Here is a 112,872-nt window from a genome sequence, read left to right as displayed (position 1 = left end):
CCTTGGCCCCCATCGTGTTCCTCCCCCTGCGAGCCGCCCCAACCTGCGCGATCATGCCCTGCGTGCCCGAGATGATCGACACCCGCAGGCGGAACCTGGTCGTCGCGGCCGTGCTGCTCGCCATGCTGCTGGCCGCTCTCGACCAGACCATCGTGTCCACCGCGCTGCCCACGATGGTGGCCGACCTGGGTGGCGGCGCGCACCTGTCGTGGGTGGTGACGTCCTACCTGCTCGCCGAGACGATCATGACCGTGCTGATCGGGAAGTTCGGCGACCTCTACGGGCGCAAGAAGACGTTCCTCGTCAGCGTCGCGCTGTTCCTGGTCGGGTCGTTCTTCGCCGGCTGGTCGGAGTCGATGACCACGCTCATCGCGTTCCGCGCGATCCAAGGCCTGGGCGCCGGCGGTCTGATGGTCACCTCGACGGCGATCATCGCGGACGTCGTGCCGTTGAAGGAACGCGGCAAGTTCCAGGGGCTGGCGGGCGCGGTGTTCGGCGTCGCGACGGTCGCCGGCCCGTTGCTCGGCGGACTGTTCGTCGACCACCTGAGCTGGCGCTGGGCGTTCTACGTGAACATCCCGCTCGGCATCGCGGTGGTGCTGGTGGCGATCGCCGCGCTGCCGGCCATCAGGACCGAAGGACGTCCGAAGATCGACTACGCCGGCATCGCGCTGATCGCACTGGCGGCGACCGGGCTGACGCTGGTCACGAGCTGGGGCGGCACCGAGTACGCGTGGACGTCGCCGGCGATCCTGTGGATGGCCGCGGGCTCGGTCGTGCTGCTGGTCGCGTTCGTGCTGGTGGAGCAACGCGCCGCCGAGCCGATGCTGCCCATGAGGTTGTTCCGCAGCAGGGTGTTCACGGTGTCGGGAATCCTGAGCTTCGTCGTCGGGTTCGCGATGCTCGGCGGCATCACCTACCTGCCGATCTACCTGCAGTACGTGCGCGGCGAGTCGGCCACGGCGTCAGGCCTGTGGATGCTGCCGCTGATCGCCGGGCTGATGGCCACGGCGCTGCTCACCGGCAACACGATCAGCCGCACCGGCAAGTACCGGATCTTCCCGTTGATCGGCTCGGTGGGGCTCACCATCGGCCTGTTCCTGCTGTCCCTCCTGGACGCGTCGACCAGCTACTGGGAGATGGGCGCGTTCATGATGGTGCTGGGCGCGGGCATCGGCCTGGTGATGCAGGTGCCGGTGATCGTCGTGCAGAGCACCACGAACTACACCGACCTCGGCGTCGCCACGTCCGGCATCAGCTTCCTGCGCACCATGGGCAGCTCGTTCGGCGTCGCGATCTTCGGCACGATCTACGCGAACAACCTGCCGAAGAACCTGGTGGTCCCCCAGGGCGTGGACCCGCGTGCCATCGCCAGCCCCGCCGCCGTCCACGCGCTGCCGGACGCGCTGAGGGCGCCGATCGTCGCCGGGTACGCCGAGACCGTGCAGATGATGTTCCTGATCGCGGCGCCGATCGGGCTCGTGGCCCTGGCCGTCGCGTTCTTCCTGCCGCAGGTGCAGCTGCGCGACACGTCCCGTGCCTCCGCGTCCGGCAACAGCGGCGTGGGCGAGAGCTTCGCCGCGCCGCCGTCGAACTCCTACGACGAGCTGCGCACACTGGTCTCCACCGTGGTGGCGAGGTCCGGCGAGGACCCCGGCCTGGCCGTGCTGCGCCGGTCCGGTGTCGACCTGCCGCTCGAACAGGCGTGGCTGCTCGGCCGCGTGTACCGGGCGTCGACGGACGACGGCGTGGCGACGCTCGACGAGATCGCCGACATGACGAAGGTGCCCGGCGGCATCTTCGAACCGACCGCGCAGGCCCTCGTGCGGTCAGGGCACCTGGCGTTCGGCGACGACGGCTACCGCTTCACCGACCGGGGCGCGGACGTGTTCGCCCAGCTCGTGCGAGCGTGGCGGCGCTGGCTGCTCGACCAGCTGCAGGACTGGCACGAGCCGGACCAGCTCGACTTCGCGCACGCGCTCGACTCGTTCACCGACGAGCTGATCGAGAGCGGCCGGCAGATGAGCCGGGTCTAGGGTCTGTGTCGAAGTCGGGCCCGGCTATCGCGGACCAGACTTCGACACAGACCCTAAACGCGGGCTTGCAGGGCCGTCGCCTCCGTGTCGCGGCCCTGTTCCCGGTACAGCTCCAGCGCCCGGTCCCACTGCTCGCGCGCCTGCGCGGTCTCTCCCGCCGCCGCGTGCACGTCACCCAGGTGTTCCAGCACCGTGGCCTGCTCCGCGGAGTTGTCCAGCTCCCGGTACAAAGCCAGCGCCTCGCCGTAGTGCGCGACGGCGTCGGCGTGGCGGCCGTCGTGGTGGGCGATGTGCGCGAGGCTGTCGAGAGTGGCCGCGCACCCCTCGGCGTGACCGAGCTCGTCGCCCAGCCGCATGGCTTCCTCGCAGAACGTGCGGGCCTCGGTGTAGCGGCCCAGGCAGGCGTAGCGCCAGCCGGCGTCGTTCAGCGCCTCGGCCACGCGGATCTCCGTCCCGGCGGCGCGGAACTCCTCCAGCGCGGCGAGCGAGTGCTCCAGCGCCCTCTCCAGGTCGCCCACGAACTCCGCCGCCCACGCGATCGCCCGGTGCGCGCCGCCGTGCGCCTCGTGGTCGCCGGTGCCAGCGGCCAGTTCCAGACCGCGTTCGAAGTGGCTGTGCCCCAACGGGGTCTGACCGACCTCGATGTAGTCGGCACCGAGGCACCGGTGCGCGGTGGACTGCTTGATCGGGTCTCCCAGCGCCTCCGCAGCACGCAACGCCGTCAGCCAGGCGTCGATGTCGTCGGAGGTGCGGCCACGCCGGAGGTGGTAGTTGTTCAGCGCGCGGCCGATCAGCCAGGCCGCGCCGAAGTCCTCCCGCTGCAACGCCTGTCGCTGTTCTGCCATCAGGCAGGCGTGCTCGGCGTCGAACCAGGCCATCGCCGCCGCGTTGGTCCCGAACGTGAGCGCGTGGCCGCTTTCGTGCTCCGGCAACATCTTGTGCGGTTCCAGCGCGAGCGCGGCGGCCCGTGCGGTGGCGGCGTAGAAGTCGGCGAGCCGGGACCCCGGGTCGGCGGGGAGGTCCGCCGCGTACAGGCCGACCAGGTCGTGCATCCGGTACCGGCCGGGCACGTGCTGCTGCACCAGGTACGCGTTCTCCAGCTCTCGCAACACCATTCGCGCCCGCGTGACGGGCCGGTCGAGCAACGCCGCCACCGCCGTGAGACTCACGTCCGCCGTGCCGGCGGTGCCGAGCAGGCCGAACGCGCGCGCCGCCTCGTCCGAAAGCGCCGCCACGGACCAGGAGAACACCGTCCGCAGGTTCGTGGCGATCTCGCCCGTGTCCAGCGCGTCGAGGGGCTGCTCGCGCAGTTCCGCGGCGAACGCGGCCAGGGGGAAGTCCGGTTCCACCGCGGCGCGGGCGGCGACGATCGACAGGGCCAGCGGCAGCCCGCCGCACCAGTTCACCAGGTCCGCGACCACCCCGGGTTCGGCCGCCACGCGCGCGGCGCCCAGCCTCGCCACGAGGAACTCGCGGGCGTCGGCCGGGTGCAGCACGTCCAGTGACACGGACCGCGCCCCGTGCGCCGCCACCAGTCCTGCGAGCTTGAGCCGGCTCGTGACCAGCACCGTCGCGTCGGGGCCCGGCAGCAGCGGCACGACCTGCTCGGTCGAGCGGGCGTTGTCGAGCACCACCAGCAGCCGTCGTCCCGCGACCACGCTGCGATAGCGCGCGGCCCGTGCGTCCAGGCCCGCCGGGATCGTCTCCTCCCCCAAGGCCTCCAGGAACTCGCGCAGCACGGTCTCCGGCGGCGTCGGCCCGGCGGACGGGTCGAAGCCGCGCAGGTTCACGTAGAGCTGGCCGTCCGGGAACTCGTCGAGGTGCCGGTGCGCCCAGTGCAGTGCCAGCGCGGTCTTGCCGATGCCGCCCGTGCCGCCGATCACGACCGTGCCGGACGACCCCAGCGCGGCGAGTTCGCCGGTGCGGCCGGTGAACCACGGGTGCGGCGCGGGCAGCTGACGTGGTCCGGCGGCGCGTTCCTCCACGCTGCCGACGAGGATCCGCTGATGCATGTCCTGCAACGGTTTGCTCGGGTCCACGCCCAGCTCGTCCGCGAGGCGGCGGCGCACGGTCTCGTAGTGCCGCAACGCCTCCGCGTCGTTGCCGGTCCGGTGCAGCGCCAGCATCAGTTGCGCGGCAAGGCGTTCGTCGTGCGGCAGCGCGTCGGCGAGCTGCCGCAGCGATTGCAGTAGCGCGGTGTGCCTGCCCTCCGCGAGCGCCACGTCGTTGCGGTCGAGTTCGGCGGCGACGCGTTCGGCGTGCCAACTCTCACGCAGCGCGTCGAAGTACGGCGACTCGAGGCCGTCCAGCGCCTGCCCTCGCCACAACCCGAGCGCCGCGTCGAGAGCGCCCTGCCGCACGAGTGCGCGGAAGCGGAACAGGTCGACCTGCGCCGCGTCCACCACGAGCCGGTAGCCGGCCGGCGAGCGTTCGATGTCCAGTCCGAGCAGCTTGCGGAGCTTCGACACGTACCCGTAGAGCGTCTCGCGTGCTCGCAGGGGCGCCCGCTCGCCCCACACGCGGCCGAGCAGCCGATCGACCGGAACCGGCCTGCCCTCCTCCACCAGCAGCGCGACCAGCACAGACCGTTGCCGGACGTGGCCGATCTCGACCAGCGCGCCCGCGTCCCGCACCTCCACGGCGCCGAGCAGCCCGAACTCCAAGATCACCCCTCAGCCAGTGGATTCAAGGTTCATCCTAGGTTCACCCTTGATCGAAAGGGCAACGTCGGCACGGCAGGAAGGCCCCGGTCCGACCGGACCCGGCAGCCCAGCCACGGGGCCTTCCCCACCTTCGGCGCAACGAAAGATCACCCGAGCGGACCAGGGCGCACTCGTTCCTCCACATGCGACCCTGGAGTGTGTGAGCACCACGCGGATCGGCTCGTTCAACGTGGAGAACATGTTCGAGCGCCCGAAAGTCATGGGCCGCAACGCCACCAAGCACGCGGCCCCGATCCTGGCCGCCCACGCCCGTTTCAACGAGCTCATCGCCGCCGAGACCTACGCGCCGGAAGTCAAGGAAGAGCTCAAGGAACACCTGGCGACACTGCAGTTGCTCAGGAACGACCGCAGTAGGTACGCGATCCTGCGGCGCATCCGCGGCCGGTTCCTCGCGCGCCACCGCACCGGCGAAACCTCGGTCGTGGCAAGCGGTCGCGAGTCCTGGGTCGGCTGGGTGGAACTCACCACCGAACCCGTCAGCGAGCTCGCCACGCGCCACACCGCACAGGTGATGCGCGACGTCGGCGCCCACGTCCTCGGCGTGGTCGAGGCCGAGTCGCGCGAGCTGCTGCACATGTTCTCGGCCAGCATGCTCAAGAACGTCGGCTGGACCCCGTACGAGGAGGTCCACCTCATCGACGGCAACGACGAGCGCGGCATCAACGTCGGACTGCTCACGCGCGACGACCATCAGGTCATCACGATCCGCACGCACGTGTACGCGAAGGACAGCTCGGGCGTCGTGTTCTCCCGCGACTGCGCCGAGTACCACGTCCGCACCCCCGCCGGCCCCGAGGTCGTCGTGCTCGTGAACCACCTGAAGTCCAAGGGCTACGGCGCACCCGGCGACCCGATCGGCGCCCGCCGCCGGTTCCGCCAGTCGGTCCGCATCGCCCGCATCGTGAACCGCCTGCGCGACGAGGGCCACGAGCACATCGCCGTCGTCGGCGACCTCAACGACACCGCGGACAGCGAGGCGCTGCGCCCCCTGTTCCAGCGCACGGGCCTGCGGGACATCAGCGAGCACGAGAACTTCGACTGGGACCACCGCCTGGGCACGTACCGCGGTGTGAACGAGAAGGGCAAGATCGACTACGTCCTGCTCACCCCCGCACTGTTCGCGAAGACCACCGGCGGCGGCGTCTTCCGCAAGGGCGTGTGGCGCGGCCCGCGCACGAAGAACCGTTGGGACGTCTACGAGACCATGACGAACGAGGTGCACGCGGCCAGCGACCACGCCGCGATCTACGCCGACATCGACTGGACGCTCTGAGCACCTGGCCGGAAGTCCTGTCCGAATGGGCGGGACGCCCGGGCTCTGAGGTTGATGAGGGGAGCTTTCATAAACCTGAGGTTTATGAAAGCTCCCCTCATCAACGTCGTGTGGGGATGTCCGGCGTGGTGCGAGACTTCGCCGGGCGGGAAGGGGTGATGCCGCTTTGAGACAGAACTTCTGAGCAGGTGCTTAGACGACCTCGACGGTCACCTCGACGACGTCGCCCGGTGCCACGTCGTTCTTCTTGCGCACCGCCGCCTTGATCGGCAGCACGTAGCAGCCGGACTGCTTGTCCGGGAACACCGACGTCGACCAGGTGCTCGCGCCGACCCCGGCGCGCACCTTGACCGCGCCGAAGCCGGCGCCGGGCGTGGCGATGTCGCGGATCTGGTCCGAGACGTCCTCGGGCAGCGTCACGAAGGTCCAGGTATCCGTGCGGCGGGCGTCCCAGATCCAGAGCTCCGCGTCGAAGACGAACATCCGTCCATTCTCACAGAGGGGCGCTGATGACGAAGTCCTCGTCGAACCGCGCGGCCAGCGCCTCGCCCAGCCCGTACGGCGTCCACCGCCGCACGAGGTCCAGGAACCCGGTGAGGTCCTGGCGCACGCGTTCCAGGTGCCCGGCGAGGTCCGCGATCTCGCACGCGGGGTCGTCGGGGCGGTCCTCGTCCGGCCGCAGCCTGACCACGCCGACGGCGAACTCCACTCCGGGCGACGGCGAGTGCCCCAGCCACGGCACCTCGCCGTCGAGCAGCCTCGCCCAGTCGCGCCAGCTCTCCAGCCCGGCGCAGCAGCCGGGTCCGACGCGCACGCCGGTCTCGGTGTCCCGCACCTGCAGCCCGCCGGCCATGACGATCACCTCCTCGTCCACCAGCGCGCGGAGTTGCGCCGGTCCGAACTCGGCGTCGTCGTCCGAGCCGTAGTCGGCGATGGCGGCGAGCGCCCGGTCGAACTCCTCACGGCTCATCCGCCCGGACAGCGCAACGACGTCACCGCCGGTCACCTCGACCACCGCTTGAACCTCGATCACTCACCCATTGTGGTGACGAACGCCACCGACCATTTCGGTCGGTAAACCTACCGAATCGGTCGGTGAACGTCGTAAAGTCGATTTCATGCCACGACAGCCCAGGACCGGGGTCGACGAGAACATCCTCGACGCCGCCGCCGCGCTCTTCGCGCGGCACGGCTTCGAGCAGACCTCGTTGAAGTCGCTCGCGGACGCTGTCGGCTTGTCCAAGGCCGGCCTGCTGCACCACTTCCCGAGCAAGGACGCTCTCTTCGAAGCGGCGTGGGAGCAGAGCCGTGTGCTCACGATGCACGTCCTCGACCAGGTCTCGCCGCTGCCCGCCGGGCCCGAGCGGGACCGGCGGGCGCTGGAGCTGCTGACCGACCACGCGCTGGACCGGCCAGGACTGGTCTCGCTGCTGTTCCGGACGATGACGGCGCCGGGCGAGGACCCGCAGCAGGCGCAGGACGAGCTGCTCCTCAACGAGATGTTCGTCATCGACCCCGAGGAAGAACTGCCCCGCGCCATCCGGATCGTCGGCGCGCTGAGCGCCATGGCCGTGCTCACCCTTCTGGCCAACCAACAGGGTGACAAGACGACGTGGCGCCCCTTGATCCTCTCTACCTGCTACGACGCACTCGGGCACCAGGAGGCCTGACCATCATGGCGAAACTGCTCTACAAACTGGGAATGGGCACCTACCGGCGCCGTCTCCCCGTCGTCCTGATCTGGCTCCTCGTGCTGATCGGCACCGGTGTCGGCGCGTTCACGCTCGGCGGTGAGACGTCCAACTCGATGTCCATCCCCGGCCAGGAGTCGACCACCGCCCTGGAGCGCATCCAGGAGAAGTTCGGTTCCGGTGAGACCGCGTCGGCCAAGGTCGTCGTGCAGGCCCCGGACGGGCAGAAGCTGCCGCAGCACGTCAAGGCGATCAGCGACCTGGTGGCCGACGAGTCCGCGCTGAAGGGCGTGCGGTCGGCGACGAACCCGCTCGACCCGGCGGCGCCCAGCGTCAACGCCGACGTCAACGTCGGCTACAGCACCGTCACCTACGACGTGAAGCCCGGTGAGGTCACCGCGGAGCAGCGCGCCGAACTGACCAAGGCCGTCGACAAGGCGCGCGCCGCCGGACTGACCGTCGAGGTCACCGGCACCGCGATGCAGGAGACGCCGCACGTCGGCGGGCCCACCGAGGCCATCGGTGTCGTGCTGGCCCTGGTCGTGCTCGCCCTGACCTACGGCTCGCTCGTGACCGCGGGCATGAACCTGCTCAGCGCCGGTATCGGCGTCGGCATCGGCACGCTCGGCATCACGATCGCCACCGGGTTCATGGACCTGCAGTCGACCACGCCGATCCTCGCCTCGATGCTGGGACTCGCGGTCGGCATCGACTACGCGTTGTTCATCATCAACCGCTACCGCCAAGAGCTGCGCCTCGGCTCCAGCGTGGGTCACGCCGTCGCGACCGCGGTCGGCACCGCCGGTTCCGCCGTCGTCACCGCCGGGCTCACCGTGGTGATCGCGCTCGTGGGTCTCGCGATCGCGGGCATCCCGTTCCTCACGCAGATGGGCGTCTCCGCCGCCGCCACGATCGTCGTCTCGGTCCTGATCGCCATCACGCTGGTGCCCGCGGTGCTGAGCCTGCTCGGCCGTCGCGTGCTGACCCGCAAGGAACGTGCGGCCGAGGCCTCGGAGCCCAAGGACCGCGGTGTCATCCGCGCCTGGGGCGGTGCGATCACCCGCAACCGCGTCGTCGCGCTGCTGTTCTCGGTCGTCGCGCTCGGCATCGTCGCGATCCCGGTGACGTCCATGGACACCACGCTGATCCAGAAGCCGCCGGCCGGTTCCACGCAGGAACGCGCCGACCAGATCCTGGCGAAGGGCTTCGGCGAGGGCTTCAACGGCCCGATCATCGTCCTGTTCGAGGGCGAGGGTGCCGCCGCGACGGCCACCGAGGCGTCCAAGCCGATCGCGCAGCTGTCCGACGTCGCCCTGGTGACGCCGGCCCAGCCGAGCCAGGACGGCAAGTCCGCGCTCGTCACCGTGATCCCGAAGTCCGGCCCGGACACGGTGGAGACCGAGAAGCTCGTCGCCGACCTGCGCGCCGAACTGTCCGGTGTGGACGGCGGCAAGGCGTACGTCACCGGTGCCACCGCGGTCAGCGTCGACGTGGCCACGTCACTCGACAAGGCCCTGCCGATCTACCTCGCGGTCGTCGTCGGCCTGGCGCTCGTGCTGCTGGTCCTGGTGTTCCGCTCGCTGCTCGTGCCGCTGGTCGGCGTGCTCGGCTTCCTGCTCACCATCGGCGCGTCGCTCGGCGCCACGGTGGCGGTGTTCCAGTGGGGCTGGCTCTCCGGCGCGGTGAACCTCGACAGCACCGGCCCGCTGATCAGCCTCACGCCGATCCTGGTGATCGGCATCCTGTTCGGCCTAGCCATGGACTACCAGATCTTCCTGGTGTCCCGGATGCACGAGGCGCACCACCGCGGCGCGAAGCCCATCGAGGCCATCACCACGGGCTTCCGCCAGGCCGCCCCGGTCGTCGTGGCCGCCGCACTGATCATGTTCTCGGTGTTCGCGGGCTTCGTCCCCGCCGGGGAGGCGACCGTGAAGTCGATCGCCTTCGCCCTGGCCGTCGGCATCTTCGTGGACGCGTTCGTGGTCCGCATGGTGCTCGTGCCGGCCGCGCTCGCCCTGCTCGGTGAGCGTGCGTGGTGGCTGCCGAAGTTCCTGCGCTGGCTGCCGGAGCTCGACGTCGAGGGCACCGCGCTCGACGAGATCGAGAAGAAGGACAGGGCGGAGCCGGTCAGCGTCGGCTGATTCCGCTCATGAAAAGATCCCTCGCGCCCGTGATCACGGGCGCGAGGGATCTTTTCTGCGTTCAGGCCACCTGTCCGGTACCCAACGCCGATGAGCCGCTCTCGGTGAACTGGCGCCGCACCCAGCGGGCGACGGTGCGCGGTGGCGGCTCCACGACCCCACCCAGGTGTGCCACCACGGTCAGCTCGGCACCGTCCTCGACGGCGATCTCCCACCCGTGGCACTCGGTCCACAGCAGCGCGACATCGTGATCGGGACGTCCGGACAACCGGCCGTCCACGGCGATGTACACACGCATCGGTTTGAGCTGGTCCACGCACGAGGACTCACCGCTCAAGCCCAGTTCCCGCGTGACCCTCAGCGCGTAATCAAGCGCGATCACGTCGTCACCACCCTCCGTCCGCCGGGGTAACAACGCCGACTGCTTGACGCACGACGCGGTTACCCCGGGAGGAGGAACGCAAACGCGGTTATTCGCCGCCGAAGTCGCCGAAGTCCTCGAACGCGTCGTCCATCATCTCGCCGACCACCATGCCGCCGACGACACCGGCGGCACCGGCCGCGACGACCGTGCCCATGCCCATGCCGCCCCGGCCGTGGTGACCGTGCACGCCATGACCGTGCATGCCACCGCCACGCTGCGCGACCTGGGCCAGCCACCCGTTGATGGACGAGGCCCAGTCGGCGACCTCCGCCTCCTGGTGCGACAGGTGGAAGTGACCGAACGCGTCACCGCCCGACGAGAACATCCCGCCGCGCCTGTCCGCCTCCAGGATGACGAACAGCTCGTGCGGGTTCGCGACGAACGTCAGCTCGACCTGCTGGACGGCACCGGCGAACTGGGCCGGCGGGAAGAACTCGATCTCCTGGTAGAAGCCGAGCTCCTGCGGCACGCCGTGCAGGCGGCCGGCCTCGACGTCCGCGCTGCGGAACGAGAACCCGAGCTGCCCGAACGCGTTGAGCACCGCGTCCTGCGACGGCAGCGGGTGGACCAGCACGGGGTCGAGGTCGCCCTTGTCCGGCGCACCCGCGATCACGAGCTCGGTCCGCACGCCCACGGTCATGCCGGGCAACTGGCCGCCGCCGACCGCGGTGATCGGGGTCTCCCACGGGATCGGCAGCTGGAACGGGATCGCGACCAGCTGACCGGCCGCGACCCGCACGCCCTGCTGCACGACGACCCGCAGGAACTCGGACACGCCGCTGTACTCGTGATCCCCGCGCTCGACCTCGACGCGGGTGACGAGCGACAGCACGACCTGGCCGATCTCGGCGTCCGCGCTGCCACCCTGGATGCGCACCTGCCCGGTGACGACCTGACCGGGCGTGGCGTGCGGCGAGTCCAGCACGGTGTCGACCGACGGGCCACCGACGCCGAAGGCGCTGAGCATCCGTTTGAACATGTGTGTTTCCTCCTTGGGAAACTCCGGTCAGCGGACGCCGACCGGACGGGTGTCGGTTTCGTCCTCGAAGTCGCCGATCAGCTCTTCGAGGAGGTCTTCGAGTGCCGCGATGCCCAAGATCTCGCCGTCAGCGACCAGGGCGAGCTGCGACCGTTCGGCACGCATCGCGGTCACGGCCTGGGCCACCGGCATCGACGCGGGCAGCGTCAGCACCGGGCCCATCAGCTCGCGGGCCGGCGGGTCCTCGCCGCGGGCCGTGGCGCGCATGGCCTCGCGGATGTGCACGAGTCCGACGTACCGGCCGTCCTGGCCGGTGACCGGGAAGCGCGACCGTCCGCACTGGAGGCTGCGGCGCTCGACCTCCCGCGCGGTGGTGGCCTCGGTGACGGTCGACGTCTCCTCGATCGGCACCATCACCTCGCTCACGGTCGTGCGCTGGACCTGCAGCATCCTCGTCAGCAGCCGTTGCTGGGCCTCGGGGATGAGACCGTGCTCGGCGGACTGGCGCAGCAGCATCCGCAGGTCGTCCGGCCGGTGCGCCTGCGCCAGCTCGTCCTGCGGCTCGACCTTCATCAGGCGCAGCAGCGAGTTCGTGACGCCGTTCAGTCCACTGAGGAGCCAGCGGACCGAGCGGGCGAACGCGCGGAACGGCAGCGCCAGGATCAGCGCGGACCGCTCGGGGTTCGCGATGGCCCACGACTTCGGGGCCATCTCGCCGACGACCATGTGCAGGAACACCACCAGCACCAGGCTGATCGCGAACGCGATGCCGTAGGCGAACGCCTCCGGCAGGCCGGTCAGGCGCAGCGCCGGTTCCAGCAGGTCCGCGACGGCCGGCTTGGCCAGCGCGCCCAGGCCCAGGGTGCACAGCGTGATGCCGAGTTGGGCACCCGCGAGCATCAGCGACAGCTCACGAACGCCCGCCACGGCGGCACGTGCCGCCCGTGACGTCTCGGCGGCCTGCTCCAGCCGGTGCCGCTTCGACGCGATCAACGCGAACTCCGCGGCCACGAAGAAGCCGTTCAACGCCAGCAGCACAACGGAGATGACGATGCTCATCGGGACAACACCACCGAGTCGGGCACGTTGCGCGCCACGGAGGTGACCACCAGTCGCACGCCGTTCATCTCGATCTCGTCTCCGGCCTCGGCGACCCTGCCCAGCTGGTGCAGCACCAGACCGGACACCGTGTCGTAGGCGTCGTCTTCCGGGAGTTCCACGCCGGTGGCGTCCTCGACCTCGTCCAGCCTCATGCGGCCGGGCACGCGCCAGTCGTCGCCGACCTTCTCGATCATCTCGGCCATGTGGTCGTCCTCGTCGTGGATCTCACCGACGAGCTCCTCCGCCAGGTCCTCCAGCGAGATCACGCCGGCGAACCCGCCGAACTCGTCGACCACGCAGGCGAGCTGACGGCGTTCGGTGCGCAGGCGCTCCAGCACGGCGGGCAACGGCAGCGTCGCCGGGACGACGAGCGCGGGCGAGGCGATCTTCCCGATCTCCGTCGAGGAACGCTCCTCCGGCGGCAGCGTCAGCACCTCGGCCAGACCGACGACACCGCGCAGGTCGTCCAGGTCGTCGCCGACCACCGGGAAACGCGAGTTACCGGTCTCCAGCAACGAGACCACGCGCGCGGCGGGTTCGTCGGACCGTACGGTGTGGACGTTCACGCGGGGCGTCATCGCCTGTTCCGCGACGAGCTCGCGGAACCCGATGCCGTGCTCCAGCAGGCGGGTGAGCTCGGGGTCGAGGTGTCCCCGTTCCCCCGCCTCCTCGACGATCTGCCGGAAGTCCTCGGGGGTCGCGCCCTGGGGCAGTTCCTCGACGGGCTCGATGCCGAGCGCGCGCAGCAGCCGGTTCGCCGCCGCGTCGAACAGCCGGATCACCGGACCGGCGATCTTCAGGTAGACCAGCGTCGAGGAACTCAGGGCCAGCGCCAGCTTCTCGGGCCGCGCGATCGCGAGGTTCTTCGGCAGGAGCTCACCGAGCACCATCTGCACGAAGGTCGCGAAGACCAGCGCGATCACCATCGAGCCCGGCACACCGAGACCGGTGCCCAGCAGCGGCTCGGCGACGTAACCGACGAGCAGCGCCGTCACCGTGATGCCGAACTGGGCACCGGACAGCATGAAGGAGAGCTTCTGGGTCACGCGGTAGGCACGGTCGGCGGCCTTCGAGCCGCCCTCGGCCAGCTGCCGCAGGCGGCCGCGGTCGACCGCCATGTACGCGAACTCCTGCGCGACGAAATAGCCGGTGGCCACGGTGAGGGCCACGATGGCGAGCAAGCCGGATGCGATCAACAAGACGCACCCGGCCCAGTACTACAGCCGTCTACATCGGCTTCTTCAGACATGTACCAACAGTAGCACGTAGCACTGTATGGTTTGAGGTGACGGGAGGTCACCGCCATGTCCGAAGCACTGCTGAAGATCGGCGAGCTCGCCGCCCGCGCCGGCGTGAGCATCCGCACCGTCGACTACTACACGACGCTGGGCCTGATCAGCCCTGCCCAGCGCACCGCGAGCAACTACCGCCTCTACCGCGGCGACGACGTGGAGCGCATCCACCTCGTACAACGCCTGGAGGTCCACGGTCTTCCCCTGGAGGACATAGCCCGCGCGTTCACGGCCGGTCCGGCCGACACCGCCGCGGTGCTCGGGCAGATCGACACGGACCTGCGCACGCTGCAGGAGGCCGCCGACGCCGCGTCCCCGGAGATGCACGGCTTGCTGTCGGTGATCGCGAACCGGGTCCACTCGCTGATCACCATCGCGCTGCAACTGCCGCCCGACCTCCCGATGTAGCCAGTGGCGTGGCTCAGAACCTTGACTGGGTGATCCACGCTCAGCAGGGCGCCTCGCGGCCGTCTGACCGCGAATTCGCCCGGCAACGTTCTGAGCCACGCCACTAAGGTCGACGAAGGACCTCGGGAGGCGCAGTGGGGCTACGCAGCGAGCACTGGTACGCAGGTCAGGACCGCAACGCCTACATCCACCGCGCCTGGATGCGCCGCGGCACCCCGGACGACGCCTTCCGCAGGCCGCAGATAGCCATCGCCAACTCCGCCTCCGACCTCACCCCGTGCAACGCGCACCTGGACGAGGTCGCGAAGTCCGTCTCGAACGGCGTGTACGAGGCGGGCGGCATCCCGCTCAACCTGCCCGTGGTGTCGCTGGGCGAGACCAACGTCCGCCCCACCGCGATGCTGTGGCGCAACATGGCCGCGATGGCGGCCGAGGAGATGCTGCGCGCGAACCCCGTCGACGGCGTGGTGCTGCTGGGCGGGTGCGACAAGACGATCCCGGCGCTGCTGATGGCCGCCGCGTCCGTCGACATCCCGGCGGTCGTGCTGCCGGGCGGGCCGATGCTGACCGGCACGTTCCGCGGCACTCCCCTGGGCTGCGGCACGGACGTCTGGCGGCTGTCCGAGGAGGTGCGCGCGGGCACGTTGTCGCAGGAGGCGTTCGCGCGCTCCGAGTCGGCGATGATCCGCAGCCGCGGCCACTGCAACACCATGGGCACCGCGTCGACGATGGCGCTGGTCGCCGAGGCGCTGGGCACCAGTGTCCCCGGCGTGGCGGGCACCCCGGCGCCGGACAGCAGGCTGCTGGAGGCCTCGCACGGCACCGGCAGGCTGGTCGTGGAGCTGGTCGAGCGGGACCGCCGGCCGAGCACGTTCCTGACCAGGGCGTCGTTCCACAACGCGATCGTGGCGCTGGCGGCGATCGGCGGCTCGACCAACGCCGTGGTGCACCTGCTCGCGATCGCGGGCCGGCTCGGCGTCGAGCTGACGCTGGACGACTTCGACCGCATCGGCTCGGGCGTGCCGTTGCTGGTGGACCTGCAGCCGGCGGGCCGGTTCCTGATGGAGGACTTCCACCGCGCCGGCGGGCTTCTGGCCGTGCTGCGGGAAGTGCGCGACCTGCTCGATCCCGCCGGGCTCACGGTCACCGGACGGCCGCTCGTCGACCACCTCGGCGACGCGCCGATCTGGGATCCCGAGGTGATCAGGAGCAGGTCCGCGCCGATCATCACCGAGGGCGGGATCGCGGTGCTGCGCGGCAACCTGGCGCCGTCGGGAGCGCTGATCAAACCGGCGGCCGCGTCGGCGCACCTGTTGCAGCACCGGGGGAAGGCCGTGGTGTTCGACAGCATCGAGGACTTCCACGCCCGCGTCGACGACCCCGACCTCGACGTGGACGCGGACTCCGTGCTGGTGCTGCGGGGCTGCGGCCCGCGCGGCTATCCGGGCATGCCGGAGGTGTCGAACATGCCGTTGCCGAAGAAGCTGCTGGAGCAGGGCGTGCGCGACATGGTCCGCGTCTGCGACGGGCGCATGAGCGGCACGGCCTACGGCACCGTCGTCCTGCACGTGGCACCGGAGGCGGCCGCGGGCGGGCCACTCGGCCTGGTGCGCACGGGTGACGTCATCGTGCTGGACGTGGAGAACCGCCGGATCGACGTCGAGGCGCCGGACTTCCTGTCCCGCACGCCGAACGCGGCCACGACAGCGGCGTTCGCCTCACCGAGGCGGGGCTGGGAACGGCTCTACGTCGACCACGTCCTGGGCGCCGACACCGGAGCCGACCTCGACTTCCTGATCGGCTCCAGCGGCAGCGAAGTCGCTCGCGAATCGCACTAGTGCGAGTGTTCGTGCTCCTCGACGTGACCCGCGTCGTGCACGTGCGTGTGTGAGTGCGTTTCGCTGCCGTGCGTGTGGGTGTGCTCATGCTCGACGTGATCGTGCGCGTGCTCCCCATGGGGATGCGTGTGGGTCGTATCACCGTGGGCGTGTTCGTGGGTGTGCACTCCGTTGGTCATGCCTTGATGCTGGCACGACTCTTCCTCAAGCGCGCAGCTGCAAGGTCTTGCTTATTGCAACTTGCTTGCTGTTAGCTGCCTCTGGCAACACGGACACTGGGGAGGAACTGATGCGGCGCGCGCTTCTGCTGGCCGTCGTCCTGCTGGCGGGGTGCTCGTCACCCGACGGCTCGGCGACCGGATCGGCGACGTCCATCGTGATCGGCGCGGGGAGCGAGCCGGAGAACCTCAACCCCGTGCTCGGCTACGCCCCGGACGGCGCCGGGAAGATCTTCGACGGCCTCGTCTCGCGGGACGCCTCGCTGGCGCTGAAACCGGCTCTGGCCGCGGAGCTGCCGACGGCGTCGGCGGACGGCCTGACGTGGACGGCCAAGCTGCGCAAGGACATCACGTTCTCCGACGGCACCCCGCTGACCGCGGACGACGTCGTGTTCACCTACAGGTCCGTGGTGGACGAGAAGGTGAACTCCACGATCGCCTCCCGGTTCGACGCGCTGGCGGGCGTCGTGGCGAAGGACCCGGCCACCGTCGAGTTCACGCTCTCCTACCCGTACGCGCCGTTCGCGCAGCAGCTCGCACTCGGCATCGTGCCCGCCGCGAAGCTCACCGGCGTCGACATCAACAGCGCGCCGTTCAACACCGCCCCGGTCGGCACCGGCCCGTACACGGTCTCCGAGTGGCGCAAGGGCGACCGGATGGTGTTGCGGGCCAACGAGGAGTACTGGGGCGGCGCGCCCGCGATCAAGTCCGTGACCGTGGTCTTCGTGCCGGACGACAACGCCCGCGCGACCCGCATGGCCGCCGGCGAGTTCGACGGCACCGTGCTGCCGCCCAAGCTCGCCCGGACCTACCGCGACAAGTCCGGCTACAAGATCGCGCAGAACCCCTCGGCGGACTACCGCGGCCTCGGCATCCCGTCCGAGCTGCCGTTCACCTCGTCCCCGCAGGTCCGGCGCGCGATCAACCTCGGCATCAACCGCCAGGCCATGATCGACGCCGTGCTGGCCGGCTCCGGCAAGCCCGCGTCCACGCCGATCTCGCCGTACCTGAAGGACTGGTACGACGAGAAGACCGCGTTCACCTTCGACGTCGCCGAGGCGGAGAGGCTGCTCGACGAGGCGGGCTGGCGCAAGGGCGCGGACGGCAAGCGCGCCAAGGACGGCCAGGCCGCGAAGCTGCCGGTGCTCTACCCCGCTCCCGACGTGCTGCGCAAGGAGCTCGCGCTCGCCACGGCCTCCGACATCGCGAAGCTCGGCATCGACGCCCCGGTCGAGGCGACCACGTTCGACGTCATGCTGCAGCGGCGCAGGGAAGCCGCGGCCGTCTGGGGCGGCGGTGACCCGTACGACCCGGACACGGCCGCGTACACGTTGCTGCACAGCAAGTACGCGGGCCAGGACGGCTACGTGAACATGACGCTGTACCGGAACTCCACTGTGGACAGCGCGCTCGACACCGCCCGCCGCAGCCTCGACCCGGCCGCGCGCAAGCAGGCCTACCAGGACTTCCAGCAGGCCTACGCCGCCGATCCCGGCTGGGCGTTCCTGGTGTTCCTCGACCACACCTACGTTCTGCGGGACAAGTGGAACGGCCAGGAGACCCAGGTCGAGCCGCACGACCACGGCCTCGTGCACGCGGTGTGGTGGAACCTCGAGCGCTGGACCCCGAAGCCGTGACGCGGGGGCAGGCGATCGGCAGGCTGGCGCTGCGCCGGCTCGCGTTCGCGGTCCCGGTGCTGCTCGTGGTCAGCTTCGCGTTGTTCGTGCTGGCCAAGGCGTCACCGTTCGACCCGGTCGAACGCTACTTCGGCGTCCGGATCATCGGCGCCTCACCGGAACGCGTGGCCCAGCTGCGCGCGAACTGGGGAGTCGACGAACCCGTCGTGTCCCAGTACTGGGCCTGGCTGCGGCACGCGGTCACCGGCGACCTCGGCGACTCGTTGTCGTTGCAGCAACCCGTGTCGGCCGTCATCGGCGACCGTCTCGGGTGGACGGTGCTGCTGGTGTCGGTCGGCTTCGCGCTGGCGCTGGTGCTCGGACTGCTGCTGGGCACGCTCGCGGCGTGGCGGCAGGGGTCGTGGCTCGACCGGTCGATCACGGGCAGCTGTTACGCGCTGGAGGCCGCGCCGGTCTTCTGGGTGGGGCTCGCGGTGCTGTACGTGTTCGCGTTGCAGCTGCGGTGGCTTCCCGGCGGTGGCGTGACGACCGGGTCCGAACCGGTGTCCGTCGGCGGCGTCGCGGCCCACATGGTGCTGCCGGTGACGGTGCTGGCGATCTCGCAGGCGCCGTGGTTCGTGCTGTTCGTGCGGCAGAACCTGCTCGAGTCGTTCACGCAGGACCACGTGATCGGCGCCAGGGCTCGCGGGCTGCCGGACCACCTGGTGGTGTCGGGGCACGCGCTGCGCACCTCGCTGCTGCCGTTCCTGACCCTCCTCGGCGCACGACTGCCCGAGCTGATCACCGGGGCGTTGCTGGTGGAGACGGTGTTCTCGTGGCCGGGCATCGCGCGGGCGACGGTGGAGGCGGCGCTGAACGTCGACTTCGCGTTGCTGGGCGCGCTGACCGTGATGGCGACGGGCGTGGTGCTGGTGGGCAACCTGCTGGCCGACGTCCTGTACGCGCTGGCCGACCCGAGGGTGGCGCTCGATGGCTGACCTGACCTGGCGTCCCGCCCCGCGCAGCCGCCTCACCGCCGCGAGCCCGCCTCGATCGCCGAAGTGGCGGCTCCTGCCGTCCGCGGTCGTCCTGGGCGTCGTCGCGCTGGTGGTACTGGTCGTGCCGCTGTTCGTGGAGCTCAACGAGCAGTACGTCGACCTCGCGATCGCCAACCAGCCGCCGTCGGCCGCGCACCTGTTCGGCACCGACGAACTGGGCCGCGACGTGTTGCTGCGCTGCGTCTACGCCCTGCGCGTGTCCCTCACGGTCGGCGTGGTCGCGGCCGTGATCTCCGCGGTCGCCGGCACGGCGGTCGGTGCGCTCGCGGGGTCGATCGGTGGATGGTTCGACCGGATCCTGATGCGCGTGGTCGACGCGATCGCCTCGGTGCCGCACCTGCTGCTGGGCATCGTGATCGTGGCGGTCCTGCGGCCCAGCCTCTCCGCCGTGATCATCTCGATCGCCCTGACGCACTGGCTCACGTCCGCCCGGATCGTGCGGTCGGAGGTGTTGTCGCTGCGCACGAGGCCGTTCATCGACGCGGCGATCGTCGGCGGCGCGAGCCGGACGCAGGTGCTCACCAGGCATCTGCTGCCGAACGTGGCCCCGCAGGTCCTGCTCGCGACCACCCTGATGATCCCGCACGCGGTGTGGCACGAGACGGCGTTGTCGTTCCTGGGCCTCGGTCTGCCGCCGCACGCGGCGAGCGTCGGCAACATGATCAACGACGCCCAGCGCTCGTTGCTGACCGGCGGCTGGTGGATGTCGCTGGCGCCCGGACTGCTGCTGATCGTCACGACGCTGGCGGTGTCCGGGCTGAGCGGTGTGTGGCGGGACCGGCTGAACCCCAAGCGGCGCACGGAGTTGACGTGGTGAACCTGGAGATCGACCGGGTGTCGGTGCGGTTCGCGCTCAAGGGCGCGACCGTCGAGGCCGTGAACGACGTGTCGTTGCGGATCAGGCCCGGTGAGTGCGTGGCGCTGGTCGGCGAGAGCGGCTGCGGCAAGACGGTGCTGGCCTCGGCGCTGCTCGGGTTCCTCCCGGGCAACGCGGAGACCTCGGGCAGCGCACGGCTCGGCGAGGTCGACCTGCTCGCGGCGACCGACCACGAGCTCGCGACCACGGTGCGCGGACGGCGGATCGGGCTCATCCCGCAGAGTCCGGCGAGCCACCTGACGCCGGTCCGCACCGCGCGTTCCCAGCTCGAGGAGGCCGCGCGCGTCCTCGGCGGCGACGCCCGGCAGGCCGCCGAACGGGCCGGGTTGCTGCCCGAACACCTCGACCGCTACCCGCACGAGCTGTCCGGCGGCATGGCGCAGCGCGTCGCGAACGCGCTGGCGCTGGTCGGCAACCCGCCGCTGCTGATCGCGGACGAACCGACCACCGGCCTCGACCGCGACCTCGTGGACGGGCTGCTCGACGAGTTCCGCAGGCTGGTCGACGACGGCCACGCCGTCCTGCTGATCACCCACGACCTCGCGGCGGCGCACAAGGTCGCCGACCGGATCGCGGTCATGTACGCGGGCCGGATCGTCGAGGTCGGCCCGGCGCACGAGGTGCTCGACGCCTCCAGGCACCCGTACAGCCGGGGGCTCGCGAACGCCCTGCCGGAACGGGACTTCCTCCCGATCCCCGGCCAGCCTCCCCTGCTCACCGACCTGCCGGCGGGGTGCGCGTTCGCCCCGCGCTGCGAGCAGGCCACCGCGATCTGCGAGGACCGCCCCGTGCTCACCGACGACCCGCACGCCGTCGCGTGCCACCGCCCGTGCTGACCGGGATCGGCATCACCGCCGGCTACCAGGCCCCGGTGGTCACCGACGTCAGCCTGACCGTCCACCCCGGACAGACCGTGGGTCTCGCGGGGCCGAGCGGATCGGGCAAGTCCACTGTGGCGCGGGTGCTCGCGTTGCTGCACAAGCCGTTCGCCGGCACGGTGGAGATCGACGGCGAGACCGTCACCGGGTTCCGGTTCAAAGCTCGGCAACGCACCAAGATCGGCGTGCTGTTCCAGCAGCCGAGGTTGTCCGTCGACCCGCGGTTCACCCTCCGCCAGGCGATCGCGGAACCCGGCGGGGACCGCGTCGACGAACTGGCCGACCTGGTGATGCTCACCGACGACCTGCTGGGACGCCGTCCGCACGAGGTCAGCGACGGCCAGCTGCAACGCGCCTGCCTCGCCCGTGCGCTCGCGCTGAAACCGCGGTACCTGATCTGCGACGAGATGACGACGATGCTGGACGCCTCCACGACGGCGGCACTGGTCGGCGTGATCCGGGCGTATCAACGCGAGTCCGGCGCGGGCGTGCTCGCGATCTCGCACGACGCCACGCTGCTCACCCGGTGGGCGGACGAGACCGTCAGGCTTTCAGCACCGCTTCCACGATGACGTTGTTCCGGTAGCTGCCCGCGACCCGGTCGAAGTCGCCCCCGCACGTGACCAGCCGCAGCTCGGACAACGGCGTCGGCCCGTAGACCAGGGCGGTCGGGAAGGCGGACTTCTCCGTCGTCCGGGTGCTGTTCACGACGAACGTGAGCTTGCTGCCGTCCTCGCGCTCCACCAGCACCTCGGCACCGGGCTGCAGCTCGGGCAGCCGGAAGAACACGCCGGGTCCGGTCTTCGAGTCGACGTGCCCGGCGATCACGGCCGGACCGGCGTCGCCCGGCGCGATCCCCCCGGCGTACCACCCGGCCTCGTCCGAGCGCACCGGCGGCTCCAGCGTCCCCGCGGAGTCGACCTTCAGCGCTTCGAGCGTGGTCTCGACGCCGATCGACGGGATCAGCACCGTCACCGGTTCCGGCACCTCGTCGGAGCCCGGCCCCTTGACGACGTAGATCAGCGTGACGAGCACCGCCGCTCCCATCAGGAGCTTGCCCTTGGCCATCAGCCGAACCGGAACAGCCGGCCGCGCACCGAGTACATCGCCACGCCCACGATGAGCGTGATCACCAGGGCGGTGAGCCAGTCCCAGCCGCCCGCCATGCCGCCGAACCCGGTCTCCTGCCCGCCGCCGGGCACGACCTCGGCGCCCTTGGCGTCGGTCCGCAGCTCGATCCGCCGCGCGTTGACCAGCAGCGTGTAGACGCCGCCGGGTTCGATCGCGGCCTCCAGCGTCGTCGAGTCCTTGCCGCGCGGCACCACCTGCAGCCCGTCCGAGCCGGGTGCCAGCAGGACGTAGCCGGTCGTGGAGTACGCCTGCACGCCCCGATGCACGGCCGCGCCGCCGCGCACCAGGTCCATCGCGGCGTCACCGGCGTTGATCACGCGCAGCCGCGCCTGGCCGTCCGGCGGCAGGGTGATGTCGTCCTCGAGCACCTTCATCGAGGAGGCGATGTCGATGACCGTGTAGGTCTTCCCGGTCTCCGCCCGCATCGACACCGACCGCAGCAGCGGGCTGCCCGGCTCGGCCATGCGGAACTCGACGACGTGCTCCCCCGGCTCGATGCGGCGGTAGTCGTAGAGCTGGGCGTAGTCGAGGGTGCCGAGCTTGACCCCGTCGAGCGTGCCGTCGACGCGCGCCTGGTCCATCGAGAAGTGCCCGAGGCGCACGTACGTACCTGTCGCGGCGTGCGCGGGCGTGGCGGAGAGCAGCAACAACAGCACTACGGCGAGCACTCGCACGCGAACCCCTCCCCTCGGTTGACGGCTCAACGATAACCCGCCTGATCAGCTCGCAGTGAGGTTCGGCCGGCCCCCGGGATGCGTCACCGTGGCCCCGGAGGCCTCGACGGCGAGCCTCGCCGCCTGCTCGGGGCCGTCTCCACGCGTAAGGGCGAACGTCAGCCCCGCCACGAACGCGTCACCGCCGCCGGTCGTGTCCACGACCTCCACGTCCCCGAGCGGCACGACCAACTCGCCGCCGTCCCACACGAACACGTTGCCCACACCGTCCACGGCGAACGCCACGAGCTCCTTCGGCATCAGCTCGCGGGCCGCGCCCAGCGCGTCGTCCGCGCTCGTGATCTTCCGGCCGGTCAGCTGCTCGGCCTCGCGGTGGTCCGCGCGCACCACGTCGGCGCACGCCAGCAGTTCGTCTCGCAGCCGTTCGGGTGCGCCGTCGAGCACGACGCGCCCCGATGCCGCCCGTGCCGCCTTGAGAGCCACCTCGGGCGGTTGCTGCAGCTGCAGCACCACGGTGCCCGCACGTGCGATGACCTCGATCGGCAGGTCCTCCTCGCGCAGCAGCGCGGCGTCCGGAACGTCCTCCAGGTACCGCCACCCGTCGGCGACCACGTCCACGAACAGCGCGGTGGCGCACTCGGGCCGCCGCACCACGGCATCGGTGGCGATCCCGTCCGCCCCGGCCCGCGCGATCAGGCGGGCGCCCACGTCGTCGTCCCCGACCACGCCGACGAGCGCGACCGGGGCACCCAGTTGGGCCAGCCCGACCGCGATGTTCGCGCCCTTGCCGCCCAGCACCTCCCGGCGCTCCCGCACGGGTGTGGTGCCGCCGGCCTCCGGCACCTCGTCCACGACGAGGACCAGGTCCCGTCCCACCTGCCCGACCACCACGACGTCGTCCATGGTGGAGGACTACCCGCGATCAACTCCGGGGGAACCGATCGGTGACGTCGAGCCCGTCGGGCAGCACCGCGAACAGGTCGACCGGCGTCCGCTGTGACACCATCTCGCCGCGGTGCAGCCGCCTGAGCCGGTCCCTGGCCACGACGACCTGCTGGCTCGGGGCGGAGAGCACGATGACCGGCACCGCGCCCTGGGCGACGTGCGCGCTCACCCGGTCCGCGGTCCCGCGGCCGAACTTGAGCACCGTCCCGTACCGCACGAGGTAGAGCATGTCCTCCTCGCCGCGCACGCGCTTGAGCTGCCGCACCTCGCCGGTCTCGTCGTCGCGGCCCCACGTGCCGTGCGACTTGGTCAGCCACCGGTACCCGGTCCACGGCAGCCCGTGCACGTCCGTCGCGAGGACGGTCCAGCCGGGCTGGAAGTACTTGGCGAGCCGGACCTTCACCGTCGTCGCGGCGATGAACTCCGAGTTCTCCCGCCAGGTGCCGTCGAGCTCCAGCCGGTGCGCGATCTTCTGCACCGCCGGGTCCGGCACGGACCTGTCGTCCAGGCACACCAGGCACCTCGTGCGCCAGCCGACGCCGCACGAACGCGCGACACCGCACCAGCCGCACTGCTGGATCTGCACGGGCGCGCCACCGGGCCGGTCGTGCAGCACCTTCATCTGGTCCGACACGACCTGCAGGCACGGCGCGCACAAACCGCACCACGCGACCTCGGTGACCTCCTTGCGCGGCAACCGGGTCATGCAGTTGATGCACTGCTTCACTTTTGCCCTCCCCTGGCGGGAAAGCCTATTCCAGCGCCCTTCGCAGGCGCGAGGAGACGAGAGCGTGACGAGGATCGGTGGCCGGGAGCAGCAGGTGCAGGCGCTCGAGCACCTCGGCGTCGTCACCGTTGTCCGCGAACGACAGCAACGCGTCGAGATCTCCCCGCTCCAGCACGCCCTTGCGCACCGCGGCGGCGAGGTCGACCCGCTCCTCGCGGATGACCGGCGCGTCCGAACGGGGTAGCAGATCACCGTGGTAGTGCCGGGTCGCCTTGCCCGCGTCGCCGGACCTCAGAGCCGTCCGCACGTCCAGGAAGTCGCCGCGCACCACCGCATCGAGCCGGTACGGCCTCGTCAGCAGGACACCACCGAGCTGCGCACGCAGCCTGTGCAGCTCCGCGCGGACCGTGGTCGGGTTCCCACGTTCACCATAGAGCAACAACGCGAGTTGTTCCGCCGTCAGACCCTTGGGGTGCAGGGCCAGCGCCGTCAGGACCTCCGCGTTGCGCAACGTCAGCGCCAGCGGCCGTCCGTCGAGGCCGGCGTGCACCCCGCCGAGGAAGTTCAGCGTCAGCACGTGCTGACGCGGTGCGAACCGCTGCAGGTGGTGCTCGGCCAGCCGGGCGGCCGCGGACACGAGCTGCGCGACGGCCGGGTGCATCGTCTTCAACGGCCCGCTGACGTCGATGACCCCCAGCAGCAACCCCGTGTGGGGGTCGTGGATCGGGCTCGCCGCGCACGTCCAGCCGTGGTAGGTGCGCACGAGGTGTTCGCGGGAGTGGACGGTGACGGACCTGCCGGTCACCAGCGCGGTGCCCATCGCGTTCGTGCCGATGACGTCCTCGCTCCAGCGCGACCCCTCGGTGAGGTGGACGCGTTCGGCCTTGTGCCGGACCTGGTTGTCGCCCTCGCACCACAGGATGTGACCGCGGGTATCGGTGACGATCATGATCGTGTCGTCCATCGACAGCGTGTGCGTGAGCAGCGGGACGGTCGCGGCCAGCGGGTGCGCGCCCCTCAGATCGGCGACCTCGTCCGGCCCGTACACGACCGGCGCCTCGTGGCGGTCGGGGTCGATGCGCGCGTCGAGGGACCGCCGCCACGACTCGAAGATCACCGGCCGGGCGGCACCCAGTTCGCCGGGGTCCATTGCTCCAGGATGCAGGGCGCGTTGCCACCGGAGCAAGCCCGCGGCTACTCCGTTCGGATGCAACGTGGGTGAAACGTTGACGGTTCTACGTTCGCCGCCTGTTCGCAACGACGCGGGAGGCCCCAGATGGCGAAGTACGCGGCTCCAGGACAACCCGGCAGCGTGGTCACGTACCGCGACCGGTACGACCACTTCATCGGTGGCGAGTACGTGCCGCCCACCAAGGGCCAGTACTTCGCCAACCCCACCCCCGTCACCGGGGAGGACTTCACCGAGATCGCGCGGGGCACCGCCGAGGACGTCGACCTCGCGCTGGACGCGGCCCACGGCGCCTCCCGGGCGTGGGGCAAGACCTCGGTCGCGGAACGAGCCAACGTGCTCAACAAGATCGCCGACCGCATCGAGGCCAACCTCGAGGTGCTCGCGGTCGCGGAGACGTGGGACAACGGCAAGGCCGTCCGCGAGACGCTGGCCGCCGACCTGCCGCTCGCCGTCGACCACTTCCGCTACTTCGCGGGCGCGCTGCGCGCCCAGGAGGGCGGCATCTCGCAGATCGACGAGGACCTGGTCGCCTACCACCTGCACGAACCGCTCGGCGTCGTCGCGCAGATCATCCCGTGGAACTTCCCGATCCTGATGGCGGTCTGGAAGCTCGCGCCCGCCCTGGCCGCGGGCAACGCGGTCGTGCTCAAGCCGGCCGAGCAGACGCCGGCGTCCATCCACGTCCTGATGGAACTGATCGCCGACCTCGTCCCGCCGGGCGTGCTGAACATCGTCAACGGTTTCGGCGTCGAGGCGGGCAAGCCGCTCGCGTCCTCGCGCCGCGTCGCGAAGGTGGCGTTCACCGGCGAGACGACCACCGGCCGGTTGATCATGCAGTACGCCAGCGAGAACATCATCCCCGTCACGCTGGAGCTCGGCGGCAAGTCGCCCAACGTGTTCTTCTCCGACGTCGCCTCGCAGCGCGATGCCTTCTACGACAAGGCACTCGAGGGCTTCACGATGTTCGCCCTGAACCAGGGCGAGGTCTGCACCTGCCCGTCGCGGGCGCTGGTCCAGAGCGACATCTACGACGGCTTCATGGGCGACGCCGTGGAACGGACCCGCGCGATCAAGCAGGGCCACCCGCTCGACACCGAGACGATGATGGGCGCGCAGGCGTCCAACGACCAGCTCGAGAAGATCATGTCCTACATCGACATCGGCAAGCAGGAGGGCGCCCGCGTGCTGACCGGCGGCGAGCGCGCGGACCTCGGCGGCGAACTGTCCGGCGGCTACTACGTGACGCCGACGATCTTCGAGGGCGACAACAAGATGCGGATCTTCCAGGAGGAGATCTTCGGCCCGGTCGTCTCGGTCACCCAGTTCTCCGACTACGACGACGCCATGAAGACCGCGAACGACACCCTGTACGGCCTGGGCGCCGGCGTGTGGTCACGCGACGGTTCCGTCGCCTACCGCGCGGGCCGCGACATCCAGGCGGGCCGCGTGTGGGTGAACAACTACCACGCCTACCCGGCGCACGCGGCGTTCGGCGGCTACAAGCAGTCCGGCATCGGCCGCGAGAACCACAAGATGATGCTCGACCACTACCAGCAGACCAAGAACCTGCTCGTCAGCTACTCCCCGAACGCCCTGGGCTTCTTCTGATGCCCCGCGTCGCGCTGACGCCGGAGGCCGCGGACGTGCTCCGCGGCCTCCGGGCCGACCACGGCGACCTGATGTTCCACCAGTCCGGCGGCTGCTGCGACGGCTCGGCCCCGATGTGCTACCTGGCCGGGGAGTTCCGCACCGGTTCGTCCGACGTGCACCTCGGCGACCTCGCGGTGGACGACTTCGTCATTCCTGTGTGGATGTCCGCGGCGCAGTTCGAGTACTGGAGCCACACGCACCTGACGATCGACGTGGTGCCCGGCCGTGGGAGCGGTTTCTCGCTGGAGGCACCGCTTGGAATACGTTTTCTGGTGCGCTCCCGGCTGCTGACGGACGGGGAGTTGCAGGGCGGCGACCGCTAACCGGTGACGTCAGTGGTCGCACCACTACCATGCGCGCATGACCGTCCAATGCGGATGCTGCGGAGCCGAGATCACCTCTACGGACCGCATCGACTACCGGCTCAACCGTCCGGAGCGCCTGCTCGGGGTGCCCGGCGAGCGGCTCGGCGCGCCCACGGGCGGGCTGCTCGTCGGACCGGACGGTGACTCCTACATCCGTTGCCTGCTCCCGGTTCGGCTGACCGGCGGAACCGAGATCGTGTTCGGCGCGTGGACGCAGATCAGCAAGGTCGACGCGATGTACGCCCACGCCGTGTGGGACAACGACGAGCAGTACGCGAACCTGCGTATCACCGGAAAGTTCGCGAACGTCATCAAGCCGTGGGACGTGCTCGGGGTGCCGGTCGAGGCCACGGTGCTCAACACCGACGAGCTGCCGTACTTCACCTCGCACCCGTTGCTGGAGCGCGAATGGGACCGGGACGAGGTGCTGTGCCGCATCCGGCACCCGTTGCCCGTGCCGGTCCGCGAGACCCTCGGCGAGGTCTGGACCATCGAACGCACCGAGGGCATGCGCTGCGTCGTCGACGGCCGCACGGTCAGGTTCACGAGCCCGGACCGCCGGGTGGCGCTCGACGTCTACGCCGACCTCACCGGCGGCAGCGTGAGCGACTTCCTCGGCGCGGTCCTCGACGGCTACCCCGCGAGCGCCGAGCACTCCGTCCAGCACGACGGCCCGGAACTGCGTCACGCGTTCTGGCTCAGCGAGGTGATCGACGGTCACGAGGAACAGGTGTTCCACGCGCACGTCGTCCGTCCCGGCACGATGATCTCCGTGCGCTGCGTGCACCGCTATCCGGTCGACAGGGCGTGGGCGCAGCACGTGCTCAACAGCGTCCGGTACATCGGGTGACGGCCTGCGACTGCTGCGGCACCGAGCTCGACGACTCGGGCGCCATCGACCTGGACCTGGGCCTGCCGCCCGGCGTACGCGCCCCCACGCTCCTGGCCCGCGGCAACGTGCTCCTGACCGACGACGCCGCGTACGTCCGGTGCGTGCTGCTCGTCGAGATGACCGGCGACCTCGAGCTGTGGTTCGGCGCCTGGATGCGCGTCGACCGGCAGGACGCCCTGCACGCGGCCGACTCGTGGGACGGCCCCGGCTACGACTCGCTGAAGTTCACCGGCACGTTCGCGCACGACATCAAGCCGTGGGACGGCCTGCGCGGCGTGGAGGTCGCCGCCGAGGTCCGTGAGCCCGGCGACCTGCCGGAGTACGTCCAGCACCCGTTGCTCGGGAAGGTCTGGGACCGCGACGAGGTGCTCAGCGGATACCTGGTCGAACTGCCCGTCTCGATCCAGCAGAAGCTGCCCGGCCGGTGGAGCATCGAGCGCACCGCGGGCCTCACCCCGTACGTGCTGGAGGAGGGTCTGCGGTTCGCCGGGCCCGGTCGCGCCGTGTTCGTCGACGTCCGCCGGGCTCAGGGCACGACCGCCGAGCGGTTCCTGGAGCTGGCTCTGGAAGGCGCGCCGGACGTTCCGGAGGAGCAGCGGTTCCAAGAACGCGATGGTGTCGAGTTGCGGCACGCGCTGTGGCTCACCTCCGCCTCGGGCCAGCACGAGTTCCACGGCCACGTCGCGCGGTTCGGCGAGATGGTCGTCGTGACGTGCGTGCACGACGACCCGGCCGACCACGCGTGGGCACGTCACGTGCTCAACAGCATCCGCTACCGCAACGGACCACGATCGTAACGTCAGGGAAATCCCAAGTTTGTGCGAGTGAACTGGACCACTTGTCGAGCTGGACTCACGATTCCCGCCATGAACGTCCTGCTGGCATTCGCACTCACCGCGAGTCTCACGTCGCCGGTGCACCTGCCTCCCACAGCACCGTGCCCGGAGAACGTCCCCGCCGGCACCACCTGCTACGAAGGCCGGGACCCGAACGGCGCGTACTACACGATCGCCGTGCCGAAGAAGTGGAACAAGACGCTCGTCGTGCACTCGCACGGCGGCCCCGACCTCGGCGATCCCACGCCGGAGCGCACGCGCGACGACCTGAACCGCTGGTCGGTCATGGTCGAGGAGGGCTACGCGTGGGCCGGCACCTCGTACCGGCGCGGCGGGTACGGCACGCGGATGGCGGCGGAGGACACCGACAACCTGCGCAGGATGGTCGCCGGGATGCTCAAGCCGCACAAGGTGTACCTCCACGGGCAGTCGTGGGGCGGCAACGTCGCGGCCAAGACCATCGAGCTGTACAAGGGTTATGACGCGGCGCTGCTCACGAGCGGCGTCATGGCCGGTGGCACGCGCGGCTACGACTACCGCGTCGACCTGCGCGTGGTCTACCAGTACTACTGCGGCAACCACCCGAGGCCGTCCGAGGTGCAGTACCCGCTGTGGCAGGGCCTGCGTCCCGGCTCCACGATGACGACCGCCGGTCTGCGCGGCCGGATCGAGGAATGCCTTGGCGTGGCGGGCAGTCGCACGCCCGAGCAGCAGCAGAAGCTCAACGACGTCCTCACGGTCACGAAGATTCCCGAGGAGACGCTGAACTCGCACCTGAACTTCGCGACGTTCACGTTCCGCGACATCGTGCACAACCGCCTGGGCGACCGGAACCCGTGGAGCAACACGGGTGTGGTGTACAAGGGTTCGCACGACGACGCGGCGCTGAACGCCGGTGTCGAACGCTTCGCCGCCGACCCGGCGGCCCGCGCCGAACTGGCCTACGACAGCGACCTCACCGGCAAGATCGACATCCCGGTCCTGTCGGTGCACGCGATCGGCGATCCGACCGCGTTCGTCGAGCACGAGTCGGCTTATCGCGACGTCGTGAGGAAGGCCGGCCGCTGGTACAACCTCGTGCAGACCTTCACGACCGAGGCGACGCACAGCGCGTTCAGCGACTCCGAGTACGCCGCGGCCATGCAGTCCCTGTCTGTCTGGGAGAAGTTCGGGGTGCGCTCCAACCCGTTCCTGATCTCCTACGCATGCCCCGGTCATGACAAGAAGTACGGCACGGGCTGCTTCTACAACCCGTGGTACCAGCCGAAGCCCTACGAGTCGCGGGTCGCACCCCGCCAGTGAACCGAAAGGCTTGACCTCCAGCATGGTCGAGGTACGACGATCTTGACCATGACCGACATCGCAGAGATCGAGAAACTCGTCGCCACCGTCCAGCACTCGCAGCAGAACGAGCTCCCCGAGGAGTTCATCGGCCTCTTCCGCTCCGACGCCATCTGGACGACCGCGCACGGCAAGCGGCTCACCGGCCGTGACGAGATCGCCTCCTTCACCCGCCAGGTCCTGCCCGGCGCGGCGAAGGAGGCGACCGCCACGTACGAAGTGGCGCACGTGCTCTTCATCCGGCCCGACGTGGCGGCCGTCAAGATCCGCCAGCGTCCCGTCCGGCCCGACGGCACCCCGATCCTCGACCAGAACGAGGGTTCACCGCTGTACGTCCTGTCCAAAGAGGACGGGGCGTGGCGCATCGCCGCCGGGCAGAACACCATCGTGCTCTAGCGTCCCTGCAACGACTTCACCTTGTCGCCGAACGTCCAGTTCTTCGAGCCGTCCCAGTTGATGGACCAGGTCATGAGCCCCTTGAGCTGCCCGCCGAAGTTGTTCCACGCCTGTCCGACCAGCGTGGGGTTCATGTAACCGCCGCCGGCACCGGGTTGCGCGGGCAGGCCGGGAACCTGCTTGTCGTAGGGCACCTTGATCGTGGTGCCCTGCACGACCAGTCCCTTGTTCAGGCACTGCGTCTGCGCCACGAACCCCTGCACGGTCCCGGCCGAGTAGCTGTCACCGGCACAGCCGTACATCGATCCGTTGTAGTACTGCATGTTCAGCCACCACAGACGACCGTTGTCCGCGTACTTCTTGATGATCGGCAGATAAGCACCCCAGATCGAGCCGTACGCGACACTGCCGCCCGTCACGTACGCGGTCTCCGGCGCCATGGTGAGCCCGAACCCGGCCGGCATCGCCGCCAGCACACCGTCGATGATGCGAACGAGGTTCGCCTGCGACGCCGACAACTGGGTGATGGTGCCGCTGCCGACCAGACCGGTCTCGATGTCGATGTCGATCCCGTCGAAGTTGTACCTCTTCAGGATCGGCACCACGGTGGCGACGAACCGATCGGCCACCGCGGCCGAACTCAGGTCGATGCCCGCCGCCGCGCCACCGATCGACAGCAGGATCGTGGCCCCGGCGTCCTTCGCCGCACACATCTCGGCGGGCGTCGCGACCTTCACCCCGGCGTCCATGCCGTCCTCCCACAGCACGGTGCCGTCGGAGCGGATCACGGGGAACGCCGCGTTGATCACGTTGTAGCCGTGCTGCTTGATGCGGCTGTCGGTGATCGGGGTCCAGCCGAACGGCGGGTGCACCCCGTTGGAGGCGCCGTCCCAGTTCTCCCAGTACCCGTGCAGGACTTTGCCCGCGGGACGGGGTTTGAGCGCGCACGTGTCGGCCGCCTGGGCGGTGGACGGGACGAGCATCGTGCTCATGAGCAGAAGCAGGGCTGTCAGTGCCCTCGGCAACAAGCGGGCGGACATTCGCTCACCTTTCGCTTACAGGCGGCGACCCGCTGTCATTGAAGCACGAAATGGTCCAGACCTCTACCGGCCGATGTCGGTCACCCCGAAGGCTTGGCCACGCGGTTATATTCCGCTTGTGCCAGGACGCTTACGAGGTGCCTCGGACCTGTCGCCCCACGGCAGGCGGGCCATGCCATGACGAGCGTGGGAACACCTGAGGCCGAAGGCCCGGTGAGTCGCCCGCCGGTCTTCTTCCAGCAGCCGTTCTGGACCGCGATCGGGCTCGCTTTCATGAGCACCGGTCCCCTGGTGCTGGCAGCCGGCCTGGGCGGGTACGTCCCTGCCGAGGACAAGCTGGCCGTCGTCGTGACCGGCGTCGTCCTGACCGCCTTCACCGTGGTCGTCACGATCATCGCCGTCCTCGGCACCGCACGGGACCACCGCGTGTGGCGCGACCTGGACACGGCCGGCGTCCGTGTCCCGGGTCGGGTCACGTCCGCCGAGCGCGTGTGGTGCGGCGAGGACCGCTGCACCAGGGTCCGGATGCTGGTCACCGTGCCGGGCCGGCCTCCTTTCACCACGGGCCACATCGTCCACGGCGAGAAGATCGTCGAGGTCGGGACGAGCATCCCGGTCGACGTGCACCCGGCGCGCAACCTCTTCCGCCTGGTCGACGAACCGTCGTCGGGTTGAGGCGTAGGCGGCCGCCCGCGAGGCCGCCGATGCCGCGCGGGACGCCCGGTCGGCGCGTCTGCATTGAACGAGGAAGCGCTTGGTGTGTCCAGCCGCGGCGTGATCGTCCGTCGACCGACCCTCGGCAGTAACTGCAGCAGCGCAAGAGACTCAAATAGGGCGTCAGCGCGTTGCTGGCCGCTGGCGGAGACCTGAGCGTGAGTCCATTCCTCAGCCAAGGTGCGGTTGAAGCGTTCGGCTGTGCCGGTCGCCTGGGGCCGGTAGGCGCGGATGAGGCGGTGGCCGGCCGGTCCGCGCGCCACCACCGAACTCACGCCGCCCTCCCGACCGCGCCGCCCCGGAGTTCGCCGCGGGCTCAGGCCGCCTTCAGGGACCAGAGCGTCTCCTCGGACACCTTCCACAGCTGGGCCGCCGCCTCCGGGTCCTGGGCATACGGGGCGACGCCACGCATGTGCGAGCCGCCCGCGACCGGCTCGGCCTCGTTGCAGTCTTCGAAGTACCTGCCCGAGATGCCGTCCAGCAGCGGGGTCGTGGCCACCACGAGGGTGGTCGCGGCGCCCTGCTCCGGGGTCTTGACCCTGCGGGTGGCCGCTGCGCCGCTTTGGCGGATGCGCTCCTGCATCTGCTCGGGGGTGAGGTGGCGCTGGAGGTTGGTGGCGATGCTGCCGGGCATCAGGGCGTTCATGGTGATGCCCTCGCCGGACCAGCGACGGCCTGCCTCCACGCCGAACAGGATGTTCGCGGTCTTGGACTGGCCGTAGGCCTGCCAGCGGTCGTACTCGCGGTGGGCGTAGTGGATGTCGTCGAAGGCGACCTCGCCCATGAGGTGGGCTGAGGAGCTGACGTTCACCACTCGGGCGCCGTCGGCTCGCAAGGAGTTGAAGAGGCCGAGGGTCAGGGTGAAGTGGCCGAGGTGGTTCGTGGCGAACTGGAGTTCCCAGCCCTCCGGGGTGCGGGTCAGCGGGGTGGCCATGACGCCCGCGTTGTTGACCAGCAGGTGCAGCGGGCCGTCCCAGGTGCGGGCGAAGGCCTTCACGGAGGCTTGCGAGGCGAGGTCCAGGTGGGCCACCGAGATGTGCTTGTTGCCGGTGGACCTGGACAGGGAGGCCGCCACGCGCCCGGCCGCGTCGATGTCGCGGGCCGCGATCGTCACCTCGGCTCCGGCGGTGGCCAGGGCTCGGACGGTTTCCACGCCGATGCCCGAGGCGCCGCCGGTGACGATGGCTCGGCGGCCTGCCAGGTCGGCTGTCGCCGCCACCTCCAGGGCCGTCGCGTCGAAGCCGAATCCTGTCGTGATCATGCCTGCACCTTCACTGTTTCCTCGGAGACCTTCCACAGCTGGGCGGCGGCCTCGGGGTCGGTCGCGTAGGCGGCCACACCGTTGGTCGTGCCCTCGGCGTGCGGGAGCGCCTCGTTGCAGTCTTCGAAGTAGAGGCCCGAACGGCCCTCCACCAAGGGGGACACGGCGAGCACCAGCGTGGTGGCCGCGCCCTGCTCCGGCGTCTTGAGCTGGAGCGGGTTGTCGCCGCCGCCGCGCAGCCTGATGCGCTCCTGCAGCTCCTCCTGCGAGATGTGGCGCTGCAGCGCCGTCAGGATGCCGCCGGGCATCAGCGCGTTCATCGTGATGCCCTCGCCGGACCAGCGGCGACCCGCCTCCACGCCGAACAGCACGTTTGCGGTCTTGGACTGGCCGTACGCCTTCCAGCGGTCGTACTCGCGGCGCTCGAAGTGGATGTCCTCGAACACCACGGGGCTGCTCAGGTGGCCGGCCGAGCTGACGTTCACCACGCGGGCACCCTCGGCGCGCAGCGCGTCGAACAGGCCCAGCGTCAGCGTGAAGTGGCCGAGGTGGTTCGTGGCGAACTGGAGCTCCCAGCCCTCCGGCGTGCGCGTCAGCGGCGAGGCCATCACACCCGCGTTGTTGATCAGCAGGTGCAGCGGACCGTCCCACGCCGCGGCGAAGGCCTCGACCGACTCCTGCGAGGTCAGCTCCAGCGGAGCGACCAGCACGCCGCTGTTGCCCGTGGTGGCGGACACGTCGGCGGCGACCTTCCGGCCCGCCTCGACGTCGCGCGCCGCGATGGTGACCTCGGCTCCCGCGGCGGCCAGCGCCCGCACGGTCTCGACGCCGATGCCCGACGCCCCACCGGTGACCACGGCGCGACGGCCCGAGAGGTCGACGCCCTCGACGACCTCGAGAGCGGTGCTCCCGAAGCCGAACGGGGTGGTGATGCGCTCACTCATCTGACTTCCCCAACCTGTCGTACACTGAAACGGAGGTGCCTCCGGTTCGAGTTCCACAGTAAGCGGAGGGGCCTCCGTTTAGCAAGTGACGCACCCCATGGGAGTGATGAAGTGCGTGCAGACGCGGTCCGGAACCGGGGACTGCTGATCGAGGTGGCGCTCGACGCGTTCACCCACGAGAAGGACGTGACGCTCGGCGCCATCGCCAAGAAGGCGGGCGTCGGGATCGGCACGCTCTACCGCCACTTCCCCACCCGCGAGGCGCTGATCGAGGCCGTCTACCGCACCGAGTTGGAGAAGCTCTGCGACGCGGCGCCCGAACTGCTCGAGACGCGCGAGCCGGCGGCGGCGCTGAGGGAGTGGATGGACCGCTTCATCGCCTACGCCGCGACGAAACGCGACCTCAAGGACGCGCTGCAGGCAGTGATCGCGCTGGGCCTGAACCCGTTCGAGCACAGCCGCGCGAAGATGACCGAGGCCGTCCAAACCATGCTGACTCCGCTGAACGCCCGCACGGAGCCCATGGACCTGATGGCGCTGCTGATCGGCGTCGCCCAGAACGGCGACCCGGATCAGGCGAGGCGGATGCTCGACCTGATCATGAACGGGGTCCTCCACGACGCTGCCGCTCGAAGCGCTCCACCAGCATCGGCGCCTCGTTGAGCAGGAACGTGCAGAAGTCCCGCATGTACTCGAGCCGGTCGTGCGCGCGACCGGGCCCGACCGCGTCGACCCCCTCTCCAGGGCGCCCAGCACGTCGTCGACGACGGAGTGCTGCCGCGAGTAGAGCGTCGTCCAGGCGTTGTCGCGCATCCGGAAGTGCTCACGCCGGCTGCCGGCGACGTGGATCCGCTCGATCAGGCCCATCTGCGCGAGCATCCTGATCGCACCGACACCGACCCCGCGCTCACGCCCAGTTCGTCGGCGAGATCGCCCGCGGTCAGCGTGTCCTTCTCGGCGAACAGGAACGCCGCCAGGGCCCGCGACCACGTCGCCCCGTCCGCGACACCGGCCTGCCGCTCAGCGCCGCCGAACTGCTCGCCGACGCGTTCGACGTCCACACCGACGACCGCGCTGCTCTTGGTTGGCGGGAAACCACTCTGAAGCCGCACACAATTAGGCGCGCCTTTACCCGCGTCGGTAAGCCTGCGGGTCATGACCACGTTACGGAGACGTACCTTCATCGTGGGCGGCCTCGCGGGAGCGAGCGCCGGGGCCTGCATCGGATTGGCGTCCTCCGCCCCCGCGAACGCCATCGGCTATCCCTTCACCCTCGGAGTCGCGTCCGGCGAACCGGCGGCCGACGGGTTCGTGCTCTGGACCCGCCTCGCCCCGAACCCGCTGAACGCCGACGGACTCGGCGGGATGCCCAACACCAACACCACCGTCGAATGGCAGGTCGCCACCGACGAGCGCTTCACCGCCGTCGCCCGCACCGGCACGGTCACCACCACCCAGGCGAGCGCTCACTCCGTGCACGTCACCCTCACCGGCCTGGAGCCGGGACGCGAGTACTGGTACCGCTTCCGCACCGGCGGCCACATCTCCCCCGCCGGCCGCGCGCTGACCGCACCGGCGGTCGGCACGCAGCCCGAACTGAGCATGCTCTTCGCCTCGTGCTCGCACTACGAGGAGGGCTACTTCACGGCCTACCGGCGGATGGCCGAGGAACAGCCCGACCTGATCCTGCACCTCGGCGACTACATCTACGAGGGCGCCGCCACCACCACGAAGGTCCGCGAGTTCGCGCCCGCCACGGAGATCAGCACGCTCGCGAACTACCGCGTCCGCCACGCCCAGTACAAGACCGACCCGGACCTGCAGGCCGCGCACGCCACCGCGCCCTGGCTCGTCGTCTGGGACGACCACGAGGTCGAGAACAACTACGCGAACCTGGTCCGCAACGACACCAACCCGGCCGGTGACTTCAAGGCCCGCCGCGCGGCCGCGTACAAGGCCTACTACGAGCACATGCCGCTGCGATCCGCGCAGGCGCCGACGGCGGAGAACATGCTGCTGCACCGCAGGGTCCGCTGGGGCAGCCTCGCCACGTTCCACATGCTCGACACCCGCCAGTACCGCAACGACCAGGCGTGCGGCGACGGCACGAAGGTCTGCCCGGCCGCCGACGACCCGGCACGCTCGCTCACCGGCACCTCGCAGGAGACGTGGCTGATCGACGGCCTGCGCCAGAAGCTCGGCACGTGGGACTTCCTGGGCCAGCAGGTGTTCTTCGCGCAACGGCTCGCCGCCGCGGACGGGTCCAAGAGCATGGACTCGTGGGACGGCTACACCGCCAACCGCACGCGGATCCAGAACGCCTGGGACACCAACGGCAACAAGGGCACGGTCGTGCTCACCGGCGACGTGCACCGCAGCTGGGGCGCGAACCTCATGCAGAACTACGGCACCCAGAACCGGATCATCGGCACCGAGCTCGTCACCACCTCCGTCACGTCCGGCGGTGACGGCAACGCGGCCGACAACAGCCTCAACCCGACGCTGAACCCGCACGTCAAGTACTTCAAGAACCTGCGCGGCTACGTCAAGACGCGCACCACCTCAGCCGAGATGCGCGTCGACTTCCGCGCCGTCGACAAGGTCACCGTCCGCGACTACCCGGTCAAGACCGTCGGCAGCTACGTCGTCGAGTCCACCAACCCCGGATTGCAGGCGCCGTGAAGACACTGCTGCTCGCGAGCCTGCTGCTCGCCCCGGTTCCGATGACGTGGTCCACGGTCAACAGCGAGTCGACCGGCGACCAGGACAACGCGTCCGTCTCGGCCTCCCGCAACGGCTACACCGCCGTCGTCTGGGAGGACGACCGCGACGCCACCGCCCCGGAGGACCCGGTCCACTCCGACGTCTGGATCCGCCTCTACAAGGAGGGGACCTCGGTCTACGAGAAGAAGCTCTCCACCGGTGGCACCGGCACCTGGCGCCACTGGCAGCCAGATGTGTCGGTGCGCGAGGACGGCAGCGCCGTCGTCGTCTGGTCGGAGGACCCGGACGGCAACGGCTACTACAACATCGCCGTCCGCTCCGTCAGCGCGAGCGGGACCGTGTCGGGTTCCGGCACGGCCAACGCCGGCGCCGACGGCCAGCAGTACTTCCCCAGCGTCGCGGCGGATCCCGACAGCGGCGGCTTCGCGGTCACCTGGGAGGACAAGCAGGGCACCGCCGCGCCCACCGTGCGGGTGAGCGTGTTCGCGTCGATCAGCTCCAAGTCCTACGAGGCGCAGATCAACAACGCCGGCGGCACCCACGCCAAACCGCAGGTGGCGATGGGCGCCGCGGGCAACGCGATCGTGGTGTGGGAGGCGGACGCGAACGTCGCCCGCAAGATCGTCACCCCGGCCGGGGGCGTGAAGCAGGCGCAGACCACGACGGGGCAGGGCAAACGCCCCGCCGTGGCGGCCAACTTCAACGGTGACTTCGCCGTCGCCTGGGAGCAGTCCGGCGTCCGCACGCAGTCGTTCACGGCGTCCGGGACCTCACGCGGTGCCGTCGCGCAGACCACCGGCACCGACCCGCAGATCGGCATCGACGACCAGCTCGGCGTCGCGGTGACCACGGCGGAGGCGCAGGACGTCCACACCAGCGCCTACAACCCCGACGGGACCACCACGGGCCGTCCCGAACGCCAGCTCACGGTCTCGAACGCCACCGGCAGGCAGGACGAACCCGCCGTGGGCGTCGACCCGTGGGGCCGCGTCACCGTCGTCTACACCGACGACAACGACGGCAACGGGCACGACCAGATCTACCTCGGCACCGGTCTGAGCACCCAGCAGTGGTGAGCCAGTGCTGACTCAGCGCTGATCGAGCGGCCGGCGTCGCTGGTGGGCCTCCAGCAGCGACGCCGGCTTCCAGAACCCGTGCACGTCGTAGGTGTCCACACCGGGCGGCACGATCTCGTCGATCCGGTCCAGCACGTCGTCGGAGAGCACCAGCGAAGCGCCCTCCAGCAACGACTCCAGCTGCTCCATCGTGCGCGGCCCGATGATCGCCGAGGTCACCGCCGGATGCGACGTCGTGAACGCGACCGCGAGAGCGGGCAACGACACGCCCATCTCGTCGGCGAGCTTCGCGAACTGCTCCACGGCCTCGAACTTCGCCGCGTTGCCCGGCAACGACTCGTCGAACCGCTCCGGGCTGAGCGTCGCCCGGAACGCCTCGGCCGACGCGCCCCGCCGGTGCCTGCCCGACAGGAACCCGCTGGCCAGCGGGCTCCACACCAGCACGCCCATCCCGAGGCGCCGGGCGGTCGGCAGCACCGACCGTTCGATCCCGCGCGCCAGCATCGAGTACGGCGGCTGCTCGGTCCGGAACCGCATCAGGCCCCGGTTCAGCGCCACGTGATGCGCCTCGACGATCTCCTCGGCCGGGAACGTCGAGCACCCGAACGCCCGGATCTTCCCCTCGCGCACCAGGTCCGTCAGCACGGACAGCGTCTCCTCGACGTCGGTCCGGTAGTCCGGCCGGTGCACCTGGTAGACGTCGATCCAGTCGGTGTCCAGCCGCCGCAGGCTGTCCTCGACGGCCCGCACGACATAGCGCCGCGAGTTGCCGCTGCGGTTGCGCCCCTCCCCCAGCGGGAAGTGGAACTTCGTGGCCAGCACGACTTCGTCGCGACGGCCCTTCAGCGCCTTGCCGACGATCTCCTCGGAATCCCCCGCCGAGTACATGTCGGCGGTGTCGACGAAGTTGATGCCCGCGTCGAGGGCGCGGTGGATGATCCGCACGCCCTCTTCGTGGTCGTTGCCGGCGACAGAGCCGAACATCATGGCACCGAGGCAGTGGTGGCTGACCTCGATGCCGGTTCCCCCGAGAACGCGATAGCGCATGTTCATGGCGGCAACCTACGAAGTAGAGCCGACTCTAGGTCAAGCCTATGCTCGACGACATGGGGTTGAGCATCGGGCAGGTGGCCGAACGCACCGGGCTGAGCGTGCACGCGCTGCGGTTCTACGAGAAGGAGGGCATCCTGGCGCGCCAGGTCCAAAGAGGACCGGGAGGCCGCCGGGTGTACACGCAGCAGGACATCGACTGGCTGCGCATGTGCATCATGCTGCGCATGTCCGGGATGCCGGTGCCGGAGATCCGCCGCTACACCGAACTGGTCCGTCAGGGCGACGGCAACGAGTTGCAGCGCCTGGACATCCTGAAAGAACACCAGGAACGCGTCCAGCAGCAGATGGTGCAGCTGCAGGAGTGCATGGACCTGATCACCTTCAAGGTCGGCAAGTACCAGGACTACGTCAATTCGATCGCCGCCAAGGCCGTCGGCCAATAGTCTCGTGACCATGCCTGTCGTGCTCTCGCTGAACGTCGCCCGCAAGGCGATCCCGGTCGACTACGCCCGCGCGGGCGCCACCGGCATCGGCAAACGCCCGGTGGACGGGCCGCTGCAGGTCAGCCCGACCGGCGCGAAGGGAACGGCGGGCAGCGGCGTCGCCGGGGACTCGATCGCCGACTGGACCGTGCACGGCGGCGAGTACCAGGCCGTCTACGGCTACGCGCGCGAAGACCTCGACTGGTGGCAGTCCGAGCTGGACGTCCCGCTGTCGAACGGCCAGTTCGGCGAGAACCTGACCACGCAGGGCATCGACCACACGACCGCCCTGGTCGGCGAGCACTGGCGGATCGGCTCGGCGCTGCTGGAGGTCACCGGGCCGCGCATCCCGTGCCGCACGTTCGCCGAGTTCCTCGGTCAGCGCGGCTGGGTGAAGCGGTTCACGCGGCAGGCCCGGCCCGGCGCCTACTTCCGCGTGCTCGAAGAAGGCCTGATCGGGCCGGGCGACGAGATCAGCGTCGTGCACCGGCCCGGCCACGACGTGACGGTCGAGCTGTGCTTCCGCGCCCTGACCACGGAGGCCGCGTTGCTGCCCCGGTTGCTCGCGGCCGGCGACTCGGTGCCACCGGAGGTCGTCGAGCTGGTGCACAAGCGCTCCGCGGTCGAGCTCGACTCCTAGGCGGGCGGGAAGTTCCTCACCCAGCGCTTCTGCCACGGCGTCTCGACCGCACGCCGGTGGTAGTTCGCGCGCGTCCACGCCACGGCCTCGGCCGCCGGGACACCGGCGAGCACGGCCAGGCACGAGATCACCGTGCCGGTCCTGCCGATGCCACCGCTGCACGCCACCTCGACCTGCTCGCCGGAGAGCGCCCTGGCGTGCAGGGAGCGGATCAGCCTGATCGCGGCGTCGTGGTCACGCGGGAGGCGGAAGTCCGGCCAGTCGATCCAGTCGTGCGCCCACGGCACGTCGACCGGTTTCGGCTGCAGGTACACCCCGTACTGGGGGTGCGGCTCCACGATCTTCCCATCACGCAGGCCACGCCCGGTGATCACAGCGCCGTCAGGTAGTTCGATCGTTCTCAAGGAATGTGCCCCCAGGCTTCTAAGCGAACAGCAACACTACCAACGGTGGGATCCCTTCCGCCGCAACGCCTCCCCACGCCTGGTTGCGCGGGCGGCTCAGTGCCAGCTGATCGGCCACGGCCAGCACGACACTGCCCGCCAGCATGAACCACGACACGTAGAAGACCAGCGTGCGCCCGACCAGTTCCTGCCCGCCGTTCACCGCGACCAGCCCGGCGATCAGGCCGCAGGCCAGGAACAGGTTGTAGAACCCCACCCCGAACGCCCACAGCCGGATCGCCGGCACGTCCCGCGCGGACTGCCCGAACATCGACTGGTGGACGCGCCCGATCAGGAACGCCTCGCACACCCACACCACGACGTGCACCAAGGCGGCGACCCCGGCGGCGATCTGGGCCACGACGCTCACAACGTCACCCCGTGGCGGCCCAACGCCTCCATCCCGTTCCCGGACAGGTCGCGGAAGAACGCACCCATGGCCTCTCCCACGGCGAACGCCAGGAACTGCACGGACGGCGTGTGCACGGTGAACGTGTGGGACGCGTTGGGCGGGATCGTGATGGCATCGCCCGGCGACAGGTCGAACAGCTCGCCATCGAGGAACACCGCCATACGTCCGTGCAGCACGTAGTAGGCCTTCGGCCACGGCGTGCGGTGAGGCGGCGCGGCTTCTCCCCGTGGCGCGTCCACCTCGAACAACTCGTAGGCGCCGCCAGTGGACTTCCCCTGGATCCGGACGGTGATGGTCGCGTCGGGCACGGTGAGCACGTCGCCCTCGCCTGCAGTGGTCAGCACGCACTGAAGCCTCCCCGCACCGGACGAGCCGCGACATCCCGGAAAACTGGGATCCCGGGCTCCCGCACACGGGCGCATACTGCCAACCATGTGGGAGGGTCGGGCGCTCGGCGTGCGACGCGACGTCACGGCACTGGCGAGCGCGGGACTCGACGTCGCGCGACTGCACGAGGCCGCCATCGCCCTGGTCGGCCGGGTGGTCCCGTGCGACCTGACCTGCTGGGCGTCGATGGACCCGGACTCGGGCGTGTTCAGCACCATGACCAGCGGGGCCGACCGCATCCCCGAACAGTACGAACCGGTGCTCGCGACCTGCGAGTACACGCCCGGCGAACCGCACACCTTCGCGGCACTGGCGCAGCGCGGCGACACGGTGGCGAGGCTCGAGGACGAGCGGTCGGCGCGCCTGAACGAGGTCTGGCGGCCGCTCGGGCTCAGTCACGAGCTGCGGTCGTTGTTCCGCGTCGGCGACACCTGCTGGGGCGGGGCGGGAATGGTGCGCACCAACGACTTCAGCGAGCGCGAACTCGAGTTCATGACGTGGGTGGCACCCGCGATAGGAGCCGCCACCCAGGTCGCGGCGCGCACCTCGGCCCGCCGGACCGGTGCTCCCGCCATCGTCGTGGTCACCGGCGCCGGCACGATCCGCGCCTCGACCGCGTCCGCCGCACGGTGGCGCGACGAACTGGAGGACGTCGCACCCGGCCGGTTCGCGGTGATGCTGCGGGCCGCGGCCGCCGGAGCGCACTCGGGGACGTTCAGGGTGAGGCTCCGCGACGCGCATGGTGGCTGGATCCTGCTCGAAGCGAGCGAACTCGTGGGCGACGAGGCGGGCGAGGCGGCCGTGACGATCAGCCGGGCGTCGGGCGCGGACCTGCTGGGGTTGCGGCTGAAGGCGCACGGCGTGACCACCCGTGAGGAGGACGTCTGCCACGGCGTGCTGGCCGGGCAGCCGACGTCGGAGATCGCGGCACGGCTGGCGATCTCGTCCTACACCGTGCAGGACCACCTCAAGTCGCTCTTCACCAAGTTCGGGGTGCGCAGCCGGGCGGAACTGGCCGCGGAGCTGTCCTGACCCGTGGCGAAACACAGGACTCTTGGCGGGTCCCCCGGGAGGGGCGCTCTGCCAGCATGGCCGCCATGTACTCCGACCGCGCCCTGGTCATCGGCGCCGGCTTCGCGGGACTGCTGGCGGCGAGGGTGTTGTCCGAGTCGTACGGCGACGTCGTGCTGGTCGAACGAAGCGTGATCACCACCGACGCCGGCCACCGCGCGGGTATCCCTCGAGCCCACCACCCGCACCCGCTGCCGGCGCGCGGAGCGCAGGCGCTGGAAGCGCTCTTCCCGCGGATCGGCAGGGAACTGGAGAACGCGGGGGCCGTCCGCGCCGACCTGGGCAGCGACTTCCTGCACCGCTTCCCGAACGGCCCGGCGCCGCGGGACCACCTGGGCCTGAGCGTGCTCTCGATGACGCGCGTGACGCTCGACCGGATCATCCGGCGCCGGGTGCTGCGGCTGGCCAACGTGTCCCTTGTGGACGGTGTGACGGTCGAAGGCCTGCTGCACGACCGGGGCACGGTCACCGGGGTGCACGGCAGGCGCGGTGACCGCCCGTTCACCGACTACGCGGACCTCGTGGTGGACGCGTCGGGCCGCGACAGCAGGCTGGTGTCGTGGCTCGCGGAACTCGGCGTGCACTGCCCCGCACCGAGGATCGTCAACGGCCACGTCACCTGTGCTTCGCGCCTCTACGAGGTGAACCGCGACCTGGAGCTCGGCTGGAAGAACGCCTGCGAGATCACCCACGCGCCCGGCACGAGACGCGGTGGCGCGGTGTCCTCTGTGGACGGTTCGCGCTGGCTCGTGACTCTGTTCGGCGCGGACGGCGACACCGCGCCGGCGGACGACGACGGTTTCCTCGACCACGCCACGAGCCTGCGGTGCCCGGACGTCGCGGAGATCGTCAAGACGGCCACCCCGGCGTCGGCGGTCCACCGCTCCGGCAACCTGCGCAACCGCTGGAACCGCTTCCACCAGGTCCCGGACTGGCCGCGTGGCCTGCTCGCGCTCGGCGACTCGGTGGTGTCGCTCGATCCAGTGCACGGACACGGTCTGACAGTCACGGCCCTGAACTGCGCGGAACTGCGCGCGTTGCTGCAGGACCACGACCTGGCCGCTGAGCCTCTGACGTTCCAGCGCGCGGTCGCCAAGGCCGCCAGGTTCCCGTGGACGTTCGCGACGACCGCCGATCTCGGCTGGGCCACCAGGAGACTCCCGGTGCGGGCGCGCCTGCTGCGGTGGTACTCCGGCCGCGTGATCGCGGCGATCCCCGGCCACCGGCGGGTCTACCGCGCGTACGCCCGCGTCTCCCAGCTGGCCGGCCACCCGGTGACCCTGCTCCGCCCGGCGGTGCTGTTCCGCGTGCTGCTGGGAGGAAAGCTCAGCGGACGGCGCCCTCGGGCCACAGCACCGTGACCGGCACGCCTCTCGACCGCGCGTAGTCCACGACGTCCGCGGTTCCACCGGGGCCACGCCCCGGCAGCCCGTCCCACACCGCGAGCAGGGAGTCGGACTCGTCGACCATTCGCTTGCCCGCCTCCATGTAGGCGCGGGGGTCCGGCGTGACGTGTTCGAGCTGCACGACCTTGGCCGCCCGTGCGAGCAACGCGTCGTAGACGGGCCGGTAGGCCTCGGGCAACGTGTCGCGGTACCCCGATGCCGGCAGCACCGCGACCAGCGCCCCGCCCGCGTCCAGCACGGCCTGCGCGAACACCGCGTCCGCACCGTCCGCGAGGCACGACACCCCCACCACGGAACCGGTCTCCGCCACCGCGGCGCGGATCATCCGGTCGACCTCGGCCTCCAGTGCCGCGGTGAGCCCACGATGTCCGGTGATGGCGAGCCGCGTCGTCATCACCGGAGGATATGCGGACGACCGGCCGCGGCGCCCGCGACTTCGACTCCCGCGTCACGCGTCTCGGCGGCCGGCCTGGTTCCGCTCGGCGATGGCCAGGTAGTGGGTGTTGGTCATGACCCCGAGGATGTTGCCGAACGGGTCGACCACCGACGCCGTCACGAACCCCTCACCGCGCACCCGCGGTTCGTCGTGGAGCTTGGCGCCCAGCTCCAGCAACCTCGCCAGCGTCCCGTCGAGGTCGTCGACCGCCCAGTAGAGGATCTCGCCCGCCGGTCCGTCGGACGGGGTGACCTCGAAGCGGCGGTGCACGAGGCCGAGCTCGGCCTGGTAGTCGCCGATGCGGAACTCGACGTAGGCGAGCAGGCCGTCCGGGGTGCTCCGCTCGAAGTACGCGTCGACGCCGAGGAACGACGCGTACCAGTCGCGGGCCTCGGTCAGGTCGTCGGCGAAGTAGGACACGGTCGACATTCCTCGCAACACAACTGCCTCCAGGTGGCTCTCGTCCGGTTGTGTTCTCAGCTTCCGCCGTAAAGTGCTCATCCAATGAGCACTTTTAGCGGGAATCTGGAGACATGCGCGCAGACCGTCTAGTCGCCGTGTTGCTGCTGATGCAGGCCCGCGGCCGGGTGACCGCCGCCGAGCTGGCCGAAGAGCTCGAAGTCTCCAACGCCACCGCCAGGCGCGATCTCGAAGCCCTGTCCGCGGCGGGGGTACCGGTGTACCCCCAGCCGGGGAGAGGCGGGGGCTGGTCGCTCGTCGGCGGTGCCCGCACCGACCTGAGCGGCCTGAGCTCGGCAGAGGCCCAGGCGTTGTTCCTGGTCGCCGGACCGGCCGCGTCCGTCGCCCCGGAGATCGAGTCGGCCCTGCGCAAGCTGGTCCGCGCACTGCCGCAGACGTTCCGCGCCGAGGCGGAGGCCGCCGCGGACGCGACGATCGTCGACACGGCGGCGTGGGGCGAGGACACCAAGGACAGGCCCGCCCTGGCCACGACGCTGCAGCAGGCCGTGGTCAAACAGGTGCGGGTACGGCTGACCTACCAGAAGCGGGGCGAGGCACCGAAGGAGCGCGAGGTCGACCCGTGGGGACTCGTCGACAAGGACGGCACCTGGTACTTCATCGCCGGCACCGGCGACGGGCGGCGCACGTTCCGGCTCGACCGCGTCACGGGTGTCTCCCTCACCGGTACCCCGGCCTCCCGCCCCGCGGGCTTCGAGCTCGCCGGCGCCTGGGACGAGGTCGTCATGAAGATGGAGGCGAGGCGGTCGGAGACGTCGGCGACCGTGCTCGTGCCGACGCGGTTCCTGACCGTCTTCCAGCACCAGCACGGACGCCACTGCACTGTCGTCGAGGAGCAGGGCGAGCACACGAAGGTGGAGCTGACGGCACCGCGGCCGCTCGACATCGCCCGCAACGTCGCCGGGTGGGGCGGCCTGATCACCGTCGAGTCACCCGAGGTGGAGGAACACCTGGCGCGCATCGGCGCCGAGCTCGTCAGCCGATACCGGCGAGCTGCTCCAGCCGGGCCAGCCGCGACATGATCATCTCCAGCACCTTCGCCGCGTCCGGGGCGGCCTGCTGCTGTTTCTTCAGGTGCACGATGCCCGCGAGCGCCGTCTGGACGGCGCGCCGCGTGCCCTTGATCTCCGCGCCCAGCTCGCGCAGTTCCTCGCCGCCCTTGCCGTTCGGTTCGGCCACGATGCCGAGCAGCAGGTGTTCACAGCCCACGTAGTTGTGCCCGAGCGCGATGGACTCAGTGACGGCGAGTTCCAGCGCGGCGGCGCCGTCGTCGGCGAAACCGGGTTTCCTGCCGATGTCCGCGGGAATGAAGGAGGGAAGGCCGTCCGGCGTGATGTCGATCGCGCGGAGCACGTCCAGGGCCAGGTTCCCACCTTCGGTGACGATGCCGTTCAGGAGGTGGGACGTGCCGATCTTGGTGCCCTGGGCGCTTTCCGCGGCGATCTGGAGCGCCCGCCACGCGCGGTCGGTGAAGTGCGGGAAGTTGTCGCGTTTCAGGTCGTCGACGGTGAGTGCCCGGATCGCGCTGATCCGTTTGACGGAACCCTCCAGGGCTCTCTGGCAGATCGCCGAGACGGGAATGTTCATGTCCTTGACGGAATCGGCCAGGTCGTCGGGCAGGTACACGTTGATTTTCGGCATAACCCCGTAGATACCCCCAAGTGGGGTTATGGTCAACGGCTACCGCGGCAACCGTCACACTTGTGAGTGATCAGAGGGGACGGGAGCACCCGCGTGGAGGAGAGCAGCAGGCTGATCGGAAGCCGCTACCAGTTGAAGCAGAAGGTCGGCCAAGGGGCGATGGGAGTCGTCTGGCAGGCCTATGACGAGCAACTACACCGCGTGGTCGCGGCCAAGGAGCTGCTCGCGCTGGACGGCCTCGACGACGCCAGAGTGGACCGCGCGAAGGCCAGGGCGATGCGCGAGGCCCGCCTCGCCGCCCGGCTGGAGCACCCGAACGCCATCCGCGTCTACGACGTCGTGGAGGAGGAAGACCGCCCCTGGCTGATCATGGAGTACCTCCCCTCCCGCAGCCTGGCCGCCGTGATCGCCGAGCAGGGCACGCTGCCACCCCGTGAGGTGGCCCGCATCGGGTGCTACACCGCCGCCGCCCTGGCCGCCGCGCACCGCCACGGCATCCAGCACCGCGACGTGAAGCCCGGCAACGTCCTGATCGGCGACCAGGAAGTCAAGATCACGGACTTCGGCATCTCCCGTGCCACCGACGACGACGGCACCGCCACCGCGACGGGCACCGTCGGTACGCCGGCCTTCTTCTCCCCCGAGGTGGCGCGCGGCGAGGACGCGGGCCTGCCCTCCGACGTCTTCTCGCTGGGCGCCACGCTCTACAACGCCGTCGAGGGCGGCCCGCCGTTCGGCACGGCGGACAACAACCTCGTGATGCTGCACCGCGTCGCCGGTGGCTCGATCATGCCGCCGGCCAACGCGGGCCCCCTGCTGTCCCCCGTGCTGTTCCGGCTCCTCGCGACCGACCCGGCACGCCGCCCGACCATGCAGGAGGCGGTGCACCTGCTGGCCGCCGTCGTGAACGAGACGCCACTCGCCGCCGAGGCGACCGCGGTCATCCCGGCGACGGTCAAGCTCCCCGTGGAGGCCCAGCCGGAGGAGAAGGCGAAGCAGGAGGCCGCTGCCGCCGCCGCGGGGTTGGTCGCGGGCGCCGCGGCAGTGGAGGCAGCCGGGCTGACGGCGCCGCCCGCCAAGCCCGAACCGGAACCCGCACCCGAGGCAGAGGCCGAGCCCGAGCCCGAGCCGGCGCCTTCCACCGCACCCGCGGCGGACGCCGAAGCGGCCCAGGCGCAGGAGACGCCGGCGGCCGCACCGCCCGTCGCCCCAGAGCCCCAGCCCACCACCCCGGAGCCTCAGCCGGTCGCCCCGAAGCCCACCACCCCGATCCGTCAGGCCCTCGTGGCAGGAGGCGCGGGGGTCGCCGCCTCCGGCCCACCGGCACCGGTGCCCCCGGCGGAGCCCGACGAGAACCGCCGCAAGTTCCCGCTGGTCCCCATCGCGATCGTGCTGCTCGTGCTGGCCGTGGGCGTCGGCTCGTTCCTGCTGTGGCCCAAGGGCGACAAGCAGAACGCCCAGACGCCCGGCAGCAACGGGCAGTCCTCCTCGAGCACGCCGAGCCAGACCACGGGCGGGCAGACGACGGGTCAGACCGACCCGCAGCAGCCTCCCGCCAGCCAGACGCAGCCGCCCGCCGGTTCGCAGACGACCCCGCCCGAGAACACGCCCAGCCAGGGCCAGACCCCGCAGCCCCCCGCCGGGCCGGCGAGCGCCCAGGAGGCGATCACCGCCTACTACGCGGAGAGGCCGGGCAACCTCGAAGCGGGCTGGGCGACGCTCACCGACAACTTCAAGGCGAGCCGCAACCAGACCTTCCAGACGTACCAGCAGTTCTGGAACCGGTTCACCTCGGTGAGGCTGTCGAACGTCTCGCCACAGGGCCCCAACGTGGTGACCGTGACACTGCAGTACATGCAGGGCGACGCCATCTTCACGACGGAGACGCACACGTACACGCTGGTGCAGCAGAACGGCAAGTGGATGATCGACAATCAGGCATGATCGTCGTATGACTCGACGTGCTCTCGTCACCGGGGCCTCGCGTGGCATCGGCGCCGCCGTGGCCCACGCGCTGGCCCGGCAAGGCCACCAGGTCGCCGTCCACTACCGCTCCGGCGCGGACGAGGCGCGCACCGTGGCCGGGAACCTGCCCGGCGAGGGACACGTCACCGTGCAGGGCGATCTCGGCGCGGACCAGGCCGGGCGGATCGTCCAGGAGACCGCCGAGAAGCTCGGTGGTCTCGACGTCCTGGTCAACAACGCGGGCATCTACTTCCACCACCCCATCGCCACGACGAGCTTCGAGGAGTGGCAGCAGGCCTGGCGCCGCACGATCGAGCTCAACCTGTACGGGCCGGCCGACCTCGCGTGGCATGCGGTCCGGCACATGCCCCGCGGCGGTCGCATCGTCAACGTCGGCTCGCGGGGTGCCTACCGGGGTGAGCCCGATGCCCCCGCGTACGGCGCGGCGAAGGCGGGCCTGCACGCGATGACCCAGTCGCTCGCCCAGTCACTGGCCCCGCAGGGCATCGCGGTCGCGGGCGTCGCACCGGGCTTCGTCAGGACCGGCATGGTCACCGACCTCCTCGCGAGCCCGGAGGGCGAGCTGATCCGGGCGCAGAGCCCGTTCGGCCGCGTCGCCGAACCCGAGGAGGTCGCCGCGGCCGTCGCGTGGCTGACCACGGAGGACGCGGTGTGGGCCAGCGGCACGATCATCGACGTGAACGGTGCCTCCTACCTGCGGTGATGGCCCGAAAGCCGACCGGAACCAGTTCCGGTCCCCAGTCGATCTTCCCGCAACCGGTCTAGACCACTAACGTCGCGGTGGGCGCTCGACGAAGTGGAAGGCCTCTCCCTGCAATGCGTTCATTCCGCTCACGCCTCGGTGCCGCCGGCCTAGCGCTGGCCGCCGCCGCGGCGACATTGACAGTCATGGCGCCTGCCGCGCAGGCCGCCTACCCCGCCGGGTTCAAAAGCGTCGGCTACATGCCGTCCTGGGCCGGCAACGTCAGCACGCTCCCCTACAACAAGCTGACGCACATCAACTACTCGTTCGTGCTGCCGAACTCCAACGGCACGCTCCAGGGCGTGCCGGACCCCGGCAAGCTGCAGCAGCTGGTGAGCCTCGGCCACCAGAACGGCGTCAAGGTCTCGATCGCGGTCGGCGGCTGGAACGACGGCAACGACGACAACTTCGAGATCCTCGCGGCCAGCGCCAACGGCCGCACGACGTTCGTCAACGCGCTGATCAACCTGGTCGGCCAGTACAACCTCGACGGCGTCGACATGGACTGGGAGTACCCGGATCCGGGCGTCGAGGGCGACAACTACACGCTGCTGATGCGCCAGCTGGGCGACCAGCTGCACAGCCGCGGCAAGCTGCTCACGGCCGCGGTCGTCAGTGAGGGCGGCACGGCGAACGGCGTGCAGCCCGCGGTGTTCGGCATCGTCGACTGGCTGAACATCATGGCCTACGACGGCGGTAGCCCGCACGCGAACTACGACTGGTCGATCGCTTCCGTCAACTTCTGGAAGAACCGCGGACTGCCGGCGAGCAAGGCCGTCCTCGGTGTGCCGTTCTACAGCCGGCCGACCTACATCTCCTACCGCGACCTCGTCGCGCAGGACCCGGCCAACGCCAACCGCGACACCTACAACGGCAACTCCTACAACGGTCTTCCGACGATCCGTCGCAAGACCCAGTGGGCGCTGGCCAACGCGGGCGGCATCATGAACTGGGAGCTCTCCCAGGACACGACCGGCAGCACCAGCCTGCTCAACGCCATCTGGGAGACCGCCGGCGGCGGCACCCCGAACCCGCCCACCGGTGGCACCCTCACCGGGTTCGGCGGCAAGTGCGTGGACGTGGCCGCGGCGAGCTCCGCCAACGGCACCGCGATCCAGCTCTACACCTGCAACGGCACCAACGCCCAGCAGTGGACTCGCAACGGAGCCACGTTGCGCGCCTTGGGCAAGTGCCTGGACGCGTCCGGCACCGCCAACGGCGCGGTGACCCAGTTGTGGGACTGCACGGGTGCGGGCAACCAGCAGTGGACCGCCGAGGCCAACGGCCAGCTGCGCAACGCGGGGTCAGGACGTTGTCTCGACGCCACCGGCAACAGCTCCGCCGACGGCACCAGGCTTCAGCTCTGGGACTGCGCCGGCACCGCGAACCAGCGGTGGACGCTCAACGCCTGATCCTCCTGACTTCAGGAACTTCAGGCCGATGACGCAGGCGATGATCCCGGTGAGGAACACGATCTTCCACGCGGAGACCGCTTCCTCGCCGGTGATCATCGCCCACGTCACGGTCAGGGCGGCACCGGTGCCGACCCACACCGCGTACGCGGTCCCGACCGGAATCCGTTTCATGCCAACGGAAAGCCCGACCATGCTCAGCGTCGCGGCGATCACGAAGAGCACGTAGGCCCCTTGGGACAACGCCGTCGCCCACACCGCTTCGAGCACGGCGCTGGCCAGCAACACGGCCCAGTACATCAGCTCACCACCTTCAGGCCCGCGACGCAGCCGATCAGCGCGACGAGCAGCAACGCCCTGGCCACCCCGAGCTTCTCCTCACCGCGCAGCACCGCGACGAGCACCGTGAGCACGGCCCCCACGCCGACCCACACCGCGTACGCCGTGCCGACCGGGATCTCCCGCATCGCCCACGCGAGCCCGATGACGCTCAGCGTCATCGACACGGCGAACACCACCACCGGCCACGGCCGGCGGAAACCCTTCGACGCCGCGAGCGCCGTGGCCCACACGGCCTCCAGCACCCCGGAGGCCACCAGCACAACCCAGTACATTGGTACGACCGTACCAGAAAAGCGCGGACCGGGTGGCTACGATCCCGTGTTGTGGCCCCCAGCCTGGACAACCTGCTGGTCGTAGGCGTCGCGTCGAGCGCCTTGTTCGACCTCGAGCAGTCCGACGCCGTCTTCACGACCGAGGGCGAACAGGCCTACCGCGCCTACCAGGAAGCACACCTCGCCGAACCGTTCGCCGCCGGAGTCGCGTTCCCGTTCCTCCGCCGCCTGCTGCGCCTCAACGCGCTGGCACCGCTGGTCGAGGTGATCGTGCTGTCGCGCAACTCCCCCGACACCGGCCTGCGCATCCTCCGCTCCGCCGCGCACCACGGCCTCGGGATCACCCGCGCGATCTTCACCGAGGGCCGGGCAGCACACGAGTTCATGCCGGCCCTGAACATGTCGTTGTTCCTGTCCGCCAACGAGAACGACGTCCGCAAGGCGACCCTCGCCGGCCTCCCGGCGGGCCAGGTCCTCAAGTCGTCGTTCCGGGACGACGACGATCCGGCGCTGCGGATCGCGTTCGACTTCGACGGCGTCCTGGCCGGCGACGCGTCCGAGCGGATCTACCAGAGCGGCGGCCTCGACCAGTTCCAGCGGCACGAGGCCACGAACGTCGTCACACCACTGGATCCCGGTCCGCTGAGGAACTTCCTCGCGGGCGTGAACCGGATCCAGCGCCAAGCCGAGGACCGCATCCGCGTCTCGGTGGTGACCGCGCGATCCGCTCCCGCCCACGAGCGCGCGATCAACAGCCTCAAGGCTTGGGGGCTCACCGTCAACGACGCGTTCTTCTTGGGAGGGTTGGAGAAGGCGCCGATCCTGGACGTGCTCAAGCCGCACATCTTCTTCGACGACCAGCGCGGGCACCTGATCCAGACGGTGCCGTGCGTGCACGTGCCGTTCGGGGTGACGAACGAGTGATCAGGAGCGGCGCCACCACCGCTGGGGGCGCTTCTCCGGCGCCCGCACCTGGTCCAGTCCCATCGTCTCCAGCTCAGCCATGTGGTCCGCGTGCGTCGTGGTGTTCAGCGCGAGCGAGCCCAGGTGCGGATCGCCTTCGCCGAGCACCACTTCCTCCGTCAGCAGAACCTCCATCAACCGCTTCGCCGAAGGCGAGGGGATCGGCTCGTCCACCGCGATGTGCAGCATCAGGTTCTCCATACCGGTGTCGACCCACCGCGCGTTCGACACCCAGACCGTCCGGATCGCCGGGAACTCCGCGATCCGCCGCACCAGCGCCTGCCGCAACGCGATGGCCAGCACGTGCGTGGACGGGCGAAGCAGCAGTCGCTCCCCCGCCGCGTCCCGGCCGCGCTCCCGCATCGTGTGGCGCAGCAACGGCACCGGCACGCGGGCCCAGCCGCCGGGCGACTGCAGCGACAGCATCCCGACACCGGTCTGCGCCGCGATGTCCAGCAGCCGCAGGACGTCGCAGTGCACGGCACCGGCCGACTCCGGCAGTTGGTCCGAGCAGCACGCCTCGCTGACGTAACCGGGGAGAGCAGGACTTCCGTCCGAGTCCTTCAGGAAGAGCACGGACCCGTTCGCGTGCACGGGTACGAACACCCCGTGGTCGGCCAGCGCGGCCAGCAGCACCGAATCGTCGGCCTGGGCGTCGAGAGCAGCGGCGAGCGCGGAGTTCACGATCATTTCCTCCCCCAAGGAAAAACCCGGCCACCCCACAGCGGGATGACCGGGCCTGATCCTAGAGGTTACTTCGCGAGACCGTCCTCGATCGCCTTGATGATCGCCGGCCGCAGCTCGGCGGCCGAGATGATCGCGTCGACCGCCCCGACGTCGACCGCGCGCTGCACGCTGTGCACCCGGTCGAACTCGGCGGCCATCTCGTTCAGCTTCTCGGTCCGCACCGACTGCCGCGTCGACGTCAGCTCGGCGGTGAGGGCCGAGCGCTCGGCACCGGACGCCTCGGCCACCGCGGACTCCAGCTTCTTCACGCGCGGGTCGTTGGCCGTGCGGCCGTCCACCTCGCGGGCGAAGACCACGGCCGCGGCGGGCGCGCCGCCGATGACCGAGGCGAACGAGCCCTCGACCGCGAGCACCGTCATGGACGGGTTCAGGGCCTTGGAGAAGACCACGAACGCGCCGCCGTGGTACCGCGAGATCACGGTGAACACGATGGGGCCGCGGAAGTTGACGATCGCGCGCCCGATCTCGGCGCCGTACTCCAGCTGCAGTTCCCGCATGGATTCCGGCGAGCCGTCGAACCCGGACAGGTTGGCCAGCACCACCAAAGGCCTGTTGCCGGAGGCCGCGTTGATCGCGCGGGCCGCCTTCTTCGACGACTTCGGGAACAACGTGCCGGCGGTGTAGGTGTCCGGGCCGTCGGTGGGCGGGAAGCCGGTGCGGGCGACGCCGCGCGACTCGACGCCGAGCAGCGTCACCGGGATGCCGCCGAGGTGCACGTCCTGGACGACGGCGGTGTCGGCGTCGGCCATGCCGGCCCAGCGCTCCAGCACCTCGTGGTCCTGGTCGGACAGGGCGCGCATGACCGTGCGGATGTCGAACGGCTTCTTGCGGTCCGGGTTCGACTCGATCGAGAAGATCTCGCCGACGGTGTTGAACGGGCTGTCCCCCACCACGTGCGGGTACGAGGAGACGTCACGACCAACGGGGTCCGAAGTGGGCACGCGACGCGGACCGGTCTCGCCCGGTGCGACGTAGCTGTGCTCGTAGTGCCCGAGCAGCACGTCGAACGCCGACCGCAGGTTCGGGGCCCAGTACTGCGCCTGGCCGTTCGGGCCCATGACGCGGTCGTAGCCGCCGATGCCGTAGTTGTCCTCCGCCGAGACGCCACCGGAGAAGTCGAGCGCCTGCTTGCCGGTCAGCACCATCGCCGAGTCCGGGGTCATGACCAGGATGCCCTTGGTGTGCATGAGCATCGTGGCCTCGGCGTTCCAGTACGGCTGGGCGCCGACGTTGATGCCGTTGACGACGACGTTGATCTCGCCACCGTCCTGCGTGAACTCGACGATCCGCTTCAGCGCCGCGGCCACCCAGTCCATGTTCTCGACACCGGAGCTCATCGAGATCTTCGCGCCGGACGACAGCGAGAACCACTCCAGCGGAACGGAGAGCTCCTCGGCGAGGTCGATGGCGTGGATGACCCGCGAGCACTCGGGCTCGGCCAGCGCGCCCAGCGACTTCGTCGGGTCGCCGAGAAGCACCACGCGCTTCATGCCCTCGGGGTACGCGGGCGTCGGGGTGGTCACCACACCGACGACGATGCCGGCCTTGTTGCCACCGCGCGGGCGGTCGACCGGTACCAGCGCACCGTCGACGAGGTCGTGCTCCACGAACGACCCGCCGTCGCCGACGAGCATCTCGACCAGCTCGTACGGGTAGATCGTGCCGCGAGACTGGGCGCGCAGGACGTTCTGGCGGTAGTCGTCCAACGGCTGGATCGCGTTCGTCGGCGGCTGCACGAACGAGAACCGCACACCGGAACCGGCGTCGTTCGCGATCCGCACGGCGATGTCGGAGACGTCACCGGACGCGGGGTCCCTGCGGCGTGCCAGGAACAGGACCTCCTCGAGGTCCAGGCCGGCGGTCGTCGGCAGGACGCGCTGTGCGACCGCGTCCAGGTCCTTCGACCCGAGCTCGGTGGGCGGCCACGCGTAGAGCACCACGCGGTTCGTGGCCAGGCGGGTGCGGCCACCGGCCTGCGCGCGAGCCCTGCGGATGCCGTCCAGGCAGGTCGCCAGGACGTCCTCGGCGGCGGGCAGGGCCACGATCCGGCCCTCGTCGTCGCGCAACGGCGTCAGGTCGCGGACCTGGCCCAGCGCGACGAGGCGCTCGTCGGACTTGTTCGCCTTGGCGACCGCGCGGAACAGGTAGACGTCCTCGTCCACTGAGGACAGCCGGGTGAGGTCGAACTCCCGCAGCCGCTCCAGCTGCATGCGTTCGGCGATGCGCGGGTGCAGCCCGCGCACCAGCCTCTCCTCCGCGAACCCGTTGGACGACGGGCGGAACGTGAAGTGGTGGTGCATCGACTCGCCGCGGCGGCCCGCCACCGTGGTGGTGATGCGGGTGATCGTCGGCGGCAGCTGGTGCGCGGCGAGCGCGGCACCGAGGCCGGCGGCCATCTCGTCCTGGTCGGACGGTCCGCCGGGCCAGTTGACGTAGAGGTCCGCGACGACCGCGCTCCCGGTGCCGTGCTTGACGACGTCACCGATCGCGTCGGTCAGCGACGGGAACTCCACCGCGGTCGAGACGAGACGGGTCTGCTCCGGCTCGTTCTCCGCGATGAAGAACGCGCCGTGCACGCGCGGGTTCTCCAGCGCCTTCTTGGTGTAGTAGCGGCGGGCCAGCACCTCCAGCAGCGGGGTGTTGTCCGCGCCGGGCTTGCCGATGCGCTGGCCGAGCAGGCGCACCAGCGGTTCGGCCGACGCCACCATCGCGACGATCCGGTCCTCGCGGTCCGCCGCCTGCGGCTGCGCGTCGAGGTGGATCAGGTGCTTGCGGACCTCGCTGTGCACGCGGGCGCGGTTGCGGCGCACCAGCGGCTGGGCGAACCAGGTGAACACGACGCTGCGGGCGAGGTCGGCCACCGCCGGGTAGCGGACCTGCGTCGCGGCGACGATGTGCTCCAGCACCAGGCCGATCCGGACCTGCTCCGACTCGACCGGCGGCGCCTCCTGCACCCACTGGCGCAACAGGGTGGTCGCGACGGCCGCGTCGAACACGCCGCGGCGCAGCGCCACGAAGATCCGGAAGACGGCCTGCTCCAGCTCCGGCGTGCGGTCGAGCTCGGTGATGCCGTAGTGGCCGATCACGTTCTGCAGGCGGGCGCGGAAGCCCTCCGGCAGCGCCGCGCGGTCGGCGTCGAGCGTCTTGAGGTACGTGTGGAAGTGCTCGCGCGGGGAGTGGATGTGGTTCTCCGGCTTGGACTCCTCACCGGCGGGACGGTTGCGCGAGAGGTCGCACAGGTCGGCGAAGATGCCGAGCAGCTCGGCCTCCAGGACCAGCGGACGCTCCGGCAGGTCGCCCCGCGCGTCCATGTAGTTCTTCAGCACCCGCTCGGTGTCGGCGGCGGTGGTGTCGAAGCCCAGCAACAGGTTGCGCAGGTCGTCGATGCCGCTCGCGACGAGCTCCTCCGGCCGGACGTCCGTGCGCGGCGCGGGCAGTTCCAGCTCGACCGACGACTCGGACCTCTGCTCCTCGACTGCGCCGGCCTCGTCCTCGATCTCCTCCAGCTTGAGCAACGCGCCACCGGCGGGCACCTGGGTGCCGACGACGACGTTCAGCTCCCGGAGGCGGGCGCGGAACGGCGCGCGCAGCACCGTCTCCATCTTCATCGCCTCGAGCACCAGGACCGGAGCCCCGGCCTCGACCTCGGCACCGACCGCGAGCGGCGTGGCGACGACGAGCGCGGGCATCGGTGAGCGCAGGACACCGCCCTCGTCACGGGTGACGCGGTGGGTGACCCCGTCCACCTCCACCTGGTGGACCGGGCCGTGCGTGCCGGTGACGACGCGGAACCGCTCGCCGTTGACGGTGATCTGGCCGACGTGGTGGTCGAACCGCTCGACGTCGACGTCACCGGTCAGCACGGTCTCGGAGTCGGCGGGGGCCACGCCGACGCGGTAGCTCGTGGCGCCGACGCGGGCGACGGTCACGACGTACGGCTGGCCGCGCAGCACGAACTCCAGCTTGACCGCGCCCTCGTGGTTCGTGCGCGGCTGGCCGCCGCGCGCGGACGCCAGCAGCGCGGTGCGGTTGATCTGCTCCTCGTCCTCGTACACCTCGATACCGGCGGCCGCCAGGGCGATCGCGGAGTGGCGGTGCGAGATCAGGCCGCCCTCGGCGCGGACCCGGTCGATCCACGAGGTGTCGGCGGAGCCGTCGATCACGGCGGGCTCGTCGAGCAGGTCGAGGACGAAGCTCTTGTTGGTCGTGCCGCCCTCGATGATGACGGTCGTCTCGGCCATGGCGCGGCGCAGCTTGCCCAGCGCCTCGTCGCGGGTGCGGCCGTACGCGATGATCTTCGCGATCATCGAGTCGAAGTCGGCGGGGATCTGCGAGCCCTCGGCCACACCGGTGTCGACGCGGATGCCGGGGCCGGCGGGCAGCTCCAGCCGAACGATCGTGCCGGGGCACGGCGCGAAGTCGCGGTCCGGGTCCTCGGCGTTCAGGCGGGCCTCGACGGCGTGGCCGAGCTCGACGGGCTTGGGGCCCTCCAGCCTGCCACCGCCCGCGACGTGCAGCTGCGCCTTGACCAGGTCGAAGCTCGTGGTGATCTCGGTGATCGGGTGCTCGACCTGCAGGCGGGTGTTGACCTCGAGGAACGCGAAGAGCTTCTCGCCGGGGTGGTAGAGGAACTCGACGGTGCACGCGCCGCGGTAGCCCACCGCGTTCGCGAGCCGCTCGGCCGACGTCTTCAGCTCGTCGACCTGGTGCTGGTCCAGCACGCAGGAGGCCGACTCCTCGATGATCTTCTGGTTGCGCCGCTGCACCGAGCAGTCGCGGACGCCGAGCGCCCACGCCGTGCCCTGGCCGTCGGCGATGACCTGCACCTCGACGTGCCGGGCGCCGGTGACCAGGCGCTCCAGGAACATCACGCCGGAGCCGAACGCGCGCTCGGCCTCCATGCTGGTGCGGTCGAAGTTCTCTTCCATCTCAGCTGGTGAGGTGATCTTGCGGATTCCCCGGCCGCCACCACCGGCGGTCGCCTTGAGCATCAGCGGGTAGGTGACCTCCTCGGCCACCTTCAGGGCGTGCTCGAGGTTCTCGACGGCACCGCGCGACCACGGCGCGACCGGGACGCCGACCTCCTCGGCGATCAGCTTCGAGCCGATCTTGTCGCCGAGCTTGCGCATGGCCTCGGCGGACGGGCCGACGAACGTGACGCCGACCTTCTCGCACAGTTCGGCGAACTCGGGGATCTCGGCGACGAAGCCCCAGCCGACCCACGCGGCGTCGGCCTTCGTCTCGACCAGCGCCTTCTCCAGCACCTGCAGGTTCAGGTACGGACGGTCCGCCGCCAGGCCGAGGTTGTAGGCGAGGTCGGCTTCCCGGACGAAGGGCGCGGACTTGTCGACATCGGTGAACAGGGCGACGGTCTCGATCCGTTCCCCTGACTCCGCGGCGAGTTCACGGACGGCGTGGATCAGCCGCATTGCGGCTTCCCCGCGGTTGACGATCGCTACACGACTGAACAACGACTTCTCTCCTCGCGGACAGACAACCTCAGCGGCAGTCGCCGCCCAATCGATGTACACACTCTCGTCTACTACCCGGTAACAAAACCGCTGGAGCGGAACGAGTTGAGCAGCGTGCTTTGTATGAAACCAACAAGGCACCAGGTCCTCGGCACAGCTTCACTTGAGCCCGTGTCCCAACTCACGACGAGTGGTGTCGGCCCGGTCACAGAGGTGTTCTGACCGAAAGAACGCGGGTCCTCCCCCTTGTCCGCACCGGGGGAGGGCCCGTCCGGCTCAGGACTGCGGGATCCGGATCACGGTCCCAGGGGTGATCACGTTGGGGTTCGTGATTACGTGCGGGTTGGCCCGCACGAGGCGCGGGTAGAGGTTGCCGGAGCCGTAGAACTGCGTCGCGATGCCCCACAGCGTGTCACCGGGCTGGACCTCGTACTCCTGGTAGACGCGGTAGCCGGGCACGATCCGCGGCCCGTACACGACCGGCACGATGATCTTGTCGAGTTCGGCGCCGTCCTGGGGCGACACCCAGAACACCTCGACGTAGAGCCGGTCGAGCGTGAACGCCGCACCCGACACGTCGACCCGTACCTGGAACTGGCCGTGGCCGCCGGTCCCGTCTCCGGCTGTGAACCCGCCCACGACCTCGTCGTGACCCTCGTGGATGCGGTAGTCGAACTGCGCCTCGAACGCGCCGCCCGCGGTGCCGGCGATGTGGACGTGGCTCCCGACCAGGCCTTGCGGCCGGGGCTGCTGGATGTCGATGGACATGTTTCCCCTTCCTCCACCAGTAGGTCGTGGCGAGGGAGAGGGTCGTTGCCGGGGGTCACCCCGCTGGCGCAACGGCTGGTGGTGGAGGTCGGAGTCGAACCGACTGTGCACGGGGCTCCCGTTTTACAGACGGGCGGGGCTCCACAGCCCCCTCTCCACCATTGTTCGAGCACACGAAAAAGCCGCCCCCACCCGTTCTCACGGTGAGGGCGGCTCTCGACGCCGACGACGCCTTACGGCATCACGACGGAGAGCCTGAGCTGGGCGGATAGCTGCGATAGCGGCGCATGCGGGCAACCTTGCCGGAGCGTCCGCACGGCGGTCAACCATTTATCTCCGCATTCGCGGGAAACGTGGCCACGCGGTAGAGCGATATGCAGGCGTGAAGGTCGTGGGGCGTGCCCGTGAACTCGCCGCGGCACGGTCGTGGCTGGCAGCGAAGACCGGACGGCTGGTGCTCTGCGGCGGTGAACCGGGCATCGGCAAGACAAGGCTGGCCCAGGAACTGGCCGGGCACGCGCTCGCGCTCGGCCGGGAGGTCGTGTGGGGGCATTGCGTCGAGACCGAGGGTGCACCCGCGTTCTGGCCGTGGCGGCAGGTGCTGAAGGCGGCCGGCGCCGATCCGGACCGCGTGCTCGCCCACGACGCCGAGGTGCCGCAGGACAGGTTCCGGGTGTTCGACGCGGTCGCGTCCGCACTGGACCGCGACGGCCTGGTGATCGTCGTCGAGGACGTCCACTGGGCCGACGAGGCGTCACTGCTCGTGCTCGCCCACCTCGCCACCCACCTGCGCGGCGTGCTGCTGTTCGCGACCTTCCGCGACCCGTGCCCAGCGGTCGCGGACCTCATGCGCTCGGCCGACCGGATCGACCTGCACGGGCTGTCCGCGGCCGAGGTCGCCGAACTGGCGGGCGCCGAGCACGCGGCCACGATCACGGAGCTGACCAGCGGCAACCCGTTGTTCGTCACGGAGATCGCCCGCGCGGTCGAGGACGGCACGTGGCGCGCGGACCAGCCGCCGCGCAGCGTCCGCGACATCGTCACCGCCCGCCTCGCCCGGCTCTCCCCCGCCGCCCGTGAGCTGATCAGGACGGCGGCGCTGATCGGCCGCGACTTCGACCTCGGCCTCGCCGAGGCGGCCTCGGGAGTGCCCGTCAGCGCGCTGGACGAGGCGGCGACGCTGATCGACGCGACCGGGCACCGGTTCGTGCACGCACTGACCAGGGACGCGGTCGAGGCCGCGCTCACCCCCGCCGAACGCCGCGCGCTGCACCGCCGGATCGCCGGGGTGATGGCGGACAGCACGCGCTACGCGGACGTCGCCCGGCACTGGAACGCCTGCGGTGCGACGCAGGAAGCCCGCACGTGGACGATCCGCGCGGCGCAGGACGCGGTGAAGCGGCTCGCCTACGAGGAAGGTGCACGCCTCTACCGGGCCGCGGCGACTCTCGAGGACAGCCACGAGGTCCAGGTGGCGCTGGGCCGGGCCGCCTACTTCGCCGGGGACCTCGCGGGGTGCGTCCAGGCCGCCCAGCGCGCCGCCGAACTGGCCGCGACTCCCGAGGAGATCGCGGAAGCCGCACTGGTCCTCGAGGCCGCGCCCGGCGCGGGCGTCAACGCGATCGCGACCCCGTTGTGCGACAACGCTCTTCGCCACGACGTCAGCCCGCCCACGCGCGCCCGGCTGCTCGCCCAGCGCAGCCACCTGGCGTTCTACCGCGGTGAGCAGCACCGGCTCGACGAGCTCAGCCGGGAGGCCCTGCGCCTGGCACGGGGTGACGACCGCGCGCTGGCGGAGGCGTTGCACGCCAGGCAGGAGGCGTGTCCCGGGCCGGCGGGCCGGGCCGAACGACTCGGCCTCGCCACCGAGATGATCGTCCTGGCCCACCGCACGCACAGTCCGCGCGGTGCGATGTGGGGGTCGCTGTGGCGCATCCACGCGCTGGTCGAGAGCGGCGAACTCGCTGCCGCGCAGGAGGAACTGCCGGCGCTCAAGCTCGCCTGCGAACGCGTCGGCGGCCAGGTCCCGTTGTGGCACCTCGACGTCGTGACGGCGTGCATCGCCCAGGCACAGGGCCGTTTCGCGGAGGCCCAGGAGGTCGGCCGGCGGGGCTACGACCGGATGCGGGTGATCGAGCGCGAACCGGCGTCGGGCGCCTACTTCGCCCTGCAGTGCGGGCTTTCCTGCCACCTCGGCCCCACCGGGGCCGGCCTGGCGCTGGCCCGCCACTTCCACGACCCGCCGCCGCGGTTCCGGCTGATGTCGAAGCTCACGCGGGCGTTCCTGTTGCTGCGCGCGGGTCTGCGCGACGAGGCGCTGGAGTTCTACCGGCGCTCCGGCCCGGTCGCCGAGTGGGACCTGCCCGCGTTCTTCGTGCTGCCCGGGCTGGTCGACGCCGTCCTGGTGACGGCGGGGCTGGGCCTGACCGGCGACCTGCGCGTGATCCTGCCCCGGCTCGCGGAGTTCCGCGGCGAGCACGCGGCCGGCAACGGCGTCGCGTACATGGGCCCGGTGACCCTCGCGCTGGGGCGGGGTCACCTGGCTCTCGGTGAGCACGAGCAGGCCGTCGCAGACCTCACCGCGGCCGTCGACGAGGCCTCTCAGGCGGGCGCCCCGGCGTTCGCCGCCGAGGCCCGCTGGCACCTCGCGGCGGCGTTGCGCGCCCTGGGCCGCGAGGCCGACGCCGTGCAGCGCGCCGCCGACCGGGCGATCCGCGCGCTGGGCATGACGGCGTTCACCACGACCGAGCTGAGCAGCCGCGAGCACGAGGTCGCGACGCTGGTCACCGAGGGCCTGACGAACCGGCAGATCGCGCACCGCCTGGTGATCTCCGAGCGGACCGCCCAGAACCACGTCCAGCACGTCCTCACCAAGCTCGGTTTCAGCACCCGCAGCCAGATCGCGGCCTGGATGAGTACCGCACCGAGTACTCCGGCGGATGGCTGACCAGCGCGAACTTCCTACCTTGGGAGCCACACCGACCGAGGAGGACCCCATGTGGCTCACCATCGCGACCCCGCCCACCCAGTCCCTCGACCAGCTCGACCAGGTGATGGGCGCGGCCGCACCCGACGGCCTGCGCGCCCGCTACGCCTGCCGGGCGGACGGCGAGTTCCGGATCATCGCCGTGTGGGAGAGCAAGGACCACGCCGACCGCTTCTTCCGCGAGGTGCTCGGCCCCGTCCTGGCCCGTGTGCTCGGCCCCGAACCGGCCGGAGCACCCACCATGACGGGCATGGAGGTGCTGCGGGAGTTCATCCCGGCCGTCACCGGGTAGCCACCTCACATGCGACCAGTACAAACGGCAGCCTCGGTGGTGGGAGCGGTGTTCCTGCTCGTCGGTGTGCTCGGCTTCATCCCGGGCATCACGACGCACTACGACGAGCTGAGCTTCGCCGGCCACTCGGGCGCGCTCCTGTTCGGCCTCTTCGCCGTCTCCGTGCTGCACAACCTCGTGCACCTGCTGTTCGGCGCCCTCGGCCTGCTCGCCGCGAAGCGGTCCCAGTTCGCCCGCGTGTTCCTGGTGGCGGGCGGTGGCCTCTACGTGTTCCTGTGGGTCTACGGCTCGGCCATCGGCGAGCACACCGACGCGAACTTCCTGCCCGTCAACACGGCCGACAACTGGCTGCACCTCGGCCTCGGCGCGGGCATGATCGTGCTCGGGGTGGCCACGACCGCGGTCGAACGCTCGCGCAGCAACTCGCCCGTCAACTGAGGCCCGTCAGTCGAGGCCTGTCAGTTGAGGACGGCGATCGACAGGTTCAGGGCCGCCGCGAAGCTCACCCAGCCCAGGTAGGGCACGAGGAGCAGGCCGGCGGCCTTGCTGCGCCTGGAGAAGACCACGATCACCGCGACGATCGCGAGCCACAGCACCAGGATCTCGGCGAACGCCACCCAGAACCACCCGAGCCCGAAGAACAACGGCGTCCAGGCCGCGTTCAGCACGAGCTGCACGCCGAACAGGGTCAGCTCACGCCTCGTGGCCCCGGCCCGCCACGCCAGCCAGCCGGCGACCGCGATCATCACGTAGAGCAGCGTCCACACCGGACCGAACAGCCACGGGGGCGGCGCCCAGGAAGGCTGCTCCAGCGCCATGTACGTCGACCCGGCGGACACGGAGAACAGGGACCCCACCACGGCGGTCACCAGCACCGCTGCCGCGAACAGGCCGAGAGCGCGGAGCGGATGGCGTTCGGATACCAGCGTCATGCCTGGGTGATACCCGTTCACGAGCCCTGCGAAGCGCCGACGGCCGCCACTCCGGACCGTCCACGACGAACGGTCCGAGGTGGCCGCGCGACTACTTCCTCTTGCCGGTGAACAGGTCCTTGACCTGGTTCCCGCGGCGGCGCAGGCCCCACTTCGTCACGCGGATCAGTGCCTCGCGGACGATGTTGCCGCTCATCTTCGACTCGCCGAACTCGCGCTCGAGGAACGTGATCGGCACCTCGCGCACCCGGAAGCCCAGCTCGAGCGTGCGCCACAGCAGGTCGATCTGGAAGCAGTACCCGGCCGACGCGACCGAGGCGAGGTTCAGCTTGCGCAGGGTGTCCGCGCGGAACGCGCGGTAGCCACCCGTCATGTCGCGGATGTTCGCGCCCAGCGCGAGCCGCGAGTACAGCGAGCCGCCCAGCGACAGGAACTTGCGCTGCGCGGGCCAGTTCACGACCTCGCCGCCCGGCACCCAGCGCGACCCCAGCACCAGGTCGGCCTGCGGCAGGGCGTCGAGCAGCCGGTGCAGCTGCTCCGGGGCGTGCGAGCCGTCGGCGTCCATCTCGCAGATGACGCCGTAGTCGCGGTCGAGCGCCCACTGGAAGCCCGCGACGTACGCGGCGCCCAGCCCGGCCTTCTCGGTGCGGTGCATCACGTGGACGCGGTCGTCCGCGGCCGCCATCTCGTCGGCGAGCTGGCCGGTGCCATCGGGGCTGCCGTCGTCGACCACCAGCACGTGCACGTCGGGCAGTGCCGTGTGCAGCCTCTTGACGATCTTTCCGATGTTGTCCCGCTCGTTGTACGTCGGGATCACCACCAGCACCTGCCCGAGTTCCTGGTCAGGCTGCTGCGCCATTCGAGTCCTTCCGTCGTCGGGTGAAGCCCAGCGCCAACGCCGCGAGGCCCGCAGCGGTGATCACCCACTCGGGCCAGGCTCCTAGCCAAGTCGCCAGAGTAGTCTGCGACCGCAGCGGCAGTGTCGCGACCAGGGCACCAGGCTCGAAGAGCCCAGTCTTCCGAGTGACGGAACCGTCGGGTTCGACGATCGCGCTGACCCCCGAGGTGGCCGCCACGACCACGGCCCGGCCGTGCTCCACCGCCCGCAGTCTGGACATGGAAAGCTGCTGGTAGGTCATCTCCGTGTACCCGAACGTGGCGTTGTTCGTCGGGATCGCGATGATCGTCGCGCCGGCCGTCACGGAGTCGCGGACCACTGAGTCGAACGCCACTTCGTAACATGTGTCAAGTGCGACCTTCGCGGGCCCCATGACGAAACCCTCCGGGTCCGTGCCGGGCTGGAAGACGCCCGCCCGGTCCACCTCGGAGGCGAACAGCCGGAAGAACGACCGCATCGGCATCGTCTCGCCGAACGGCTGCAGCTTGCGCTTCGTGTAGGTGTCCGTGGGCCCCTTGCCGGGCTCCCACAGCACCACGGTGTTGCGCGGCAGCCCGTCGTTCTTGTCGAGGATCACCGCACCCACCGCGATCGGCGCCTTGATGGCGTCGGCGGCCGCGTCGAGCACCGCGGCGGCGTCCGGGTTGCGGAACGGGTCGATGTCCGACGAGTTCTCCGGCCAGATGACGATGTCGGGCTGCTTCTCCCTGCCCGCGGCGACGTCGGCGGCCAGCTGCCGGGTGCGCTTGGCGTGGTTGTCGAGCACGGCCCGGCGCTGCGCGTTGAAGTCGAGCCCGGCGCGCGGCACGTTGCCCTGGATCGCGGCGACGGTGACGGTCCCGGCGGAGGCGTCCACCCCCACGGGCACCACCAGGCCCACGACCAGCGGCACCGCGAACAGCGGAAGGCCGAGCTTCCAGTTCTTCGTGAGCCAGAACAGCCCGAAGCCGGTCAGCACCACCGCGAACGTCACCAGCGGTGCCCCGCCCAGTGACGCGAGCGGCAGGAACCAGCCCTCCGGCTGCCCGAATGCGATCTTGCCCCAGGTGAAGCCGCCGAACGGGACCACACCGCGCAGCGCCTCGTCCGCCACCCACAGGCACGCGGCCCACAGCGGCCAGCCCGGCACGCGCGACGCGAACGCCGTCGCGGCGGTGCCGATCGAGATCATCAGGGCGCACACCAGCGCCAGCGGCAGCCACGCGATCAGGCCGACGAACTCACCGGTCCACCGCAGCAGCGGCACCATGAACCCGAGCCCGAACAACAGCCCGTACCCGAATCCGGCACGCGCGCGCCGGCCGTGGATCACGTGCGCGAGCAACGCGAACCCGACCGGCGCCAGGAACCACAGCGGGCGCGGCGGGAAGCTCAGGTAGATCAGCACGCCGCCGGCGACGGCGAACGCCATGCGCGACAACACCGGACGGCTCACTCTGCGCCTGCGCGCGGGCAGTTCCGGCGATTCCGCCGCGATGGGGGGTGCGACCACCGGATCAGCGTACGAGCCGTGGGGGTACAGAGGACGTACGACCCACGTCGGCCTAGTGCGGAGCGGCTGTCCGGGACGGTTCGCAGTGGACAGCCGAAGGGCCGAACCCCCGTTGAGCGGAACGGCCGATGGCCGGTTGAGCTGCACCGGCCCGGCGAGGTAACGATCCTTCCCGCATCGCCTCCAGTCGAGACGGAAAAGGTCGACGAGCACGAGCTCCGTTCCCTGTTTCGGTAAGGTTCGGGCTAAATCAGGAGGTGACGGATGCCCCGTCCAAGCGTGGAAGCCGAACGCAAGGCGCAGATCCTCGCGTCCACCTGCAAGGTGATCGCGGCTGAGGGCTTCCGCCATCTCCGGGTGTCCGACGTGGCCAAGGACGCCGGCGTGTCCGGCGGCACGGTCCACTACTACTTCGAGACCAAGCGCGAACTCACCGACGCGGCCTTCGAGCACTGCTTCGAGGTCTCGGTGGCACGCCGCCGCTGGATCCTCGAGTCCGACGAGCCGCCGCTCTCGCGCCTGCGCATGGTGGTCGAGTCGTACCTCCCCGAGGGCGCCGAGACCGTGGAGGCGTGGAAGGTCTGGGTCGAGCTCTGGGTCGAGGCCATCCGCAACCCCGAGCTGCAGGAGCTCAACGAGCGCTTCTACGGCGAGTGGCGGGACATCGTCGCGAGCATCTTCCGCGACGGCCAGGCCTCCGGCGACATCCACCTGTCCGGCGACCCGCTCGAACTGGCGAACATGATGGTCAGCATGCTCGACGGCCTCGCACTCCAGGTGCTCGCGGGCTCGCGGGCCATGACGGTGGACACCATGCGCACCACGTGCCTCAGGTTCGTCGACCAGCTCTCGACCGCCAACGTCTGACAGCCCGCCGCTGTTGCAGTCCGGACCCCTGAGATCGCGTGACCTGCCTCATCCGGGTCGAACCAGGGTTGGTCCCGATGTGGGAAACGCCTGACAGCGGGCATCCTGGGTCTATGACCACGACAGTTGCTTTGAGCAGGCCCAGGACCAACCGGATGATCGCGGGCGTCTGCGCGGGGCTCGCCCAGCGCTGGGGGATGAAGGCGGGCACCGTGCGCTTTCTGTTCCTGCTGTCCTGCCTTCTGCCCGGACCGCAGTTCGTCGTCTACCTCGTTCTCTGGGTGATGCTGCCCGACCGCGGCTACTGATCTGCCGCGGGAACGCCGCCCACCTCTCCGGGTGGGCGGCCGTTTCGTCGAAAGACGAACAGCCTCAGCCGGTGCGCCCGGTGACCAGGCGCAGGAACGCCTCCCACGCGGCCGGCTCGACCGGCAGGTGGGCGGCGGGAGCCTTGGAGTCCCGGATGCCGACGCCGTGCCCGATCTCGACGCAGTCCTGATCGGTCGGGCTGTAGCTGCTCTTCCGCCACTCGGCCATCCGAGTCGCCTCCTCAGGAAACGATGCTGGTGATCAACTCCCTGGATTCTTCCCTACCGAGGGCAACGCGGTCCATCTGCTTCACCACATCCTGGTAGAGGCCGATCGATGCCTTGTCATCGAGAAACAGCGCCGAGTTCAACCCACCTTGATACGCGACCGATTCGTACTTCTCGAACTTCAACAGGGTGAAGTCACCGGTCAGCGCACGCCCTGCAGGCAGTACTCGCAAAGTGATGTACGGCCGCACCAGCATGCGAAGCAACTCGTGAAGCTGCTCAGACATCACGTCAGCGCCACCGACCGATGAGTACAGCACCGGCTCGTAGACGTAGAAGACGAACTTCTTGTGCCCTGCGACGATGCCGCGCCTTTCGATCCGAGCCGCGACCCACTCTGCGATGTCCTCGTCCTTGACGAAGGGGGAGTCCGCGGCAGCGGCGCGTGCGTAAGGCTCGATCTGCAACAGCCCCGGGATGAACAACGAGCTCCAGATCACGATCTCCTTGGCAAGCCGCTCGTGCTGGATCAGCGTCCGGACGTGAGGCGGCAACACCGACTCGTAGAGCTGCAGCCAGCCCTTCTCCCTCGACTCCAGGAAGAGTCCCTTGAGGTACTGGAACTCGTCCGGCTTCACCCCGCACACACCCAGCAGGTAGGTGAACTCCTCCAGCGAGGTGCCGCCTTTGCCGTTGACCAGGTCCGACAACTTGGCGTGCTCCCAGCCGAGCCGTCGCGCCAGCTCGGCTTCCTTCAGGCCGGTGCGGGCGATCATGGCGCGCAGGTTGTCGCCGAACTCGCGACCCAGCACAGTGGACACTCTTTTTGGCATGGCCGAGAAATTAGTCCCGCCCGTCCCTCCTCCTCCATCATTTCGGATCCAAATTGACTCGAAAGAAGCAGGCGTAGAAGGGTTCTACGAATTTCACCGGTTCTCCTCCACGGGTATGCCGGCCAGTTCCTCCGTGAGGCTCGTGAACGCCTCCGGCTCCACCCGGAACCAGCCGTCGAACGGCTGGGTCATCCCCGCGCACAGCACGCAGACGAGCGCCAGCACGGCCGAGATCAGGCTCATCTGCAGGATGTGCCGCTTGCGCGCCGTGAACCCGATCATCATCGGGAACACGATCATCGCGATGGCACCCGCGATCGTCCCGATCAGCATGATCCGGCCGGTGTTGTCCAGGCCACTGGCCGAGTCCAGCCGGTCGCGCCGCAGGTCGGTGATCTCCCGCATCCGTTCCAGCGACCGCTCGCGCGCGCTCTTCACCTCGTCCGGTGACGCGGGCAGCGACAGGATCTCGCTGTGCAGCGAGTTCAGCGCCCCGGTCGTCCTCTCGTCGGACTCCCCCACCGCCAGCTTGGGCCATTCCTGGTCCGCCACCAGTTTCGGGTACTCGGTGAGCAGCGTGCGGATGTGGTCGCGTTGCGGTTGCGGCATCACGGCGGTCTGCCAGTAGACGTCGGCGACCGCGGCGGCCTCCCGCGAGGCGTTGTCCCCGGCGGCGCCGCTCTCCTCCCAGACGATCACCACGTAGAAGGCCAGCGCGACGATGAACAGGCCGCTGATCACCGCGCCGAGGAAGCCGCGCGAGTCCGCGTCCCTGTCGTCGGCCTGCTCGTGGGCACGGGAACGCCCGAACAGGATGCAGGCGATCACCGTGACGACCACCGACACGAGAACGATGACTAGCGCGGTCCACATGGCCTCAATCTCCCCACAGCGGACACCGTTTGACCACCAACACCACGCTTCCCGGCACTCTTCCCCGCCCGACAAGAGCAATGGGCGTTGATCAAGTGCACAGCAAGTCCACTTCGAACGGCCGACGTGAAAGCCTTTGACACGAACAGGAGAACCAGCGACGTCCGTCCCCGACGGAGAGTGACGACGCGATGATCAACGGGCGGTGACAACGCCGTCGAACCGTGCCAACCTGTGCGCCGACCGACCGGAAGGCCTGGCATGCGTGTACCGATCCTCATCGCCGTCGTGCTGCTGGTTCCGCTGCTCACCCCGGGGCCGCCGGTCGCCGCGGCCGAGGTGTGGCGCACCCAGTTCGACGAGGCGGTGTACGGGGACGTCACGGTCGTCGGCAACTCCGTCCTGACCTGCCCGACGCCCGAGCAGGCGGGCCCGCACCCCAAGTACTCCCCGAAGTCCTGTGTGGACGCCCTGAACCGCAAGGGGCACGGGCCGTCCGCGCTGAACAACGGCCACCGCATGTCGTGGACCGACGTCGACGACGACCCGGCGACGTTCACCTCCTCCAGCGCCCAGCTCGCCATCCCGGCCGGCGCGACCGTCGCCTACGCCAAGCTCGGCTGGGCGGGCAGCGCGACCTGCCGCGACGATGTGCCCCCACCCGGCACCCCGCAGGACCCCGTCACGTTCAACGGCACCCGCGTCAGCCCCGGCCGGTTCGTCATCGACGGGCCGGACCTCTCCCACACCGACAACGCCTTCTACAGCGCCGAAGCCGACGTCACGCGGGCGCTGACGAGCGGCACCGTGACGGTCGGCAACGTCTGGGCACCGCAGGGGTTCGACTGCTTCGGCGGCTGGTCGCTGACGGTCGTGTGGAAGTTCCCGCACGCCACCGCGGCAGCACCCGCGAAGCGGCACATCGCGGTGCACGGCGGACACGTCCGGCTCCCCACCGGGAAGCCGGTGCTGCACACCCCGATCGCGCCGACGCACCCCACCGGTGGGGACATCCGCGTGGGCCTGACCGCGTACGAGGGCGACTGGGCCACGGACGGCGACCAGATGCTGATCAACGGCGCCGCGGTCGGCGGGCGCAACGCGTTCGTGTCGTCCGCACAGGGCGCCCCGTACCCCAACAACATGAGCGTCGACGCGCGCACGGTGACCGTCGGCGCGAACGTCCTCAAGCCCGGCACGAAGAGCGCTGAACTGGCCTTCCGGAGAGACGAGGACGCGTTCCTCGTCCAGAGCATCGCGTGGTCGTTCCCGCTCCCCGAGCTCACCCTCACCGTCGACCCGGCCAACCCCGCCGCGCACCCGAAGGACACCGTCGCGCAGACCGCGACGGTCACCAACGCCGGTGACGCGCCCGCAACGGGCGTGACGGTGTGCGGCCAGCAGGTCGGCACGATCGCCCCGCACGCCACGGCGACGCGCACGTGCTCGTCCACGGCGGCCGACGACGACTACCCCACGACGGTCGCGGTGAGCGGCACCAGCCTCGCGGGCGATCCACTCGCGGCGCAGCGGTCGTCGCCCGTGGACGTGCTGCACCCGGCGTTGCGCGCGACCACCGCGACCGAACCGGTGACGGCGCTCCCGGGCCAGGCCGTGAAGTTCACGACGACGGTCACGAACACCGGCGACACCCCGCTCTACGGCCTGGCCGCCCGTGCGGCCGCCGGGTGCGACCCCATGCAGGGTCAGCTCGATCCCGGCGCCACCTCGAAGGTGGACTGCACGGCACCGGCGGGCGACGAGAGCGGCGCGCTGACCGCGACCGTCTCGGCCGCCGACAGGATCGGCGGCAAGGTCGAGGCGTCGGCGTCCGTGCGGGTCCAGGTGATCTACCCGCGGCTGACCATCAGCGCGGTCTGGTCGAAGGACCGCGCACGGGACGGCGAGGTCGTCACCGTCACGGTCACGGTCGGCAACCCGTCCGAGGTGCCGATCGCGAACGTCCAGGTGAACGGCGAGCCCGCCGCGTGCCGCCGGACGTTCCCGGTGCTGGCACCCCGCACCCGCGTCACCTACACCTGCCAGGTCACCGCGCCGATGAACGCCCGGCTGACGGTGTCCGGCGCGGGTGCCGGCGGAGCGATCAGCGCGAGCGCGATCGTCCGGATCGAGTCGGTGAGCGCCCCGCTCCCGCCGGCTCCCGAGCCGCCCGCACCGGCACCGGACGTACCGGCGCCGGACGTACCGGCGCCCCCGCAGCCGGTCGCGCACGTCCAGCAGGTGTCGAAACCCGCGGTCGGCGGTGTGGCGGCGATCATCGGGATGATCGGCATGGTGGTGGTCGCGAGCGCGTTGTCCGGGCTGGGGCGGCGCTGAGACCCCGCGAATTCGGTTTCGCGGTGCGAGGACGGACGTGTTGCTTCAGAGCCGGATGCGGTAGAAGGGTCCTGTGGAGATCACCGCCTTCCTCGACCGCAAGCTCGCCCGCAGGTTCCGGACCTACGACACCGACGGCGACGGGTACGTCGAGCGGGAGGACTTCACCCAGGCGGGCGAGCGGACCACGAAGGCGTTCGGGCTGGCGGCGGACGACCCGAAGGCCGTGCGGTTCCACGACATGCTGATCGGGCTGTGGGAGCACCTGGCGTCGGTCACCGACCTGGACGGCGACGGGCGGATCAGCGTCGAGGAGTACAAGAACGCGTTCGCGAACGGGCTGCTGGAGACGCCGGAGTCGTTCGACGAGGGTTACCTGCCGTTCCTGGACGCGGTGATGGCGGTCGCGGACGAGGACGACGACGGCAAGCTGACGCTCGAAGAGCACGTGAAGTGGACCGGCGCGTTGATGAACCTCTCGGAGCGCGACGCGCGCGGGATCCATGACCTGCTGTCCGACGAGGACGGCCTGCTGTCCACAGAGGCCTTGCTGGCGGCCATCCGGGAGTTCTACTTCTCCGAGGACCCCGCCGAGGCGGGCAACTGGCTGCTGGGGTCGTTGGACTGACGTGCTGCTGAAGACGCTGCAGGAGTGCGCGGCACGGGCCCAGCCCGCCGCGCACGTCGAAGAGGCGGGCGGCTGGTGGCTGCGGCACTCCCCCGGCGACGCCTGGTGGGTGAGCGCGGTGCTGCCGCACGACCGCGAGGACCGGGTCGCCCAGGCCGAGGAGTTCTGCGCCGAACGCGGGGCCGGGGCGCGGTTCCAGATCACGCCGGGCGTGTGCGCGGACGACCTCGACCGGAGGCTGGACGACCGGGGTTACGCACGGGGGCACGACATGTCCCTGCAGATCGCGTCGACCTCCGAGGTGCTGCGCCAGTCCCACTCGGACGCGGGCGAGGTGACGGCGCGGCCGACCGGCGAGTGGCTCGCGGCGTGGCAGGCCGTGACCACGAGGGACGTCAGCGCCGAACGAGACCTGCTCAGCCGCGTCGAGCACCCGTCCGCCTACGCCCACGCCGAGGTGGACGGCCAGGTGGTAGCAGTGGGCCGCGCGGTGACCGAAGAGGGGTGGGCAGGGGTGTTCGGCATGGCGACACTCCCGCACGCACGCGGTCAGGGTGCCGCACGGTCCGTGCTCGCCGCACTGGCCTCCTGGGCAGCCGCGCGCGAGGCGAACCACATGTACCTGCAAATGGAGAAGGCGAACACCACGGCGTTCCGGCTGTACGAGCAGACGGGGTTCCGCGAGGTGTGCACCTACCACTACCGGATTCACGGGTGATCAATCACGAATCAAGAAGGCAGAGCCGAGTGGCGCGAGCTAGCTTTGCGCCATGACCAGGACAGCACCGAGGGCGCATGATGCCGACACCCACGACCTGATCCGCGTGCAGGGCGCGCGGGTCAACAACCTGCGCGACGTCGACGTGGAGATCCCGAAGCGCCGGCTGACGGTCTTCACCGGTGTCTCCGGGTCCGGCAAGAGCTCGCTCGTGTTCGGCACCATCGCCGCGGAGTCGCAGCGGCTGATCAACGAGACCTACAGCGCGTTCATCCAGGGCTTCATGCCGACGCTGCCGCGTCCCGAGGTGTACCTCCTGGAGGGCATCACCACGGCGATCCTGGTCGACCAGCAGCGGATGGGCGCCGACCCGCGCTCGACCGTCGGCACCGCGACCGACGTGAACGCGATGCTGCGCATCCTGTTCAGCCGCCTCGGCACCCCGCACATCGGTGGCCCGCAGGCGTTCTCGTTCAACGTCGCCTCGATCTCCGGCGCGGGCGCCGTGACGATCGAGAAGGGCGGCCAGAAGGTCAAGGAGCGCCGCGAGTTCTCCATCACCGGCGGCATGTGCCCGCGCTGCGAGGGCCGTGGTCAGATCTCCGACATCGACCTGACCGAGGTCTACGACGAGTCGAAGTCGATCATCGAGGGCGCGATCAAGGTGCCCGGCTACAACGTCGACAACCAGTGGACCGTGCAGACGTTCACGCAGTCCGGTTTCATCGACCCGGCCAAGCCGATCCGCAAGTACACCAAGAAGGAACTGCACGACTTCCTGTACCGGGACCCGGTCAAGATCAAGGTCAACGGCATCAACCTGACCTACGAGGGCCTGATCCCGAAGCTGCAGAAGTCCATGCTGTCCAAGGACCGCGAGGCGCTGCAGCCGCACATCCGCGCGTTCGTGGACCGCGCGGCTACGTTCGGCACCTGCCCCGACTGCTCCGGCACGCGCCTGACCGAGGCTGCGCGGTCGTCCAAGATCAAGGGCGTGTCGATCGCGGACCTGTGCGACATGCAGATCACCGACCTGGCGGACTGGATCCGCGGCGTGAAGGACAAGTCCGTCGCGCCACTGGTGGACAAGCTCGCGCACACCCTCGACTCGTTCGTCGAGATCGGTCTCGGGTACCTGTCGCTGAACCGGCCGGCGGGCACGCTGTCCGGCGGTGAGGCGCAGCGAGTCAAGATGATCCGGCACCTCGGGTCCGCGCTGACCGACGTGACGTACGTGTTCGACGAACCGACGATCGGGCTGCACCCGCACGACATCGAGAGGATGAACAACCTGCTGCTCCGCCTGCGGGACAAGGGCAACACCGTCCTCGTCGTCGAGCACAAGCCCGAGACGATCGCGATCGCGGACCACATCGTCGACCTCGGTCCCGGTGCCGGCCGGGGCGGCGGCACGATCTGTTACGAGGGGTCGCTGGAGGGGTTGCGCAAGAGCGACACCGTGACCGGTCGCCACCTCGACGACCGCGCGTCGCTCAAGCCGTCGGTGCGGGAGCGGACCGGGGTCCTGGAGATCCGCGGGGCGTCCACGAACAACCTGCGCGACGTCGACGTCGACGTCCCGCTCGGGGTGCTGACCGTGGTCACGGGAGTGGCGGGCTCGGGCAAGTCGTCGCTGATACACAAGTCACTGCCGCGCGACGCCGGAGCGATCGTGGTCGACCAGACGCCCATCAAGGGCTCGCGCCGGTCCAACCCCGCGACCTACACCGGTCTGCTGGAGCCGATCCGCAAGGCGTTCGCCAAGGCCAACGGCGTGAAGCCCGCGCTGTTCAGCGCGAACTCCGAGGGCGCGTGCCCGAACTGCAACGGCGCCGGCGTGGTGTTCACCGACCTCGGCATCATGGCGACGATCGAGTCCCCCTGCGACGTCTGCGAGGGCAAGCGGTTCGACCAGGCCGTGCTGGAGTTCAAGTTCGGCGGCCGCGACATCTCCGAGGTGCTCGCGATGCCCGTCGCGGAGGCCGTCGAGTTCTTCGGCTCCGGTGATGCCCGCACTCCCGCCGCGCACGCGATCCTGGAACGGCTCAACGACGTCGGCCTCGGCTACCTGTCGATGGGCCAGCCGCTCACGACCCTGTCCGGCGGCGAACGCCAGCGCCTGAAGCTCGCCACGCACATGGCGGACAAGGGCGGCGTCTACGTCCTGGACGAGCCGACGACCGGTCTGCACCTGGCCGACGTCGAACAGCTCCTGGCGCTCCTCGACCGCCTGGTCGAGTCGGGCAAGTCGGTGATCGTGATCGAGCACCACCAGGCCGTGATGGCGCACGCCGACTGGATCATCGACCTGGGCCCCGGCGCCGGTCACGACGGCGGCAAGGTGGTGTTCGAGGGCACCCCGGCCGACCTGGTCGCCGGCCGCACGACGCTGACCGGCGAGCACCTCGCGGACTACGTGGGCGCCCCGGCACGCAAGAAGAAGCGCTGACGGGGTACACAGGGGGCATGAAGATCACGCCGTTCCTCGACCGCAGGCTCAGTCGCAGGTTCGAGACCTACGACAGCGACGGGGACGGGTACGTCGAGCGCGCGGACTTCGACCTGGCCAGCACCCGGCTGACCTCGGCGTTCGGCCTGACCGACGACGACGTGCGGGCGAAGCGGTTCCACGAGCAGTTGCTGGGCGTGTGGGGCCACCTCGCGGCCGTGACGGACACGGACGACGACGAGCGGATCAGCCTGGCCGAGTACCGGACGGCGTTCGTGCGCGGACTGCTGGGGCGCCCCGAGGCGTTCGACGACGTCTACGTGCCCTACCTCGACGCGCTGCTGGCCGTCGCCGACCACGACGGCGACGGCCGGCTCGGCGTCGACGAGCACGTGCGGTGGTCCACGGCGTTGATGCACATGTCCGAGGACGAGGCACGGGCCGTGCACGCGCGGCTCGACCACGACGGTGACGGGCTGATCGGGACCGAGGACCTGCTCGCCGCCTGGCGGGCGTACTACTTCTCGGAGGACGAGGACGGGCCGGGAGCCTGGCTGCTCGGCCCGCTCTGACCACCCACCAGGGGCCACGCCCCAACCCGACTCGCGCCAGTCCTACGCCCTCCACCCCACCCGCCACCGCAGCCGGCACGCGGGGGCCCCGCGTGTCCTCCAACGGTACGTAGGGTCCCCGCGTGCGCTTGGATACTTGAGCCGGGCTCGCTCAAGTCTGGTGTGCGGAGTAGTCCGTCGTTTCGGATGAGACCTCCGGCCAGGCGCCTAGGACGTGCAGATGATCAACGCGCGGACTTCGGCTTTTGCGGACGCCCGTGTGGTAGGCGCACATCGAAGGCACTGCAGCCTAGTTGATCTTTATGAGGGGAGCTTTCATAAACCTGAGGTTGAGTAAAGCTCCCCTCATAAAGATCAACACTCGCGCTCGTACCACACAGCGGTCCGCCAGATCTGGAACATAGGTGTCAATCACCTGCGGGCCCTAGCCCTGGCTCTGCTCGGCGACCTTCTTGATGGAGGCTGCCTCGGTCTCGACGTACCGCCTGGCCCGCGCCTTCGTCATCAGCCAGCCGATCCCCGCGAGCGGGCCGGACACGGTCAGCGCGAGGGTGAGCCGGGTGCCGCCGGGATGCGGCTCGACGACGTGCGAGGCGACGCCGAGGACGCCGGGGGACTTCGACTCCCAGGTGTACGAGGTGCCGTCGGTCAGTTCGGTCACCGTCCATACGGCCTCGGGCAGCTTCGGTTGCCGGAGGCGGGCGCTCGAGCCGACTGCGAACGGTCCTTGGTCGAGGCGTTCGACGGAGTCGACCGTCGGGATGCGTTCAGGCCAGCGCTCGACGTCGACGAGGACCGCCCAGACGCGGTCCGGCGGGGCCGCGATCGTGATGGTGTGCTCCAGGCCTGGCATGCGCCGAGTCTACGACTCCGGAAACCGCAGCTCGATCTCCTTCACGGCGGCGGCCGCGAGGTGCCGTGCCGCTGCTCGCGGTGACGGTTCGCTGATGATCGCGGTGACGAGCCGGCGCATGGTCGTGCCGATCTTCTCGAACGCGGACTCGGCCGTGGGTTCGACGTCGCCGAACAGGGTCCACCACCACCAGGAGTTCGTGGCGGAGTTCGCGACGACGTCCGGGATGACCAGCGCGTCGATCATCGCCTCCGCCTCGGGCGTCACGGGCATGTTCGCCGCTTCGACGACGAGCTTTGCCTTGACCCGTCCCGCGTTGCGGCTATCGATCGCGTAGCTGGTCGCGGCGGGGACGAGGACGTCCGCGTAGACGTCGAGCCAGCTGTCGCCGGGGAGTTCCTGGTCCTGCGGGCGGAGTTTCGTCCTGTCGATGGCGCCGTGCGCGTCGCGGGACAGCAGCAGGGTCTCCACGTCGAGTCCGGCCGGGTTGGCCACGACACCGTGGACGTCCGCGAGCCCGACGATCCTGACTCCCGCCTCGGCGAGGTAGCGGGCGGTGGCGCCGCCCATCGACCCGAAACCCTGCACGAACGCGGTGGGGTCGTGCAGCTGGAGGTGTTCGATGCCGGTCAGCGCGGCCTCGGCCACTCCGTAGCCGCCGGCCAGTTCGTCCAGGCCGACACCGTCGACGGTGACCTGGAACGCGTCCGCGAGGCGTTGCCTGGCCTTCTTCTCGTCGTCGAGCAGCGGGTACACCGCCTGGATCGACGACTGGAGGCCGATCTTCGCGATGGCCTCGTCGATCGTGGACTGCCGCAGCCCGAGGTCCTCCCCCATCGTCCAGAAGCGTTCGATGTAAGGGGACATGGCGTACAGGTAGGTCGTGAGAACGTCCTTCGCCCGCGGGTCGTAGGGGTCGAAGTCGATGCCGCCCTTGGCGCCGCCGAGCGGCACGTAACGCGCGTCCGGGTCGTAGTTGAGGGCTTCCTTGGCCGTCATCCCCTCGGCCAGGCCGCGAACCTCGTCGAGCGTGCAGCCCGCGCGCATGCGCAGACCCCCACTGCTGACCCCGCGCACCAGCCGGTCGATGACGAGGTAACCGCGCGCTTGTGTGGCCGGGTCGGTCCACGTGATCTGGAGGAAGCTCATCGCCGCCAGTCAACCACCTGCGGCGTCACCTCGACATCTGCATGAGGAACTCGGCGTTGCTCCGCGTCTTGCGCAGCCCGTCGACGATCACCTCGATGTCCCGGTCCGCCATCGCCCGGCGCAGCGCGTCCGTGATGACGAGTTCCTGCTGCGACACCAGCAGTTCCGCCTTGCGCGTGCTCGACTGGTGGAGGTCGATCGCGGGGTAGGTCCGCCGCTGCGCCGCCTTGCGGTCGAGCTTCAGCTCGGCGTTGCCGGTGCTCTTGAGCTCCTCGAAGATCGCGGTGTCGGCGAGCGACCCGGTCTCGACGAGCGCGGTGGCGAAGATCGTGAGGCTGCCGCCGTCCTCGATGTTGCGCGCCGAACCGAGGAACTGCTTCGGCGGCGTCAGCGCCCTGGCGTCGATGCCGCCGCTGAGAATGCGCCCGCCGTTGGGCTGCGCGAGGTTGTAGGCACGCCCGAGCCGCGTCAGCGAGTCGAGCAGGATCACCACGTCCTGCCCGTCCTCGACGAGCCGCTTGGCCCGCTCGACCGCGAGCTCGGCGACCCGGATGTGCTCGTTGGGGTGCTCGTCGAAGGTCGACGTGAACATCTCGCCCGGAATCGTGGTGCGCATGTCGGTCACCTCCTCAGGCCGTTCGCCGACGAGCGCGACGATGAGGTGCGCCTCGGGGTGGTTCTTGGCGATCGCGGCCGCGATCTGTTGCAGCACAATGGTCTTGCCTGCCTTGGGCGGCGCGACGATCAGCGCCCGCTGCCCCTTGCCGACCGGCATGACCAGGTCGATCGCCCGGCTGGTCAGCTCGTCCGGGTCGTGCTCCAGCCGCAGCCGTTCGTTGGGGTAGAGCGGAGTCAGGTCCTCGAACCGCGGCCGCTTGTGAGGCGCACGTCCGTTGACCGTGTCGACGCCGACGAGCTTGTCGCCCTCGGCCTCGCCGCTGATCTGGTCGCCACGCCGCAGGTCGTACTGCCTCACGAGACTCTGCGGGACCTGCGGCCCGTCCACGAGAAACGCCTTGTTGTTACGTACGTCGAGTACACCGATGTGCATCGGGTCTGTCCTTTCAGGAGGGTTGTTCGAAACGCGCTTCGTCGACTCCGCGCACGAGGTGCGACGGGAGGAGAGCGCTGCAGATGCCGTTGATCCGACTGCATCTGATGTGTGGGTCCACCGGCGTGAGAAGCCGGGGGTGGTGGCTGCGGCGTTGTGATCGTCCAGCAGCTGTTCGGAGCTTACGTGCGCTCAGTCGCGCACCGCCGGGTACAAACGAACTGTAGCAGAGAACGTCAACAGCGCGCTTGTTATTCCGCGCACTTCTTCCACGAGAGCCGGAACGTCGTGCTCACGCTCGAATCGGTCGAGTCCATCGTCATGAAGCTGCCGCTCCCCTTGCCGGTGAGCTTCAGCTCGGTCTCCACGGTCAACGGCTTGCGGTCCTTGCACGGCCCGTGCGCCACCCCGCTGGGCGTGTCGGTCACCTGCCAGTTGTCACTCATCGGCGCCTGATACGTGTGGCTGCTGTGCCGCGTCGGGAATCCGGGGAACCAGTAGTCGTTGCGCACCACACCGCGAGCCTTGTCGGTCAGGTGCGCGAACCCGCGGTAGTCCGTGGCCGCGATGCCGAACGTGTACCCGGCCGCGTGGTTGATCCGCAGGGCGAGGGTGCAGCTCCGCTTGGCCTCGTTCCCATTGCCCTGCACCAGGAAGTCGCTGTAGGTGACCGTGAACGCCTCGTTGTCCTGCGACATGGCGACGTTCGTCGTGCCGGCCGGGCACCCCGAGCCGCTGACACCGGCGACCTCGATGGTCACCGGGCCGGGCGGCGGCACGAGGAAGGCCAGCAGCGCCACCACAACCAGCATCGAAGCCTCCTCACGTCACTGCAGGAGAACCTATCGGTGCCCGCAATCCGGCAATCGGAGCAGCCGGAAGGTCACGCCGCGCGCTGTCCACCGCCTTCTCCGCAGGGATGATCAACGCGTCCACGGCCAGCACGCCGTCAGGACCCACGCGCACGGGGTTGAGCTCGATCTCGGCGAGGTCCGGCCTGGCCGCGAGCGTCTCGGAGACCTGGGCGATCACCTCGGCCAGCGCCGTCGCGTCGGGTGCCGGGGCACCGCGCCAGCCCGACAGGAGCGGGGCGCACGTGAGGCGTGCCAGCATGTCCCGCGCCGTGGCGGGGGTCACGGGGGCGAGCTCGATCGCGGTGTCCCCGAACAACTCCGCGTGCACGCCGCCCGCGCCGACGAGGACGACCGGGCCGAACGAGTGGTCGCGCTTCGCGCCGATGATCAGTTCGACGGTGTGCTCGCGCGTGTCCATCTCCTCCAGGACGTACGTGCCCGGGCCGAGTCTCGCGCGCATCTCCTCGAACGCCGCCGCGGGGTCGGTCAGGCCGATCCGCACCCCGCCGTGCTCGCTCTTGTGGGGCAGCCAGTCGGCTTTGAGCGCGAACGGGCCCCTCAGGGCGGTGGCGATGACATCGGCGGTGGTCGTGACGGCGTGGGCGTTCGGGAACTCTACGAAGCTCAGCAGTTCGCGGGCCGCGAGGTAACCGGGACGGAAGGGAATGGCGGTCGCGGTGCGTGGCACGACCTCCAGTGAGCTCCTGCCCAGCTTGCTCGCGTGGCCCAGGGAGGCGACGGCACGTTCGATCGTGAGCTGCACGGGAATGCCGCCCGTCCGCAGCACACGTACCGCGGCGGAGTCCTCGCGCATGCTGTGCACGACGACGGTGACACCGGTTTCCCTTGCCAGCGAACAGATCCGGGCGGCCACCGCCACTTCCGCCTCTTCCAGCGACGGCGTGTCCGGTCCGTAGCTGCCGAAGTAGCCCGACAGCACGACCGCGTCGACCTCGCCTCCGCGCGCCAGCACCTCGACCGCCCTGGCGTAGTTCGCCAGGTCCTGTTCGCCCGCCCCGGCGAGGTCGATCGGGTTCCGCGTCGACGCGCCCGCCGGCAGTCCGTCCACAACGGACAGCGCGGGCATGGTCAGGCCCGCCGCCACCGCGAGGTCCGCCGCGATCGCGCCCTGTCCGCCCGAGTCGGAGACGACCCCCACCCTGCCCCCGCGTGGCACCCCGGACGTCAGCACCGCCGCCAGGTCCACCAGAGCCGCGGGTGTCGTCACGCGGATCGCGCCCGCGCGGCGACAGGCCGCGTCCACCACGTCCGAGGGCGATGTCAGGGCGCCGGTGTGCGTGCGGGCGGCTTCCCGGGCCGCGACCGACGTCCCGACGGTCAGCAGCACCACGGGTTTGCCGGCCGCGCGCAGTGCCGACATCGCCGCCACGGTTCCGGGGCCGAAGCTCTCCAGGTAGACCCCCACGACGGTGGTCAGGTCGTGGGACACCAGGTCCAGCAACGCTTCCGTCGCCGTCACGTCCGCCTGGTTGCCCACCGAGACGAACCGCGAGACCCCGGTGCCCGAGGACGCCGCGAGCCCGGCGATCTCCAGCCCGACCTGCCCGCTCTGCGACACCACGCCCAGCGAACCGGCCTGGAACCGGCCCCAGGCGAGGTGCAGCGACGTCGCCGCGTCGAACACGCCCAGGCAGTTCGGCCCGAGCAGCCGCGCGCCGGCGTCACGGATCCGGCGGATGACGCGGTCGTCGATTCCCGAGGTGATGCCGACGAACCCGCGCACGCCGGCCGCCAGCGCCTCGTCCACCACGGCGGGCACGTGTGCCGCGGGCACGGCGAGCACGACCAGTTCGGGGGCCTCGGCGAGTTCGGAGAGCGAGCGCACGGTGGGCTGGCCCAGAACTGCGCCACCACCACGGTTCACCAGGTGCACGGCGCGACGGTCGTGACCGACGAGCGCGCCGCGCGCGAGCCAGTGGCCCCACTTGGCGGGGTCGTCGCTGGCGCCGACGACGGCGACGGACGCGGGATCGGAGAAGATCATCTCTCACCGAGGCCGCGGGAGATGATCAGGCGCTGGATGTCCGAGGTGCCCTCTTCGATCTCCTCGAGCTTCGCGTCGCGCATCCAGCGCTCGACGGGGTGCTCGCGGGAGTACCCGTAGCCCCCCAGCGTCTGCACGGCCGCGTGCGTGCACCACATGGCGTTCTCCGAGCCGGCGAGCTTGGCCATCGCCGCCTCCTGCGTCACCGCGTGCCCCGCGTCGTACAACGTCGCCGCGCGCACGGTCAGCAGGTGCGAGGTGTCGACGCGCGTGGCCATGTCCGCGAGCCGGAACGCCACCGCCTGGTGCTCGATGATCGGCACCCCGAACTGCACGCGCTGCGCCGCGTAGGAGGTGGCGAAGTCCAGCGCGGCACGGGCGAGCCCCGTCGTGGCCGCGCCGATGAGGATGCGCGACGCGTCGAACGTCCGCATCAGCCCGGCGAACCCCTGCCCCTCCTCGCCGAGCCGGTCCTCCACGGGCATGCGCACGTCGTCGAGGAACACCTCGGCGTTGACGATCGCGCGCTGCCCCATCTTCCGGAACGGCGGCCCGACCGTCAGCCCCGGCGCGGAGCGCGGCACGACGAACGCCGTGACACCACGGGACCTCAGCGCCGGGTCCACCGTCGCGAAGATCACGAACATCTCGGCGTACGGGGCGTTGGAGATCCAGGTCTTCTGTCCGTTCAGGACGTACTCGTCCCCCTCGCGCCGCGCCGACGTCCGGATGCCCGCCGCGTCCGACCCGCTGCCGGGTTCGGTCACGGCGACGGCGGTGAGCGGCGGGCACGCGGTCCCCAGCGGACTGAGGAACCGGTCCTGCTGCTCGGGCGTGCCGAGGTGCTCGACCGGTGCGCCGAAGAAGCCGTTGGAGGTGACCAGGTTGCCGATGCCGATGTCGCCGTGGCACAGCTCCTGCTGGACCAGCACCTGCGTCAGCAGGTCGGTGACACCACCGCCGCCGAACTTCTCGGGGAGCATGAACGACGTCAGCCCGAGCGCGGACGCCTTCTCCCACACGTCGAGCGGCGACTCGGTGTCCGCCTCGTCGACGGCGCGCCCCCGCGGCCGGATCTCCCTGGCGGCGAACTCCCTGGCCACCTCGACGAACTGCTCCTGTTCGGCCGTGAGCCGCAGGCCGTCGCGGACGGTCCGCCCCATCGCGCACTCCTAGATTGACTGACGAATCAGTTATTCACGATCCACGGGGCAGCCTAACCGCGCCGGGGCGTGCAAGGAGGGTCGCGAACGGGTGACTACCAGGGCAAACGCACAACGGTGAGTCGGTCCGGCCGACGCAGCGCGAGCCCCGAAGGAGTACTGATCACCTGCATGGAGCAGCCCGGGGTCCGGGGGCGCCCCAACGCAGCGAGAACGTGATCACGGCGGTGGCCAATGTGGAACTTCGCCGTTCCCGAAGCGGCAGTTCTACGACCGCAGGGCCGCGCGCACGATCTCCATGGCCTCCTGGGACGAGAGCCCGAGCTCCGCGGACATCGACGCGTACTGCGCCGCCGCCGCACGCACCCGCTCGCGGTTGCTGTCGCCGTTCGCGCTGACGACCGTGCCGGCACGGCCCCTGGTCTCCACGAGGCCGGCTTCCTCCAGCTCGCGGTAGGCACGGGCGACCGTGTTCACCGCGAGACCCAGGTCTTTCGCCAGGGCACGCACCGTGGGCAGCTTTGCACCCACCGGCAGCTCTCGATTCGAGATGGCGTGCGCGTAATGCACGCGCACCTGCTCATAGGGAGGTGTCTCCCCCTGGTGGTCGATCTTCACCACGCCGCATCCTCCCCGCATGTAGCTACTTCTGTATTGACCAACGGGAGAAGGCGGCGAAGGTTGCGGTCGATTCAGCTCGAATTGGTCTGATGCGGCGCGAACAACGCCTTTGGGCACCTGGCCTGGTCCCTGATGGCGCCGAAGTTCGGGAACGACGCGGGCCTGGGGTTACTCCGCGGCTGTCGGAGCGACGACCGTGCCGCGGGCCCGCGTCACGACGATCGGCTCAGCGAGCAGATCGGCCGCCGACGGACCGCGTTCGGGCGCCGAGCGGCACACGACGCGCGCCTCGAACTCGATCTCGCGCGACCGCTTCCCGATGCGCACCAACGTCGCCGACGCCTCGATGACGTCACCGGCCTGGATCGGCGCGATGAACTCGACGGAGCTGTAACCCGCGAACAACCCCTCGTCGGAGTCCGTGTGGATGAGCAACTCGGTGGCGACGTCACCGAACATGCCGAGCCCGTAGGCGCCGTCGACCAGGTTGCCGCCGTAGTGCGCGTGCGAGTGCGGGACGTACCGGCGGTGAGTCACCACAAAACCCTCGACCAAAGCTCCGCTCACGCGGCGACCCCCTTCTTCTCCTGCATCGCGTGCACCAGGTAGCTCGCGACCTCACCGGGGGTGGTACCCCGGGAGAAAACTCGATCAACCCCCAGCTCGCCCGCCATCAGCGGGTCGAACCGCGGGCCGCCGGCCACCAGCAGTGGCCTCCGGTCCCCCATCGCCTCGCGGAACGCCGCCGACATCTCCTGCGTGTTCAGGATGTGCGCGTCCCGCTGGGTCACGACCTGGGAGATCAGCACCGCGTCGGCCTTCTCGGTGCGGGCGGACCGGACCAGCTCCGGTACCGAGACCTGGGCGCCGAGGTTCACGACCTTCAGCTCCCGGTAGTACTCGAGGCCCTTCTCGCCCGCGAAGCCCTTGATGTTGAGGATCGCGTCGATGCCGACCGTGTGCGCGTCCGTGCCGATGCACCCGCCGACCACGACCAGCTTGCGCCGCAACACCTTCTTGAGCGCCGAGTTGACCTCGGTCGGCGACAGGAGCGGGTACTCGCGCTCGACGACCTTGACCTCGTCGAGGTCCACGAGGTGCTTCACCGACCCGTAGACGACGAAGAACGTGAAGTCGTCGCCGATGGGGTTCGAGTGGACCACCATCGCGGGGTCCATGCCCATCTTGTTCGCGAGCTGCAGCGCCGCGCCGTCCGCCTTGGGGCCGAAGGGGATCGGCAGCGTGAACGACGTCTGGATCATGCCGTCGCCGGTGGTGTCGCCGTAGGGCCGCACGTACCTCTTCGCGTCAGGCACCCTGGGCCTCCAGCATCTCGCTCGCGGGGTTGAAGTACTCGGGCGCCTTCTCGACGACGCCGTCCGCGCCCTTGCCCTTGTGCGCCGGGCGCTTCATCAGGCCGAAGGTGCCGTCCGCGATGGCGTTGAGCAGGCCGTCGTCGACGATGCGCGCCAGCAGGTCGACGGCCTCGCCGAGCACCTGGTGCGCGCGCTTGACGATGAGACCGTCCGGCGCGGGCCGGAAGTCCTCGGCGAGGCTGCCCGCCGCGTTCAGCACGTACCGCACGTTCTTCAGGGCCAGGTCGCGGTCCGACAGGAACGGCGTCACGACGGCCTCGGTCATCATGCCGACGAGCAGGATGGACTGTCCTGTGAGGACACCCGCGAGGTTGAAGAACCCGTCCAGCAGATAGCCGTCGAAGACGTCGCCGGTCATGTGCTTGGTCGGCGGCATCCACTTCAGCGGTGCGTCCGGGAACAGTTCGCGGGCCAGCAACGCGTGCGCGAGCTCGAGCCGGAACGAGTCGGGCACCTTCGGGTTGATCTCGAAGGCGTGACCGAGGCCCAGCAGGTGGTCGGGCAGGCCGGCCTCGTGGGCGAAGTGCTCGTTGAGGAGCTGCGAGACGGTGACGGTGTGCGCGGCGTCCACGGCGTCCGCGGTGGTGAGGTAGTTGTCCTCGCCGGTGTTGATGATGATCCCGGCGCGGGCGTGCACCTGACGCGAGAAGCGCTGGTCGACGAACGTGCGGATCGGGTTGATGTCGCGGAACAGGATGCCGTACATCGAGTCGTTCAGCATCATGTCGAGGCGCTGAAGCCCTGCCAGGACAGCGATCTCCGGCATGCACAGGCCGGACGCGTAGTTGGTCAGCCGCACGTACCGGCCGACCTCCTTCGACACGTCGTCGAGCGCCGCGCGCATGATCCGGAAGTTCTCCTGCGTGGCGTACGTGCCCGCGAACCCGTGGTGCGTGGCGCCTTCCGGGACGTAGTCGAGCAGCGACTGTCCGGTGGAGCGGATCACCGCGATGACGTCGGCACCCGCGCGGGCCGCGTTCTGGGCCTGGACGACGTCCTCGTCGATGTCGCCGGTCGCGACGATCAGGTAGATCCACGGGCGTTGCGCGGGGTCGCCCCACTTGGTGATCAGCTTGTCGCGCTGGGCGCGGTTGCGGTCGACCGCCTTGAGCCCCTTCGACACCGCGGACGTGGACGCCTTGCGCGCCGCCGTCAGGTCCTTGCCGGTGGGGATCCTGAACTGGATCTGGCCCGCCGCCGTGGCCTCGGCGAGCTCGGTGAGGGTGCCGAGGTTGTTCTCGCGCAACGCGTGGAACGCCGGCAGCACGACGCCGTGCTCCAGCCCGCACTGCTCGCGCACCGTGTCGATCACGCGGTTGACCCACGGGACGTCACCGGCGCGGTGCGTGGAGTCCGCGCCGGTGATGCCCGCCAGGCGGAGTGTGGCGCGCTCGACGGCGACGGTGGTGTGCGCCTTCGCGAGGGACACCACCGGTTCCGCCGCCCGCGCGGCGAGCTTGCGCGCGGTGGCGACCACCGAGGGGTCGAGGTCGAGCAACGCCATGAGTCACTTCCTCTCGTAAATCGTCCGGCCGTTCAGGACGGTGCGCACGCAGACCGGCGCCGGGCCGGTGAGGTCGGGCAGTCCGGGCACGCCCGAACGGGGGTCGGTGGACCAGCGCTGCACCCGCGCGTCGCTGCCCGCGACGACCAGGTCCCCGGTCTCCCACACCGCGTACGTCGCGGGCGCGCCGGGCTGCAGGGTGCCGGTCAGGCCGTCGTTCACGCCCGCCGCACGCCAGCCACCACGCGTGTGCGCGGTGAAGGCGGCACGGGGGGAGACGCCGTGGCCGTCGGTCTTGTGGTGGACGGCGGCTTTCACAGCGGCCCACGGGTCGATGGCGGTCACCGGGGTGTCCGAGCCGAAGGCGAGCACGACGCCCGCGGCGGCCAGCCGCGAAAAGGGGTTCAGCCCCACACCGCGCTCGTCACCGAGTCGCTGGACGTACATGCCGGTAGGTCCACCCCACTCCGCGTCGAACAGCGGCTGGACGGAGGCGACGACGCCCCACCCGGCCAGTTTCTCCGCCTGCTCCTTCGTCACCATCTCGACGTGTTCGAGGCGGTGGCGGGCCGACGCGAGCTCGGCGGTGCCAAGTGCCTTCTCCGCGAGGGAGAAGCCCTCGATCACGGCGGCCATCGCGGCGTCGCCGATGACGTGGAACCCCGCCTGGATCCCCAGTTCGGTGCACTTGACCAGGTGGTCGGCGATCTGGCGGCCGTCGAGGTAGAGCGCTCCGGACGTGCCGGCGTCGGCGTAGGGCTCGGTCAGCGCTGCCGTGCGGGAGCCGATCGCGCCGTCGACGAAGTGGTCGCCGGCCAGTCCGCGCACCGGAACGTCCGGCAGGTCGTGGGCACCCCAGTAGGCCACCACCTCGGGGCCTTCGGTGAGTGCGAGCAGTTCGCGCAGGTCGTCCTCGCCGGAGATGTCCGGGCCGGCGCACTCGTGCACGGACGCGATGCCTTTCGACGCCGCGTAGTTCAGGAACGCGAGTTGTGCGGCCTGGCGTTGTTCGGGCGTGATGGCGGCTTTCGCCGTGCCTCGCACGTGGTGGTGTGCGGCGCGCGAGAGAGGGCCGTCGGCGGAGAACCCGTCAGCGGCACGGGCCTCATCGCTGATCAGGTCCGAGGAGACCAGGGCGGAGTGCACGTCGATGCGCGACAGGTACACCGTCTTGCCCCGGGCGGCCTCGTCGATCTCGGCGCGCGTCGGCGGACGGTTCTCCGGCCAGCGCGTCTCGTCCCACCCGTGACCCCACACCAGGGGCCCCTCGGCGGAGCGCACCTGCTCGAGCAGGTCGTCCACAGAGGACGTCTTCGTCAGGTTGAGGCCGGTCAGGAGCAGACCGGCGGACGTGGCGTGCACGTGCGCGTCGACGAACGCGGGCGCGACGAAGGCGCCGTCGAGCTCGACGACCTCGGCGTCCGGGTGCAGCGCGTGCCCGACCGAGTCCTGTCCGATCCACACGACGACACCGTCCGTGACGGCCATCGCCGTCGCATCCGGTGCGTAGATGCGGCCGCCGACCAAAAGTTGCGTACTCACGTCACGCAGTCTGCCGTTGTTCGAACAGGGCCCGCACACCCGCCCGGCTCCGGACCAGGTCCAACGCGAACTGGGCGTGACCAGGCACATACCCGTTGCCGACGATCATCTCCACGTCCGCCGCGAGACCCTCCGCTCCCAAAGCGGCGGCGCTGAACGAGGTCGCCATCGAGAAGAAGATCACGGTGCCGCCGTCCGCGGTCGCCAGGATGGCGCCGTGCTCGCACCCCGGCACGTCCACACACACGACCGTGACGTCGACCTGCTTGCCCACGGCCTCGGCCACGGCGACCGGGTTGCGTGCGTCCGCGATGACGACCTCGTCCGCGAGGCCCGACTCAAGCACCTGCGCGGCCTCACGTTCCGTTGGCACCAACGCGACGAGGCGCGACGCACCGGCCTGACGTGCGGCCGCGAGAGAGAGCGACCCGGACTTGCCGCCACCGCCGAGCACCAGCACGGACCCACCGGGGTGCTTGCGCACGACACGGTCGGTCAGCGCTGGTGCACCGCACACGTCGAGCACGGACAACGCCAGCTCGTTCGGCATGTCGTCCGGCAGCACGGCCGCGATGGACCGCCCGAACAGCACCGCGGTCCCCCGGCACGGCACCTGCTCGTCCTCGCCGTCCCAGTCCTGCAGGCCGTCGTTGATCCGCAGTGGCGTCAGCGTGAGGCTGACCAGCGTCGCGATCCGGTCGCCCGCCTCGAGCCCGAGCGGCGACTCCGGCCCGACTTCGAGCACGGTGCCGAGCAGCATGCCGCCCGAGCCCGTGACCGGGTTCTGCATCTTGCCGCGGTCACCGACGATGTCGAGCACGGCCTGCCGGACCGCCGCGCCGCTCCCGTGCTGCTCCCTGAGCTGCCGGAACGAGGCCGCGTCCAGGTTGAGCCGCTCGACCGCGACGATCACCTCGTCGGGAGCGGGCACGGGCTCCGCGTCGAGCCGCCAGGCCTGCTGCGGCAGAACGCCGGCGGGCTCGATGACGCGGTGCAGTCCGTACGCGCTCACGCGAAAATCCTTCGGTCGACGACGCTGTCTCGAAGATATCTTCACGTGAGGCGTCAAGATTGCGCAAGTATCACTCAGTGATCAGGCGGTACCAGCGGCAGTCGTAAGGCGCGAGGTCGACCTTGGCGCCGATCTTCGCGGGCTTCACGCGGCCACCCGTCAGCAGATCGGCGAGCACGCCTTCGGCCGGCACCCGCACGGTGACCTCCCGGTCCGCGAGGTTGTGCACGGCGATCACAGAGCCGCCGTCGCAGTCGGCGCGGTGGGCGAACACGCACGGCTCACCCGTGTCGAGCACCTGGAACGTGCCCCACGAGAGCTCCGGGCACTCCCGGTACCGCGCGACCATGAGCCGCATCCACGTCAGCAACGAGTCCGGGTCGTGGCGCTGGTCGCCCGCGGCGTCCCAGTCCATCGGGACGCGCACCGCCATCCTGCCCTCCAGCGACAGGTCCTCCTCCAGCCCGATCTCCTCGCCGTAGAACAGCACCGGCGTCCCCGGCAGCGTGAAGAGCAGGCTGTAGACCATCCGGATGCGGCGCTGGTCGCCCTTGAGCATGCCGGGCAGCCGGCGACGCAGACCTCGGTCGTAGAGCTGCATCGACTTGTCCGGCCCGAAGGCGTCGAAGACCTCCTGGCGTTCGTCGGTGGGCAGCTTGTCCAGGGTCAGCTCGTCGTGGTTGCGCACGAACGTCGCCCAGTGCCCGTCCCGCGGCGGCTCCGGGCGTTCCTGCAGCGCCTTGACCAGCGGCCCGCTCGACCGCCGCGCCAGCGACAGGTACATCGCCTGCATGCCGACGAAGTCGAAGCACATGGTCAGCTCGTCGCCGACGCCCTGGCCGTAGAAGGCCATCGTGTCCTTGTACGGCAGGTTCACCTCGCCCAGCAGCACGCCCTCACCGTTGCGGCGGTTGAGGAACGCCCTCAGGTCTGTGAGGTAGTCGTGCGGGTCGGGCAGCGCGACGGCGTCCTTCGGATCGTTGTGCTCCAACAGGAACGGGACGGCGTCGACCCGGAACCCGCTCAGCCCCAGTTCCATCCAGAAGCCCATGATGCGCGCGATCTCGTCGCGCACCTCGGGGTTGGACACGTTGAGGTCGGGCTGGTGCTTGTAGAAGCGGTGCAGGTAGTACTTCCCGACCTCCTCCGAGTACTCCCAGAGCGAGTTCTCCTTGTCGGGGAACGTGATCCCCTGCGGTCCGTCGGCCTGGGGCTCGTCCGCCCAGACGTACCAGTCGCGCTTGTCCGGGTCGTGGAACCACGGGTGCTGGTCGGAGGTGTGGTTGACGACGAGGTCGGCGATCACGCGCATGCCTCGGTCCCGTGCGGCGCGCACGAACTCCACGAAGTCGCCCAGCGAACCCAGTCTCGGGTCGACGGAGTAGAAGTCGGTGATGTCGTAGCCGTCGTCGCGTTCGGCGGTCGGGTAGAACGGCATCAACCACACACACGTGACGCCCAGGGCGTGGAGGTGGTCGAGGCGTTCGGTCGCGCCGCGGAAGCCCTCGCCGGAGAAGGTCTCCACGTCCAGGCAGTACAGAACGGCGTTCTTCCACCAGACGTCGGACGTGCGGATCACGCGGTCACCTCCGGCAGCACGTGCTCGCCGAACGCGTCGACGAACGGGATCAGGTCCTGGCCCACGTGGTGCAGGTAGATCTCCTCGAACCCCAGCGACGCGTACTCGTGCAGCCGCTCGGCGTACCACTTGAGGTCGGTGGACACGTCGACGACCTTGGCGACGTCGGCCGGCGTGACGTGCTCGGAGACGACGTCGAAGTGCTCGGCCAGTTCGAGGTCCCAGCACACGGGCGGCTGGAACACGTTGCTGCGCCACTGGTCGTGCGCGATCGCGATGGCCGTCTCTTCGTCTTCGGCCCAGCTGAGGTGCATCTGCAGGTGGAGCTTGCCCTTGCCGCCCGCGTCCCGGTAGGCGCCCGCGACCTCGCGGAGCCGTTCGGGCGGCGCGTTGACGGTGATCAGCCCGTCGGCCCACTCGGCACACCAGCGGGCGGTCGCCGGACTGACCGCGGCACCGATCAGCAGCGGCATCTCGTCGGGCAACGTCCAGAGCTTGGCCCGGTCGACCGTGACCAGGCCGTCGTGGCTGACCTCCTCGCCGGACAACAGCGCGCGGATCACGTCGACGCACTCGCGCAGCCGTGCCGTCCGCACGTCCTTACGGGGCCAGCCGTCACCGGTGATGTGCTCGTTGCTGGCCTCACCGGTGCCGAGCGCGGCCCAGAACCGGCCGGGGTTCATCGCGGCCAGCGTGCCGATCGCCTGAGCGGTGATCGCCGGGTGGTAGCGCTGCCCCGGTGCTGTGACCACGCCGAACGGCAGTTCGGTGGCCTGCAGTGCCGCGCCGAGCCAGGACCAGGCGAACCCGGACTGCCCCTGGCGCGCGCTCCAGGGTGAGAAGTGGTCTGAGCTCATCGCCGCGCCGAACCCCGCCTCTTCAGCCCTGCGCACGGCGGTCAGCAGGTCTGTCGGGTGTATCTGCTCGTGGGACGCATGGATGCCATAGACCGTCATGGGACTTCAGGTACCCAATCGAAAACTTCGGGAAAGCTTTGAACCGGCTCCGGACGGCGGCCGTGTTGGATGCAGCACCCTCACCGCGGAGGAGGAACGGCGATGTTCAACGAGACCCGGGTCGGCACTGCCACCGTCGTTGAGTTCATTCGGCCGGACGGCTCGGTCGAGCCGATGAACGTCGACTTCCAGTACCGATCAGACGATCCACATGCCGTGACCATGCGTTTTCAGGCGCGGGACCAGGAGTCGACCTGGCTCGTCGGCCGCGAACTCCTCGCGGACGGGCTGCTGTCGCCGACCGGACTCGGGGACGTGCGGCTGCGGCCGGGCGACGGCGACGTGCTCGTGCTGGAACTGCTGACCGAGGACTCGCACGCGGTGTTCCACCTGTCCGCGGCCGAGCTGCAGCGGTTCCTCGACTCGACCTACGCGGCGGTCCCGGCCGGGCGTGAGGTCCTCGACTTCGAACTGCTGATGAAGGACCTCCTCGGCTAGAGGCGCAGCCCCAGGACGAGTTTCTCTGCGGAGTCGACCACGCGGAAGCCCATGTGCTCCCAAAAGCCGACCGCGTGTGTGTTGTGGTGCCGCACGTGCACATGAACGCCCTTCTCGAGGCGTTCGAGCAGGCTGCGGACGAGCGCGCCGCCGAACCCCTGGCCCTTCGCGCGAGGCAGCAGGTTCGCGTGCAGGTGCGCCGGGTAGTCCCTCGCGAGCATCAGATCGGCACGGGCCGGGTGGTGGATCTGCTGCACGATCCGGTTCGCGTTCGGCGTCAACGGATAACGGATGCGCAGGTCAGGCCACCAGTCGCGGTCGCAGCGGTCCTCGAAGGCCTCCGTGTCGGACGCCGCGAGCGCGTACCCGCAGATCCCCTCGTCGTCCTCCGCCACGACCACGAGGTCGGGTTCGAACGCCACGTACGGGCCGACGTAGGCGTGGCCCATCAGGCGTGGGTCGTCGAACAGGTGACGCGCGCCGAGGCCACCGTTGCCGGTGTCGAGGCAGATGTCGTACAGCGCGTCCAGGTCGGCGGGCCGGTACGCGCGGATCACCTGAGCTCGCGCCGCTCCGTGATGACGACCGGGCCGGCGTCGACGTCGATCACTTCGCCCTCGACGACCTGACCGGCGCCGAAGCGGCGGTCGTGCTCGAACTTGAGCGCGGCCGCCTCCGCCTTGCGCGCGATCCGCCGGCTCACGAGCTTGCGCGTGGGCGGGAAGAGCAGGAACAACGCGGCGACGTCGCTGATGAAGCCGGGCACCATGATCAACGCTCCGGCCGCCGCGATCAGCACGCCGTCCGCCGTCTCCTGGTGGGGCTGCCGGCGCTGGAACACCGACTCGCGGAACGCGGCCATCGTCTGCGCGCCCTGGCGGCGCACCAGCGACAGTCCGACGAGGGTGCCGAGCAGGAGCAAAGCGATCATCCAGAGCCCGCCGATGGCGTTGCCGACGGCGACCATGACCGCGATCTCGGCGAACATCCCGAGCAGCAGCAGCGCGAAGAGGGGCATGCCCGCTTAACGCACAACGGGCCGTCTTTGCTCCCGACCGGCCCTCCACCAGGCGTTGATCAGAAATATTTACGGCAGCCTAGCGGTATGACAGGATATCTTCACGCGACCTCGACGCTGAGGAGTACGGATGACCGCGCTGCACGACGCCACCACGGCGCTGGAGCGGCTGGACCGCCAGCCGTACACGTACGTCCGCCGTGAGCTGGTCGAACCAGACTGGCGACGCTTCCCCGGCTGGTCGCACGTGACCGAGACGCAGTGGCGCGACGCCCAGTGGCAGCGCGTGAACTGCGTGAAGAACGTGAAGCAGCTCCGCAAGGTCGCGGGCGACCTGCTGACCGACAGGTTCTACGACGACCTCGCCAAGGACATGGACGCCTTCGCGACGATGTCGATGCTGATCCCGCCGCAGATGTTCAACACGATGGCGGTCGACGCGGACCTCTCCCCCGACGCCTTCACCGAGGCGTTCCTGAACGACCCGGTTCGCCGCTACATGCTGCCGGTCTCCTCGGACCGAGACCCGAGGTGGCCGTCACACCCGCACTCCCAGCGCGACTCGCTGCACGAGGCCGAGATGTGGGTGGTGGAGGGCCTGACCCACCGCTACCCCACCAAGGTTCTGGCCGAGATGGTGTCGACCTGCCCGCAGTACTGCGGGCACTGCACCCGCATGGACCTCGTCGGCAACTCAACACCGTTGATCGACAAGCACAAGCTCTCGCTCAAGCCGGTGGACCGCCAGGACCAGATGATCGAGTACCTGAAGAAGACCCCGGGCGTCCGCGACGTGGTCGTCTCCGGCGGCGACGTGGCGAACGTGCCGTGGCCGCAACTCGAGTCGTTCCTCATGCGCCTGCTGGACATCGAAACGGTCCGCGACGTCCGCCTGGCCACCAAGGCCCTGGCGGGCCTCCCCCAGCACTGGCTCCAGCCACGAGTGGTCGAGGGCCTGGAGCGCGTGGCCCGCACCGCGTCCCGGCGCGGCGTGAACCTCGCGATCCACACACACGTGAACCACGCCCAGTCCGTAACCCCCCTCGTCGCCGAGGCCGCCCGCACCGCCCTAGAGGTCGGCGTACGGGACGTGCGCAACCAAGGCGTTCTGATGAAGGGCGTCAACGCGACGTCGGACGACCTGCTGGACCTTTGCTTTGCGCTGCAAGGGGAAGCGAACATCCTGCCGTACTACTTCTACATGTGCGACATGATCCCCAACGCTGAGCACTGGCGGGTGTCCGTGTGGGAGGCGCAGGAGCTGCAGCACGCGATCATGGGCTACCTGCCCGGCTACGCGACCCCACGGATCGTCTGCGACGTGCCGTATGTCGGTAAGCGCTGGGTCAACCAGATCGCCGAATACGACCGTGAGCTGGGCATTTCCTACTGGACCAAGAACTACCGCACCGGGATCGAACTCGAAGATCCGGAGGCGCTGGACCGCCGTTACCCCTACTACGACCCGATCTCCACGCTCGGCGAGACCGGCCAGAAGTGGTGGGCCGACCAGAGCTGACGGGTCACGATGGGGTCGTTTTCGGGACATCTCCCGGGGACGGCCCCATCGGCATGTTTTGCCTGGTCAGAACCCATAGAGTCCCATTGGACCTCGACGTCCAATGGCCCCACGATGGCCCAGGAGATCCATTATGGACGGTGCTGATCCTCCACAGTGGATCTAGCTTGGCAGGCTATGGTCCACTTCCAGACAAAGGTCGCTAATCGCGCACTCAGGCGAGGCCGCCGCGCCCACCTCCTGGGATTGCCCCGTCCACGACGTGGTGACCGACGTGGGTGTACCCGGAGAGCACACGGTGAACCGCGTACATCTGGGGACCTAGCGGGGCGAAATCATCGCAGAGCTGCTGGAAGTTCCTGGCGGGCCCGTCTCCGGCTGAGGGGATGACCACAGAATTCTCGATGATCGCGGTGACCTCGTCCACCTCTCCCCAGCCGAGTTCCAGCATGGCCTTCCCGGCGGCTCGACGTTGACGCTGCTGCTCGTTGATGAAGCCCGCCAAGGCCTCCTCCTCGTTGTGGAACATCCACTGGGCGGTCAGCCCGTGTTCGAGGGCTCCCCTGACCAACGGCATCGCTTCCAAGTTCATGTCCGACTCGTGCAGGTGCATCGCGGCCCGCGCCAAGCGGTGGGTATGGGATGCGAGCGCCAGCACGACCGCCAAGCGGGCGGGAGACACCACGCGTCCTTTACCGACCGACGTCTTGTCCGGGCGGTCGTCCCAGAGCGTCAGCAGTTCGTCGAGGGTGCGGCGCAGTTCCTTGACGCGTTCGGCTTCGGCGCGTTCGGACATCGGCAGACCCTGTGTCTCAATGGGTACGGGACGCTGCTGATATCCCAGCACCGGGCTGTTCGGAGTGCCGGAACAGCTCAGCTTGACAGTGTGCGCTGACACTTCGCTGACACGTATGCCGCGTGATCTTCACCCGAACGGCTGACATAGCCTGGCGCCGTCGAATCCATTGAGACCGCCAGGGGGAGAGATGGGCGCGGGGTTCCACGCTGAACCAGAGGGCTTGAAGCACACGGCGAAGCACGACATGGGCAAGCTCATCGACCACACGCACACCGCCAGGACCAAGCTCGCCCATACCGAGCACCTCGACGGGCGGGCGTTCGCGGGTGACGTGGAGGTCTACGAGGCGCTCGGCGAGTGGCGTGGGGCTCGTTCGATGCTGCTTGATGTGTTCGCCAGGAACGAGGAGAACCTGGTGCTGGCCCAGGAGGCCCTGATCGAGGTTGCCGAGCGCTACATCGCCGTGAACTCCGACCAGCAGCGGATGTTCGGAGGGTTCCTGTCGTGAGCTGGGCCGGCGACATGAAGAAGCACGCCGACTACTTCTGCAAGAAGTTCGACGAGCAGGACGACTGGTTCTTCCCCGACCATCTGGAGGAGAACGCGAGTTACCCCACGGCCAAGGAGGACGTCCAGGCCCTCTTCGCCGAGTTCGGGCGGTTCATCGAGGTCGACGTGGCACTCGCGGGTGTGCGCGAGGAGATCTCGTTGCTGGACAAGGCCGCGGACGACATCGACCAGGACTTCTGCGAGGGCGTCCTCAACGACATGGACCTCTACCTGGAGAACTGGGAGGGCGACGCCGCCGACGGTTTCCGTTCGTACCTGCGTGGCCAGCCGAGCATCGAGGGGGCGCTCGCCCGCAAGCGGGACCTCGTCCGGGCCTCGAAGTACGCGATGCAGGCCTACGAGAAGGCCATCACGAGCTTCCGCGACGACGTGCTGGCCCTGGTCGAGGCCGGGCAGAAGGGGGTCGAGGCCGGCGAGGTGCGGGAAGCCAAGATCATGATCACCCTGGCGTCCGCGGCGGCGTCGATCGGTGTCGCGGCCGCGACCGCCGGTGCCGGCGCGGCGTTCCTCGCTACCCTCGCGGTCGGCGACGCGCTGCAGACCGGGGCGGCCGGCGTCAACGCGACCTTCCTCGAGGCGGGCAGCGTGGAGGAGGTCGTCGGCAAGCTGCCGGGGAAGGGCGAGGACATCCTCGAGACCGGTCGCCGCCAGATGGAGAGGGTCCGCATGGGCTTCCAGGCGGTGGGCGCGACCATGGCGGGTGCGGGGATGCCCGAGGTCAACCCGCCGCGGCCGCGGCTGGTGACCGACGACAGCTTCAACCCCGACGACTTCCACCAGGACGGGCGCAAGCCCTCGGACAGGATCAGCCACGACGACCTGGTGAAGGAGTCGAAGGAATCGGACAGCGGTCCCGGGCGGCCGGGGCTGTGACGGAGGACGCGGAGGCGCGCGCGGCCCGGCTGCGCGCCCAGTCCGAGGAAGGCGCCACGGCGGTCGATCGTCGTTCTCAGGCCAAGGAGTGGGCCGAGAAGCAGGTCGCCGCGGTTCGCGGCACCGCGCGGAGCCAGCACGGCGACGTGGCCGCCACCGTCGACCACTCCGGGCTGCTGCTGCGGCTCGAGCTGTCGCCTCTCACCAAGCAGGCCAAGCACGACGACCTGGCGCACGCGATCACCGGTGTCGTGCGCCAGGCCACCGCCGACGCGCGCAACCAGGTGCGCGAGGTGTACGTGCGGCTGCAGAACGAGGGCGTGATCCGGTCTCTGCCGCCGTTCCTGCTGCCCGCGCCCGAAGCAGGGGCGGTGACGCTGGCACTGCCCGTGCGCGGCAACTCACCCGCGCGGCGGGCCGGGGACAGCGCCGAGGAAGGTCCGCCGGACAGCTGGCTCAAGGACGATCCCTGGTGACCACGCGATCAGCCGGCGCGGCGGCGTGCCAAGAGGACGGTGTCGCGCCACTCGCCGTGGTGCTGAGCGATTCGTTCTCGTAGACCCACCGTGCGGACGCCCGCCTTGTGGTGCAGGGCGATGCTTGCCCGGATCTCCGGGAAGATCACGGCCGGCAGGGTCCACAGGTCGTCGGCGTCCGCGGCGGACACCTGGTGGTGCAGAAGGGTTTTGCCCACGCCCTTGCCCCGCGAGGCGTCGGCCCCGCAGATCGAGGCCTCCACCACGCCCGCGTAGCACTCGCGTGCCGAGCCGGGCGAGGTGGTCGTGCTGCGCGAGTCGGTGCGGCTCGCGCTGATCGCAGCACTGCAGCACCTGCCGGTGCGGCAACGGGCGGCGTTGCTGCTGCGGGAGGTCCTGTCGTGGTCCGCCGCCGAGATCGCGGAGACGCTCGGCGTCAGCGTGCCCGCGGTGAAGAGCCTGCTGCAACGGGCCCGCAGGCGGCTCGACGAGCTGGACCTGACGGACCTGCGGCCCCGGCAGCCGGACCTCGAACTCGAACGCGCGCTGCTCGACCGCTACGTCACCGCGTTCGAGGCGGGCGACTCCGCCGCCATCCGCGAGGTCATCCACGACGACTTCAGCCTCGAGGCCGTGCCGCACCCGGTGTGGTTCCGGGGCGTGCGGGTGTGCGTCCCGTTCCTGGAGAGGAACTTCGCCGCCAGGAACGGTGGCGTCAGGAACGGTGGCGTCAGGATGCTGCCGACGAGGGCCAACGGCCAGCCCGCCGCGGCCGGGTACCGCCGCGACGGCCGCGGGGTCCTGCGCGCCGACTGCCTGTGGGTGCTGACCGTGACCGGCGAGCGGTTCTCGCGCTCCGTCAAGTTCGAGAGCCCCGGCCTGGTCGTCGCCGCCGGCTTCCCGGAGCAGCTCCCGGGCTAGGGCATGATCGCGCGCACTTCCTGTGGCGCAACGGACTCACCTGTTTCGGCGTCAGTCGATCGGACTTGATCGCCGACCGGACCTGACAGGTCACGATGGGGCAGAGCCGAGTTGCGGGCGCTGGTGATGTCCTGGTTCCTGTTTCCGACTTCGGTTCGCAACGAGCGACACCGCACCGGTCACTCCATTCGGGTGGTTCGCAGGTAGGTGAGCAACGCCCCGCCGCACCTGGACGTGTGACGCACGGCGGGCCGGCCTGACCTGACTGCCGGCCGGACGCCGACCACGAGGGGGATCATCATGACGTTCAAGGGAATGCTGCTCCGGCTGGCAGGATCCGTCACGGCCGTGGCACTGGTGTTCACCGCGGCGCCGGCAGTCGCCAGTGCGGCGCCGCAGGCCGAGTCGCTGTACTGGATCAGGTTCGCTGCGGGGGTCCAACGCTGCCTGGACGCCAACCTCGAAGGCACCGTGTACACCCACGCCTGCCAAGACAGGAACACCTACCAGCAGTGGGACAACTACACCACTGGGAAGTTCAGGCACAAGAGGACCGGGCTGTGCCTGGGCGCCGGAACGTCGTTCGTGTCCCTCATGTCCTGCTCGGTCAACGCCAGCGACTGGACGACGTCGTCGACGACGAACAAGTACGTCATGAACAAGTCGACGGGTCTCTGCCTGGACAACGACGGCGGCCAGTCAGAGCCTGTCGGACTGCGGGTCTGCCGGGCGGGAACCGCGTTGTGGACCATGACGAGGCTGACGGACTGACAGGGCGGTGGGCCGTTCGGGAGGACGGCCCGCTTTCCGCTGCCGCGGTTCTCAGGCGATGAGCTGGTCAAGCACGCCCTTGCGGCTTCAGGAGCCTGCGCGTGTTGCACATGCCGTAGCGGTATGTGATGTCGTGGAGCTACCACGGCACGAAAGGCTCCCTCCTCAATGCACCCCTCCTTCACGCCTCCCCAGCAGGTCAAGATCGGTGACGCGGCCGCGTTCGCCGGGACCACCCCGCGCGCGATCCGCCACTACCACGAGATCGGTCTGCTGCCGGAGCCCGAGCGGGGCACGGACGGCCGCCGCCGTTACGGCTACGACGACATGATCCGGTTGCTGTGGATCCGCAGGATGGCGGAGGCCGGCATCAGCCTGGACGACATGCGGGCCGCCTTCCACGAGAACCGGGACATCGAGGAGAGCCTGGGCCGGCTGGAGGAGACCCTGGCCGTCAAGGAGGCCGGCATCAAACGCCAGCGCGCCGTCGTCGAGCGCCTGCGGGCCGTCGGCAGCCCGCTCGGACTGCTCTCCGAACTGGTGACGAACCGGCTCAGCCACCTGCCGCCGGGCGCGCTGCGTCGTTCCGACCTGGACGCCCTGCTGGTCACGGAACGGGTGTTCGGCCCGCTGGGCGCTGCCATCCAGGCGAGCTCGTTCATCGTGCTGGCCACCTACCCCGGCCTGCGAGCCGAGGAGGACCGTCTCGACGCTGCCGAGGCCGGCCTCGACGACGGCGTTGATCCCCTTGATCCCCGCGTCGAAGAAGTCGCCGCACAGCGGTACGCCCACCACAAAGCTGTGGAGAAGGTCATCGAGGCGGACGGCCTGGACGTCGACGAGGAGAAGCTCTTCGAGACCTACGACGCCGATCTGACGGGCGAGGAGCCCGCGCTGATGAGCGTCTCCGAAGCTATCACCAAGATGCCCTACGGCTTCTCCCCCGCCCGGCTCCGCTGCGTGGAGCTCACGGGAAAGCTCATGGCCCAAGACCACGCCGTGGACAGCTGATCCGGCACGATCGGCGCCGTCAATCCCGTTGCGCGAGAAGCGAGAACGAGTTCGGCAGCCGTCCGCGCCACGCCGCCGCTGTGACGCCGTCGGGTCGCCAGAACGGTTCGGGGTGCTCCGCGACGTGTGCGATGCGCAGGCCGGCGGAGATCACCGCGTTGATGATCTCGCCCAGGCTCGCCTGCCACTCCACCGCACCGTTGGCGGGGAACGTGTCGTTGACGTGGGAACGGGCGAAGTACCCGCGGTCAGGTCGAATCCGCGGTTCGTCGTCGTCCCAGGTCCACAGTGGAACGGCCGGGTGTGCCTCGTGGACGAACAGGGTGCCTCCCGGTCGCAGCAGGCGAGCCGCGTCCCTGGCCCACACGGGCAGGTCGGGCATCCAGATCAGCGCCCCCTTGCCCGTGTAGACGAGGTCGGCGCACTCGTCGCGCAGCGGAGCGCCCGGCAGTTCCGCCACCACGTAGCGGCAGGCCGCGCCCAGCTCGTCGGCCCTGCGTTGTGCCGCGGTGGCGGCGGTCTCGCTGAAGTCGATGCCCAGCACCGATCTCGCGCCGGCGGCGACCAGCGCGATGTCGTCCAGCCCGTGCCCGCTCTGCAGATGGACGACGTCGGGTGCGGACCTGAGTGTGGGGTGCAGCAGGTCGAGTTCGCACGCGAGAAGCGATGAGCCGCTCCTGGCTTGGTCGAGCAGGTCCTGGTACTCGCGGACGTGCTTCTGCGACGCCGCCTCCCATGCGACACGGTTTCGCTTGGTCACGGGTTCCATGCTCGTACTGTGCTCACTCGTCCTTGCGAGGCACAGCGAATTTCCCATCGGGTGGTCCGGTCGATCATGACTTGGGGACACCGGGTTGAACCCGGAAAACGGTGGGTATTACGCGGTCCACCACAGCACTTTGGAACGATCGGAAGCACTCTCATGACCTTGCACGCGCCGGACACCCTGTTCAGCCACCCCGAGACGCACCAGCCGCACGTGGCGCCCGGTTCGTCGCAGCTGGACCAGCCGACGTGGACGGACCTCTTCCAGGAGCCGCCGGCCGCACCGCGGACCTCCTCCGAGAACTGACGAAGCGACCACGTCCCGTCATCTTCACGTGACGCACGCCGCCTTCTCGAGCAACAAGACCGCGCATGTTCGACCCGGTGCTCAAATATCCTGCAGGCACAGAAGCCCTCGCAGGGCCGGCCCGTTCGGCGTGGCCGCGGCGCTTGCCGGCAGCGGGGAGTCACACGGGAAGAGAGAGCGCGGCATGCAACGACGGGCGCTGCTGGGTCGCGAGGTGGAGCGCCGGGAGCTGGCTGCCCTGGTCGAGCAGGCCGCCTCCGGGTCGGGTGGCGCGCTGGTCGTCCTCGGCGCCCCCGGGATCGGCAAGTCGGCGCTGGTCGCCGAGGCGGCGGCGCGGGCGTCGGAGCGCGGGACTCGGGTGATCACGGCGGTCGGGGTGGAGTCCGAGGAGGACGTGCCCTGCGCCGGTCTGCACCAGCTGGTCCACCAGTTGCGGGACGGGATCGACGACCTGCCTGGGCGGCAACGTGCTGCGCTTCGTGCGGCCGTCGGGCTCGCCGACGAGGCCGTGCCCGACCTCTACCTCGTCGGCCTGGCCGCGCTGACCCTGTTGTCGGACGCGGCGGTGAAGGCGCCGTTGCTGGTGGTCGTCGAGGACGCCCACTGGATGGACGGGGCCAGTCTCGACGTGCTCGGGTTCGTCGCGCGGCGGATCGAGTCCGACCCGCTCGCACTGGTCGCCGTCACCCGCAGCCTCGACGACCGGCTCGGCGGCGCCGGGTTGCCCGTGCTGAAGCTGGACCCGCTGACCGAGGAGGTGTCGGGTGAGCTGCTGGACGTGGTGGCACCCGGCCTGGGGCAGCACGTCCGGCGTCGGCTGCTGGTGGAGGCGGCCGGGAACCCGCTGGCGCTGACCGAGCTGCCGGTCGCGCTGCAGTCCGTCGGCGGGGCGTACGCGCTCACGCCGGGTCCGCTGCCGTTGACCGAGCGGCTGGAGCGGACCTTCACGGCCCGGGTCTCCCGTCTTCCGGCCGACACCAGGGCGGTCCTCCTCCTCGCGGCCCTCAACGGCGACGGCACGATGGACGAGTGCCTCGCCGCCGCTGCCCGGATGCTCGGGAGAGCGGTCGACGTCACCGCCCTGGAACCGGCGGTCAAGGCAGGCCTGGTGGAGCCTTGGGACCTGGTCTTCCGGCACCCGCTCGTCCGCTCGGCGATGCACCACGCCGCGACCGCCGCGGAACGGCAGGCCGCGCACGCAGCTCTCGCCTGCGAGCTCCAGGGGCAGCCCGACCGGCAGGCGTGGCACCGTGCCGCCGCCACCGCCGGCTCCGACGAGCAAGCGGCGCGGGACCTGGACTCCACGGCCGGGAGAGCCTTGCGGCGGGGCGGTGTCGCCGCGGCACTGGCCGCGCTGCGACGAGCCGCGGAGCTGACCGCGGACCCCTCCGCTCGGGCGGACCGGCTGCTGCGTGCGGCCGAGCTCGCTCTGGAGTCCGGCCAGTGCGACGTCGCGGCGCACCTGCTGGCCCAGGCGCGCTCGCTGGACCTCTCGGTCCGGGACCAGGGGCGTGCTGCCTGGGTCGGCATCGCCCTAATCGAGGGGGGCGCGCAGGGCGAGGGCACCGCGACCGCCGAACTGGCCGAGCTGGCCATCGGGATCGCCGCCGGTGGCGAGCCCGTGCTGGGGCTTCGCATGCTGTGGGGCGCGGTCCTGCACTGCTTCTGGGGAGAGCCGGGCCCGGCTGCCCGCCGGCGGGTCGCCGCCGCCGCCGACCGCATGCCCGTGGACGCGGGCAACGCCGACCTGGTGGCCCTGCGGGCGTACTGCGCGCCGGTCGAGCGCGGACGAGCCGTCCTCGAAGCCCTGACCGGTCAGCTGGACCGGTCGTCCGAGGACGCCGAAGGTGATCAGCTCTTGGGCGCCGCCGCGGTGACGGTGGGTGCTCCCGCCCTGGCGAGCCGGCTGGCCTCGAGGTCGCTGGACGCCCTGCGGGCACGGGGCCGGCTGTCGATGCTGGCCAGGGCTCTCTGCGTCCAGGCGGGCAGCGCCGCACGACTCGGTGACGTGCGCGCCGCTCACCTCGCCGCCGAGGAGGCCGCCGAGCTCGCCCGCGAGACCGGTCAGCCCCTCGTGCACGCGATGGTGCACGCCATCCGCGCACAGCTCGCCGCCGTCTGCGGCGACCCGCACGCGGAGGCGTGGGCAGCGGAGGCGGAACGCACCGCCCTTCCCGGCAACGCGCGCCCGGCGCTGGCCATCGTGCAGATGGCCCGCGGGCAGGCGGCCCTCTGCCAGGGGCGCTACGGCGACGCCTTCGGGCACCTGCGCCGCGTCTTCGAGCCGGCCGACCCCGCTTTCCACCCCTGGCTGCGCTTCTACGGGGTCGCCGAACTGGTCGAGGCGGCCGTGCGCAGCGAGTCCGCCGAAGCGGCGCGGGACGTCCTGCGGGAGCTGGCCCCGCTCGCCGAGCAGACCCCCTCACCCGCCCTGCTGTGCGGGTTGCGCCTCGCCCGCGCCCTGCTCAGCCCGCCGGACGCAGCCGAGCAGCTCTACCGGACGGCCCTCGACGCCGTCCCCGTCGACTGGCCGTTCGAACGGGCGCGGGTGCACCTCGCCCTGGGCGCGTGGCTGCGGCGGCACCGGCGGCCCGCGGAGTCCCGCGTCGTCCTGCAGGCGGCCTGCGAGGTCTTCGACGCGCTCGGAGCGTCGGCCTGGGCGGAACGGGCACGCCAGGAGCTGCGCGCCGCCGGTACGTCCTCGCCCCGCCAGGACCCGGCCGCCGCCGACCGGCTCACCTCGACCGAGCTGCACGTCGCCCAGCTCGCCGCGCAGGGGCTGACCAACCGGGAGATCGGCGAGCGGCTGTACGTCTCGCCCAGGACGGTCAGCACCCACCTCCAGCGGATGTTCCCCAAGCTGGGCGTGACGTCCCGCGGCGAGCTCGCCGCGGTGCTCAGCGGCACGATGACGTACGCCGAAGACGTCGTCTGACGGACGCGAACGGCCCTGCTCACTTCATAGGTTCGTGCCATGCCCGGTCCGCACACGGCGGACGGGCGCGGGAAGGCACCATGGGAACCATCACCGTCGGCACCGAAGGTTCGACCGACATCGAGCTGTACTACGAGGACCACGGCTCCGGCCAGCCGGTCGTCCTGATCCACGGCTACCCGCTCGACGGGCAGTCCTGGGAGAAGCAGACCGACGCGCTGGTCAAGGCCGGCTACCGCGTCATCACCTACGACCGCCGGGGCTTCGGCCGGTCGAGCAAGACCATGACGGGCTACGACTACGACACCTTCGCCGGTGACCTGGACAAGGTCCTGACCCAGCTCGACCTGCGGGACGTCGTCCTCGTCGGCTTCTCGATGGGCTCGGGCGAGGTCGCCCGCTACCTCGGCACCTACGGCTCGCAGCGGGTGGCGAAGGCGGCCTTCCTCGGCGCGCTCCAGCCGTTCCTGCTGCAGACGGAGGACAACCCGGCGGGCGTGCCGCAGTCGGTGTTCGACGGCATCGCCGAGCAGGCCGAAGCCGACCGCTACGCCTGGTACGAGAACTTCTTCGTCGACTTCTTCAACACCGACGAGACGCTCGGCTCCCGGCTCAGCGACGCCGCGCTGCGGGCGAACTGGGCCACCGCCATCGCCTCGGCGCCCGTGGCGGCGTACGCGTGCGTCCCGGCGTGGCTGACGGACTTCCGGGACGACGTGAAGAGCATCGACGTGCCGTCGCTGATCCTGCACGGCACCGCCGACCGCATCCTGCCGATCGACGCCACCGCCCGCGAGTTCCGCCGCCGCCTGCCCGACGCGCGCTACGTCGAGATCGACGGCGCTCCGCACGGCCTGCTGCTCACCCACGCGGCCGAGGTCAACGCCGCCCTGCTCGCCTTCCTCACAGACTGAGAACCGGACATGCACAGACTCAAGCACCGCGTCACCGCTCTACTGGCCGTACTCGTCGCTGTCGCCGGGCTCACCCTGTTCGGCATGTCGAACGCCGTGGCGACCGGGCAGAAGCCCACGATCGTCCTCGTCCACGGCGCCTTCGCGGACGGGTCGAGCTGGAACCCCGTGATCGAGCGCCTGCAGCGACGAGGCTTCACCGCCGTCGCCGTCGCCAACCCCCTGCGCGGAGTCGCCTCCGACGCCGAGGCCCTCGACGCGCACCTCGCCGCCATCGACGGGCCTGTGGTGCTCGTCGGCCACTCCTACGGCGGTGCCGTCATCACCAACGCCAAGGCGCGGTCCCCGAAGGTGAAGGCGCTGGTGTACGTCGCCGCGTTCGCCCCCGCCGCAGGTGAGGCCGCGGCGCAGCTCGCCGCGAAGTACCCCGGCAGCACGCTGGGTGAGACGCTGGCACCGGTCACGCTGCCCGACGGCTCGAAGGACCTGAGCATCAAGCCTTCGCTCTTCCGGCAGCAGTTCGCGGCCGACGTCCCGGCGCGGCAGACCGCCCTCATGGCCGCCACCCAGCGCCCCATCCGGGACGCCGCCCTGAACGAGGCGTCCGGCGCACCCGCCTGGGCGAGCATCCCCTCGTGGTTCCTGCTGGCCGGCGCCGACAAGAACATCCCCTTGCAGGCACAGAGGTTCATGGCCGACAGGGCCGGCTCACGCGCCACCGTGACCGTCGAGAGAGCCTCGCACGCCGTGGCGGTCTCGCGTCCGGACGCGGTCGTCGACCTCGTCCTCCGCGCCGCGCGCTGACGCCTCCCCTGGCCCCGTGACCTTGAGGTCACGGGGCCGGCCCTCTGCCGTTCCGACGAAGGAAAGTCATGCGTTTCAGCCCGTCCATCGTGCTGTCCCGGATCATCGAGGGCACACTCGCCCTGCTCGGCATCCCCATCTTCTTCGCGGAGGTGGGCGACACCCGATGGATCGCGTTGTGGGACGTCCTCGCCCTCGTCTACCTCACGATCCGCATCATCCGCCTCAGTCGCAGCAAGCGGGCGGGCGACGACCAGGGCGCCTGGGTCAAGACCGCGCTGGGCCGCCGCAGCGGCACCCTGTTCACCCTGTTCACCAGCCTGGTCGGGATCACGTCCGGCCTGACCATCGTGCTCATCGAGGAAGGCACCCCAGCCGCGGTGGCCGACAAGGCCTTCGGTGTGCTCGCCGTGCTGCTGGCATGGGCGATCCTGCACTTCGGCTACGCCGACCGCTACGCGCAGGCCTACTACAGCGCCCTGCCCGAGAAACTGCTGGTGTTCCCCGGCACCGAACACCCGACCTACATCGACTTCACGTACTTCTCCTTCACCGTCGGCACCACCTTCGCCGTCTCCGACGTCGACGCGCACACCTCCGCGATGCGGCTGCGGATCCTCGCGCACGGCGTGCTCTCGTTCATCTACAACACCGCGATGCTCGGCATCGCCATCGGCGTGATCAGCGGCTGACGCCGAGTGGCTTGACCGCGCGGACGATGGTGCCGTGCATGCCGTCGGCCGCCTCGTACGCCGGCGTGATCTCGATGTCGGTGAACCCGGCGGCTTCGAGGCCCTCGCGGTACTCGGTGAACGTGAGGGCGCCGGCGATGCAGCTGACGTACGAGCCGCGTTCCGCTCGGTCGGCGGGCGTGAGGTGGTCGTCGGCGACCACGTCGGAGATGCCGACGCGGCCACCGGGGCGCAGGACGCGGAAGGTCTCGGCGAACACGGCGGGCTTGTCGACGGAGAGGTTGATGACGCAGTTGGAGATCACGACGTCGATGGTGCCGCCGGGCAACGGGATGGCCTCGATGTTCCCCTTCAGGAACTCGACGTTCGTGGCGCCTGCCTTGTCCGCGTTGGACAATGCGAGCGCGAGCATCTCGTCGGTCATGTCCAGGCCGTAGGCCTTGCCGGTGGTGCCCACGCGGCGCGCGGAGAGCAGGACGTCGATGCCGCCGCCCGATCCCAGGTCCAGCACGTGCTCGCCCTCGCGGAGCCCGGCGACGGCGATGGGGTTGCCGCAGCCGAGCGAGGCGGCCACGGCCTCGGCGGGCAGTTCGTCGCGCTGGGCCGCCGGGTAGAGCGTGGCGCCGAAGGTCTCGTCGACCTGGGCGGTCTGCGGTCCGCAACACCCGCCTCCACCTTCGACGACGGCGGTCGCGGCGGCGGCGTAGCGGGCGCGGACGGTCTCGCGCAGCTCGGTCTGCTCGGTCATGAGGGGCCCACTTCCAGGCTGTATTGACGTTTGTCTATGCAGTGTTGCGCGAAAGCCCGAGTGCCGTCAACATTGAAAGATGTCGAAGCAAGAGGCGGGCTGCTGCGCACCGCTGCCGGAAGACCCGCTGGCAGCGGAACAGGCGGCCGAGCTGTCGATGATGTTCAAGGCGCTCGGCGACCCGGTGCGCCTGCGGCTGCTGTCGATGATCGCTTCGGGACCGGAAGCCGGTGTCTGCGTCTGCGAGCTGACGCCCGCGTTCGAGCTGTCGCAGCCCACGATCTCGCACCACCTCAAGCTGCTGCGGCAGGCGGGCCTGGTCGACTGCGAGCGCCGGGGCACGTGGGTCTACTACTGGGCGCGCCCGGAGACGACCGATCGGATGGCCGCGGTGCTGGGCAGCGTGGGCGACCGGCGTGCGGTCACGGCCTGAGCGTCGCCGCGATCTTCGCGACCGCCGCCTTCGCGGTCGGCCCGACCCCGATGAGGGTCGCGGACGCCGGGCCGGTCCAGCCGCCGTAGCCGAGCAGGTGCAGGCGAGGTTCCTCCGCGGCCGTCGTGCCCTCGACGGCGACGTGGCCTCCGGTGTCGCGCAGCCGCAGCGGGGCCAGGTGGCTCAGGGCGGGCCGGAACCCGGTGCACCACACCACGACGTCCGCGCCGGACAGGGCTTCGACATCCATCGGCGTGGCGACGAGCAGTCCGTTGTCGCGGGCTTCGCGGACGGGCGGCACGGCCACGATGTCGCCGAGCTCGCTGACGCCGCCGCGCCGGGTGGCGATGTCGAACAGCGCTTTGCCGTCGATCTCGTCGGGCATGTACCGCGGCGGCCGGCGGGTCATCCAGGTCAGCCCGGCGTGCGGCGCGAGGTCGGCGGCGATCTGCGCACCGGAGTTGCCGCCGCCGACCACGACGACCTTCTGCCCAGCGAACTCGAACGGGTCGCGGTAGTCGACGGTGTGCAACTGCCGGCCGGGCAGGTCCATCAGCGGCCGGAAGGGTCGCCACCAGGTGCCCGTCGCACTGATGACGTGCCGCGCCGACCAGGTGCCGGAGTCGGTCCGCACCAGCAGCCGGTCGCCGTCGCGGGTCACCGAGGTGACCTGGACGGGCCGGTGGACGGGGATGTCGTAGCGCTTCTCGTAGTCGGTGAGGTAGTCGACGACGTGCTGCGCGGTCGGGTAACCGTCCGGAAAGGACGGCATGGGCCGGCCGGGCAGCGAGCTGTGACGGGCGACGGAGAACAGGCGCAGCGAGTTCCAGGTCAGCGGCCACGCCCCGCCCGGCATGGGTTGCGCGTCGAGCACCACGTGGTCGACGCCCGCGCGGCGCAGGTAGAAAGCGGCGGCCAGCCCTGCCTGGCCGCCGCCGATCACCACGACGTCAGACTCGGGCACGAGTCACCCATCGACGCCGGAGCCAGAGGCTGACGTACACGAGCGCGACGAGCACGGGCACTTCGATCAGCGGCCCGACCACACCGGCCAGCGCCTGACCGGAGGTCACGCCGAACACCCCGATCGCGACGGCGATGGCGAGCTCGAAGTTGTTGCCCGCCGCGGTGAACGCCAGCGTCGTGGTCCGCTCGTAGGAGAGTCCGGACGCCTTGCCGAGCGCGTAGGAGCCAGCCCACATGATGGCGAAGTAGACCAGCAGCGGCAACGCGATCCTGACGACGTCGAGCGGCCTGTTCGTGATGGTCTCGCCCTGCAGCGCGAACAGGATGACGATCGTGAACAGCAGGCCGTACAACGCGATCGGGCCGACGCGCGGCAGGAACTTCGACTCGTACCAGTCCCTGCCACGGGTCCGCTCCCCCAGCCTGCGGCTCAGGTAGCCGGCCAGCAGCGGGATGCCCAGGAAGATCAGCACCGACTTGGCGATCTCCCACGCGGAGAAGTCCACAGACGCGGTGCCCAGGCCGAGCCAGCCGGGCAGCAGGTCGAGGTAGAACCAGCCGAGCACGCCGAACATGACGACCTGGAACACGGAGTTGAGCGCCACGAGCACCGCGGCGGCCTCGCGGTCACCGCACGCCAGGTCGTTCCAGATGATGACCATCGCGATGCAACGCGCGAGACCGACGATGATCAGGCCGGTCCGGTACTCGGGCAGGTCGGCCAGGAAGATCCAGGCCAGCGCGAACATCAGCGCGGGGCCGAGCACCCAGTTCAGCACGAGCGACAGCACCATCGTCCGCTTGTCGCGGGTGACGGTGTCGAGCTTGTCGTAGCGGACCTTCGCGAGCACCGGGTACATCATCAGCAGCAGGCCCAGGGCGATCGGCAACGAGACGCCGTCGACCTTCACCGCGTCCAGCACGCCCTGCAGGCCGGGGACGAACCGGCCGAGCAGCAGTCCGGCGACCATGGCGACGCCGATCCACACCGGCAGCAGTCTGTCCAGGAAGGACAGACGGTGCAGCACGTCCGGTGCCGCGGTTTCCTTGGTGCTCAACGGGTTCCTTCAGATGTGGTCGGGTCAGTCGCAGCAAGCGCTGGTGTCGCGCAACGGACCTCCGGGCGCGAGCGCGGCGGCGAGGGTGTCGATCGCGGAGTTGTCGACGCGGTACCAGCTCCAGGTACCGCGGCGTTCGCGACTGAGCACACCGGCGTTGACGAGGATCTTGAGGTGATGGCTGAGCGAGGACTGCGGCATGTCGAACTGGTCGGCCAGATCGCAGAAGCACGCTTCCTGGCCCTCGGTCCGGCGCACCAGGCCGACGAGCTCGACGCGGATCGGGTCGCCGAGCGCCTTGAACAGGCGGGCGGCGGTCGCCGAGTCGAGCAGCGTCTGGTCCGGACTCGTCATGACGACGACCATAGCGGCTTGGATTGACAAAAGTCGATACACGGAGTGTGATCTGCATCGACGAACTTCGGTCCAACGACGGACAGCAGGCCGACCACCGCGACGAGGAGAACCACCGTGCCCAAGACCCCCGAGGTGCTGTTCGTCTGCGTGCACAACGCGGGCCGCTCCCAGATGGCCGCGGCACTGCTGCAGCACTACGGCATGGGCCGGATCAGCGTGCGCTCGGCCGGTTCCGAACCCGCGGAGAAGGTCAACCCCGCGGCCGCCGCGGCCCTGGCGGAGTGGGGACTCGACATCACCGCCGAGGTGCCCTCGAAGCTCACGACCGAGGACGTCGAGGCGTCCGACGTGGTGATCACGATGGGCTGCGGCGACACCTGCCCGGTGTTCCCCGGCAAGCGCTACCTCGACTGGCAGCTCGAAGACCCGGCCGGACAGGGCGTCGACGCGGTCCGTCCGATCCGCGACGACATCGACCGCCGGGTGCGCGGACTGGTGGCCGAACTGCTCGGCTAACGCGGCACGCCGGCGGTCGACAACGCGGCCGCCAGCACCCCGATCACGCCCAGCACCACGAACACCGCCGGGTAGCCTCCCAGCCACGCCGCCATCGCGCTGCCCGCCCACGGTGCGATGGCCGCGGTGAGCATGACCGGTGCGGTGAGCAGTCCGTTGAGCTGTCCGTAGTGGACTGCTCCCCAGCGGTCCGTGATCGCGGTCGCCTGCACGAGCGTGAAGATCCCGCGCGTGACACCGGCGAGCACCGATCCCGCGATCAGCAACAGCGCCGGACCGGGCACCACGCCGAGCAAAGCGGTCACCGCCGCGCTCACCAGGAGGATCAGCACCGTGCGGGTGCGCACCGAGGTCCTCGCGGCCAGCCTGGCGTAGCCCAGCCGGCCGAGCACCTGGCCCACGCCGCCCAGGCCGAGCGCGACCGCGGCGGCCGAGGTGGTCATGCCGCGCTCGGTCAGCAGCGGGACGAGGTTGATCACGACCGCATACACGCTGAACGCGGCCAGGCTCATCGCGACCACGAGCACCAGGAACGGCCTGCTGCGCGCCACCGCCGACGGGGCGTGGGCGGTCTCGTGCTCGACCGCCGGCCACGGCAGCCGCAGGCCCCACAAGTGCAGCGGGATCGTCGTGACGGCGAGGAATCCGGCGAGAACCAGGTAGGTGCCGCGCCAGTCGAGGCGCTCGTTCAGCACGGCGGTCAGTGGCGCGAACACGGTGCTGGCCAGCCCGGCGACCAGCGTCAGGGCGGTCAGCGCGGACACCCTGCGCGCCCCGTACCAGCGGGTCAGCGCGGCGAACGCGGGCGCGTAGAAGATCCCGGCCATGGCGACACCGGCCAGCAGCCACGCCGCCGTGAACCACACCAACGAGTCCGCGGTCGCCAGCGCGACCAGCGCGAGCACGGCGATGATCGAACCGGCGGTCATGATGGCGCGCGGACCGTGCCGGTCGAGCAGCCTTCCGACCGGGATTCCCACCAGGCCCGCGACGATCTGGCTCGCGGAGAACCCGGCCGTGATCGCCGCGAGCGACCATCCCGTGCCGGCGCTGATCGTCGGCAGCAGCACCGGGAAGGCGTAGTAGAGCACGCCCCAGCTGATGATCTCGGTGGTGCACAGGACGATCAGCACGCGGCGCAGCCCGGCGTCGATGCCGGGCCGCGCCGTCGTGTCAGCGTGCACTGGGCGCGAGACCGATCGTCACATCGACCGTCTCCGGCGCGCTGCAGCAGCCGCCGCTGTTCTTCTGCTCGGCGGGAGCGTCGAACACGCCGGCACCACCGCAGACCCCGGTCTCGGGCAGCACCAGCTCGACGCGCCCGGCCGCCTCGTGGTCACCGGCGATCGCGGCCACGACGGACCGCGCCTGCTCGTAGCCCGTCAGCGACAGGAACGTCGGCGCACGGCCGTAGCTCTTCATGCCGACCAGGTAAACACCCGGCTCGGGGTGCCGCAGCTCGTTTTCACCATGTGGGTAGACGGTGCCGCACGAGTGGACGTTCGGGTCGATCAGCGGCGCGAGCTTCGACGGCGCCTGCAACACCGGGTCCAGGTCGAGCCGGACCTCCGACAACCACGACAGGTCAGGCCGGAAACCCGTCAGCACCACGACTTCGTCGATCCCCTCGACGCGGTGGCCGTCGAACGACTCCAGGGTGAGCCTGCCGTCGTCGCCCCGTTCCACCGCGGCCGTGCGGAACCCGGTGACGGTGTCGACGTGCCCGGCTTCGGCCGCCTTCCTCGCCCGCAGACCGAGAGCACCACGTGCGGGCAGCTGGTCGGACTCGCCGCCACCGAAGACGTTGCCCACGGCACCGCGGCGCAGCAGCCACACGATCTTCGTAACGGGCTCCCGCTCCGCCAGTTCGGCCAGTGCGATCAACGCGGTGAGGGCTGAGTGACCACTGCCCGCGACCGCGATCCGCTTGCCCGCGTAGCGCGTGCGCTCGGCGGCGAGGTCGGGCACGCGGTAGTTGATCTGCGCCGCCGCGGCCTTCTCCCCCGCCGCGGGCAGGCCGTCACCGCCCAGCGGGTTCGGCGAACCGAAGGTGCCGGAGGCGTCGATCACCGCACGGGCCGCGATCCGCTCCTCGCCCTGAGCGGTCTGGACGTGCACGGTCAGCGGCTCGTCCTCGCGGCCCGCGTCCACGACGCGGTCGCGCCCTCGCCGGGCGACCCCGACGACCTTCGCGCCGAACCGCACCCCGTCACCGAGAACCTCGGCCAGCG

114 protein-coding genes, 1 tRNA gene and 1 pseudogene (2 of these 116 cut by a window edge) are annotated in these 112,872 nt (G+C 70.1%); 55 read left to right on the top strand and 61 right to left on the bottom strand.

Annotated features, from left to right (window positions below):
• Positions 1-13: the beginning of a DUF6928 family protein gene (locus LX88_RS15385; protein WP_258948451.1), read on the bottom strand. The gene continues 269 nt to the left of window position 1, outside the view; only the first 13 of its 282 coding nucleotides appear in the window; it begins with the start codon at positions 11-13; its stop codon lies off the left edge, out of view.
• Positions 14-71: 58 nt separating this feature from the next.
• On the opposite strand from LX88_RS15385, the gene LX88_RS15380 reads away from it, so the two are divergent.
• On the top strand, positions 72-2,036 hold the full coding sequence (locus LX88_RS15380; protein ID WP_258948727.1) for an MDR family MFS transporter: 1,965 nt from the start codon (positions 72-74) through the stop codon (positions 2,034-2,036).
• Positions 2,037-2,089: 53 nt separating this feature from the next.
• On the opposite strand, the gene LX88_RS15375 is transcribed toward LX88_RS15380, so the two are convergent.
• Positions 2,090-4,699 (bottom strand): AfsR/SARP family transcriptional regulator, encoded by a 2,610-nt coding sequence (locus LX88_RS15375; protein ID WP_258948450.1) that lies wholly within the window; start codon positions 4,697-4,699, stop codon positions 2,090-2,092.
• A 199-nt stretch (positions 4,700-4,898) separates the two neighbouring features.
• On the opposite strand from LX88_RS15375, the gene LX88_RS15370 reads away from it, so the two are divergent.
• Positions 4,899-6,032: an endonuclease/exonuclease/phosphatase family protein gene (locus tag LX88_RS15370; RefSeq protein WP_258948449.1), complete on the top strand. Its 1,134-nt coding sequence runs from the start codon at positions 4,899-4,901 to the stop codon at positions 6,030-6,032.
• 192 nt (positions 6,033-6,224) lie between these two features.
• On the opposite strand, the gene LX88_RS15365 is transcribed toward LX88_RS15370, so the two are convergent.
• On the bottom strand, positions 6,225-6,515 hold the full coding sequence (locus LX88_RS15365; RefSeq protein ID WP_258948448.1) for a DUF1905 domain-containing protein: 291 nt from the start codon (positions 6,513-6,515) through the stop codon (positions 6,225-6,227).
• Positions 6,516-6,525: 10 nt separating this feature from the next.
• Positions 6,526-7,065 (bottom strand): hypothetical protein, encoded by a 540-nt coding sequence (locus tag LX88_RS15360; protein ID WP_258948447.1) that lies wholly within the window; start codon positions 7,063-7,065, stop codon positions 6,526-6,528.
• 85 nt (positions 7,066-7,150) lie between these two features.
• On the opposite strand from LX88_RS15360, the gene LX88_RS15355 reads away from it, so the two are divergent.
• Together LX88_RS15355 and LX88_RS15350 are read left to right on the top strand one after the other, a co-directional pair.
• Positions 7,151-7,702, top strand: coding sequence for a TetR/AcrR family transcriptional regulator (locus LX88_RS15355; protein WP_258948446.1), 552 nt, complete (start codon positions 7,151-7,153; stop codon positions 7,700-7,702).
• A 5-nt stretch (positions 7,703-7,707) separates the two neighbouring features.
• Complete coding sequence (locus LX88_RS15350) at positions 7,708-9,864, top strand: MMPL family transporter (protein ID WP_258948445.1); 2,157 nt, start codon at positions 7,708-7,710, stop codon at positions 9,862-9,864.
• Positions 9,865-9,925: 61 nt separating this feature from the next.
• On the opposite strand, the gene LX88_RS15345 is transcribed toward LX88_RS15350, so the two are convergent.
• From LX88_RS15345 to LX88_RS15330, 4 genes are all read right to left on the bottom strand, one after another.
• Complete coding sequence (locus LX88_RS15345; protein WP_258948444.1) at positions 9,926-10,246, bottom strand: DUF6292 family protein; 321 nt, start codon at positions 10,244-10,246, stop codon at positions 9,926-9,928.
• 88 nt (positions 10,247-10,334) lie between these two features.
• Entirely contained in the window at positions 10,335-11,267 is a 933-nt protein-coding gene (locus LX88_RS15340) for a sporulation protein (RefSeq protein WP_258948443.1), read from the bottom strand.
• A 27-nt stretch (positions 11,268-11,294) separates the two neighbouring features.
• A complete protein-coding gene (locus tag LX88_RS15335; RefSeq protein ID WP_258948442.1) occupies positions 11,295-12,326 on the bottom strand; it encodes a hemolysin family protein in 1,032 nt (343 codons plus the stop codon).
• A complete protein-coding gene (locus LX88_RS15330; RefSeq protein ID WP_258948441.1) occupies positions 12,323-13,564 on the bottom strand; it encodes a hemolysin family protein in 1,242 nt (413 codons plus the stop codon). Before LX88_RS15330 ends, LX88_RS15335 begins: the two co-directional genes overlap by 4 nt.
• 108 nt (positions 13,565-13,672) lie before the next feature.
• On the opposite strand from LX88_RS15330, the gene LX88_RS15325 reads away from it, so the two are divergent.
• The 7 genes from LX88_RS15325 to LX88_RS15295 all read left to right on the top strand — a co-directional run bounded on the left by LX88_RS15325 (position 13,673) and on the right by LX88_RS15295 (position 21,125).
• Positions 13,673-14,068, top strand: a complete 396-nt coding sequence (locus LX88_RS15325) for a helix-turn-helix domain-containing protein (protein WP_258948440.1) — start codon at positions 13,673-13,675, stop codon at positions 14,066-14,068.
• Between the two features lie 134 nt (positions 14,069-14,202).
• A complete protein-coding gene (locus LX88_RS15320) occupies positions 14,203-15,906 on the top strand; it encodes a dihydroxy-acid dehydratase (RefSeq protein WP_258948439.1) in 1,704 nt (567 codons plus the stop codon).
• 289 nt (positions 15,907-16,195) lie between these two features.
• Complete coding sequence (locus LX88_RS15315; RefSeq protein WP_258948438.1) at positions 16,196-17,761, top strand: ABC transporter substrate-binding protein; 1,566 nt, start codon at positions 16,196-16,198, stop codon at positions 17,759-17,761.
• Positions 17,728-18,738 (top strand): ABC transporter permease, encoded by a 1,011-nt coding sequence (locus LX88_RS15310; RefSeq protein ID WP_258948437.1) that lies wholly within the window; start codon positions 17,728-17,730, stop codon positions 18,736-18,738. Before LX88_RS15315 ends, LX88_RS15310 begins: the two co-directional genes overlap by 34 nt.
• Positions 18,731-19,615, top strand: coding sequence for an ABC transporter permease (locus tag LX88_RS15305; protein ID WP_090063889.1), 885 nt, complete (start codon positions 18,731-18,733; stop codon positions 19,613-19,615). Before LX88_RS15310 ends, LX88_RS15305 begins: the two co-directional genes overlap by 8 nt.
• Complete coding sequence (locus tag LX88_RS15300; RefSeq protein ID WP_258948436.1) at positions 19,609-20,511, top strand: ABC transporter ATP-binding protein; 903 nt, start codon at positions 19,609-19,611, stop codon at positions 20,509-20,511. The genes LX88_RS15305 and LX88_RS15300 overlap by 7 nt, the downstream gene beginning before the upstream one ends.
• Entirely contained in the window at positions 20,493-21,125 is a 633-nt protein-coding gene (locus LX88_RS15295; RefSeq protein WP_258948435.1) for an ABC transporter ATP-binding protein, read from the top strand. The genes LX88_RS15300 and LX88_RS15295 overlap by 19 nt, the downstream gene beginning before the upstream one ends.
• Here the strand turns inward: LX88_RS15295 and LX88_RS15290 are convergent.
• From LX88_RS15290 to LX88_RS15270, 5 genes are read right to left on the bottom strand one after another with little or no spacing between them, the layout of a single operon-like run.
• Complete coding sequence (locus tag LX88_RS15290; protein ID WP_258948434.1) at positions 21,097-21,621, bottom strand: class F sortase; 525 nt, start codon at positions 21,619-21,621, stop codon at positions 21,097-21,099. The two genes, LX88_RS15295 and LX88_RS15290, sit on opposite strands and share 29 nt — an antisense overlap.
• Complete coding sequence (locus LX88_RS15285; RefSeq protein ID WP_258948433.1) at positions 21,621-22,358, bottom strand: DUF4397 domain-containing protein; 738 nt, start codon at positions 22,356-22,358, stop codon at positions 21,621-21,623. Before LX88_RS15285 ends, LX88_RS15290 begins: the two co-directional genes overlap by 1 nt.
• A gap of 45 nt (positions 22,359-22,403) precedes the next feature.
• Complete coding sequence (locus LX88_RS15280; protein WP_258948432.1) at positions 22,404-23,261, bottom strand: PfkB family carbohydrate kinase; 858 nt, start codon at positions 23,259-23,261, stop codon at positions 22,404-22,406.
• Positions 23,262-23,280: 19 nt separating this feature from the next.
• Positions 23,281-24,030 carry a hypothetical protein gene (locus LX88_RS15275; RefSeq protein WP_258948431.1) on the bottom strand — a complete coding sequence of 250 codons (750 nt, stop codon included), beginning with the start codon at positions 24,028-24,030 and terminating at the stop codon, positions 23,281-23,283.
• Positions 24,031-24,055: 25 nt separating this feature from the next.
• Positions 24,056-25,216, bottom strand: coding sequence for a GAF domain-containing protein (locus tag LX88_RS15270; RefSeq protein WP_504928582.1), 1,161 nt, complete (start codon positions 25,214-25,216; stop codon positions 24,056-24,058).
• A gap of 90 nt (positions 25,217-25,306) precedes the next feature.
• Here LX88_RS15270 and adh point away from each other — a divergent pair, with 90 nt between their 5' ends.
• The 6 genes from adh (at position 25,307) to LX88_RS15240 (ending at position 30,702) form a co-directional block, all read left to right on the top strand.
• On the top strand, positions 25,307-26,830 hold the full coding sequence (gene adh, locus LX88_RS15265) for an aldehyde dehydrogenase (RefSeq protein WP_258948429.1): 1,524 nt from the start codon (positions 25,307-25,309) through the stop codon (positions 26,828-26,830).
• Positions 26,830-27,195 carry a DUF779 domain-containing protein gene (locus LX88_RS15260; protein ID WP_258948428.1) on the top strand — a complete coding sequence of 122 codons (366 nt, stop codon included), beginning with the start codon at positions 26,830-26,832 and terminating at the stop codon, positions 27,193-27,195. Before adh ends, LX88_RS15260 begins: the two co-directional genes overlap by 1 nt.
• A 37-nt stretch (positions 27,196-27,232) precedes the next feature.
• On the top strand, positions 27,233-28,087 hold the full coding sequence (locus LX88_RS15255) for a hypothetical protein (RefSeq protein ID WP_258948427.1): 855 nt from the start codon (positions 27,233-27,235) through the stop codon (positions 28,085-28,087).
• Positions 28,084-28,926 carry a DUF2199 domain-containing protein gene (locus LX88_RS15250; RefSeq protein ID WP_258948426.1) on the top strand — a complete coding sequence of 281 codons (843 nt, stop codon included), beginning with the start codon at positions 28,084-28,086 and terminating at the stop codon, positions 28,924-28,926. The genes LX88_RS15255 and LX88_RS15250 overlap by 4 nt, the downstream gene beginning before the upstream one ends.
• Positions 28,927-28,995: 69 nt before the next feature.
• Positions 28,996-30,267: an alpha/beta hydrolase family protein gene (locus LX88_RS15245; protein WP_258948425.1), complete on the top strand. Its 1,272-nt coding sequence runs from the start codon at positions 28,996-28,998 to the stop codon at positions 30,265-30,267.
• A 48-nt stretch (positions 30,268-30,315) separates the two neighbouring features.
• Complete coding sequence (locus LX88_RS15240; protein ID WP_258948424.1) at positions 30,316-30,702, top strand: SgcJ/EcaC family oxidoreductase; 387 nt, start codon at positions 30,316-30,318, stop codon at positions 30,700-30,702.
• Here the strand turns inward: LX88_RS15240 and LX88_RS15235 are convergent.
• Positions 30,699-31,742: a chitinase gene (locus LX88_RS15235; RefSeq protein WP_258948423.1), complete on the bottom strand. Its 1,044-nt coding sequence runs from the start codon at positions 31,740-31,742 to the stop codon at positions 30,699-30,701. The genes LX88_RS15240 and LX88_RS15235 overlap by 4 nt on opposite strands.
• A gap of 186 nt (positions 31,743-31,928) precedes the next feature.
• Here LX88_RS15235 and LX88_RS15230 point away from each other — a divergent pair, with 186 nt between their 5' ends.
• A complete protein-coding gene (locus LX88_RS15230) occupies positions 31,929-32,417 on the top strand; it encodes a hypothetical protein (protein WP_258948422.1) in 489 nt (162 codons plus the stop codon).
• Positions 32,418-32,772: 355 nt separating this feature from the next.
• Here LX88_RS15230 and LX88_RS15225 read toward each other — a convergent pair whose 3' ends face one another.
• Together LX88_RS15225 and LX88_RS15220 are read right to left on the bottom strand one after the other, a co-directional pair.
• The gene (locus LX88_RS15225) at positions 32,773-33,717 is read right to left on the bottom strand and encodes an SDR family NAD(P)-dependent oxidoreductase (RefSeq protein WP_258948421.1); all 945 of its coding nucleotides are present in this window, start codon (positions 33,715-33,717) and stop codon (positions 32,773-32,775) included.
• The gene (locus LX88_RS15220) at positions 33,714-34,661 is read right to left on the bottom strand and encodes an SDR family NAD(P)-dependent oxidoreductase (RefSeq protein ID WP_258948420.1); all 948 of its coding nucleotides are present in this window, start codon (positions 34,659-34,661) and stop codon (positions 33,714-33,716) included. The genes LX88_RS15225 and LX88_RS15220 overlap by 4 nt, the downstream gene beginning before the upstream one ends.
• Before the next feature lie 111 nt (positions 34,662-34,772).
• Between LX88_RS15220 and LX88_RS15215 the strand changes: the two genes are divergently transcribed.
• The gene (locus LX88_RS15215; protein ID WP_258948419.1) at positions 34,773-35,324 is read left to right on the top strand and encodes a TetR/AcrR family transcriptional regulator; all 552 of its coding nucleotides are present in this window, start codon (positions 34,773-34,775) and stop codon (positions 35,322-35,324) included.
• Positions 35,325-35,518: 194 nt separating this feature from the next.
• On the opposite strand, the gene LX88_RS15210 is transcribed toward LX88_RS15215, so the two are convergent.
• Positions 35,519-35,722: a helix-turn-helix domain-containing protein gene (locus LX88_RS15210; protein ID WP_258948418.1), complete on the bottom strand. Its 204-nt coding sequence runs from the start codon at positions 35,720-35,722 to the stop codon at positions 35,519-35,521.
• A 94-nt stretch (positions 35,723-35,816) separates the two neighbouring features.
• On the opposite strand from LX88_RS15210, the gene LX88_RS15205 reads away from it, so the two are divergent.
• Both LX88_RS15205 and LX88_RS15200 read left to right on the top strand, forming a co-directional pair.
• A complete protein-coding gene (locus tag LX88_RS15205) occupies positions 35,817-37,343 on the top strand; it encodes an alkaline phosphatase D family protein (RefSeq protein ID WP_258948417.1) in 1,527 nt (508 codons plus the stop codon).
• On the top strand, positions 37,340-38,461 hold the full coding sequence (locus tag LX88_RS15200) for a hypothetical protein (RefSeq protein ID WP_258948416.1): 1,122 nt from the start codon (positions 37,340-37,342) through the stop codon (positions 38,459-38,461). Before LX88_RS15205 ends, LX88_RS15200 begins: the two co-directional genes overlap by 4 nt.
• Positions 38,462-38,473: 12 nt before the next feature.
• On the opposite strand, the gene LX88_RS15195 is transcribed toward LX88_RS15200, so the two are convergent.
• Positions 38,474-39,508: an aldo/keto reductase gene (locus tag LX88_RS15195; RefSeq protein ID WP_258948726.1), complete on the bottom strand. Its 1,035-nt coding sequence runs from the start codon at positions 39,506-39,508 to the stop codon at positions 38,474-38,476.
• 59 nt (positions 39,509-39,567) lie between these two features.
• On the opposite strand from LX88_RS15195, the gene LX88_RS15190 reads away from it, so the two are divergent.
• Both LX88_RS15190 and LX88_RS15185 read left to right on the top strand, forming a co-directional pair.
• Positions 39,568-39,957 carry a MerR family transcriptional regulator gene (locus LX88_RS15190; protein WP_258948415.1) on the top strand — a complete coding sequence of 130 codons (390 nt, stop codon included), beginning with the start codon at positions 39,568-39,570 and terminating at the stop codon, positions 39,955-39,957.
• Between the two features lie 10 nt (positions 39,958-39,967).
• Positions 39,968-40,636: an MOSC domain-containing protein gene (locus LX88_RS15185; protein ID WP_258948414.1), complete on the top strand. Its 669-nt coding sequence runs from the start codon at positions 39,968-39,970 to the stop codon at positions 40,634-40,636.
• Here LX88_RS15185 and LX88_RS15180 read toward each other — a convergent pair.
• The 3 genes from LX88_RS15180 to LX88_RS15170 are packed head-to-tail and all read right to left on the bottom strand — an operon-like array spanning position 40,633 to position 41,835.
• Positions 40,633-41,031, bottom strand: a complete 399-nt coding sequence (locus tag LX88_RS15180) for a protein-tyrosine phosphatase family protein (protein ID WP_443674875.1) — start codon at positions 41,029-41,031, stop codon at positions 40,633-40,635. The two genes, LX88_RS15185 and LX88_RS15180, sit on opposite strands and share 4 nt — an antisense overlap.
• Positions 41,032-41,059: 28 nt before the next feature.
• Positions 41,060-41,449 (bottom strand): DUF1304 family protein, encoded by a 390-nt coding sequence (locus LX88_RS15175; protein ID WP_258948412.1) that lies wholly within the window; start codon positions 41,447-41,449, stop codon positions 41,060-41,062.
• On the bottom strand, positions 41,446-41,835 hold the full coding sequence (locus tag LX88_RS15170) for a cupin domain-containing protein (RefSeq protein ID WP_258948411.1): 390 nt from the start codon (positions 41,833-41,835) through the stop codon (positions 41,446-41,448). The genes LX88_RS15175 and LX88_RS15170 overlap by 4 nt, the downstream gene beginning before the upstream one ends.
• Before the next feature lie 88 nt (positions 41,836-41,923).
• Here LX88_RS15170 and LX88_RS15165 point away from each other — a divergent pair, with 88 nt between their 5' ends.
• Together LX88_RS15165 and LX88_RS15160 are read left to right on the top strand one after the other, a co-directional pair.
• Positions 41,924-42,910, top strand: a complete 987-nt coding sequence (locus LX88_RS15165) for a helix-turn-helix transcriptional regulator (protein WP_258948410.1) — start codon at positions 41,924-41,926, stop codon at positions 42,908-42,910.
• A gap of 65 nt (positions 42,911-42,975) precedes the next feature.
• Positions 42,976-44,310 carry an NAD(P)/FAD-dependent oxidoreductase gene (locus tag LX88_RS15160; protein ID WP_258948409.1) on the top strand — a complete coding sequence of 445 codons (1,335 nt, stop codon included), beginning with the start codon at positions 42,976-42,978 and terminating at the stop codon, positions 44,308-44,310.
• On the opposite strand, the gene LX88_RS15155 is transcribed toward LX88_RS15160, so the two are convergent.
• Both LX88_RS15155 and LX88_RS15150 read right to left on the bottom strand, forming a co-directional pair.
• Positions 44,276-44,749 carry a hypothetical protein gene (locus LX88_RS15155; RefSeq protein ID WP_258948408.1) on the bottom strand — a complete coding sequence of 158 codons (474 nt, stop codon included), beginning with the start codon at positions 44,747-44,749 and terminating at the stop codon, positions 44,276-44,278. The two genes, LX88_RS15160 and LX88_RS15155, sit on opposite strands and share 35 nt — an antisense overlap.
• A gap of 54 nt (positions 44,750-44,803) precedes the next feature.
• Complete coding sequence (locus LX88_RS15150) at positions 44,804-45,220, bottom strand: VOC family protein (RefSeq protein WP_258948407.1); 417 nt, start codon at positions 45,218-45,220, stop codon at positions 44,804-44,806.
• Positions 45,221-45,324: 104 nt separating this feature from the next.
• On the opposite strand from LX88_RS15150, the gene LX88_RS15145 reads away from it, so the two are divergent.
• Positions 45,325-46,290 (top strand): helix-turn-helix transcriptional regulator, encoded by a 966-nt coding sequence (locus tag LX88_RS15145; protein ID WP_258948406.1) that lies wholly within the window; start codon positions 45,325-45,327, stop codon positions 46,288-46,290.
• Here LX88_RS15145 and LX88_RS15140 read toward each other — a convergent pair.
• On the bottom strand, positions 46,244-46,909 hold the full coding sequence (locus LX88_RS15140; protein WP_258948405.1) for a Clp protease N-terminal domain-containing protein: 666 nt from the start codon (positions 46,907-46,909) through the stop codon (positions 46,244-46,246). The two genes, LX88_RS15145 and LX88_RS15140, sit on opposite strands and share 47 nt — an antisense overlap.
• A gap of 93 nt (positions 46,910-47,002) precedes the next feature.
• On the opposite strand from LX88_RS15140, the gene LX88_RS15135 reads away from it, so the two are divergent.
• The 3 genes from LX88_RS15135 to LX88_RS15125 all read left to right on the top strand — a co-directional run bounded on the left by LX88_RS15135 (position 47,003) and on the right by LX88_RS15125 (position 51,049).
• A complete protein-coding gene (locus LX88_RS15135) occupies positions 47,003-48,853 on the top strand; it encodes a serine/threonine-protein kinase (RefSeq protein ID WP_258948404.1) in 1,851 nt (616 codons plus the stop codon).
• A 7-nt stretch (positions 48,854-48,860) separates the two neighbouring features.
• Positions 48,861-49,598: an SDR family NAD(P)-dependent oxidoreductase gene (locus LX88_RS15130; RefSeq protein WP_258948403.1), complete on the top strand. Its 738-nt coding sequence runs from the start codon at positions 48,861-48,863 to the stop codon at positions 49,596-49,598.
• 185 nt (positions 49,599-49,783) lie between these two features.
• Positions 49,784-51,049, top strand: coding sequence for a glycosyl hydrolase family 18 protein (locus LX88_RS15125; protein ID WP_258948402.1), 1,266 nt, complete (start codon positions 49,784-49,786; stop codon positions 51,047-51,049).
• On the opposite strand, the gene LX88_RS15120 is transcribed toward LX88_RS15125, so the two are convergent.
• Positions 50,942-51,349, bottom strand: a complete 408-nt coding sequence (locus LX88_RS15120) for a DMT family transporter (RefSeq protein ID WP_258948401.1) — start codon at positions 51,347-51,349, stop codon at positions 50,942-50,944. The genes LX88_RS15125 and LX88_RS15120 overlap by 108 nt on opposite strands.
• The gene (locus tag LX88_RS15115) at positions 51,349-51,663 is read right to left on the bottom strand and encodes a DMT family transporter (protein ID WP_258948400.1); all 315 of its coding nucleotides are present in this window, start codon (positions 51,661-51,663) and stop codon (positions 51,349-51,351) included. The genes LX88_RS15120 and LX88_RS15115 overlap by 1 nt, the downstream gene beginning before the upstream one ends.
• A 51-nt stretch (positions 51,664-51,714) precedes the next feature.
• On the opposite strand from LX88_RS15115, the gene LX88_RS15110 reads away from it, so the two are divergent.
• A complete protein-coding gene (locus LX88_RS15110; protein WP_258948399.1) occupies positions 51,715-52,587 on the top strand; it encodes a 5'-nucleotidase in 873 nt (290 codons plus the stop codon).
• Here the strand turns inward: LX88_RS15110 and LX88_RS15105 are convergent, their stop codons facing one another.
• The 4 genes from LX88_RS15105 to LX88_RS15090 form a co-directional block, all read right to left on the bottom strand.
• The gene (locus LX88_RS15105; RefSeq protein ID WP_258948398.1) at positions 52,588-53,310 is read right to left on the bottom strand and encodes a hypothetical protein; all 723 of its coding nucleotides are present in this window, start codon (positions 53,308-53,310) and stop codon (positions 52,588-52,590) included.
• 68 nt (positions 53,311-53,378) lie between these two features.
• Positions 53,379-58,844: an ATP-binding protein gene (locus LX88_RS15100; protein WP_258948397.1), complete on the bottom strand. Its 5,466-nt coding sequence runs from the start codon at positions 58,842-58,844 to the stop codon at positions 53,379-53,381.
• Between the two features lie 276 nt (positions 58,845-59,120).
• Positions 59,121-59,612, bottom strand: coding sequence for a Gmad2 immunoglobulin-like domain-containing protein (locus tag LX88_RS15095; protein WP_258948396.1), 492 nt, complete (start codon positions 59,610-59,612; stop codon positions 59,121-59,123).
• Positions 59,613-59,688: 76 nt separating this feature from the next.
• Positions 59,689-59,772, bottom strand: a tRNA-Tyr gene (locus LX88_RS15090).
• 222 nt (positions 59,773-59,994) lie between these two features.
• Here LX88_RS15090 and LX88_RS15085 point away from each other — a divergent pair.
• The 3 genes from LX88_RS15085 to LX88_RS15075 are packed head-to-tail and all read left to right on the top strand — an operon-like array spanning position 59,995 to position 63,328.
• Complete coding sequence (locus LX88_RS15085; RefSeq protein WP_258948395.1) at positions 59,995-62,559, top strand: ATP-binding protein; 2,565 nt, start codon at positions 59,995-59,997, stop codon at positions 62,557-62,559.
• 49 nt (positions 62,560-62,608) lie between these two features.
• Positions 62,609-62,890, top strand: a complete 282-nt coding sequence (locus tag LX88_RS15080; RefSeq protein ID WP_258948394.1) for a hypothetical protein — start codon at positions 62,609-62,611, stop codon at positions 62,888-62,890.
• A gap of 9 nt (positions 62,891-62,899) precedes the next feature.
• On the top strand, positions 62,900-63,328 hold the full coding sequence (locus tag LX88_RS15075; RefSeq protein WP_258948393.1) for a DUF4383 domain-containing protein: 429 nt from the start codon (positions 62,900-62,902) through the stop codon (positions 63,326-63,328).
• 20 nt (positions 63,329-63,348) lie between these two features.
• On the opposite strand, the gene LX88_RS15070 is transcribed toward LX88_RS15075, so the two are convergent.
• The 3 genes from LX88_RS15070 to lnt all read right to left on the bottom strand — a co-directional run bounded on the left by LX88_RS15070 (position 63,349) and on the right by lnt (position 66,212).
• Positions 63,349-63,822, bottom strand: a complete 474-nt coding sequence (locus tag LX88_RS15070) for a TspO/MBR family protein (RefSeq protein ID WP_258948392.1) — start codon at positions 63,820-63,822, stop codon at positions 63,349-63,351.
• Positions 63,823-63,913: 91 nt separating this feature from the next.
• On the bottom strand, positions 63,914-64,681 hold the full coding sequence (locus tag LX88_RS15065; protein ID WP_258948391.1) for a polyprenol monophosphomannose synthase: 768 nt from the start codon (positions 64,679-64,681) through the stop codon (positions 63,914-63,916).
• Positions 64,665-66,212 carry an apolipoprotein N-acyltransferase gene (gene lnt / locus LX88_RS15060; RefSeq protein WP_258948390.1) on the bottom strand — a complete coding sequence of 516 codons (1,548 nt, stop codon included), beginning with the start codon at positions 66,210-66,212 and terminating at the stop codon, positions 64,665-64,667. The genes LX88_RS15065 and lnt overlap by 17 nt, the downstream gene beginning before the upstream one ends.
• Positions 66,213-66,476: 264 nt before the next feature.
• Here lnt and LX88_RS15055 point away from each other — a divergent pair, with 264 nt between their 5' ends.
• A complete protein-coding gene (locus LX88_RS15055; RefSeq protein ID WP_090063849.1) occupies positions 66,477-67,079 on the top strand; it encodes a TetR/AcrR family transcriptional regulator in 603 nt (200 codons plus the stop codon).
• Positions 67,080-67,192: 113 nt separating this feature from the next.
• Entirely contained in the window at positions 67,193-67,387 is a 195-nt protein-coding gene (locus LX88_RS15050; RefSeq protein ID WP_258948389.1) for a PspC domain-containing protein, read from the top strand.
• Between the two features lie 64 nt (positions 67,388-67,451).
• On the opposite strand, the gene LX88_RS15045 is transcribed toward LX88_RS15050, so the two are convergent.
• The 3 genes from LX88_RS15045 to LX88_RS15035 all read right to left on the bottom strand — a co-directional run bounded on the left by LX88_RS15045 (position 67,452) and on the right by LX88_RS15035 (position 69,321).
• Positions 67,452-67,616, bottom strand: coding sequence for a DUF397 domain-containing protein (locus LX88_RS15045; RefSeq protein ID WP_258948388.1), 165 nt, complete (start codon positions 67,614-67,616; stop codon positions 67,452-67,454).
• A 13-nt stretch (positions 67,617-67,629) separates the two neighbouring features.
• Entirely contained in the window at positions 67,630-68,436 is an 807-nt protein-coding gene (locus LX88_RS15040) for a helix-turn-helix domain-containing protein (protein ID WP_258948387.1), read from the bottom strand.
• A gap of 105 nt (positions 68,437-68,541) precedes the next feature.
• The gene (locus LX88_RS15035; protein ID WP_258948386.1) at positions 68,542-69,321 is read right to left on the bottom strand and encodes a bestrophin-like domain; all 780 of its coding nucleotides are present in this window, start codon (positions 69,319-69,321) and stop codon (positions 68,542-68,544) included.
• A 261-nt stretch (positions 69,322-69,582) separates the two neighbouring features.
• Between LX88_RS15035 and LX88_RS15030 the strand changes: the two genes are divergently transcribed.
• The 5 genes from LX88_RS15030 to LX88_RS15010 all read left to right on the top strand — a co-directional run bounded on the left by LX88_RS15030 (position 69,583) and on the right by LX88_RS15010 (position 76,025).
• The gene (locus LX88_RS15030) at positions 69,583-71,658 is read left to right on the top strand and encodes a hypothetical protein (protein WP_258948385.1); all 2,076 of its coding nucleotides are present in this window, start codon (positions 69,583-69,585) and stop codon (positions 71,656-71,658) included.
• Between the two features lie 73 nt (positions 71,659-71,731).
• On the top strand, positions 71,732-72,286 hold the full coding sequence (locus tag LX88_RS15025; protein WP_258948384.1) for an EF-hand domain-containing protein: 555 nt from the start codon (positions 71,732-71,734) through the stop codon (positions 72,284-72,286).
• A 1-nt stretch (position 72,287) separates the two neighbouring features.
• The gene (locus tag LX88_RS15020; RefSeq protein ID WP_258948383.1) at positions 72,288-73,004 is read left to right on the top strand and encodes a GNAT family N-acetyltransferase; all 717 of its coding nucleotides are present in this window, start codon (positions 72,288-72,290) and stop codon (positions 73,002-73,004) included.
• A 52-nt stretch (positions 73,005-73,056) separates the two neighbouring features.
• Positions 73,057-75,453 (top strand): ATP-binding cassette domain-containing protein, encoded by a 2,397-nt coding sequence (locus LX88_RS15015; protein ID WP_258948382.1) that lies wholly within the window; start codon positions 73,057-73,059, stop codon positions 75,451-75,453.
• Between the two features lie 17 nt (positions 75,454-75,470).
• Complete coding sequence (locus LX88_RS15010) at positions 75,471-76,025, top strand: EF-hand domain-containing protein (protein WP_258948381.1); 555 nt, start codon at positions 75,471-75,473, stop codon at positions 76,023-76,025.
• Between the two features lie 424 nt (positions 76,026-76,449).
• Here LX88_RS15010 and LX88_RS15005 read toward each other — a convergent pair whose 3' ends face one another.
• The 14 genes from LX88_RS15005 to LX88_RS14940 form a co-directional block, all read right to left on the bottom strand.
• Positions 76,450-76,878, bottom strand: a complete 429-nt coding sequence (locus LX88_RS15005; protein WP_258948380.1) for an SRPBCC family protein — start codon at positions 76,876-76,878, stop codon at positions 76,450-76,452.
• A 9-nt stretch (positions 76,879-76,887) separates the two neighbouring features.
• Positions 76,888-78,027, bottom strand: coding sequence for a Glu/Leu/Phe/Val dehydrogenase dimerization domain-containing protein (locus LX88_RS15000; RefSeq protein ID WP_258948379.1), 1,140 nt, complete (start codon positions 78,025-78,027; stop codon positions 76,888-76,890).
• 25 nt (positions 78,028-78,052) lie between these two features.
• Positions 78,053-79,078, bottom strand: a complete 1,026-nt coding sequence (rho, locus tag LX88_RS14995) for a transcription termination factor Rho (RefSeq protein ID WP_307790325.1) — start codon at positions 79,076-79,078, stop codon at positions 78,053-78,055.
• A gap of 251 nt (positions 79,079-79,329) precedes the next feature.
• Positions 79,330-79,890: a DUF4360 domain-containing protein gene (locus tag LX88_RS14990; RefSeq protein ID WP_258948378.1), complete on the bottom strand. Its 561-nt coding sequence runs from the start codon at positions 79,888-79,890 to the stop codon at positions 79,330-79,332.
• A 10-nt stretch (positions 79,891-79,900) separates the two neighbouring features.
• Positions 79,901-81,937, bottom strand: coding sequence for an acetate--CoA ligase family protein (locus tag LX88_RS14985; protein ID WP_258948377.1), 2,037 nt, complete (start codon positions 81,935-81,937; stop codon positions 79,901-79,903).
• Positions 81,934-83,100 (bottom strand): acyl-CoA dehydrogenase family protein, encoded by a 1,167-nt coding sequence (locus LX88_RS14980; RefSeq protein ID WP_258948376.1) that lies wholly within the window; start codon positions 83,098-83,100, stop codon positions 81,934-81,936. The genes LX88_RS14985 and LX88_RS14980 overlap by 4 nt, the downstream gene beginning before the upstream one ends.
• A gap of 267 nt (positions 83,101-83,367) precedes the next feature.
• The gene (locus LX88_RS14975) at positions 83,368-83,739 is read right to left on the bottom strand and encodes a GntR family transcriptional regulator (RefSeq protein ID WP_090063836.1); all 372 of its coding nucleotides are present in this window, start codon (positions 83,737-83,739) and stop codon (positions 83,368-83,370) included.
• A 150-nt stretch (positions 83,740-83,889) separates the two neighbouring features.
• Complete coding sequence (kal, locus tag LX88_RS14970; protein WP_090063835.1) at positions 83,890-84,288, bottom strand: 3-aminobutyryl-CoA ammonia lyase; 399 nt, start codon at positions 84,286-84,288, stop codon at positions 83,890-83,892.
• Positions 84,285-85,037: a lysine 5,6-aminomutase subunit beta gene (gene kamE, locus LX88_RS44280; protein ID WP_258948375.1), complete on the bottom strand. Its 753-nt coding sequence runs from the start codon at positions 85,035-85,037 to the stop codon at positions 84,285-84,287. Before kamE ends, kal begins: the two co-directional genes overlap by 4 nt.
• Positions 85,030-86,601: a lysine 5,6-aminomutase subunit alpha gene (gene kamD / locus LX88_RS14960; RefSeq protein WP_258948374.1), complete on the bottom strand. Its 1,572-nt coding sequence runs from the start codon at positions 86,599-86,601 to the stop codon at positions 85,030-85,032. The genes kamE and kamD overlap by 8 nt, the downstream gene beginning before the upstream one ends.
• Before the next feature lie 3 nt (positions 86,602-86,604).
• Complete coding sequence (locus tag LX88_RS14955) at positions 86,605-88,152, bottom strand: amidohydrolase (protein WP_258948725.1); 1,548 nt, start codon at positions 88,150-88,152, stop codon at positions 86,605-86,607.
• Positions 88,145-89,155, bottom strand: a complete 1,011-nt coding sequence (gene kdd / locus LX88_RS14950) for an L-erythro-3,5-diaminohexanoate dehydrogenase (RefSeq protein ID WP_258948373.1) — start codon at positions 89,153-89,155, stop codon at positions 88,145-88,147. Before kdd ends, LX88_RS14955 begins: the two co-directional genes overlap by 8 nt.
• A 70-nt stretch (positions 89,156-89,225) precedes the next feature.
• On the bottom strand, positions 89,226-90,734 hold the full coding sequence (locus LX88_RS14945; RefSeq protein ID WP_258948372.1) for an alpha-amylase family protein: 1,509 nt from the start codon (positions 90,732-90,734) through the stop codon (positions 89,226-89,228).
• Positions 90,731-91,690, bottom strand: coding sequence for a TIGR03885 family FMN-dependent LLM class oxidoreductase (locus LX88_RS14940; RefSeq protein ID WP_258948371.1), 960 nt, complete (start codon positions 91,688-91,690; stop codon positions 90,731-90,733). Before LX88_RS14940 ends, LX88_RS14945 begins: the two co-directional genes overlap by 4 nt.
• A 102-nt stretch (positions 91,691-91,792) precedes the next feature.
• On the opposite strand from LX88_RS14940, the gene LX88_RS14935 reads away from it, so the two are divergent.
• Positions 91,793-92,188, top strand: a complete 396-nt coding sequence (locus LX88_RS14935; RefSeq protein ID WP_170176122.1) for an SsgA family sporulation/cell division regulator — start codon at positions 91,793-91,795, stop codon at positions 92,186-92,188.
• On the opposite strand, the gene LX88_RS14930 is transcribed toward LX88_RS14935, so the two are convergent.
• Positions 92,185-92,745: a GNAT family N-acetyltransferase gene (locus LX88_RS14930; protein ID WP_258948370.1), complete on the bottom strand. Its 561-nt coding sequence runs from the start codon at positions 92,743-92,745 to the stop codon at positions 92,185-92,187. The two genes, LX88_RS14935 and LX88_RS14930, sit on opposite strands and share 4 nt — an antisense overlap.
• The gene (locus LX88_RS14925; protein WP_258948369.1) at positions 92,742-93,206 is read right to left on the bottom strand and encodes an FxsA family protein; all 465 of its coding nucleotides are present in this window, start codon (positions 93,204-93,206) and stop codon (positions 92,742-92,744) included. The genes LX88_RS14930 and LX88_RS14925 overlap by 4 nt, the downstream gene beginning before the upstream one ends.
• 130 nt (positions 93,207-93,336) lie before the next feature.
• Between LX88_RS14925 and LX88_RS14920 the strand changes: the two genes are divergently transcribed.
• A complete protein-coding gene (locus tag LX88_RS14920) occupies positions 93,337-94,725 on the top strand; it encodes a KamA family radical SAM protein (RefSeq protein WP_258948368.1) in 1,389 nt (462 codons plus the stop codon).
• Between the two features lie 214 nt (positions 94,726-94,939).
• Here the strand turns inward: LX88_RS14920 and LX88_RS14915 are convergent, their stop codons facing one another.
• On the bottom strand, positions 94,940-95,521 hold the full coding sequence (locus LX88_RS14915) for a DUF5677 domain-containing protein (RefSeq protein ID WP_258948367.1): 582 nt from the start codon (positions 95,519-95,521) through the stop codon (positions 94,940-94,942).
• Between the two features lie 223 nt (positions 95,522-95,744).
• On the opposite strand from LX88_RS14915, the gene LX88_RS14910 reads away from it, so the two are divergent.
• From LX88_RS14910 to LX88_RS14900, 3 genes are read left to right on the top strand one after another with little or no spacing between them, the layout of a single operon-like run.
• Positions 95,745-96,032: a hypothetical protein gene (locus tag LX88_RS14910; protein ID WP_258948366.1), complete on the top strand. Its 288-nt coding sequence runs from the start codon at positions 95,745-95,747 to the stop codon at positions 96,030-96,032.
• On the top strand, positions 96,029-96,967 hold the full coding sequence (locus tag LX88_RS14905) for a hypothetical protein (protein WP_258948365.1): 939 nt from the start codon (positions 96,029-96,031) through the stop codon (positions 96,965-96,967). Before LX88_RS14910 ends, LX88_RS14905 begins: the two co-directional genes overlap by 4 nt.
• On the top strand, positions 96,964-97,443 hold the full coding sequence (locus LX88_RS14900) for a YbaB/EbfC family nucleoid-associated protein (protein WP_258948364.1): 480 nt from the start codon (positions 96,964-96,966) through the stop codon (positions 97,441-97,443). The genes LX88_RS14905 and LX88_RS14900 overlap by 4 nt, the downstream gene beginning before the upstream one ends.
• Before the next feature lie 8 nt (positions 97,444-97,451).
• On the opposite strand, the pseudogene LX88_RS14895 reads toward LX88_RS14900, so the two are convergent.
• A pseudogene (locus LX88_RS14895) lies at positions 97,452-97,742 on the bottom strand (GNAT family N-acetyltransferase); the annotation flags it as partial.
• A 7-nt stretch (positions 97,743-97,749) separates the two neighbouring features.
• Here LX88_RS14895 and LX88_RS14890 point away from each other — a divergent pair.
• The 3 genes from LX88_RS14890 to LX88_RS14880 all read left to right on the top strand — a co-directional run bounded on the left by LX88_RS14890 (position 97,750) and on the right by LX88_RS14880 (position 100,146).
• The gene (locus LX88_RS14890; protein ID WP_258948363.1) at positions 97,750-98,364 is read left to right on the top strand and encodes a sigma factor-like helix-turn-helix DNA-binding protein; all 615 of its coding nucleotides are present in this window, start codon (positions 97,750-97,752) and stop codon (positions 98,362-98,364) included.
• A 300-nt stretch (positions 98,365-98,664) separates the two neighbouring features.
• Positions 98,665-99,135, top strand: a complete 471-nt coding sequence (locus LX88_RS14885; protein ID WP_258948362.1) for an RICIN domain-containing protein — start codon at positions 98,665-98,667, stop codon at positions 99,133-99,135.
• 168 nt (positions 99,136-99,303) lie between these two features.
• Positions 99,304-100,146 (top strand): MerR family transcriptional regulator, encoded by an 843-nt coding sequence (locus LX88_RS14880; protein ID WP_258948361.1) that lies wholly within the window; start codon positions 99,304-99,306, stop codon positions 100,144-100,146.
• A 19-nt stretch (positions 100,147-100,165) separates the two neighbouring features.
• On the opposite strand, the gene LX88_RS14875 is transcribed toward LX88_RS14880, so the two are convergent.
• Positions 100,166-100,906: a class I SAM-dependent methyltransferase gene (locus LX88_RS14875; RefSeq protein WP_258948360.1), complete on the bottom strand. Its 741-nt coding sequence runs from the start codon at positions 100,904-100,906 to the stop codon at positions 100,166-100,168.
• A gap of 162 nt (positions 100,907-101,068) precedes the next feature.
• Between LX88_RS14875 and LX88_RS14870 the strand changes: the two genes are divergently transcribed.
• The 5 genes from LX88_RS14870 to LX88_RS14850 all read left to right on the top strand — a co-directional run bounded on the left by LX88_RS14870 (position 101,069) and on the right by LX88_RS14850 (position 106,563).
• Positions 101,069-101,218 (top strand): hypothetical protein, encoded by a 150-nt coding sequence (locus tag LX88_RS14870; RefSeq protein ID WP_258948359.1) that lies wholly within the window; start codon positions 101,069-101,071, stop codon positions 101,216-101,218.
• A gap of 184 nt (positions 101,219-101,402) precedes the next feature.
• Positions 101,403-104,153 (top strand): helix-turn-helix transcriptional regulator, encoded by a 2,751-nt coding sequence (locus tag LX88_RS14865; RefSeq protein WP_258948358.1) that lies wholly within the window; start codon positions 101,403-101,405, stop codon positions 104,151-104,153.
• Between the two features lie 80 nt (positions 104,154-104,233).
• On the top strand, positions 104,234-105,067 hold the full coding sequence (locus tag LX88_RS14860; RefSeq protein WP_258948357.1) for an alpha/beta fold hydrolase: 834 nt from the start codon (positions 104,234-104,236) through the stop codon (positions 105,065-105,067).
• Between the two features lie 84 nt (positions 105,068-105,151).
• The gene (locus LX88_RS14855) at positions 105,152-105,871 is read left to right on the top strand and encodes an alpha/beta fold hydrolase (protein WP_258948724.1); all 720 of its coding nucleotides are present in this window, start codon (positions 105,152-105,154) and stop codon (positions 105,869-105,871) included.
• A 68-nt stretch (positions 105,872-105,939) separates the two neighbouring features.
• Positions 105,940-106,563 (top strand): DUF1345 domain-containing protein, encoded by a 624-nt coding sequence (locus tag LX88_RS14850; protein WP_258948356.1) that lies wholly within the window; start codon positions 105,940-105,942, stop codon positions 106,561-106,563.
• Here LX88_RS14850 and arsM read toward each other — a convergent pair.
• Positions 106,553-107,311 carry an arsenite methyltransferase gene (gene arsM / locus LX88_RS14845; RefSeq protein ID WP_258948355.1) on the bottom strand — a complete coding sequence of 253 codons (759 nt, stop codon included), beginning with the start codon at positions 107,309-107,311 and terminating at the stop codon, positions 106,553-106,555. The two genes, LX88_RS14850 and arsM, sit on opposite strands and share 11 nt — an antisense overlap.
• A gap of 79 nt (positions 107,312-107,390) precedes the next feature.
• Here arsM and LX88_RS14840 point away from each other — a divergent pair, with 79 nt between their 5' ends.
• Complete coding sequence (locus LX88_RS14840) at positions 107,391-107,744, top strand: ArsR/SmtB family transcription factor (protein WP_258948354.1); 354 nt, start codon at positions 107,391-107,393, stop codon at positions 107,742-107,744.
• Here LX88_RS14840 and LX88_RS14835 read toward each other — a convergent pair.
• The 3 genes from LX88_RS14835 to LX88_RS14825 are packed head-to-tail and all read right to left on the bottom strand — an operon-like array spanning position 107,734 to position 110,122.
• Positions 107,734-108,708: an ArsO family NAD(P)H-dependent flavin-containing monooxygenase gene (locus LX88_RS14835; RefSeq protein WP_258948353.1), complete on the bottom strand. Its 975-nt coding sequence runs from the start codon at positions 108,706-108,708 to the stop codon at positions 107,734-107,736. The two genes, LX88_RS14840 and LX88_RS14835, sit on opposite strands and share 11 nt — an antisense overlap.
• The gene (gene arsB, locus LX88_RS14830) at positions 108,695-109,768 is read right to left on the bottom strand and encodes an ACR3 family arsenite efflux transporter (protein ID WP_307790321.1); all 1,074 of its coding nucleotides are present in this window, start codon (positions 109,766-109,768) and stop codon (positions 108,695-108,697) included. Before arsB ends, LX88_RS14835 begins: the two co-directional genes overlap by 14 nt.
• A gap of 24 nt (positions 109,769-109,792) precedes the next feature.
• Positions 109,793-110,122, bottom strand: a complete 330-nt coding sequence (locus LX88_RS14825) for an ArsR/SmtB family transcription factor (protein WP_258948352.1) — start codon at positions 110,120-110,122, stop codon at positions 109,793-109,795.
• 117 nt (positions 110,123-110,239) lie between these two features.
• On the opposite strand from LX88_RS14825, the gene LX88_RS14820 reads away from it, so the two are divergent.
• Positions 110,240-110,641 (top strand): arsenate-mycothiol transferase ArsC, encoded by a 402-nt coding sequence (locus LX88_RS14820; RefSeq protein ID WP_258948351.1) that lies wholly within the window; start codon positions 110,240-110,242, stop codon positions 110,639-110,641.
• Here LX88_RS14820 and LX88_RS14815 read toward each other — a convergent pair.
• Positions 110,638-111,825, bottom strand: coding sequence for an MFS transporter (locus tag LX88_RS14815; protein ID WP_258948350.1), 1,188 nt, complete (start codon positions 111,823-111,825; stop codon positions 110,638-110,640). The genes LX88_RS14820 and LX88_RS14815 overlap by 4 nt on opposite strands.
• Positions 111,815-112,872, bottom strand: partial view of an FAD-dependent oxidoreductase gene (locus LX88_RS14810; RefSeq protein WP_258948349.1) — the 3' portion only. The gene runs 274 nt beyond the window's last position; 1,058 of the gene's 1,332 nt are visible here — the last part of the coding sequence; its start codon lies off the right edge, out of view — the gene reads right to left on this strand; its stop codon occupies positions 111,815-111,817. The genes LX88_RS14815 and LX88_RS14810 overlap by 11 nt, the downstream gene beginning before the upstream one ends.

It is taken from the genome of Lentzea californiensis, from assembly GCF_024648825.1.
Lineage (GTDB): Bacteria > Actinomycetota > Actinomycetes > Mycobacteriales > Pseudonocardiaceae > Lentzea > Lentzea californiensis.
The sequence above is the reverse complement of the archived record's forward strand: the minus strand, read 5'-3'. Positions and strand labels throughout refer to the sequence as shown.

Coding starts and splice junctions, on each gene's coding strand:
- LX88_RS15380 (WP_258948727.1), top strand. CDS start 72: ATGATCGACACCCGCAGGCGGAACCTGGTCGTCGCGGCCGTGCTGCTC.
- LX88_RS15365 (WP_258948448.1), bottom strand. CDS start 6,515: ATGTTCGTCTTCGACGCGGAGCTCTGGATCTGGGACGCCCGCCGCACG.
- LX88_RS15355 (WP_258948446.1), top strand. CDS start 7,151: ATGCCACGACAGCCCAGGACCGGGGTCGACGAGAACATCCTCGACGCC.
- LX88_RS15350 (WP_258948445.1), top strand. CDS start 7,708: ATGGCGAAACTGCTCTACAAACTGGGAATGGGCACCTACCGGCGCCGT.
- LX88_RS15340 (WP_258948443.1), bottom strand. CDS start 11,267: ATGTTCAAACGGATGCTCAGCGCCTTCGGCGTCGGTGGCCCGTCGGTC.
- LX88_RS15335 (WP_258948442.1), bottom strand. CDS start 12,326: ATGAGCATCGTCATCTCCGTTGTGCTGCTGGCGTTGAACGGCTTCTTC.
- LX88_RS15325 (WP_258948440.1), top strand. CDS start 13,673: ATGTCCGAAGCACTGCTGAAGATCGGCGAGCTCGCCGCCCGCGCCGGC.
- LX88_RS15315 (WP_258948438.1), top strand. CDS start 16,196: ATGCGGCGCGCGCTTCTGCTGGCCGTCGTCCTGCTGGCGGGGTGCTCG.
- LX88_RS15305 (WP_090063889.1), top strand. CDS start 18,731: ATGGCTGACCTGACCTGGCGTCCCGCCCCGCGCAGCCGCCTCACCGCC.
- LX88_RS15290 (WP_258948434.1), bottom strand. CDS start 21,621: ATGGCCAAGGGCAAGCTCCTGATGGGAGCGGCGGTGCTCGTCACGCTG.
- LX88_RS15280 (WP_258948432.1), bottom strand. CDS start 23,261: ATGGACGACGTCGTGGTGGTCGGGCAGGTGGGACGGGACCTGGTCCTC.
- adh (WP_258948429.1), top strand. CDS start 25,307: ATGGCGAAGTACGCGGCTCCAGGACAACCCGGCAGCGTGGTCACGTAC.
- LX88_RS15260 (WP_258948428.1), top strand. CDS start 26,830: ATGCCCCGCGTCGCGCTGACGCCGGAGGCCGCGGACGTGCTCCGCGGC.
- LX88_RS15255 (WP_258948427.1), top strand. CDS start 27,233: ATGACCGTCCAATGCGGATGCTGCGGAGCCGAGATCACCTCTACGGAC.
- LX88_RS15245 (WP_258948425.1), top strand. CDS start 28,996: ATGAACGTCCTGCTGGCATTCGCACTCACCGCGAGTCTCACGTCGCCG.
- LX88_RS15240 (WP_258948424.1), top strand. CDS start 30,316: ATGACCGACATCGCAGAGATCGAGAAACTCGTCGCCACCGTCCAGCAC.
- LX88_RS15235 (WP_258948423.1), bottom strand. CDS start 31,742: ATGTCCGCCCGCTTGTTGCCGAGGGCACTGACAGCCCTGCTTCTGCTC.
- LX88_RS15225 (WP_258948421.1), bottom strand. CDS start 33,717: ATGATCACGACAGGATTCGGCTTCGACGCGACGGCCCTGGAGGTGGCG.
- LX88_RS15220 (WP_258948420.1), bottom strand. CDS start 34,661: ATGAGTGAGCGCATCACCACCCCGTTCGGCTTCGGGAGCACCGCTCTC.
- LX88_RS15205 (WP_258948417.1), top strand. CDS start 35,817: ATGACCACGTTACGGAGACGTACCTTCATCGTGGGCGGCCTCGCGGGA.
- LX88_RS15195 (WP_258948726.1), bottom strand. CDS start 39,508: ATGCGCTATCGCGTTCTCGGGGGAACCGGCATCGAGGTCAGCCACCAC.
- LX88_RS15190 (WP_258948415.1), top strand. CDS start 39,568: ATGGGGTTGAGCATCGGGCAGGTGGCCGAACGCACCGGGCTGAGCGTG.
- LX88_RS15185 (WP_258948414.1), top strand. CDS start 39,968: ATGCCTGTCGTGCTCTCGCTGAACGTCGCCCGCAAGGCGATCCCGGTC.
- LX88_RS15165 (WP_258948410.1), top strand. CDS start 41,924: ATGTGGGAGGGTCGGGCGCTCGGCGTGCGACGCGACGTCACGGCACTG.
- LX88_RS15160 (WP_258948409.1), top strand. CDS start 42,976: ATGTACTCCGACCGCGCCCTGGTCATCGGCGCCGGCTTCGCGGGACTG.
- LX88_RS15155 (WP_258948408.1), bottom strand. CDS start 44,749: ATGACGACGCGGCTCGCCATCACCGGACATCGTGGGCTCACCGCGGCA.
- LX88_RS15150 (WP_258948407.1), bottom strand. CDS start 45,220: ATGTCGACCGTGTCCTACTTCGCCGACGACCTGACCGAGGCCCGCGAC.
- LX88_RS15145 (WP_258948406.1), top strand. CDS start 45,325: ATGCGCGCAGACCGTCTAGTCGCCGTGTTGCTGCTGATGCAGGCCCGC.
- LX88_RS15140 (WP_258948405.1), bottom strand. CDS start 46,909: ATGCCGAAAATCAACGTGTACCTGCCCGACGACCTGGCCGATTCCGTC.
- LX88_RS15130 (WP_258948403.1), top strand. CDS start 48,861: ATGACTCGACGTGCTCTCGTCACCGGGGCCTCGCGTGGCATCGGCGCC.
- LX88_RS15125 (WP_258948402.1), top strand. CDS start 49,784: ATGGCGCCTGCCGCGCAGGCCGCCTACCCCGCCGGGTTCAAAAGCGTC.
- LX88_RS15120 (WP_258948401.1), bottom strand. CDS start 51,349: ATGTACTGGGCCGTGTTGCTGGCCAGCGCCGTGCTCGAAGCGGTGTGG.
- LX88_RS15115 (WP_258948400.1), bottom strand. CDS start 51,663: ATGTACTGGGTTGTGCTGGTGGCCTCCGGGGTGCTGGAGGCCGTGTGG.
- LX88_RS15095 (WP_258948396.1), bottom strand. CDS start 59,612: ATGTCCATCGACATCCAGCAGCCCCGGCCGCAAGGCCTGGTCGGGAGC.
- LX88_RS15080 (WP_258948394.1), top strand. CDS start 62,609: ATGTGGCTCACCATCGCGACCCCGCCCACCCAGTCCCTCGACCAGCTC.
- LX88_RS15075 (WP_258948393.1), top strand. CDS start 62,900: ATGCGACCAGTACAAACGGCAGCCTCGGTGGTGGGAGCGGTGTTCCTG.
- LX88_RS15070 (WP_258948392.1), bottom strand. CDS start 63,822: ATGACGCTGGTATCCGAACGCCATCCGCTCCGCGCTCTCGGCCTGTTC.
- LX88_RS15065 (WP_258948391.1), bottom strand. CDS start 64,681: ATGGCGCAGCAGCCTGACCAGGAACTCGGGCAGGTGCTGGTGGTGATC.
- LX88_RS15055 (WP_090063849.1), top strand. CDS start 66,477: ATGCCCCGTCCAAGCGTGGAAGCCGAACGCAAGGCGCAGATCCTCGCG.
- LX88_RS15050 (WP_258948389.1), top strand. CDS start 67,193: ATGACCACGACAGTTGCTTTGAGCAGGCCCAGGACCAACCGGATGATC.
- LX88_RS15045 (WP_258948388.1), bottom strand. CDS start 67,616: ATGGCCGAGTGGCGGAAGAGCAGCTACAGCCCGACCGATCAGGACTGC.
- LX88_RS15035 (WP_258948386.1), bottom strand. CDS start 69,321: ATGTGGACCGCGCTAGTCATCGTTCTCGTGTCGGTGGTCGTCACGGTG.
- LX88_RS15030 (WP_258948385.1), top strand. CDS start 69,583: ATGCGTGTACCGATCCTCATCGCCGTCGTGCTGCTGGTTCCGCTGCTC.
- LX88_RS15015 (WP_258948382.1), top strand. CDS start 73,057: ATGACCAGGACAGCACCGAGGGCGCATGATGCCGACACCCACGACCTG.
- LX88_RS15010 (WP_258948381.1), top strand. CDS start 75,471: ATGAAGATCACGCCGTTCCTCGACCGCAGGCTCAGTCGCAGGTTCGAG.
- LX88_RS15005 (WP_258948380.1), bottom strand. CDS start 76,878: ATGCCAGGCCTGGAGCACACCATCACGATCGCGGCCCCGCCGGACCGC.
- LX88_RS15000 (WP_258948379.1), bottom strand. CDS start 78,027: ATGAGCTTCCTCCAGATCACGTGGACCGACCCGGCCACACAAGCGCGC.
- rho (WP_307790325.1), bottom strand. CDS start 79,078: ATGCACATCGGTGTACTCGACGTACGTAACAACAAGGCGTTTCTCGTG.
- LX88_RS14990 (WP_258948378.1), bottom strand. CDS start 79,890: ATGCTGGTTGTGGTGGCGCTGCTGGCCTTCCTCGTGCCGCCGCCCGGC.
- LX88_RS14985 (WP_258948377.1), bottom strand. CDS start 81,937: ATGATCTTCTCCGATCCCGCGTCCGTCGCCGTCGTCGGCGCCAGCGAC.
- LX88_RS14980 (WP_258948376.1), bottom strand. CDS start 83,100: ATGGGGCGGACCGTCCGCGACGGCCTGCGGCTCACGGCCGAACAGGAG.
- LX88_RS14975 (WP_090063836.1), bottom strand. CDS start 83,739: ATGCGGGGAGGATGCGGCGTGGTGAAGATCGACCACCAGGGGGAGACA.
- kamD (WP_258948374.1), bottom strand. CDS start 86,601: ATGGCGTTGCTCGACCTCGACCCCTCGGTGGTCGCCACCGCGCGCAAG.
- LX88_RS14940 (WP_258948371.1), bottom strand. CDS start 91,690: ATGACGGTCTATGGCATCCATGCGTCCCACGAGCAGATACACCCGACA.
- LX88_RS14935 (WP_170176122.1), top strand. CDS start 91,793: ATGTTCAACGAGACCCGGGTCGGCACTGCCACCGTCGTTGAGTTCATT.
- LX88_RS14925 (WP_258948369.1), bottom strand. CDS start 93,206: ATGCCCCTCTTCGCGCTGCTGCTGCTCGGGATGTTCGCCGAGATCGCG.
- LX88_RS14920 (WP_258948368.1), top strand. CDS start 93,337: ATGACCGCGCTGCACGACGCCACCACGGCGCTGGAGCGGCTGGACCGC.
- LX88_RS14915 (WP_258948367.1), bottom strand. CDS start 95,521: ATGTCCGAACGCGCCGAAGCCGAACGCGTCAAGGAACTGCGCCGCACC.
- LX88_RS14885 (WP_258948362.1), top strand. CDS start 98,665: ATGACGTTCAAGGGAATGCTGCTCCGGCTGGCAGGATCCGTCACGGCC.
- LX88_RS14880 (WP_258948361.1), top strand. CDS start 99,304: ATGCACCCCTCCTTCACGCCTCCCCAGCAGGTCAAGATCGGTGACGCG.
- LX88_RS14870 (WP_258948359.1), top strand. CDS start 101,069: ATGACCTTGCACGCGCCGGACACCCTGTTCAGCCACCCCGAGACGCAC.
- LX88_RS14865 (WP_258948358.1), top strand. CDS start 101,403: ATGCAACGACGGGCGCTGCTGGGTCGCGAGGTGGAGCGCCGGGAGCTG.
- LX88_RS14860 (WP_258948357.1), top strand. CDS start 104,234: ATGGGAACCATCACCGTCGGCACCGAAGGTTCGACCGACATCGAGCTG.
- LX88_RS14855 (WP_258948724.1), top strand. CDS start 105,152: ATGTCGAACGCCGTGGCGACCGGGCAGAAGCCCACGATCGTCCTCGTC.
- LX88_RS14850 (WP_258948356.1), top strand. CDS start 105,940: ATGCGTTTCAGCCCGTCCATCGTGCTGTCCCGGATCATCGAGGGCACA.
- arsM (WP_258948355.1), bottom strand. CDS start 107,311: ATGACCGAGCAGACCGAGCTGCGCGAGACCGTCCGCGCCCGCTACGCC.
- LX88_RS14840 (WP_258948354.1), top strand. CDS start 107,391: ATGTCGAAGCAAGAGGCGGGCTGCTGCGCACCGCTGCCGGAAGACCCG.
- LX88_RS14825 (WP_258948352.1), bottom strand. CDS start 110,122: ATGACGAGTCCGGACCAGACGCTGCTCGACTCGGCGACCGCCGCCCGC.